We start from the raw sequence: 91,226 nt of genomic DNA, 5'->3' as shown, positions 1-91,226 counted from the left end.
CCTCGACGCCGTCCCAGGCGAACAGCTTGCCGCTGTCCGGCGCGCGCAGGCCGTCGATTACGTCGAGCAACTGCACCGCCGCGCGGTCCGGCTTGAACAGGTTGCCGGGCGTCACGTTGCCCTGGAACGGCTGCGACAAACCGGTGTCGACCGTTCCCGGATGCAGGCCGACGACGATCCCGCTCGTATTGCGCCGCTTGTCCTCGATCGAGATCGTCTTCACCAACTGGTTCAGCGCTGCCTTCGACGCACGATACCCATACCAGCCGCCGAGCTTGTTATCGCCGATGCTGCCAACACGCGCCGAGAGCACGGCGAACACGATCCGCCCCGCCTTCGGCATCGCCGGCAGGAAGTGCTTCGCCACCAGCGCGGGCCCGATCGCGTTGATCGCGAAGTTGCGCGCCATCCACACCGGGTCGAGCTCGCGCATCGCCTTCTCGGGACCCTTGTCGCCGTCGTGGAGCAAGCCCGTCGCGATGATCACCAGCGTCGGCGAGCCGACCCGCAAAGCCGCCGCCGCAATGCTCGCCTCGTCCTGAAGATCGAGATGCCGGTCGCCGCTTTCCGATCGCGCGAACCCGTAGACCTTGTCGAACGCACCCTCTTCGATCAGCGCCTCTTCCAGCGCCTTGCCGATCCCGCCCGACGCACCGATGACGACCGCGCTGCTCATTTCCGCACGAACCGGAACTGCGCATCGCTGCTGCCCGCCGCGTCATAGGCATAGCCGTCGCTGTCGAACCCCTTGATCCCCTCGATGTCGCCGACGCGGTGCTCGACCAGCCACCGCGCGACCATCCCGCGCGCCTTCTTCGCGTGGAAGCTGACGAACTTCTGCGCCTCGCCCTCGCGAAAATCGATCGCGACGACGCGTATGGAGGAGGGCAGCTTGCCGTCCGCCGCCGCCCAATATTCCTGGCTCGCGAGGTTCAGGATCGTCCCCGACCCCTCCGCCTCGACGTCGTCGGCGAGCACCTTGGCGATCCGATCGCCCCACCAGTCGGTCAGCTTCGTCTTCCGCGGCGCCCAGCGCGTGCCCATCTCCAACCGGTAGGGCCGCATCAGGTCGAGCGGCCGGAGCAGGCCGTACAGCCCCGACAGCATCCGCACATGATCCTGCGCATAGTCGACCGCCGCCTCGTCGAGCGTCTTCGCCTCCAGCCCGGTATAGACATCGCCCGCGAACGCGAACATCGCCGGCCGCTCGGGCAGCGTATCGAAATCGCGATACCGGTCGGCGTTCAGCTTCGCCAGCGCGGGCGAGATGTGCATCAGTTCCGACAGCTTCTTCTGCGTCAGATGCGCGGCGGCATGCGCGAGCGTTTTCGCCTCGTCGGCAAACCGCGGCGTGGTGGGCTCGAGCTTGGGCAGTGCGCTCTCGTAATCGAGCGTCTTGGCGGGCGATAGGACAGCGATCATGGTCGCGATCTAGCTATGGCGGGGGGCGCGTTCAATTGCCGTTCACGCGCAATCGCACATCTGCGGGATCCAAGCCGCTCGCTTGAACGTATGCATGGCGGACCATATAGCGACGTCGCGCGCCGCCAACCTGAGGGTGCCGACGCAAAGGGAGAGTTTCCGCATGAAGACCATTTCGAAGCTTGCACTGATTGCGGCGTTCGCCACCGGCACGAGCGGCCTCGCGCTGTCGGCGCCCGCGTTCGCCAAGGACAAGAAGGCCGATGCCGCGCCGGCGATGAAGCTGAGCCCGGAAGTGCAGAAGCCCGGCGTCGCCGCGCAGACCGCGCTCGCCGCCAAGGATTATGCCGGTGCGCAGACCGCGATCGACCAGATCGATGCCGCCGCCAAGACCGATTACGAGAAGTATATCGGCGCCGCGCTGCGCTATCAGCTCGAGAACGAGAAGCTGGTCGCGGCACAGACCGCCAACCCCAACGCACCGATCAACGAGACGACGCTCGCCGGGCCGCTCGATGCGCTGATCGCCAATGCCGCGACGCCGGCCGCTGATCGTGGCCGCTACGCGTATCGCCGTGGCGCGCTCGCCTTCAACGGCAAGCAGTATCCGATCGCGCTCCAGTATTTCGCGAAGGCCAAGGAGCTCGGCTACAACGATCCGAACCTGTCGCTGCAGATCATCAAGGCGAAGATGGACAGCGGCGACGTCGCCGGTGCGACCGCCGATCTCGACGCCAGCATCGCGCAGATGACTGCGGCGGGCCAGAAGGCTCCCGAGGAATATTACCGCTATGCGGTCGCCAAGTCGTACGCCGCGAAGCGCAACGCCGACACGATGGCGTGGCTGAAGAAGTGGATCACCGCCTATCCGACCGCGAAGAACTGGCGCGACGTGCTGATCCTGTCGGGTATCCAGCAGAACGCGCTGATCCCGCTCGACGAAGCGCAGAAGGTCGACATCTTCCGCCTGATGCGGGCGACCAACTCGCTCGCCGACCAGACCGACTATCTGCAATATGCCGATAGCGTGAACCGTCGCGGTCTGCCGAGCGAGGCGCAGGCGGTGCTCAAGGAAGGCATGGCGCAGGGCAAGATTCCCGCGTCGAACACGATGGCCAAGGGGCTGCTGGCCGACGCGACCAAGAACATCGCCGCCGACGGTCCGCTCGCCGGTCTCGAAAAGCGCGCGACGACGGCCGCCAACGGCAAGCTCGCCGCGGGTACGGCCGATGCGTATCTCGGCCAGAACAACTATGCCAAGGCGGTCGAACTGTACCGCGTGGCGCTGCAGAAGGGCGGCGTCGACGCCGACGACGTCAACCTGCACATGGGCATCGCGCTCGCCCGCTCTGGCGACAAGGCGGGTGCCGCAACCGCATTCGCCGCGGTCAAGGGTTCGCCCAAGGCCGACGTCGCCGGCCTGTGGAACACGTGGCTCGGCGCCCCGGCCGCGTAAGCGATCGGGTCTGTGTCGAGAAGAAACGGGGCGGCAGCGATGCCGCCCCGTTTTCGTTTGAGGTGTCGCTAGAGCGGCATGCTGTGTCGGCTCCCCTGTTCCGTAGTGGGGGTACGTCCAACCCCCCTCCCTGAAAGGGAGGGGCAGGGGGTGGGTAGGCCGGCTCATGTCCGTGAGGTCTGAACCCCGCGGAAACCGACCCACCCCCAACCCCTCCCTTCCAGGGAGGGGCGAAGGTATATAAGCCTAGTCCACCACCACCGGTATCCCCGACAGCGCCTTGGCCGTGCGGATCGTCAGCGACGTCTTCACGCTCGCCACGTTGGGTGCCGGCGTCAGGTGGGTCGTCAGAATTTCCTGGAAACTCTTCAGGTCCGCCGCGACGATCTTCAGGATGAAGTCGATCTCCCCGTTGAGCATGTGACATTCCCGGATTTCCGGAATATCCGCGATATGATGCTCGAACGCGGCGAGGTCGTGCTCGGCCTGGCTGCGCAGCGACACCATCGCGAACACCGTGATCGGGAAGCCGAGACGGCCCGCATCGAGATCGGCATGATAGCCGCGGATGGCCCCCGCCTCCTCGAGCGCGCGGACGCGGCGCAGGCAAGGCGGTGCGGTAAGGCCCACCTGGTCGGCCAGGTCGACATTGGTCATCCGACCGTCGGCCTGCAACAGCGACAGGATCTGCCGATCGATCCGGTCAAAACTCATTTCACGCAACTCCCGATAGGCATCGCAAACCAAGCGATTCATTCCTCATAGCGATAAGATTGTTGCGGCGAAACGCAATTGTCCCACTATGCGACGAACCTTCCGTCCTGCCGAAATGGCCTGTTCCGTCGCCAGGGGGGCGGCGTTAAGGAATCGGTACGGAGAGCGTGGTAGGCCCATGACAACCGGGGAGCGATGTGCGGTTCGACGATAGCCTGAAGACGATCCTCGCTGCCGACATGGCCACCGGTTTCGGCGCGCAATCCGCGTGGCGCCAACTGGTGGACCTGATGGGTCGCGGTCGGGCGGCGGTCGACGAACCGGCCATCGCGCGACTGCGCCTGTTGCGTCAGGCCGTGCCGGTCGAGGTTCGCGCCGCCAGCGCCCGCGCGCTTGCCTTCGCCCGGCCCGATGCGAACCTGGTCGGGTTCTTCGCTGAGGATGCGCTGGCGATCGCCGCACCGGTGCTGCGGACCGCGACGCTGGAGCCCGACGAGTGGCTGGCGATCCTGCCGCGCCTGACGCCCGCCAGCCGTTCGGTGTTGCGCCATCGCCGCGACCTGCCGGCGGAGGTCCAGCGTGGCTTGCAGAGCTTCGGTTCGACCGACTTCGTGCTGCCGCAACCCGATGCGCCGGTCGAGGCGGAGACGACCCTTGTGGAGCCGACGCTTGCGGAGCCGATCGCTGCCGCGCCGATCGCTGCCGCGCCGGTGCTGGCCGAAGAGCCGCCTGTCGTTGAAGAACCCGTTGCCGAGGTGTTCGTCCCACCCCCGATCGACACGCCGCCTGCAGCAGCGCCCGAACCGTCGCTCTACTCCGCGCCCCTCAGCGAAACCCCGTTCATGGCGCTGGGCGCGGTCGCCCGAGGGCTGCCGTTCGTCGCCGAGGCGTTTCGTCACGCCAAGCTCGCCGAGACCGAACCTCCCGTCGTCGAACCGACCGGACCTGCGTCGGCGGACCGGTTCGAGATCTCCGACCTGGTCGCGCGGATCGAGGCGTTCAACCGCGACCGTATCGTCGACGCCGCCACCCCGACACCGGCGGCGGCCGAAATCGAGAGCTTCCGCTTCGAAACCGACGGGCAAGGCATCATCCGCATGGTCGACGGGGTCGCGCGCTCGGCGCTGGTCGGCGTATCGCTGGCCTATGCCGCGCAGCAGGGCGAGGCGCATCTCGACGGTGTCGCGGCCGGGGCATTCCGGCGCCGCTCTCGGTTCAGCGACGCGCGGCTCGAAGTCGGCGGACTGTCCGACGCGTTCGGATCCTGGCGGCTGTCGGGCGTGCCCGCGTTCGAACATGCGTCGGGCCGCTTCATCGGTTTCCGCGGCACCGCTCGCCGCCCGCGTCGCGACGAGACCGCCCACGCGGGTCGCATGCCGGTGCGCCCATCGTCGCCGGTCGCGGATTCGCTCCGCCAGCTCGTCCACGAACTGCGCACGCCGACCAATGCGATCGCCGGGTTCGCCGAGCTGATCGAGACGCAGTTGCTCGGCCCCGTCTCGCCGACCTATCGCGACCGTGCGACGGCGATCCGCACGCAGGCGGGCGACCTGCTCGCCGCGATCGACGATCTCGATACCGCCGCACGGATCGAAGGCCATGCGCTCGACCTGAGGCCGACCACGGTGCCGGTCCGTGCGTTGCTCGACCGCGTCACGAAGGATCTGCAGCCGCTCGCGACGCTGCGCGGGGCGAGCCTGTCCGTGGCGATGCCGGCGGGCGACTGCGATATCCTCGGCGACGATCGCGCGGTCGAACGGCTGGTCGGTCGCCTGCTCGCCGCGCTGGTTTCGGCGGGGCGTCAGGGGGAACAGCTCGGGATCGTCGTGCGGCCGGTGGCCGACACGATCACGATCGAGTTCGACCGCCCCGCCGCACTCGCCGCGCATGCGACCGACGTGCTGCTCAGCATCGACGCCGAACAGGAGGGCGACGGCGCGCCGCTGCTCGGCACCGGCTTCGCGCTGCGCCTTGCGCAAAACCTCGCGGTCGAACTCGGCGGCGTCCTTACGATCGGCGCGGAACGCCTCACGCTGCAACTCCCGGCCGCCGATGTCGTGGAAGCGGAGCGTACCGCCGACGACCAGCGGTGACTTACCGCCCGCCGCGGCCGACCGACGCGCAGCGGGTGGTCTGGCCCGAGGATTTCGGCACCCGCTTCACCGTATTCGTGGATGTCGAGGAAGAGTTCGACTGGCGCGCTCCCCATGATTCCCGCAACCGCGCGACGACCGCGATGGCCGCATTCCCCGACGCGCACCGCCGGTTCGCCGAGCGTGGCGTCGCGCTCAACTGCATGATCGACCACCCGATCGCCACCGATCCGGCTTCGGTCGCGATCCTGTCGCGCGTCGTCGAGGATGGGCGGTCGGAGATCGGCACGCAGTTGCATGCTTGGGTCAATCCGCCGTTCGAGGGGGCGGCGACATCGGCGGCGAGCTATGCGGGCAACCTGCCGCGGGCGCTGGAAGCCGCCAAGCTCAAGACGCTCACGTCGGCGATCACTACCGCGTTCGGTGTGGCACCTCGTGCGTATCGTGCCGGTCGTTACGGCATCGGGCCGCATAGTTTCGACCTGCTGGCGACGCTCGGTTACCGGATCGATAGCTCGGTTCGTCCCGGCTACGATTACAGCGGCGATGGCGGCCCGGACTTCTCGATGGCGGAGGCGGGTGCGTATCGCGAGCGCGGCATGGTCGAACTGCCGCTGACCACCGTTTTCATCGGCCGCGCGCGACGGGGCGGCGGCAGGCTGTACACTGCGCTAGGCCGCGTACCGAAGGGCCGGGGGGTATTCGCGCGCGCGCGCCTGTTGTCGCGGATCGCGCTGACCCCCGAGGACATGCCGATTGCTGCCGCGCTCGAAGCGGTGGCGGTCGCGGCGGGCGAGGGGTTGCGGCTTTTCAATCTGTCATTCCACTCGCCGTCGCTCGCGCCCGGTCATACGCCGTATGTCCGCGATGCGGCGGACCTGAAGCGATTCTATGCCTGGTGGACGACGATGCTCGACGAGTTCGACCGTCGCGGCATCCGCAATGCCTCGCTTGACGAGATCATCGTGGCGTTGGGGTGAGGTCCAGCCGAAAGGGGGGACGGGCGCTGCTGGGGTATCTATAGGTTATTTCCCCGCGAAGGCGGAGACCCAGCATGGGCTCCCGCCTTCGCGGGAGAACAAGACGCAGGCGCGAGGCCGATCGCGTGAAGCGATGTCGGCCTGTCTAAACGATCGACGAGCTCGATCGCCGTAATGTCCGCATCGCACCGCCTCCACTCCGACGGTCTCCCCTCCCTGAAAGGGAGGGGCAGGGGGTGGGTCGGTTTCCGCATGCACATTCGACCGTTTGGACTCGAGCAGGCCTACCCACCCCCAACCCCTCCCTTTCAGGGAGGGGAGGTCGTTGCGCTTCGGGGCTGCTACCCGGACGGTATATTTCCTTCCGGATTACACCCAAAACCAGAAAAGGCGGCCCGTTGCCGGACCGCCCTTCTGATACGCAGGTACTGAAAGCGAGATTAGCGCTTCGAGAACTGGAAGCTGCGACGGGCCTTCGCCTTGCCGTACTTCTTGCGCTCGACGACGCGGCTGTCGCGGGTCAGGAAGCCTGCTGCCTTCACCGAGGCGCGCAGCACCGGCTCGAAGCGGGTCAGCGCCTGGCTGATGCCGTGCTTGACCGCGCCGGCCTGGCCCGAAAGACCACCACCCTTGACGGTGCAGACGACGTCGTACTGACCTTCGCGCTCGGTGATGCCGAACACCTGGTTGATGACGAGGCGCAGCGTCGGACGTGCGAAATACACTTCCTGGTCACGACCGTTGATCGTGATCTTGCCGGTGCCGGGCTTGACCCAGACGCGCGCGACGGCGTCCTTACGACGGCCGGTCGCATAGGCGCGGCCCTGCTTGTCGAGGATCTGCTCGCGCAGCGGCATCGGCTCGCGGACGGGCTCGTTCGAGACCGGCGCTGCGAGATCGCCTTCGCTAGTCGGCAGAGCCTGCTCGGCGGGGGCAGCCGGCGCGGGCTGGTTGGTCAGGCTCGCGAGATCGGCGAGCGACTGGCGGTTGTCGGACATTATGCGCCCACCTTGTTCTTGCGGTTCATGCTGCCGATGTCGAGGACGGCAGGGTTCTGTGCCTCGTGCGGATGCTCGGTGCCCTTGAAGATACGCAGGTTGCGCATCTGCTCACGACCCAGCGGGCCGCGCGGGATCATGCGCTCGACAGCCTTTTCGAGAACGCGCTCCGGGAAGCGGCCATCGAGGACCTTGGCGGCAGTGATGCCCTTGATGCCGCCGGCGTAACCGGTGTGCTTGTAATAGATCTTCTTCGCGGCCTTGTTGCCGGTGAAGCGGATCTTGTCTGCGTTGATCACGACGACGTTGTCACCGCAATCGACATGCGGGGTGAACGACACCTTATGCTTGCCGCGCAGGACGTTGGCGATGATCGATGCAGCACGACCGACGACGAGACCTTCCGCGTCGACGATATGCCACTGCTTCTCCACCTCAGCCGGCTTTGCCGACTTGGTGGTCTTCATGAGCGCCTTCATGGGCGTTAGACCTTCCAGATTGAATGCAAGCGCACCAAGGGGAGGCCCCGCAGCGCGAATGCCGGCCTAATGCTGAAAGGGGGGCTTCAAGTCAAGCTTTCCGCCGGTTTCCTGACGGGTATTATTATACCCGCTGCTTCAGGCCCCGTTGATTCAGGCGGGGTGCGGTGCCTACGGCATGGGCGGCGAACATCGCGGCGATCAGGAGCAGGGCGGAATTGCCCTGGTGGGCGACCGCGACGTCGATCTGCACGCCGGTCATCAGCGTTGCGATCCCAAGCATGATCTGGAGCGTGACGAGTCCGACCACGTAAAATCCCGCGCTGCTGCCGGTCTTGGTCGCCTTCACGGCCAGCCAGATCAGCCCCGCAGCGGCGGCGAAGGCGAACCAGCGGTGGATGAACTGCACCACGATCGGGTTGTCGACCGCGTTGCTCCAGGCGGGGTTCACCATCGGCACATCTGCGGGGAACAGCCCGTCGCCCATCAGCGGCCAACTCGCAAACGCATAGCCGGCGTCGAGCCCGGCGGTGAACGCGCCATAGACGAGTTGGACGAACAGCAGCGCGAGCGCGAGAATGGCGACGGGCGCGAGGCGGGCAGGGGCGGCGAGCGGATTGCGGTGCAGCGCCATCAGGTCGAGCGCGGTCCACACGATCCCCGCGAGGATCGTCAGCGCGGTGAGCAGATGCACGGCGAGCCGGATATGGCTGACGTCGGTCCGCACCGACAGGCCAGAGGCTACCATCCACCAGCCGATCGCGCCCTGGAACGCGCCGAGCGCCAGCAGCGCCGACAAGCGCCAGCCATAGCCGACCGGGATACGCTTGCGCACCGCGAACCAGATCAGCGGCACCGCGAAGGCAAGCCCGATCAGTCGGCCCCAGAGCCGGTGGAGATATTCCCAGAAGAAGATCGCCTTGAACCCGCCGACCGTCATGTCGGCGTTGAACGCGGCGTATTCGGGAATGCGCTTGTAGGCGTCGAACTCGGCCTGCCACTGCGCGTCGTTGAGCGGCGGGATGATCCCGCTGATCGGCTTCCACTGCGTGATCGACAGCCCCGACTCGGTCAGCCGCGTGATCCCGCCGATAACGACCATCGCGACGATCAGCGCCGCCACCGTATAGAGCCACAGGGCGACCGCACGAGGACGGGCTTTGGTGAGAAAGGCGGCGCTGGGTTGAAGCATGGCGGCGTATTACTCCCCTGAAGGGCGCGGCGCCATCGCTTCGTGATGCGCCATTGCTTCATGTTGTTGGCGGAGGTTCGGGCGCCGGGACCTGGGGCAGTCACGCTCTACCTCACTTGTTCTCCCGCGAAACTTGTTCTCCCGCGAAGGCGGGAGCCCAGCCTGGGCTCCCGCCTTCGCGGGAGAACAAGGAAGAGGGAACGCCCCTTCAAAACCCACCAACTCACCAAGAAAATCAAGGATGTAATGTTGTATCCTTTCGTTGAGCCGTCTATATCCAACAAACGATGACGCCCTCGGCCACGCATACCCACCGTTTCGCCGGTCTCGATCGCTATGCGATCGGGCTTTCGGGCCTGTGCATGGTGCATTGCTTGGCGACTTCTGTGCTGGTCGCGTTGATGTCGACCGCGAGCGGGTTCCTGCTCGATCCGATCATTCACGAGGTCGGCCTGACGATCGCGATCGCCCTCGGCGCGCTGGCGCTCGGCCGCGGCGTGCTCAATCACGGCTATATGATGCCCGCCGCAATGGGCGCGCTCGGGCTCGGCATCATGGCGGGCGCGATGACGCTGCCGCACGACAGCGGCGGCGGCGAGACGCTGTGGACGATCGTCGGCGTCGGTCTGCTCGCCTTCGGCCACGATCTCAACCGCCGCGCCGACAGCTGAGCGGGTTGCTGGAACCCCTCCGGCATCCTACTTCACCCAGCATGGCGCACGCTCACAACCACACCGAACCGCAGGGCGCCGATCTCACCATCGCAGCGCAGACGACGCTGGAAAAAGCCGGCGAGCAATGGACGTCGATGCGCGCGAGCGTGTTCGCCGCGCTCGCGAGTTTCGAGAAGCCCGCCTCCGCGTACGATATCGCCGAAGCCGTGTCGAAATCCGAAGGCCGGCGGGTTGCGGCGAACAGCGTGTACCGCATCCTCGACCTGTTCGTCGGCGCGAACCTCGCGCGGCGGGTCGAGAGCGCCAACGCCTATGTCGCCAACGCGCACCCCGATTGCCTGCACGACTGTATCTTCCTGGTCTGCGACTCGTGCGGCCAGACCACGCATCTCGACAACGACACGATCACCAAGGGCGTTCGTAACGCGGCGGAGGCAGCAGGCTTCTCGCCGGTGCGCCCGGTTATCGAGGTCCGTGGCCGTTGTGCGGAGTGCGAGGCGAAGTAGGGCTTACCCCGGTTTCAGTTCGTCCCTCCCTGAAAGGGAGGGGTAGGGGTGGGTCGGGCGGTTTTGGCCAGCGTCCCTGATACGGAAGCCGACCCACCCCCGGCCCCTCCCTTCCAGGGAGGGGGGCAGAAGGGAAGCCGTCAGGCCAAATCCTTCCCCATCCGTATCATCGGCACCGGGGCCTCCCCCGGCGTCTCGATTCGCTCGATCGGCAGATACCCGCAGGCCCGGTACAGCGGCTCCCCCGCCAGCGTCGCCATCATCTCCGCCCGCATAAACCCCGCCTCGCGCGCAGCCGCCTCGCAAACCGACAGCACCAGCCGTCCGACACCCCGCCGCACGAAATCCGGGTCCGTATACATCGCCCGGATCCGCGCCGCATCGCGCGCCGGGTCCAGCAGCGCCGAATCGCGTAACGCCGTGCTATGATCGCCACCGTACAAGGTCGCCCGCCGGCTCCACCCGCCACATCCGGCCAGCCGCCCATCCGACTCCACCAGCACATACGTCCCGTCCGCGATCAGCTGCGTATCCAGCCCCATCACCGCGCGGCTCGCCTCGACTTGCGCCGGCGTGAGGAAATCCTCCTGCAACGCGCCGATCGCCCGCGTCATCAGCGCGGCGATCGCCGGGATATCCGCCGCGACGGCAACACGGTGCTCAAAGTTCATAATTGTGCACTTCCCGAGCGATTTCAGCGCGAATGCTACGTCAAGACACGGTAACAATCGACACGATACCCGCGCTGCATTAAGCCTGCATGATGGCCGATCTTCCCTCGACACCGCTGCTCGATACCGTTTCGACGCCCGACGACCTCCGCAAGCTGAGGCCCGATCAGCTCCGACAACTCGCCGACGAGCTGCGTACCGAGACGATCTCCGCGGTCGGCACCACCGGCGGCCATCTCGGATCGGGTCTCGGCGTGGTCGAGCTGACCACCGCGATCCACTACGTCTTCGACACACCGCGCGACCGCCTCGTGTGGGACGTCGGCCACCAATGCTATCCGCACAAGATCCTCACCGGGCGCCGCGATCGCATCCGCACGCTCCGCCAGGGTGGCGGGCTCAGCGGTTTCACCAAGCGCAGTGAGAGCGAATACGACCCGTTCGGCGCGGCGCATTCGTCGACGTCGATCTCGGCGGCGCTGGGCTTCGCAATCGCCAACAAGATCGCGGGTACGCCGGGCAAGGGCATCGCCGTGATCGGCGACGGCGCGATGTCCGCGGGCATGGCGTACGAGGCGATGAACAACGCCGAGCAGGCCGGCAACCGTCTGGTCGTGATCCTCAACGACAACGACATGTCGATCGCGCCGCCCGTCGGTGGCCTCTCGGCGTATTTGTCGCGGATCGTATCGAGTCGCGAATTCCTCGGCATCCGCGAACTCGCGAAGAAGCTTGCGCGTCGCCTGCCGCGTCCGTTCCACAACGCCGCGCGGAAGACCGACGAGTTCGCCCGCGGCATGACGATGGGCGGCACGCTGTTCGAGGAACTCGGCTTCTATTATGTCGGCCCGATCGACGGTCATAATCTCGATCACCTGATCCCGGTGCTCGAGAATGTGCGCGATGCGGAGGAGGGCCCGATCCTCGTCCATGTCGTCACCAAGAAGGGCAAGGGCTACGCGCCCGCCGAGGCCGCCGCAGACAAATATCACGGCGTGCAGAAGTTCGATGTGATCTCGGGCGTGCAGACCAAGGCACCCCCGGGCCCGCCGCAATACCAGAACGTGTTCGGCGCGCAGCTCGTCGCCGAGGCCGCGAAGGACCCGCGTATCTGCGCGATCACCGCGGCGATGCCGTCGGGCACCGGGCTCGACGCGTTCGCCAAGGCGTATCCCGACCGGTTCTTCGACGTCGGTATCGCCGAACAGCACGGCGTCACCTTTGCCGCTGGCCTTGCGGCCCAGGGGATGCGCCCGTTCTGCGCGATCTACTCGACGTTCCTCCAGCGCGCCTATGATCAGGTCGTGCACGACGTCGCGATCCAGAACCTGCCGGTCCGCTTCGCGATCGACCGCGCCGGGCTGGTCGGTGCGGACGGCGCGACTCATGCCGGGTCGTTCGACGTCACCTACCTCGCGACGCTGCCGAACTTTGTCGTGATGGCGGCGGCGGACGAGGCCGAGCTGGTCCACATGACGCACACCGCGGCACAGTACGACACCGGCCCGATCGCGGTCCGCTATCCGCGCGGCAACGGCACCGGCGTCGCGCTGCCCGAGATCCCGCAACTGCTGGAGATCGGCAAGGGCCGCGTCGTGCGCGAGGGCAAGACCGTCGCGATCCTGTCGCTCGGCACACGTCTCGAGGAGGCGCTCAAGGCCGCTGAAACCCTCGAAGCCAAGGGGCTGTCGACCACGGTCGCCGATCTGCGCTTCGCCAAGCCGCTCGACGTCGACCTGATCCGCAAGCTGCTGACCACGCACGAGGTCGCGGTGACGATCGAGGAGAATTCGGTCGGCGGCTTCGGCGCGCACGTGCTGACGATGGCATCGGACGAGGGGCTGATCGACGGCGGACTCAAGCTGCGCACGCTGCGCCTGCCGGATGTGTACCAGGACCAGGACAAGCCTGAGATCCAGTATGCCGAAGCTGGCCTCGACGCCACTGCGCTGGTCGACACGGTGCTCAAGGCGCTTCGCCACAATTCGGGCGGGGTCGCCGAAGCGCGGGCATGACCGGGCCGACCAAGGCCATCGCGATCATCGCGCTCGCGGTGATCGTGATGGTGTCGCTGAATATCGCGATGTGGCGACGGATGCGGGGTGGCTTGGCGGCGGCGAAAGCAGAGCAAGCGGCTAATCCCGATCTGTTCGATAAGGACGGTTCTCGAATTCAGTGAATCGCTCCCCCGCACGCCACCCCGGCGGAGGCCGGGGCCCAGTTGGTGAGGTCGCAGTAACGAGGGACCGCGCTCCGTTACCAACGCTTCCCAACTGGGCCCCGGCCTTCGCCGGGGTGGTGGCTCATTAAGTAGGCGGCGTTACCCACCTAGATAATGCGCCTGCGCGGCATCCGTCGCACTCACCGCCAGGATCGAGCGCGCCGTGCTCGGCGGCAAAGCCTGTCCCCGGCCATCGCCACTCGCCGCGATCACCCGCTCCAGCAGGTACTGCCCCTCGCGCCACCAGCCGATCCCGCTCGCGGCGTTCAGATGCCCCTGCGGTCCGGCGTCGACGAAGTGGCTGCCCCAGTCCGCCGCCATGCTGTGCGCGCGTTCGGGCGTGACCCAGGGGTCGTCGCTGCTCGCCACCACGATCGACGGGAAGGGGAGCGGCTTCCGCGGCGTCGGCGAGAAACCTTTCAACTCCGCCTGCGCGCCGCCGCGATCGACATCCGCCGGCGCCACCAGAAGCGCGCCGGCGACCGGCCAGCCATAAGGTTGCGGGCTGAGTTCGGCCCACCATGCCACCGCAAGGCAGCCAAGGCTGTGCGCGGCGAGAATCACCGGTGCGTCCGCGCGACGGATCGCCTCGTCGAGCCGCGTCACCCAGGCGTTGCGGTGCGGCGTGTTCCACATGCCGAGTTCGACGCGGACCGTGTCGGGCCGTGCGTCTTCCCACAGGGTCTGCCAATGCGAGGGGCCGGAACCGCCGAGACCCGGCACGGTCAGGATGGTCGGCTGGACGGATTCATACGGTGCGAAACTACCCACAGCGCTTCTCCTTCTCCAAATTCCCGGTTTCCGGGCCCTCTGGATAGAGGGTGGAAAGCATGGGTGAACGGCGCTCTAGGGGACGCCGGTCACGCCACGCTCTCCGATATCAAAGCTAATCCTACTTAATTGATGGGCAATGAGATTGCGGCGAAAGGAAGGCAGCTTGCGGTAGCCGGACGGGGCGGCGATAGGCGGGCATGGCAAGGATGCGCGCATGGTAAAAATACGGGCGGACCAGATGCTGGTCGACAGGGGCCTCGTCGAGTCGCGGACGCGTGCGCAGGCGCTGATCATGGCGGGCCTGGTGTTCGCGGGCACGAAGAAAGTCGATAAGCCCGGCCAGACGCTCCCCGACGACGTCGTGCTCGACGTTCGGGGGCGCGATCACCCCTGGGTCTCGCGCGGCGGGATCAAGCTGGCGCATGGCCTGACGCATTTCGGCTGGGACGTGGTCGGCGCGATCGCGATCGACGTCGGCTCGTCGACCGGCGGCTTCACCGACGTGTTGCTGAAGAATGGCGCGACCAAGGTGTACGCAGTCGACAGCGGCACCAACCAGCTTGCATGGTCGCTTCGCCAGGACGAGCGCGTCATCGTTCACGAACAGACCAGCGCGCGCATCCTCACGCCCGCGCACATCCCCGAACCCGTCGACCTGATCGTGTGCGATGCGAGCTTCATCGGCTTGGCCAAGGTGCTCGAACGGCCGATGTCCTTCGCCAAGGCCGACGCGCGGTTGATGGCGCTGGTGAAGCCGCAGTTCGAGGCGGGCCGCGAGGAAGTGGGGAAGGGCGGCGTCGTCCGCGATCCCGCCATCCACCAGCGCGTCTGCGACGAGGTCGCGGCGTGGCTGACCGGGCAGGGCTGGCACGTCGAGGGCGTGGTCGAAAGCCCGATCACCGGCCCCGAGGGTAACGTTGAGTTCCTGATCGCTGCTAGGCTTGGGGATGAAAGGCCTGCATCGGAAGCGTCGAAGTGTCCTCAAGCCCTCCCGTCATCCTGACGAAAGTCAGGACCCAGAGTACAGAGCGCAGCCTTCTTGACCCTGGGTCCTGACTTTCGTCAGGATGACGGATGTGGGCGGTGGGTGTGCTTCAAAACCGCGGCCAGCGCCGCCACCGTGCCGGAATGAACCACTAGCGGAACGATTTCCCCGCACGCACGGTTTACGGATCGCCAAACGCGCGGCAGGACGTTCCCGCGTAGAGACGGAAGGACGTGTGTGGGCGGTATCGCTTCGAAGGGCCAGTTGAGGATGTCGTTCCTCCGCTGGGCGGTCGTGACCGTGCCCCTGATCCTGCTGCTCGGCTTCCTCTCCGGACGATCGGTCAGCGTCGGCAGCGAGAATGCGTGGTACATGGCGCTCGCTAAGCCCGCGCTGAACCCGCCGGGCTGGGTGTTCCCCGTCGTCTGGACGACTCTCTACATTCTGATCGGGCTCGCGCTGGCGATGATCCTCAACGCACGCGGCGCGCGGCTGCGCGGGCTCGCGGTCGCGCTGTTCGTCGGGCAGTTCGTGCTCAACCTCGCCTGGACGCCCGTCTTCTTCGGCGCGCATAGGATCGGTGCGTCGGTATTGGTGATCGTCGCGATGCTGGTGCTGTCGATCGCGGCGACCTTCGTATTCGCGCGGATCCGGCCCGCCGCGGCGTGGCTGATGGTGCCGTATATGGTGTGGATCAGCTTTGCCGGCGTGCTCGCCTTCAGCATCGGGCAGCTGAACCCGAATGCCGAAAGCCTTGCACCGACGGCCCATACGTCCCAAATGCTGTGACGCAGCAGTATATGCAACAGTCTCTGGGGTTTTGAAGCAATGCAGTCCGAAAACCGCGTGTTCGACGATATCGTCAAGGTCTTGAACGGTGCGGCCGGTACGCTTGCGGGCGTCGGTCGCGAAGCCGGTTCGGGCGCGCGGGAACGGGCGCGCGAATGGCTCGGCGGGCTCGATTTCGTCAGTCGCGAAGAGTTCGACGCGGTCAAGGCCATGGCCGCCGCCGCGCGCGACGAGAACGACGTGTTGAAAGCCCGTCTCGATGCGCTCGAGGCCAAGTTCGCGGCCCAGTCGACGGTAACTGCGCCACTCGGGGCGTCGGTCGACTGACTTTTCCACAGTTTTCCGCACAAACGGGTTCGATGGGGTTGCCGTGGCGTTTTTGCCTCGGCACCCTTTGTCGTGCGATAAGGACCGCCAGGACCTAATGATGCTCGACCAAGTAGACCGCGACCACGAAGACGCTGCTCCGATCGACATGCTCGAAAGCTATTACGCTGCGCATGGCTGGGAGCATGAGCGCCACGAGGACGAGATCGTCGCGACCGTGAAGGGCAGCTGGGCGACGTACGAACTGCGTGCGCTGTGGCGCGAAGACGATAGCGTGCTGCAATTCCTCGCTTTTCCCGACATCAAGGTGCCTGACGAGCGCCGCCAGGCGGTGTACGAGACGATCGGGCTGGTCAACGAACAGCTCTGGATCGGCCATTTCGAGCTCTGGTCGTCGAGCGGCATCTTGCTGTTCCGGCATGCCGCGATGGTCGACGGGGGCGACGACGGCACGATGTCGCTCGATGCGGCCGAATTGCTGGTCGAATCGGCGATCGAGGAATGCGAGCGCTTCTATCCCGTGTTCCAGTTCGTGCTGTGGGGCGGCAAGACCCCCAAGGACGCGCTCGCTGCGGCGTTGATCGAAACGCACGGCGAGGCTTGAGCATGGGGTTTCCGGTCAAGGGATTTCCGGCGGGCCCGCTATGGTTGATCGGCTGTGGCAACATGGGTGGCGCGATGCTGCGACGCTGGATCGCCGCCGGACTCGATCCGGCGAGCGTGACGGTGATCACGCGCAGCGGGAAGGGTGCCCCCGATGGTGTCCGCTCGCTGACCGCGCTGCCTGATGAAGACGCGCCTGCCACGCTGATGCTGGCGCTCAAGCCGCAACAGATCGACGCGGCGCAGGCGATGCTCGCGCCGATGAAGGGCGCTCCGAAGCTGTTGCTGTCGATCCTTGCGGGTGTCGATCACGCCGCGCTTGCCGGGCGGTTCGAGGCCGACGCGATCGTCCGGGCGATGCCTAACCTCCCGGTCGCGATCGGCAAGGGCGTGACGTCGCTCTACACGCCCGGCGCGTCGGCCGAGGCGACCACCGCGGCGGAAGCGTTCGCAGGCCCGCTCGGCCATTACGAGTGGATCGCCGACGAAGCGCATTTCGATGCGGTGACCGCGCTGGCGGGCTGCGGCCCCGGCTTCGTGTTCCGCTTCGCCGATGCGCTGGCCAAGGCTGGCGCGGCGCTAGGGCTTCCGGCGGACCAGGCCGCCCGCCTCGCGATCGCCACGCTGGAGGGCTCGGCGATCATGGCGGCCGATGCGGACGTCTCGCCCGCTATACTGGCCGACCGCGTCGCCAGCCCCGGCGGTTCGACCCGCGAAGGCATGAACGTCCTCGACCGCGACGACGCGCTGGTCGCCTTGCTCACCGAAACGCTGGCCGCATCCGAGCGCCGCAACGCCGAAATGGCCGCTGCGGCCCGCTAGATCGAATAAGGATTGGCTGGGGCGGCAGGGTTCGAACCTGCGCATGGCGGCATCAAAAGCCGCTGCCTTACCACTTGGCGACGCCCCAACAGAGGCGGCCTTATAGCGGGGCCGCGCCGCGTGAAAAGCCCTTCCGCGCCTCAATCGGCGAGATGGTGCAGCCAGTTGTTGGCGTCGGGGGCGGTGCCGCGCTGGATCGACACGAGCGCGTCGCGCATCCGCATCGTCAGCGCGCCTGGACCACCGCTACCGATCGTGAAGCGTCCCTCGGGGCTCGCCACCGTGCCGATAGGCGTCACCACCGCCGCGGTGCCGCATGCGAACGCCTCGACCAGTCGTCCGCTTGCCGCATCGGCGCGCCACTGGTCGATCGTATAGCCCTCTTCGCGCACCTCGATGCCCTGCGCGCGTGCGAGCGTCAGGATTGAGTCCCTCGTGATGCCGGGCAGGATCGTGCCGGTCAGCGCCGGCGTCGCCATGCTGCCGTCGTCGAACACGAAGAAGATGTTCATGCCGCCCAGTTCCTCGACCCAGCGGCGCTCGGCCGCGTCGAGGAAGACCACCTGGTCGCAGCCGTTGCGGATCGCCTCGGACTGCGCGAGCAGGCTGGCCGCATAGTTGCCGCCGCACTTGGCGGCGCCGGTGCCGCCCTGCGCGGCGCGGGTGTATTGCTGGCTGACCCAGATCGACACGGTCGGGGCGCCGCCCTTGAAATACGCGCCGACCGACGAGGCGAGCACCATGTAGAGATATTCCGACGACGGCTTCACGCCGAGAAACACTTCGGACGCGAACATGAACGGGCGCAGGTACAGCGCACCGCCGTCGCTGTCGGGGATCCAGTCGGCGTCGGTCTTCACCAGCCGCTCGACCGATTCGATGAACAGGTCCTCGGGGAGTTCGGGCATCGCCAGGCGCCGCGCCGAATCCTGGAAGCGGCGCGCGTTGGCCTCGGGACGGAACAGCGCGGTGCCGCCATCGGCGAGTCGATACGCCTTCATCCCCTCGAAGATCTCCTGCGCATAATGCAGGACGGACGACGCCGGATCGATCGTCAGCGGCGCGCGGGCGGTGATCCGCGCGTCGTGCCAGCCCTTGGCGTCGCTGTAGCGGATCATCGCCATGTGATCGGTGAAGACGCGCCCGAATCCGGGATCGATCAGTCGCTTTGCCCGCTCGTTCGCCTCGACCGGCGTCGCGTTCGGTTCGTGCCGAAAGGCGGAAGGCGAGGTAAAAGCTGGAGCGGACATCGAAAATCTCTCTCGTGGCGGGTTGCCGACGACTACGGGCGATGTCTAAACCGGTCAACATGCCTGCCACAGCGTCTTCTGCTTCACCCCTGTTCCTTCGGGAACCCGAACTCCGCCGCGGCATGGAGCTGCTGTACTTCGGCTATAGCCACCTGACCCGATCGATCGACCAGGGGCTTGCCGAGGAGGGGCTGGGGCGGGCGCACCACCGCGCGCTGTATTTCATCGCGCGAAAGCCCGACATGACGGTGAGCGAACTCCTGTCGCTGCTGGCGATCACCAAGCAGTCGCTCGGTCGTGTGTTGAACGAGCTGGCGGACCGCAAGCTGGTCGAAACCCGGCCGGGCGAGCGCGATCGTCGTCAGCGGCTGCTGCGGTTGACCGCGGAGGGTTCGAAGATGGAGCGCGAGCTGTTCGAGGCGGCACGGATCCAGATGGCCGCGGCGTATGCGAGCGCGGGGCAGAGCGCGGTATCGGGCTTCTGGGCTGTGCTGGAGGGACTGGTGCCCGAGAGCGAGCGGTCGCAGGTGATCGCGCTGCGCGGCTAGCTGGTCTGGCCGGTCAGCCGGTCTGGCCGGCGGGACGATTTTGCGTTGACGTCGCCGCAAGGACTGTGGCACTCGGCCGACCATCGAGGGCCGGTGCACGAACCGGACCGACCGGCGTCGAATCGCCGTTCGCGGGTGTAGCTCAATGGTAGAGCTTTTGCTTCCCAAGCAAGTGACGAGGGTTCGATTCCCTTCACCCGCTCCATTTCACGATCGCTGAAATTACGGCCGACTGAGCCGTTTACCGTGCTCGCTCGCCGAGCAGGTTCGCCAGCGTCGGCTCGATCGCCTCGGCCATCATCCGCTGGCCATGGGTGTCGGGATGCAGCGGCTTGCCGTGCTGCGGCAGGCGCGGATCGTAGAACAGCGTAACGTCGAGCGTGCCGTCCGGGCGGCGGAAGATCGCGCTGATATCGCGGTAGGCGACGCGGGGATCGGCCGCATAATGGTCGGCCAGATAGGCGTTCACCGCTGCATCCGTCGCCGATTTGGCGGCTGTGATCGCACTCGGTAGCAGCCCGAGCAGCAGGATCTTCGTGGTTGGCAGGCGGCGCTTGAGATCGTCCACGACCGCGTCGATACCCGCCTGGGTCTGCGTCACGGTTCGCCCGGCCCCTGCGGTGTCGTTGGTACCGATCAGCACGATCGCGACCTTCGGACGAAGCCCCTCGACCTCGCCGTGCTGGAGCCGCCAGAGGACGTTGGCAGTGGTATCGCCGCTGAACCCGAGGTTTAGCGCGCGGCGGGGCGCATAATATCTCGCCCATATCGGCGCGAAATTCTCGTCCGGCGTCGTCGCCTTGTCGTAGTTGTTGGTGATCGAATCACCGATCAGGACGACGGCGGGGTCGGGATGCTCAGCGATCGTGGCGAGGATCGCGCGGTGACGATCGGCCCACCATCGCTCGTTCAGGCGGTCCGTCGGCGGTGGCGCGAGAGCCGGCGTATCGTGCACCGGCCGGGCGAAAGCTGGCACGGACGCGGTGACCAGTAACGCGGGCAGCAGCCAGAGCGGGGATCGGCGCGGGATCACGCCAGATCCTCCCCCGTCGATGGTTGTGCCGCCCGCTTGCGCTTGCCGGGGGCGGCGACCGAGAGGCTGGGGTTGAGCGGCATCGCTTGCGGATCGGACCAGCCTAGTGCCTGCGAGATGGCGGTGGCGGTCCGTTTCAGTGCGATCAGCGCTTCGTCGGCGGAGATGTGCGGGGTCTCGTCGATCACCTCGAGGAACGGGATCGTCAGCGCGGCGACGACATGCCCGTCATAACCGAAGATCGGGCAGCTCATGTCGGAAACGCCCGCCATCCGGTTGCTCTTGCTCCATTCGTGGCCGCGGTCGCGGATCGCGGCGAGATGCGGGGCGAGGCTCGCTCGGGTCGCGGCGTCGGTCGTCTCGTCGAGGATCGCGGTTCGCACGTCCTCGCCCATGAACGCGAGCAGGACATGGCCCGAGCAGTTTGTCGCAAGCGCGATGCTGGTGCCCAGCCGGACGGCGAAACCGGTCGGGCCCGGGCTTTCCTGTCGCAGCACGATCAGGCCGCTCGCGCCGTTGCGCACGACGAGGTGGCAGGACTGCATCGCGGTCGCCGCCAAGGCGTGCATGAGCGGCGCTGCGACATGCGTCAGTTCCTGCGCCGGGGTCGCGCGGTGGGCGGTTTCGAGCAGCTTGTAGGTCACGCGGTAGCGGTCGCTCGCGGGATCCTTGTGCAGCCACCCGCGCCGATCGAGCACGACGATCACGCGGAACAGCTCGCTGATCGATCGCGACAGGCGGGTCGCGATGTCGCTGACCGTGAGCCCGCCCGGCTCGCGCGCGAGCAGCTCGATGATGTCGATCGCCTTTTCCAGCGCGGGCGCGGAATAGACGCGGGGGCCTGCGCTATCCGTGTCCGGGGCGGTATCCGGCTTGGGCGATGGCGGCGGTGGCGACTGCGGGGGAGGGGGCATGGCGGGGCGATCGTGGTTGCGGACGCGAACCTTATGCCGCAAGCGCGGCGGGTCGATACAGCAATCTTTCATATCTGAAAGTTGCTCGCCGTGGTGGTGGCTTGCTAGGGCACGCCCGTACGCCGCGGTTTCCGGATCGATGCGCATGAATGGGAGACGCCGCATGACGATCGCCTCGACGCTCGATTTCCGCGAGGCTGCGCGCAAACGCCTGCCGCGGTTCCTGTTCGACTATGCCGATGGCGGTTCCTATGCGGAGGCGACGCTGGCGCGCAACGTGAGCGACCTGTCGGGGATCGCGCTGCGCCAGCGGGTGTTGCGCGACGTGTCCGATCTCGATCTGTCGACGACGTTGTTCGGCCAGCATCAGGCGTTGCCGGTCGGGCTCGGGCCGGTCGGGATCGCGGGCATGTATCATCGTCGCGGCGAGACTCAGGCGGCGCGCGCCGCGCATGCCGCCGGCGTGCCGTTCTGTCTGTCGACCGTGTCGCTGTGCTCGCTCGGCGAGGTCGTGAAGGCGGCGCCGACCGGGCCGACCTGGTTCCAGCTCTATGTCATTCGCGACCGGGCGTTCATGCGCGACCTGCTGGCGACGGCCAAGGCGGAAGGCGCGAAGGCACTGGTGTTCACGGTCGACATGCCGGTGCCGGGCGCGCGCTACCGCGACCAGCACTCGGGGATGTCGGGGCCGCGCGCACCGCTGCGGCGGATGTTGCAGGCGATGGGGCGGCCCGGATGGTCGTGGGACGTTGGCTTGCACGGGCGGCCGCACCAGCTCGGCAATCTGGAGCCGGTACTCGGCAAGGCGAGCGGGCTGAACGACTATATGGGTTGGCTCGGCACCAACTTCGATCCATCGATCGCTTGGAAGGATCTGGAGTGGATCCGCGAAGGCTGGGACGGTCCGCTGATCATCAAGGGTATCCTCGATCCCGACGACGCGCGCGAGGCGGCGGCGATCGGTGCGGATGGGATCGTCGTGTCGAACCATGGCGGACGACAGCTCGACGGCGTGCTGTCGAGCGCGGCGGCGCTGCCGGCGATCGCGGACGCGGTGAAGGGGCAGCTTACGGTGCTGGCGGACTCGGGCGTGCGGTCGGGGTTGGACGTGGTGCGGATGCTGGCACTGGGGGCCGACGGCGTGCTGCTCGGCCGGGCGTGGCTGTACGCGCTGGCGGCGCGGGGCGAGGCGGGGGTGGCGCAGTTGCTGACGCTGATCGAGCGCGAGATGCGGGTGGCGATGGCGCTGACAGGGGTTAGGTCGATTGCGGAGATCGACCGGGGTATTCTGGTTTGAGGGTAGGCCTCCCAAAGCCCACTTTCTGCAAACGCACGCCGCCCAAGTTAACCACCCCGGCGGAGGCCGGGGCCCAGTTGGAAAGGTCGTCATAACGTAGGACGGTCCCTAGTTTACCTCCGTCCCCCAACTGGGCCCCGGCCTTCGCCGGGGTGGTGGTTAGTAGCGAGGTCCTGCGAACTGTCCTCGGCGTGTCGTGTTTGGTTTCTCAGTGGATCGTCGGCTGGATCGCCTGACCCGAAACCGTCCGCCCGGTCTTCACCGCGAACGCCAGCACCACCAGGAAACACACCGCCGGCACCAGCATCGCGGTGTCGATTCCGGCGAGGTCGGAGATATGCCCCATCAACCCGGTCAGCACAGCGCCGCCGATGATCGCCATGATGATCAGCGACGCCCCCGCGCGACGGAGCGGGCCCAGCCCGTCTATGCCGAGCGCGAAGATGGTCGGGAACTGGATCGACATGAACAGGCTCGCGAGCACCAGCGCGTACAGCCCGACCTGCCCGCCGACGAGGCCGGCGACGCCAGCCAGCACAGCACTCACCACCGCGAAGATCGCGAGCAGGCGAGGGGGGGCGATCCGGCCCATCAGCGCGGTGCCCACGAACCGGCCGATCCCGAACAGCACGAGGCTGGCGAACAGGTAATCCGCGGCATCGTGCTCGGCCATGCCGGGGACGTTCGCCTGCGCGTAACGGATCGTGTAGCTCCACATCCCGACCTGCGCGCCGACGTAGAAGAACTGCGTGATCGTCGCGAAGATCAGCCGCGGATGGCGAAACACGTCGACGAACCGCGACGGCGTGCCGACGGTTTCTTCCGCGCGGTGTTCGGGAAAGCGGATCACTGCGGCGGCGACCGCGAACAGCAGCACGACCAGCCCGATCACCAGATACGGCGTCTGCACCGCGACGACTTCGCTGCGATAGAACGCCTCGCGCGCTGCCGGGGGCATCGCCGCGACCGTGCTGTCGTCGTGGACGATCTCCGACAGGATGAAATACTTGCCGATCAGCACGCCGAAGACGGTGCCGACCGGGTTTGCCGCCTGCGCCCAGTTCAGCCGCTTGGCCGCAGTCTTGGGGTCGCCCAGCTCGGTCATCAGCGGGTTGGCCGACGTCTCGAGGAACGCCAGACCGCACGCGATCACGAACAGCGCCGCGAGGAAATACAGATATTCGCCGTAATGCGCGGCCGGATAGAAGAGCAGCGCACCCGCCGCATACAACACCAGCCCGGTGACGATCGCGGTCTTGTAGCCCTTCGCCCGCGTCACCAGCGCGGCCGGCACCGCGAGCAGGAAATAGCCCATGTAGAACGCCTGCTGCACGAAGCTGGTCTGGAAATCGGTGAGCGTGAACGCCTTCTTGAACTGCGCGATCAGGATGTCGTTGAGGTTGTTCGCCATCCCCCAGAGGAAGAACAGCGCGACCGTCAGCACGATCGCCGGCAAATATTTCCTGTCGGCGGTCGTTCCGCTCATGATCCACTCCTGATTATGTTTTTGTTCGTCAGTCTATCGCGCGGTCGAGATGGGTGTAGCCGCCATCGACGTAGAGCCATTGCCCGGTCGTGTGGCTCGCCCGGTCGGAGAGTAGGAAGACCACCGTGTCGGCGATCTCGCGCGCCTCGGTCATGCGGTGGCCGAGCGGAATGCGCGCGACGATGCCGTCGAGCTTTTCCGCCGGGTTGTCGAAGCTGTCGATCCAGCGCTGGTAGAGCGGCGTCATCACCTCGGCGGGGATCACCGCGTTGACGCGGATGCCGTCGCCACGCAGCGCCACCGCCCATTCGCGGGTCAGCGCGAGTTGCGCACCCTTGGCGGCGGCATAGGCGCTGGTATCGCCTTGCCCGGTCACCGCGGTCTTCGACGAGATGTTGACGATCGCGCCGCGGCTTTTGCGGAGATGCGGCACCGCGTGATGCGCCATCGCGAAATAATGGACGAGGTTCTGGTCGAGCGACGCCCGGAACTGCGCGGGCGTCTTGTCGAGGCCGATATTGTCGTTGGCGCCGGCATTGTTCACCAGCCCGTCGATCCGGCCATAGCGCGCGACCGCCGCCTCGACCGCCGCCGCGCACGCATCGTCGTCGGACAATTCGGTCGCGACGAACAGGTGCTCGGCCGTGAAATCCTCGGGCGCGCTCCGCGATACGATCACCGGGATCGCGCCTTCCTCGGCCAGCCCGCGGGCGATGGCGAGGCCGATACCGGCCCCGCCACCCGTGACGATCACGACCTTGCCGTCGAGCCCGAGCTTCATCCGGCGAACCGATAGTCGACCAGCGACTGCGGCTTCATCTCGATCGAATACCCCGGCAGCGTCGGCGGCATGTACGCAGCGTCGCGGATCACGCAGGGGTCGACGAAATGCTCGTGTAGATGGTCGACATACTCGATCACGCGTCCCTCCTTGGTCCCGGAGAAGCAGAGATAGTCGATCATCGACAGATGCTGGACATATTCGCACAGGCCCACGCCGCCCGCATGCGGACACACCGGCAGGTCGTACCTGGCCGCGAGCAGCAGCACCGCGAGCACCTCGTTGACGCCGCCGAGACGGCAGCTGTCGATCTGCACGACGTCGATCGCGCCCGCCGCCATGAACTGTTTGAACATGATCCGGTTCTGGCACATCTCGCCGGTCGCGACCTTCACCTCGCCGATCGCATCGCGGATCGCCTGGTGGCCGAGGATATCGTCGGGGCTGGTCGGCTCCTCGATGAACCACGGCTTTGCGAAGGCGAGCGCGTTGACCCACTCGATCGCCTGCGGAACGTCCCACACCTGGTTAGCGTCGATCATCAGTTTCCGGTCGGGACCGAGCACCTCGCGCGCGATCGTCAGGCGACGAATATCATCCTCCAGATCCCGACCGACCTTCAGCTTGATATAGTCGAACCCGGCATCGACCGCTTCCTGGGCCAGCCGCCGCAGCTTGTCGTCGGGATAGCCGAGCCACCCCGCCGACGTGGTGTAGCAGGGGAAGCCGGTCGCCTCGAGATCGGCGATCCGCTCGGCCTTGCCCGCAGCGCGGTTCGTCAGCAGCGTGAGAGCGTCTTCCGGCGTTATCGCGTCGGTCAGGTACCGGAAGTCGATCGTACGGACCAATTCCTCCGGGCTCATGTCCGCGACGAGACGCCAGACGGGCTTGCCGACCGCCTTCGCCCACAGGTCCCAGATCGCATTGACCACCGCGCCGGTCGCAAGGTGGATCGCGCCCTTGTCGGGGCCGATCCAGCGCAACTGGCTGTCGCCGGTCAGATGTCGCCACATCCGTCCCGGATTCTCGATGATCCAGTCGAGGTCGAGCCCGATAACGAGATGCCGCATCGCCTCGATCGCCGCGACGCAGATGTCGTTGCCGCGACCGATCGTGAAGGTCAGGCCGTGGCCTTCGAGCCCGTCCGTATCGGTGTCGAGCACGACATAGGCGGCCGAGTAATCCGGATCGGGGTTCATCGCATCGGAGCCGTCGAGCCCTGCGCTGGTCGGAAAGCGAAGGTCGACCGTCCTGAGGCCGGTGATTTGCGTCATGCGGCGGCGACCATCGTCTGGGCCTGCTCGCCGAGGCCCTCGATACCGAGCCGCACGGTCTGGCCTGCGCGCAGATACACCGGCGGCTTCTGGCCCAGGCCGACGCCCTTGGGCGTACCCGTCGAGATGATGTCGCCCGCCTCCAGCGTGCAGAAGTCGCTGAGGTACGAAACGATCGTCGCGACGTCGAAGATCATGTTGGCAGTCGTGCCGTCCTGATAGCGATGGCCGTCGACTTCGAGCCACAGGCCCAGCTTCTGGGGATCGCCGACCTCGTCCGCGGTGACGAGCCAGGGACCGATCGGCCCGAACGTGTCACAGCCCTTGCCCTTGTCCCACGTACCGCCACGTTCTAGCTGGAACGCTCGCTCGGATACGTCGTGGACGACGCAATAGCCGGCGACGTGCGACAGCGCGTCGGCCTTGGCGATGTTGCGGCCGGGCGTACCGATGACGACGCCGAGTTCGACCTCCCAGTCGGTCTTTTCCGAGCCGCGCGGGATCTCGACATCGTCGTTCGGGCCCTGGATCGCGCTGGTCCACTTACCGAACACGACCGGCTCGGCGGGGAGGGCCATGTTGCTCTCGGCGGCGTGGTCCGAATAGTTCAGGCCGATGCAGATGAACTTGCCGGTGCGCGTGACGCACGGCCCGATCCGCGGCGCACCGTCGACCTTGGGCAAGGTCGTCACGTCGAGCGCGGCGATTTTCGCAAGGCCTTCAGGAGACAGCAAGTCGCCGGCGATGTCGCCTAGGTCTGCGGGCAGCGCGCGGATCGCGCCGTCCTGATCGAGGATACCGGGCTTTTCCTGGCCGCGCGGGCCGTAACGCAATAATTTCATCGGATGATCCTTAGTTGACCCAACCGCCGTCGATCACGTGGACCGCGCCGGTGGTGAAGCTCGATTCGTCGCTGGCAAGGTACAGGAACAGCGCGGCGATCTCCTCGGCGCGGCCCAGCCGGCCCATCGGCTGGCGCGCGACGAACGCGGCGTCGGCCTCGCTCACCGAAATGCCTTGAGTCCCTGCCTGCGAGACGATGCGTTCGCGCAGGGACGGGGTCTCGATCGTGCCTGGGCACACGCAGTTGCAGCGAATCCCAAGGCCGACGAAATCGGCGGCGATCGCCTTGGTCAGCCCGACCACGGCCGCCTTCGATGCGCCGTACGCGTGGCGATTGGGGATGCCCTTCACGCTCGAGGCGATGCTGCTCATGTTGACGATCGCGCCGGCGCCCTTGTCGAGCATGCCGGGCAGGAACGCACGCGTCATGCGGTGCATCGCGTGGACGTTCAGGTTGAACGACAGGTCCCAGTCCGCATCGCTGCCTTGCAGGATGTCGCCCGCCGCGACGAAGCCGGCGATGTTGGCGAGGATATCGATCGGGCCGGTCGTCGCGGGCAGCGCGGCGATGGCGGCGGGATCGAGCAGGTCGACGACGATATGCTCGACGCCTTCGACCGCCTTCAGCGCGGCGCCGTCGCGATCGAGCGCGAACACCCGTGCGCCCTCGTCGCGAAAGCGTTCGGCGGTGGCGCGGCCGATGCCCTGCGCCGCAGCGGTCACCACCGCGGTCTTGCCCGACAGTCTCATTCCATCTCCTGCGCGTCGTTATGCGTTGGATCGGTTTTATTAGTCAAAGTAGCTTTTGTGAAGAGCCGCGATATGTTGAGGCGGTAGCCGGGTCCCGCGACGCGGCCAGATGAGGCTCCAGATGAGGCTGAGGATAAAGCGAACATGGCATATCGGATCGTAAGTGCGCTCGACCTCGTCGACGACGCGGCCCTGATCGCCGCCTATCGTGCGCGGCACGCGGTCGGCGCGGTCTGGCCCGAGATCGTTCGCGACATTCGCGATCGGGGGTATCGCGACATGGAGATCTGGCAGGTCGCCGACCGGCTCGTGATGATCGCGGAGGTCGAGGATGATTTTCCCCGCGAAGCGGATCCTGCGGTCCAGTCCAAGGTCGCCGAGTGGGAATTGGAGATGGACCGCTACCAGCGGCCCATCGATCCGGCCGGCCCGAAATGGGTGGCCATGGAGCGGATCTTCTCGCTCCGGGACCAGCCGAGCGACTAGGCTCGACCGGTCCTGTTCGGGTTGGATTGGTATTGTTTGGTCGGCGTCGTCGTTACGATCGCGTCACGCCTTGAACAAGGATGCCGCCTTCAGCACCGTCGTCCGGCCCGCCGCATCGGTCACGGCATAGGTAAAGCCGGGCAGCAGGCAGAACGCGCCGACATTGCCCTTGGGATCGAGCGCGAGGAAGCCGACCTGGACGCCGCGGATCGCGTCGCCGCGCAGCTTGGCGATATGGCGGACCACCTCTTCGCACGCCTGCTGCGCAGTGGCACCGCCGCGCATCGAGGCGACCACCCGCGCCGACCCCGCGACCCGGGTGACCTCTTCGCCGAGCCCGGTCGAGGTCGCGCCGCCGACGCCGGCCTCGACATACAGGCCCGAGCCGACCTGCGGTGAATCGCCGACCCGCCCGCGCATCTTGAACGCCATGCCCGACGTCGTGCAGGCTCCCGCCATCCGCCCGTCGGCCGTCCGTGCGAGCAGCCCGATCGTGTCGTGATCCAGCGCACCGCCCGGCGTTCGGGCCGGCGTCAGTCCGCGCACTTCGCTGTTCGCCTCGGGCTGATATTTGGCGGTTTTGAGCCATTCCCTCCATGCCTTTTCCGACTCCGGCGTCAGCAGCGACTGTTGCGGGAAGCCCTGATCGCGCGCGAACCGCGTCGCGCCTTCGCCGACCAGGAACGTGTGCGGCGTCCGCTCCATCACCCGCCGCGCGACCGAGATCGCGTGCATCGTGTCCTCCAGGGCCGCGACGGCGCCGACGCCACCCGCATCGTCCATGATGACGGCATCGAGCGTCACGTGCCCGTCGCGATCGGGATAGCCCGAATAGCCGACGCTGTGATTGGTCGGGTCCGCTTCCGGTACCATCGCGCCAGCCTCGACCGCATCGATCAGCGATCCACCCGCGGCGAGTCGTGCGAATGCCGCGGCATTGGCGGCGGCGCCGAAATCCCAGGTCGACAGGATGACCGCCCCGGATCGGCCACCGGTGGCCGCGGTGGCAGTCCTCGAAAAGGGCGCAGCCAGAGAAAAAGTCCCGATCGTTCCGAGGCTTGCGAGCAGTGAACGGCGTGAAGTCATTGGTATTGGCCCCCATTTCACGTGATATCCCGACGGTATCGCGATGTGGCGTGGTCCGCCAGAGGCGTCACGCATTTGCAACATCTCGTCGTAAATGTTCCATAAAGGTATGGTATAGGTATTGACGGCATAAATTATATGATCAAGCATTTAGCCCACACGCCGGGCAAGCGACGTCGCGCAATCCGGGACAAGGGGTAGGGTATGAACTTCAGTCATTCGGTATCGAAGATAGCGCTAACCGGTTCGCTGATGCTGTGGGCATTGCCCGGTGCGGCGCAGGAGATGACGCCCGATCCCGTCACGCCGGCCCAGGCTGCTGCGCCGACCCCCGCCGACGCCAAGGTCCAGGCCGATGCGACCACCGCCACGACCGCGGTCGGGCCGACGGACAGCGGGGCGAACGATTCGATCGTCGTCACCGGATCGCGCATCCAGCGGCCCAACACGACGTCGGCCGCGCCGATCACCTCTGTCACCGCGCAGGACATCCGCGCGCAGGCCGCGGTGAACGTCGAGGACGTGCTGAATCGCCTTCCGCAGGTCGCGCCTGACAGCCAGCAGACCTATAACGACTCCGACGGTCGTCAGCGTATCAAGCTGCGCAGCCTCGGGTTCGAGCGCACTTTGGTGCTGATCGATGGCAAGCGCCTCGGCACGCAGAACGGCCAGGACGTCGGCATCATCCCGCCGTCGCTGCTCGAGCGGGTCGACGTGCTGACCGGCGGCGCCTCGTCGGTCTATGGCTCGGACGCGGTCGCGGGCGTCGTCAACTTCGTCCTGAAGAAGGACTTCGAAGGCCTTCAGATCGACGGCAACTATAATTTCTACAACCACAACAACAAGGACACGGTCGCGTCGCCGCTGGCGCGCGCGGCCGGGTTCAGCAGCCCGCGGGGCCTGACCAACGACGGCGGCCGGGCGGACATCACGGTGACCGCCGGCAAGAAGCTGTTCGACGGCGCGCTGCGCATCAACGGCTTCGTCAACTACAAGCACACCGATCCGGTGTTGCTGTCTGAGCGCTCGAACTCGGGCTGCTATCTGACGCAGACGAGCCTGAACGCGCCGCTGTCGTGCGGCCTGACCCCGAGCAGCTCGACGAGCGGCCTGATCACGCCGCAGACCGGCGCGAACGCCAACGCGCAGTATGTCAACAACCCCAATGGCACGCGCGAATTCGTGCCGTTCGGTCCGGGTGCCGGCAACGCGTCGAACTATTTCAGCAACTATGCCTATCAGCGTCCGTCCGAGCGCGTGAACGCCGGCGGCTTCGTCAGCCTGGACATCGCGCCGGACGCCGAGCTGTATGCGTCGGGCATCTGGTTCCGCGACAAGTCGTACAACAACTATCCGGCGATCGCGGGCGGCACCGTGAACGTCAACTGCAACAACCCGTTCCTGTCGGGATCGCAGGCGACCGCCATCTGCGGCGCCGCTGCCGGTACCGCCGCCACCGCGCCGATCGACCTGCGCTATCGTCTCGGCGAAGGCAACGATCAACCCGACACGTACCTGAACACCGGCGTCCGCCTGACCGGCGGCGTCCGTGGCAAGGTCGGCGATGCGTGGACCTATGACCTCGGCGGCGTCTATGCACGCAACCATCAGGATTACACGCCGAGCTTCGTCAACGCGACCAACCTGCAGAACTCGATCACCGTCGGCGGCACGCGTACGTCGCCGACCTGCGCGACCACCACCGACGCCGCCTGCGTTCCGTTCGATGCGTTCAGCGCGGGCAACACCAACACCGCACTGATCGACTATCTGTACGACCAGGGCACCTCGACCACGACCGGCACGCTGTACGACGTGCAGGCGAACGTGACCGGCGATCTCGGCAAATACGGCGTCACGTCGCCATTCGCCGAACAGGGCGTCGCGATCGCGCTGGGCACGGAATATCGCAAGGATACGCTGAAATCGACCGCCGACAGCGTGTATCGCGCAGGGCTGGGCGGCACCGATACCTATCTGAAGCAGGACGTCTGGGAAGCCAATATCGAGGTGCAGGCGCCGCTCGTCGAGCATAAGCGCTTCGTCGACCTGTTGCAGGTGAACGGCGGCTACCGCGTGTCGAAGTACAGCAGCAACCCGAGCACCTTCAACACCTGGAAGATCGAGGGCATCTACGCGCCGGTCAGCGACCTGACGTTCCGCGCGTCGTTCAACAAGGCGCAGCGCGCACCGACCGTGGTCGAGATTCGCCAGGCGACCAACGTCGAATTCGCCCGCGGCGGTTCGGGCACGATCAACGATTTCTGCGCCCCGACCGTCACCACCAACGCGAACGGCGGCGTCAGCTATGGCGCACCGATCGCCTCGCGTGACGTCTGCCGTGCGACCGGCCTGTCCGACGCGCTGTACGGGAGCCCGACGCTGATCTGCCCGGGCGATGCTTCGACCGGAGCGACCGGGTGCACGGTGCGCTCGGGTGGCTTCACCGCCGATCCGGAAACCGCCTACACGCAGACCTATGGCCTGATCGTGAAGCCGCGGTTCGTGCGCGGGCTGGTCTTCTCGGTCGATCGCTACAAGATCAAGATCGACGACTCGCTCGGCTATAACGACTACAGCTATTACACCGATGGCTGTCAGCGTTCGAACGGCGACGCGTTCTTCTGCCAGGGCATCGTCCGCAATCCCGGTACCGGCACGCTGTATTCGCCGGCATCCAGCAACCCGACCACCGGGTTCATCCGCCAGGGCACGACCAACTTCTACAAGTCGATCGCGCGCGGCTATGATTTCCAGGCGCAGTACACGATGGATCTGGCCAGCATCGGGAAGGTCGACTGGAGCTTCAACGGGTCGCTGACGACGTTCGCGGGTGGTCAGGATTCGCCGGTTCAGCCGCAGCGCAACTGCGCGGGCTATTACGGCAATGGTTGCGGCCAGCTGATCCCGAAATGGTCGCATGGCCTGCGTGCGACCTATACGACGGTCGACAAGGGCTTCAGCGCGTCGTTCAACTGGCGCTATGTCGGTTCGCTGACCAACGCGGACAATTCGGGTGATCCGGCGATCGGCGGCACGCCCGAGCGCGAGCGGACGAGCTACTACCACGTCTCGCCGCAGAGCTATTTCGATCTCGCGCTCAACTTCGCGATCGCCAAGCAGTTCTCGCTGCGCCTGATCGCGAACAATCTGTTCGACAAGACCCCGCCGATCGTTCCGGACTCGTACAACGTCGCGCTCGCGCGGACCAACACGATCCCGCAGCGCTACGACTCGCTCGGCCGGAACCTCGCGATCGGCACGACGATCAGGTTCTAAGGGTTTCCCTTCTCTCCCCCCGACTGGGGCCCGCCAGCGATGGCGGGCCTTTTTTTGTCGAGCGAGCAGGGACGTCTACGGGTTGATCGTGACGAAGCTGTCCATCACGCGCTTGCGACCGGACGTCTCGAAGTCGATCTCCAGCTTGTTGCCTTCGATCTCGGCGATCGCGCCGTAGCCGAACTTCTGGTGGAACACGCGCATGCCGAGCGACAGGTCGTCGCGACCCTTGTTGCCGAGACTGATCGCGCTGGACCGGCTCTCGACGACGCGGGCGGGTTTGGCGTTGAAGGTGCTGCCGGTACCGGCGGCGCTTCCCGACGCGCGCTGCCAGCCAGGACCGCGGCCGGTGCCGCGCGCGACGTCGGCGAAGGGATCGGCGCTGTCGGACCAGTTGGCTTGCCAGAGGCTCGCGCCGCCCGACATCGTCGTTTCCGTGTCGATGTGCTCGGCGGGGAGCTCGGCGACGAAGCGCGACGGGATCGACGAATTCCACTGGCCGTAGATGCGGCGGTTGGCGGCGTGGATGATCACCGCCAAACGCCGCGCGCGCGTGATCGCGACATAAGCGAGGCGGCGTTCCTCCTCGAGGCTCTTAACCCCGCCTTCGTCGAGCGAGCGTTGCGAGGGGAACAGGCCTTCTTCCCAGCCGACCAGGAATACCGTGTCGTATTCGAGGCCCTTGGCCGCGTGGATCGTCATGATCGTGACCTGCGGATCCTGCGCGCCGCCCTCGTTGTCCATCACCAGCGACACGTGTTCGAGGAACGCGCCGAGCGAGTCGTATTCCTCCATCGCGCGGACGAGTTCGCTGAGGTTCTCCAGGCGGCCGGTCGCCTCGACCGACTTCTCGGCCTGGTACATCGCGGTGTAGCCACTCTCGTCGAGCAATTGCCGCGCGAGTTCGGCGTGCGGGAGGCTGGTCGCCATGTCGCGCCAGCGGGCGATGTCGCCGACCAAGCGTCCGAGCGACTTCTTCGCAGCACCCGTCAGTTCGTCGGTGTCGAGGATACGCGCGGCGGCGGTGGTCAGCGGGGTCCCGGTGGCGCGGGCGAGCTGATGGATGCGGGCGACTGCCTTGTCGCCGAGGCCGCGCTTGGGGACGTTGACGATGCGTTCGAAGGCGAGGTCGTCCGCCGGCTGGTTGACCACGCGCAGATACGCCAGCGCGTCGCGGATCTCGGCGCGTTCGTAGAAGCGGAAGCCGCCGACGATCTTGTACGGCATGCCGATCGCGATGAAGCGGTCCTCGAACTCGCGCGTCTGGTGCTGCGCGCGGACCAGGATCGCGACTTCGTCCAAGGATTTGCCCGTGCGGCGGACGATGTCGATCTCCTCGCCGACGCGGCGCGCTTCCTCGGGGCCATCCCAGACGCCGATGACCTTGACCTTCTCGCCAACGTCGCGCTCGGTCCACAGCTGTTTCCCCAGCCGTCCGCCGTTGTTGGCGATCACGCCCGACGCGGCGCCGAGGATATGCGGCGTACTCCGGTAATTCTGTTCGAGGCGGATGACCTTCGCGCCCGGAAAGTCGCGTTCGAACTTCAGGATGTTCTCGACCTGCGCGCCGCGCCACGAATAGATCGACTGGTCGTCGTCGCCGACGCAGGCGATGTTCTTGCGCTCCTGCGCGAGCAGTCGCAGCCAGAGATATTGCGACGAATTGGTGTCCTGATACTCGTCGACCATGATGTATTTGAAGCGCTGCTGATACTGCGCCAGCACGTCGCGGTGCGTCTTCAGGATGACGAGCATATGGAGTAGCAGGTCGCCGAAATCGCACGCGTTGAGCGCGATCAGGCGCGCCTGATATTGCTGGTACAGCTCACCGCCGCGGCCATTGGCGTAACGCTCGGACTCGCCGGCATCGATATCGGCGGGGACGAGGCCCTTGTTCTTCCACTGGTCGATCAGCCCTGCGAGGCTCCGCGTCGGGAAGCGCTTTTCGTCGATGTCTGCGGCGAGGATCAGCTGCTTCAACAACCGCAACTGGTCGTCGGTATCGAGGATCGTGAAATTGGATTGCAGCCCGACCAGCTCGGCATGACGCCGCAGCATCTTGGCGGCGATCGCGTGGAACGTACCGAGCCACGGCATCCCCTCGACCGCGTCGCCGACCAGCCGACCCACCCGCTCGCGCATCTCGCGTGCGGCCTTGTTGGTGAACGTGACGCTCAGGATCTCCGAAGGCCACGCCTTCCTGGTGAAGATCAGGTGCGCGAGGCGGGCGGTCAGCGCCGCGGTCTTGCCGGTGCCGGCGCCGGCGATGATCAGGACCGGGCCGTCGGTGGTCAGCACGGCCTCGCGCTGCGGCGGGTTGAGACCGCGGAGATAGGGAGGCTCGGCTTGCGGCGCGGACGTTTGGGCGATCTGGTTCACCGGTGAACAGGTAGGGAACGGCGGCCGATCGGGCAAGCACTTGGTCTTGTCGGCGCGAGGGCATGCGGTAGGGTGGCGGCGCGTGCCAGGGAGTTGCCGGATGGATCGACGTGACGTGATTCGGATGCTGGCGGTGGCCGGCGGGAGCATTGCGATCGACACGCTTGGCGTGGCGCGCGCGATCGCGGCCGAGCCCGGGCGCGTGCTGGTCAGCAAAATCGAACTTGTCGGCAGCCGCGTCGTGATGGCGGTGATGATCGGCGATGCGGGACCGTATCTGTTCGCCATCGACACAGGTGGCTTTCTCAGCCTGATCGACAACGAGCTGGCAAAATCCCTCAAGCTGACCCCGACGGGCATGACCCGAGCTTCGGGCGTGGGCGGACGGACGACCGTGCCCGTCTACCTAGCTCGTGACATCGTGTTCGGCGGGGGCGTTCGGCAGAACGCGGTCGCTTTCGCCGGCGTGGACGGTTTCGGTTTCGGCAGCGACGTGAAAGGAATGCTCGCCGCCGGGATATTGACCACGATGGACAGCGACCTCGACATCGAGGCCGGCGAGTGGCGAACCTATCCCGACGGGCACCCGCCGCGCACCGGCTATTACCGGATCGAATCCGCGATCAGCGACGTCGCGTCGGGTAGCGGACCGGGTGCCGGATCGCGGCATCTGTACGGGAGCGCTACGGTCGGGGGCAGGGGGCTGCGGTTCCTGCTCGATACGGGGGCGCCGGGCGGATTGTCGCTGGACCAGCCGACCGCGCGCGCGCTCGGGTTGTGGAACGACACGCAGCCTTACGCGCCGGTGCGGCCGCGCGGGATCGGCGGGCAGGCCGGGATAGCCAGGATCGTGCGTGCCGCGGGCTTCACGTTCGGCGGGGCGCAGTTCGATCGCCCGTTGGTGATGCTCCGTGGCGATGGAGACATGCGGCCACGGATCAACGGCATTATCGGGCTGCAGATATTGCGTCAGTTCAACCTGTCGACGGACGTGCGGGCGCGGGCGCTGTGGGTCAAACGGCACACCACCGCCGACGCTTCGGAAGAGCGCTATGGGATGTCGGGGCTGTGGATCGACCGGAAAGGCGAAAGCATGACCGTTGCCGCGGTCGGCACGGGCAGCCCGGCTGCTGCTGCCGGCGTCAAGATCGGCGACCGGATCGTCGGCGAACCGTTCCCCGCGGTGATCCGCAAGATCAGCGGCGCGCCGGGTACGCCAGTGACGCTGTCGGTCGAACGGGGTGGCATCGCGTCGGACCGGACGTTCGTCCTTAAGCCGTTTCTGTAAGATGAGGGTTGCCGTCGGCAGGGCCGTGCCGAGCAGACAAGGACTAGGGGACTGGCCATGACGACGAAAATGACGGGTCGGTGCCATTGCGGCGCGATCCACTACGAAACTCAGGGCGAGCCCGAGCATCATGCGCTGTGTCATTGCGGCGATTGTCGTCGGAGTTCGGGGGCGCCGATGGTCGGCTGGATCGCGTTCAAGACGGAGCAGGTGACGATCTCGGGCGATCCGGTGACGTACGAATCGTCCGCATCTGGCCGGCGGCAGTTCTGCGGGCGATGCGGGACGGGGCTGTTTTATGCCAATGCCGAATTTTTGCCGGGGATCATCGATGTGCAGTCGTGCACGCTCGACGATCCCGAAGCGGTGACGCCGGGTGCGCATATCCAGGTGGCCGATCGCCTGTCGTGGATGGCGGACGTGGCCGCATTGCCTGCGTTCGAGCGATATCCGGGAATGTGACATCGGGCCGTTCGCGCGGCGCTTGCGACTATGTGCGGCGAATGGTGGTGGCAGCACCAAACCGTCGCGAAAGCGTCGCGCGGGCGTCATGAAGCGCGTCTAGGGAGTGCGCAGCGACGAGGTTCGTCGTCGGAGATGCCGCATCCAGAAAGGCGTCCCGACGCACTGGCGCCGTCGCCCGCAGGCCGAGGCCCGCGGACCGCAGGACCAATCGAGGAACATCATCATGAAGCTTTTCATCAGCGTCGCTTCGGCGGCGATCATCGGCGCGTGCCTGTTCTCGGCGGGCGCATCGGCCAGTCCCGCGCGTGAGCCGGTGTCGGTGCGCGTGTCGCGCGCCGGGCTCGACCTGACCAGCGACGCGGGGCGGACCGCGTTCCAGCGCCGGTTGCGCTCGGCGATCGCCAGCGCCTGCCAGCCGCGTACCGGTGGCCTCGACGCGCTCGCCGATTCGCGGCAGTGCCGTCAGGAGATGACCGCGGATGCGAGCGTGAAGCTGGCCGCGTTGCTCGGGCGGAGCGGGACGCAACTCGCCAGTATCGGTGCGGCTCGCTGAACTAGCGCGCTGATCGGGGAACAACGTCGGTTATCATTGGTCCTCCCCCGCCAGGGGGAGGTGGCTGGCGCATGCCAGACGGAGGGGGAGGTAAGTGACACGTCCCTTGCGTGTCCTCCCCCTCCGTCACCTTCGATGCCAACTCCCCCTGGCGGGGAGGATCGGTAAGGCGCCTTCCAAGTCAGGCCGAGCCATCGCCTGATCTGCGTCTGTCATAAGATTGTCATCGTAAGGGCCGACTGCACATTCCCATGGCAACCTCCACATTTGCACCCGACGCGCTAACGGCTGATTCGAGCGCTGCGGCGTCGGTGCCGCACACTGGTCCCAAGCTCGATCATTCGCTGCATCCCGCGGGGCGCTGGCTGTTCCTCGCCGTGTTGATCGGTGGGCTCGCCTATGCCGGGTTCAGCATCGCCTTCGACACCGCGCAGGTCGGCGAAAGCCTGGCGGGCGGGGCATTCGCGTTCCTCGCGCTCGCGCTGCTGATCGCACTCGGGTTCGAGTTCGTGAACGGCTTCCACGATACCGCCAACGCGGTCGCCACCGTCATCTACACGCATTCGATGCCCGCGCCGCTCGCGGTCGTGTGGTCGGGGTTCTTCAACTTCCTCGGCGTGATGCTGTCGTCGGGCGCGGTGGCGTATTCAATCGTCACATTGCTGCCGGTCGACCTGATCCTCAACGTCGGCAGCGTCGGCGGGTTCGCGATGATCTTCGCACTGCTGCTGGCGGCGATCGTGTGGAATCTCGCGACCTGGGCGGTCGGGCTCCCCAATTCGTCGAGCCACGCGCTGATCGGCTCGATCCTGGGCGTCGGCCTCGCCAACCAACTCATCAGCGGCGGTGGGGCGGACGGCACGTCGGGCGTCGACATGGCGCAGGTCTGGAAAGTCCTCTCCGCGCTCGCGTTCAGCCCGGTCGTCGGCTTCGTCGGCGCACTGCTGCTGCTGCTCGTGATGAAGCGGTTCCTCCGCGACAAGAAACTGTACGAGGCACCCGAGGGCCAGACTCCGCCGCCGCGCGGCATTCGCGCGCTGCTGATCGGCACCTGCACCGCGGTCAGCTTCGCGCATGGCAGCAACGACGGGCAGAAAGGGATGGGTCTGATCATGCTCATCCTGATCGGCTGCGCGCCGACCGCCTATGCGCTCAACCGGACGATGCCCGAGAGCGCGACGCCCGCCTTCGTCCAGGCGGCGCAGGCGGCGTCGGCGGCCTATGTCGCGCATGCCAACGGCGCCCCCGCCACGGTCGGCGCGGCGCGCACGACGGTGACGCAGGCGCTGAAATCGAAGCGTGTCGCGGACCCGGTCGTGTACGGCGCGCTGGCGACGCTGTCGGACGACGTGTCGAGCCGGATCGCGGGCTATGGCTCGCTCGGCAAGGTGCCGGCGGCGGCGACGCCGAACCTGCGCAACGACATGTATCTCGTGCTCGATACGACCAAGTTGATCGCCGCCGACAAGGCCGCGCAGGGCCGCTTCACCGCGCAGGAGATCACCACGCTGAAGGACTATGGCGGCAAGCTGGAGCAGGGCACGCGCTATATCCCGACCTGGGTGAAGATCACCGTCGCGCTCGCGCTGGGCCTCGGGACGATGGTTGGGTGGAAGCGGATCGTCGTCACCGTGGGCGAGCGGATCGGCAAGACGCACCTGACCTACGGCATGGGCGCGTCGGCCGAACTGGTTGCGGCGGCGACGATCCTGCTGGCGGTGAATTTCGGCATGCCGGTGTCGACCACGCATATCCTGTCGTCGGGCGTTGCGGGTGCGAGCGTCGCCAATGGCGCCGGGCTGCAGCGGCGCACGGTCATGAACATGGCGCTGGCCTGGGTGATGACGCTGCCGGTGGCGATGCTGTTGTCGGGCGGGCTGTACTGGCTGCTGCTGACACTCGCGCATTCGCTGGGGTATTGAAACTACTCCCGTCATCCTGACGAAAGTCAGGACCCAGAGCCGTGCAGGACGGCGCTCGTTACTCTGGGTCCTGACTTTCGTCAGGATGACGGCGGTAAGTCGGAAAAGGCCAAGTGCCGGAGAGCGGCATGGGAACCACGCGCGCACGCCGCGGGTTGCCGGACCCATGCGATTGCGATGCTCGATCTGCGGAAACTGGGACTGGCTCGCGCGCGACGACTGGTCCGAGTGTAGCCATTGCCGGCTGCTCGTGCGCGACTTGAACGAGCTTGGCGCAGTGTCACGCGACATCGTCGCACGGCTCGAAAGCGGCATCGTCGATCTGAAGCTCGACCCGGCCGAGCGGTGGACGCTCGACCCGGCGGGTTTGCGCAACGCGGCATGGCGCTTCGGGTTCGAGGTCGCGCCCATCGCACATGTCGAAGGCGATGCACGGTTCCCGCCGGATTATAGTCCCGCCCGAGCCCATTCTACCCGGGCGAAAACCGAGCCCCACAAGATAGGGCTCGGCATCATGGCGCGCGCAGCCGACGCGGCCGATATCGTAGAGATCGCGAACGCCTATCGCCACGCATTTGCCCGGATCGTCGTGCTTCTCGACGGCACGGCGGACGAAGCAGGCGGGCTTGCCGCGCAGATCCCGTGGATCGAGGTTGCCCACCACCCGCTGGCAGGCGATTTTGCCGCGCAACGCAACCGCCTCCAGGACATGATGCGGACCCGCTGGATATTACAGATCGACACCGACGAGCGTCCCGATGCTGCCTTGCTCGACGCGCTGGGCTGGCTGGTCGCGGCGGCGGACCGCGACGGGTTGCGCTCGCTTGGCCTTACGCGCCGAAACCTCGTCGACGGCGTGCAGTCTGCGTCCTACCCGGACATCCAGTACCGCCTTAATCGCAGCGACATGCGCTTTGCCGGCCGAGTCCATGAGCGCCCGGTCGTACCGTTCGTCGAGAGTTCGCTGGCGCTGGTCGGCACGCTCGACCACCGGCTCGATGGCGAGCGGGTGCGCGAGCGGACGCGGATCTACGAGGCCATGTCGACCGGTGCCGGAAGGCCCGAGGACGAGGCGTTGCTGCTCGCCCCCTTCGACCCCGTGGCGGTGCGGTAGACCGCGGCCGTCTGCTCAGCGAGCGTGTCGCGCGTGAACATTCCGGCAGCCCGGCGGCTTGCGGCTGCGTAATGCGCGCGCAATGCCGGATCCTCGATCAGCCGCTGGATCTGCGTCGCCAGATCGTCGCCGGTGCAGGTCTTCGCCAGCAATCCGGCACCGCTCTCCCCAATGAACAGCCGGGCGCTGGGGTCTTCCGCGCAGGCGACGACGGGGCGGCCGAACATCATCGCCTCCTGATACACCAGCCCGAAACTCTCGTACCGCGACGGCGCGACGATCACGTGCGCAGTCTCCATCAGGTCATGCAGCGCCGCTTCGTCGACGCGGTGGTGGCAGGTCAGCCGCGCGCGCGCCGACGCCGGGATCGCGCCGACCTCTTCCGCACGTACGCCGACGATCGTCAGCCGGAAGTCGCGCATCCCGGCATCCGCGCGGCGCGACAGAATGCGCAGCGCCATGATCAACGCGTCGAAGCCCTTGCGATGCTCGTCGCGGCCGACGAACAGCAGGTCTATCGGTTCGCCAAGCGGGTAGGTCGCCGCAGAGCCGCGTGCGACGATCTCGGGCGGCAGGCTCAGGCCAATCACCGCGTGCCGCGGGCCTTCGCTAGGCGCCGCGACGCCGTACAAATCCGCGATCTTGTCGCCGTGAAGCTGCGTGTTCGAGATCAGCGCCTTGCTAAAGCGCGCGGCGATGCGTTCCGCCAGCATGGCGGCGCGGCGATCGAACCGGTCGCGCAGGCTCGTCACGGTCTCGGCCGAGGTAGCCGCCGGGGTCGAGTTGCGCGTCACCAGCGGCGCTGGGCCGGTCAGCGCGATCGCCAGACCGGGTGCGTACCAGTTGGTCGCCTCGACAATATCGAACGGTGCGCGGCGATGCTCGCGCGCCACCGCTTGACGGAACGCGAACGGTGCAACGAGATGTCCGATCCCCGCCACCTTCCGCAGCCCGGCGGCGAAGGACTCCTCAGGCAGGCCGCAGCCGATCACCGAAACCCGGCCGTCGCGGCTGTCTTCGCGTCGATCCATCGTGAATACGCATACGTCGTTGCCAGCATCCGCCAGCGATTGCGCAATCTCCCGAGCTGCGCGCGTAAGTCCGCTTTTTTCAGGGGGATAGGCCCAGGTGAGTAAAGCGATCCTCACGATGCACTGTCGCAAAACGAACGGTGCGCCGAATAGAACGTACTAATCTGCGTCAATACAAGGGTTTCGAGGGTCATCTGCCCGGAACTCGGCAACCCCGCGGGGGGTTCCTTGGGTGAATCGCAGATGAACGGGGGAAGGGTGTTCGTACTTCATATCGCGTTGCAGGGATGTTTACGCGCAACCGACGTTGAATACGGAATCACCGCCGATACCGGTGGCCATATCCGCTATCTGCTCGATCTGGTCGCCGCCAGCGGTCGCAATCCGGCGATCGACCGGATGGAAATCGTCACCCGCGCCTTCCGCCACGCCGTCTATGCCGAATGCTATGCCGAGCCCGTCGAGACGATCGACGGCACCACGCGAATTGTCCGCCTGCCCACCGCGTCCGATGCGTATCTGGTCAAGGAAGACCTGTGGACCGAGCATGACAGCCTGGTCGAGGCGTTGGTCGCGCACATCGGCACGCTCGACCAGGCGCCCGATGTCATGCACGCACATTATGCCGATGCCGGGCTGATCGCGGCGCGTGTCTCGGCACGTACCGGCATACCGTATGTCTTCACCGCGCACTCGTTGGGCCGCGTAAAGCTGGCCGCGTTCGACCGCGACTGTGCGGAGACCGCCGGGCTCGATCGCCGCATCGCGATCGAGGAAGAGGCGATCGCCGGCGCTGCCGCGATCATCGCGTCTTCGCGTGACGAGGCCGAGGTCCAGTACGCCGATTATGCGAACTACGATCCCGGCAGGATCCGCGTGTTTTCCCCCGGCAGCGACCTAAAGCAGTTCGCGAACTGCCACACGGACACGCGCGTCGATGCGTTGATCGACCGGTTCCTCGATGATACTTCCAAGCCGGTGATCCTCGCCATCGCGCGGCCTGTGACCAAGAAGAACCTCGCCGCGCTCGTCCACGCCTATGGCAGCTCGCCCGCGTTACAGGCCGCGGCGAATCTTGTGATCCTGGCGGGTACGCGCGACGATAGTGCGACGCTGGAGCCGGAGATTCGCGACAACATCGCCGAACTGCTGCAATTGATCGACCGCTACGACCTGTACGGCAAGGTCGCCTATCCCAAGCAGCATCGCCCCGACGATATCGCCGCTGTTTATGCCTACGCTCGCACTCGACGTGGTATCTTCGTCAACCCGGCGCTCAACGAACCGTTCGGGCTCACCCTACTCGAAGCCGCGGCGAGCGGCCTGCCGGTGGTCGCGACCGACAGCGGCGGTCCGAACGACATCGTCGAGACATGCGGCAACGGCATCCTCGTCGACCCGCGCTCGTCGACCGCGATCACCGATGCGATCCTGAAGATCCTTGACGATCCCGCGCTTTGGTCGCGCTATTCGGCGGCGGGGTCGGTCGCGATCCGGGCGTACGACTGGGACCGTCACGTGCAGCTTTATGTCGGGCTGCTCGAAGAGGTCATCGGTGCCTCCGCACCACCGGTCGCCGAGCGTGACACGGCGTTGCTGTTGGTGTCCGACATCGACGGTACGCTGATCGGCTGCGCGCAGGGTGTCGGCGACTTCGCGGCCTGGCACGAGGCGCAGACCGACGTCGCCTTCGCGATTGCCACCGGGCGCAGCTTCCACAGTGCGATGGCGGTGCTCGGCCAGCACGACGCGCCACGCCCCGAGATCCTGATCACGTCGGTCGGCTCGGAGATCTATTACCGGACGGTGCGCGGCGCGGTGTACGATCGCGACACCGAATGGGATGGGATCATCGCCGCGGGCTGGGACCGCGAGGCAGTCGCCGCGTTGATCGGGCAATATGCGGGGCTGACCCCGCAAAGCCCGCTCGAGCAGCGTCGGTTCAAGCTCAGCTATTTCGCGGACGGCGACATGGCGGCGGCCGAGCGCGTCCGCGCGCTGCTGGCGGAGCATGGCCATAGCTGCTCGATCATCCAGAGTCATGGCCGCTATCTCGACGTCCTGCCGCACGCCGCGTCGAAGGGCACTGCGGTCGAGCATGTCCGCCGCCGCCTCGGTCTCGAACCGCGCCAGGTGATCGTGGCGGGCGATAGCGGCAACGATATCGAGATGCTGCGTTCGTCCAGTCACGCGATCATCGTCGCGAATTATTCCGACGGCCTCGGCACGCGCGCGGACCTTGCGCACGGCTATGTCGCGGTCGGCCACCATGCCCGTGGCGTGATCGAAGGCGTGGCGTATTTCCGCGCCGCGGCCGCACACGGCGAACGGATCAAGCAGGCGTCGTGAGCGTCAGCGTCCTGACGCTGGTCCGCGGCCGCCGCGCGCATATCGTCAACCTGATCGCCGGGCTTAACGCATCGACGCGCAAGCCCGACGAACTGGTGATCGCGTATATGCAGGACACGCCGCACGCCGATCTGCCGGCGACCGATTTTCCCGTGCGTACGGTGTTCGTCGAGGGCGACGAGATGCCATTGGCCGCTGCCCGCAACCGTGCCGCGGCGACGGCGATCGGCGAGCAGTTGATCTTCCTCGACGTCGATTGCGTGCCGTCGCCGACCTTGGTCGCGCGCTACGCCGAGACGGCAGGCTGGCCGGGCGGCATTCGGCTCGGCGAGGTGCTGTACCTCCCGGCGGGGGCGATCGATGGCGCAATCGACATCGATGCACTCGACCGGATCGGCGTGCGCCACCCCGCCAAGCCGCCGATTGCGATCGACGAAGTCCGGCCGACGCCAAGCCACGGCGAACTCTGGGGCCTGTCGTTCGCGCTCTCCGCTGCGGACTGGGCGCGGGCAGGGGGCATGGACGAGCGTTATGTCGGCTATGGCGGCGAGGAAACCGACTTCGCCGCGCGGCTGGAGCGTGCCGGCATACAGATGTGGTGGATCGGTGGCGCCCGCGCCTATCACCAGCATCACGTCGTCCACACCCCCGCATACCAGCATTTCGACGCGATCGTCCGCAACGCCCGGCTGTTTCGTGCGACCTGGGGGCGGTGGTGCATGGACTATTGGCTGGGGCAGTTTGCCGAGCGTGGGCTGATCGCCTGGGATGCGGATACGATTACCGTGTTGCGAGGGCCTACCGCGGGGGAGGTCGCTGCTTCGAGGATGCCGCCGGAGACGCTGTTCAGCTGAGGCGAGGTGTGCGTTGCTTCGCTGCTTGCCAGACGAAGGGGGCGGTTAGCGACAAACTCTGCTCCGTGTCCTCCCCTTCCGTCACCTTCGGCGGCACCTCACCTGCCGGTGGAGGATCGTCTACCCGGAGCGCGCTTATCCCGCCGCCCAGAGAGAAACCGCCAGCTCTTCCAGATACGCCGCCGCGACCTTCGCCGCGTCGTCGTCATACAACCCGGCCAGCGCCTCGGGATCGAGCGCCTTCGCCGCGTCCAAAATCCCCCGCCACGGCGCCAGCGCCCCGGGCCACGCCGGCAGCGCAACCGCCGCCCCAAGCTCGGCCAGCCGTTCCGCTTTGCGCGTCTGCTCGCCGAAATACCGCCACTCGGGCGCGCAGACATACGGCCGCCCGACCCGCGCGATCTCATGCACCGTGTTATCGCCGGCCGAGGCGATCACCACGTCCGCCGCGGCGATGTGGTCGGTCACCCCCGGTACCCAGCCCAGCTCGACCAGATTGCCGAAATCGGTCTCGTGTCCCTCGCGGTGGACCGGCCCCAGCACCAGCCATAGCGCGTCCGGCACTGCCCGCGCGGCCATCGTCAGCGGCGCATACGGGGTGCCCGCCCCGCCGCCACCCGTCAGTACGACGACGATCTCCTGGTCCGGATGAAGGCCGAGTTTGGCGCGCGCTTCGGCCTTGGTCGGGACGGGGTCGACGGTTGTGCAGAGGCCCCCCGCGTAACACGTCTTCGCGCGGACCCAGTCCGGCGTGTCGCCCTGCTCGAGCGCTTCGCCGAAGGGCGCGAGCAGGCCGACGCTCGCCTGATACGCGCCAAGATGCCCCGGATCGAGCCGGTCGCCGTGCATCCGGATGCTGATCGCGGGGACGCTGGCGATCCGCGCGAGCAAGGCGATCTCCGCGGACACGTCGACCACGAACAGCGCCGGATCGACGTCGTCGAGATGGTCAATGATCGTCCGCATCGTCGCCCGCGTCTTCGACACCCCGAGCGGAACGCAATGCATCACCTCGGGGGTCGCCTGTGCGAACAGCCCCGGGGTCGGCACCGGCGCGCCGATCATGTCGGGCAGCGCGGCGATCGTGATCGGCCGCTCGAAGCCGTCGAACAGCGACGGCTTGGCGGTCAGGATCGTCACCGCGCGCTCGGGCGGAAGTTCGCGGATGATCGCCATCGCGCGGTTGGCATGCCCGCGACCCTGGTGATGGATGAAGAACGTGATCGGTTGGCTCATGCCGATTGCTGTACCGGAGCCGCGCGCGAAGGCGATTGATGTCGATCAGCATAGTCGGCGCTCAACCCGAATGCCGCCTCGACCTCGGGATCGAGCCAAGCGGCGATATGCGCCGCATCCTCCGCCGCCAGATCGGGATACGCGGTCGGCACGTAGGGCGCATGGCCTTGCCCCTTGTAGCTGGTGATCGGCACGAACGGCTCGCGCCGCTCGATTTCCGCCACCGCCGCCAGCGCCGTCACGAACGCGGCCGGATCGCGCGCGAACGCGTCATAGCCCAGCAATGCGACGTTGTGCGTACGGTTCGTCAGCGACGACCAGTGGCGCAGCTTGGCGGTCCGCTTGGCGATGCAATTGGCGAAACGTTCGCCGGTCTCTGGATTGCGCTCGTGCAGCATCTCGTCGCCGTGCATCGGGTGGCCGGGCTCGATATGCCCGAAATGATCGTCCCAATAGCTGTGCCAGTCGCTGCGGATGAACGCGTCGAACGGCTTGGCCTTCAGTTCCGGATGCGCGTGCCACGGCTGGCGGTGCAGGCTGCGCGCCCAGTCATATGCATCGCGCGCCACCACCAGCACCAGCGTATCCTTCACGAACAGCGTCTGCGGCGGTACGAACCAATGCTTGAACCCGAACGCCTCGGTGATCGCGACGCCGGGCATGTTCGCCTCGATCGCGCGCGTCACGAGGTTGGTCCCGCTGCACCGCTGACCATAGATTTGGACGCGCGTGATCGGCACGTCGCCACGTTTGACGACCCGCAGCCCGGGCAAAGGCTGTTGCCAGTTCAAGGACTTGGGGGCGTTGGTGGCGATCGACATGATGCCGTGCCGCTAGCCCCGACGCGCGGTTCGTTCAATACCGCCGATCGCGATAGCCGACAGCCGACGTGCACCCCCGGTATATGTTTCGTGCGTGTTCGCAATGTGAATCCCATGACATGAACCAGTCACCAAATGTATAGATTGGCAACGGGCGGTCACAAACCGTGCCGACCGTACAACACATCACGACGATGACGGTTCGGAGACACTTTAGCGATTGTCGAACATTCAGACGCGCTTCAGATGTCGGCAACGGAACCAATCCGTAATCGCACAAAAATGCCGCAATACATGGGATTGCGGTTCAGGGAGTATCGACATGCGTCTGGATTTTCGCAAGCGCCTTCTGGCGTCTACGCTACTGCTTGGGATCGCTACCCCGGTCTGGGCGCAGGCCACGGAGCAGACATCGCCGGCCGCATCGCTTGATGCGGCAACCGATCAGGCGACGCCCGAGGATGGCGACACGATCGTCGTGACCGGCTCGCGCCTTGGCGGTGAAAGCCTGCGTCAGGCGTCGCCGATCTCGGTAGTCAGCGCCAAGGAAATCGCGCTGTCGGGTCAGATCAACGTCGAGAGCGTCCTGAAGGACCTTCCGCAGTTGATCCCCAGCACGACCGGCGCCTCGAACAACCCGGGCGGCGGCGTCGCGACGGCGGACCTTCGCGGTCTCGGCTCGACGCGCACGCTCGTCCTCGTCAACAACCGTCGCTACGTCGCCTATGACTCGAACCAGGTCGTCGATCTCAATACCATACCCTCGGCGCTGATCGAGCGCGTCGACATCGTCACCGGCGGCCGTTCGGCGGTGTATGGCTCGGATGCGATCGCGGGCGTCGTCAACTTCGTGATGAAGAAGGACTTCAGCGGCGTTCAGGCGAACGCGAACTACCGCATCAACGAGGCTGGCGACGGCGGCAACTTCAACGGCAACCTGTTGCTCGGTGGCAATTTCGAAGACGGCCGCGGCAACGCGACGATCTATTTCGATTACACCAAGCGCAACGGCATCCTCCAGTCGGCGCGCGATTATTCGCGCCAGGCTCTGGTCGACGACGGCGCGGGCGGCCTGATCTCAGGCGGCTCGGGCTCGATCGAGGGCACCCGTTTCGCGCTCGGAGGCGTCAATCGCAAGTTCGAGACCGACGGCAGCTACTCGGCGTACAACTCGGCAACCGACGCGTATAATTATGCGCCCTCGAACTATCTGCAGGTCCCGCAGGAGCGGTTCCTGATGAGCGCGCAGACGCATTACGAGGTCAGCAAGGCGTTCAACGTCTACGCCGAAGGTCAGCTGATCAACAACCGCGTCAAGAACCAGCTCGCGCCGACGCCGTTCACCGGCTCGGTCGAACTCGACGTCAATTCGTCGTTCCTGTCGCCCAGTTCGCAGGCGTTGCTGCGCGGTCGTGACACCGATGGCGACGGCTATGTCACCTCGACGATCTATCGCCGCCTGACCGAGGTCGGTGCGCGTGTTTCGAACAACGACAACACGGCATACCGCGCGGTGCTCGGTGCCAATGGCGATATCGGCGGCGGCTGGAACTACGACGCGTATTACAGCTATTCGCGCACCCGCTCGACCGAGACGCAGAACGGCAACGTGTCGCGTAGCCGCGTGTTGCAGGCGCTTCGCACCACCACCGATGCCAGCGGTAACCTGGTGTGTTCGGATACCAGCAACGGCTGCGTTCCGCTGAACATCTTCGGTGCGGGCAACATCAGCTCGGCTGCAGCGGACTTCATCACGATCCCGACGCAGAATTCCAGCACGATCAGCGAGCAGGTCGCCAGTGCGTCGATCTCGAACCGCAACCTGTTCGATCTGGGCGCGGGGCCGGTCGGCATCGTCTTCGGTACCGAGTATCGCCGCGAACATGGCGCCTATAGCCCCGATTTCGCGCTGTCGTCGGGCGACGTGGTCGGCTTCAACGCGGGCGAAGGGCTCAGCGGCGGTTACGACGTGAAGGAAGCCTATACCGAAGTCGCCGTCCCGTTGCTCGCCGATATCCCGCTGATAAAGAAGCTCGAAGTGAATGGCGCGTATCGCTATTCCTATTATTCGACCGCGGCGAAATCGGTGAACACCTATTCGGGTGGCGTCGTCTGGTCGCTGATCGACGACATCTCGCTGCGTGGCCAATATTCGCGGGCCGTCCGCGCACCGACCGTGAACGATCTTTACAGCGGTTCGTCGCAGGATTTCCCGGCGGCGACGGATCCCTGCACCACCGCGGTTGCCGTGACCAACACCAACCTCAACGCAAGCTGCCTTTCGACGGGCGTTCCCGCCTCGCTGATCGGCACCGCCTATGACGGCGGCAGCACGCAGATCCAGACGATCAACGGCGGCAACCCGGCGCTGCGCGAGGAAACGTCGGATACGTACACCGCCGGCATCGTCCTCCAGCCCCGCTTTCTGCCCGGCTTCTCGTTCACGGCCGACTATTACAAGATCAAGATCGCGAACTACATCTCGACGGTCGGCACCACCAACCTGATCCGCGCCTGCTATGGCGACGCGGACAACAACTACACGCCGTACAATGCCAGCTATTGCTCGTCGCTGCCGCGCGACGGCAACAGCTATGCGATCACCGATGCCGTCAACACGCTGGCGAACACCGGGGGTGTGACCACACGTGGCGTCGATTTCGAGGCGCGGTACGGCCTGCCGCTGAACTTCGGTGCATTCGGCAGCGAAACCAGCAAGCTCGACTTCCGGGTCAGCGGGACGCGGCTGATCGCGTTCAACTACAACCCGCTCGCATCGATCCCCGACCTGACGATCAACTGTGCGGGCAAGTTCGGCACGACGTGCGGCAATCCGTACGCCAAGTGGCGCCTGTCGGCCCGCACGACCTATTCGACCGGTCCGGTGACGGTTTCGCTGCTCTATCGCTACCTGTCGCCGGTGAAGGACGATGACAATGGTACGGTATATGCCGTCGAGAAGATTAAGGCGTACAACTATTTCGACCTGACCACGGCGTTCGAGGTGAAGCCGGGCTTCACCTGGTCGGTCGGCGTGAACAACCTGTTCAACAAGAAGCCCCCGATCATGGGCGACAACCAGGAACAGGCGAACACCTATCCTTCGACCTACGACCCGTACGGCCGTGCATTCTTCGTCAGCACGAACGTCAAGTTCTAGGATCGAACAGCCTGCAATCCTCTCCGCCAGACAGGGGATTGCAGGCACCGCCCAACGGGACGTGGGCTTCCTTACCCTGCGCTGCCTCCGCCTTCACGTCACCGTGACGGCAGGGGCAGGGCAGGGTTTTTGCGACTTCGCAATATTGCGTGCGGGCCTCGTTGATGCGCGCTGTGAAACAAACGGACATATCGCGGACAAACGCGCGATCCATGACCGCGTACATGATCGCAAACCATTACGGGCTCCCCGTTTCCGTCTCGCCAGCTTCACAACTCGACGACCACGCAGCCGTCGACGGCACCGATGCCGGCAGCGCGCGGATCGTCATCGTCGACGACGATCCCGGCCTGCGCGAGTTGCTGACCGAATTCCTCGTCGATCACGGCCTGCGCGCCGAAGCAGTCGATAGCGGTGCGGCATTGCGCACCCGGCTCGGCCGATCGCCCTGCGACCTGATCGTGCTCGACATGATGATGCCTGGCGAGGATGGCCTGTCGGTGCTGCGGACGCTGACCCGTAACGGTCAGGCACCGGCGGTCATCATGTTCTCGGCACTGGTGAGCGAAGTCGACCGGGTCGTCGCGCTCGAACTGGGCGCGGACGATTATGTCACCAAGCCCGCCAGCCCACGCGAGATCCTCGCTCGAATCCGCTCGGTCCTGCGGCGACGCGGTGCCGGGCTCGCGCACAGGGATGGCGCATCGAATGCGGAGCAACAGGGCGACGGCGCGGTGTCGCCGGCGCGCGCGATGACCTTCGCGTTCGCCGGCTGGACGCTCGATTGCCGGATGCGCACGCTCTACGCGCCCGACGGCACGATGGTCCGCCTGACCGATGGCGAGTTCCAGTTGCTCAACGTGTTCGTGTCGCAGCCGCAGACCGTGCATTCGCGCGACGACATGATCGCGCAGTCGGGCCGTACCGACAGCATGGCGCGCGGGCGGACGATCGACGTCAACATCAGCCGCCTGCGTCGCAAGCTGCATGCCTATGACACCGTCGAGATCATCCGGACGGTGCGCGGCAACGGTTATATCTTCATGCCGGCGGTGACCGCGGCCTGAGACGTCGCGCGATTGCGACCCCCGATTGCGGCGGGCGCACGGTCGCAATACACGACGCGGGTATGACGCAATCTTTCCTCCCGATCGGCCGCCGGTGATGCGGATCGACGCGCACCAGCATTTCTGGCGCTATTCGCCGGCAGCGCATCCGTGGATCGAGCCCGGCAGCGTGCTGGCGCGCGATCATGCGCCGGCCGATCTGATGCCGTTGCTCGATAGGACTGGCTTCGACGGCTGCATCGCGGTGCAGGCCGAGCAGACCGAGGCGGAGACCGACGCGTTGCTCCAGCTCGCCGCGGATACGCCGCGTATCCTGGGCGTGGTCGGCTGGACCGATCTCTCCGCGGACGATGTCGCGGACCGGCTCGATGCAGTGCGGCTGCGTCCTGCGCTGGTCGGGTTCCGGCACATGGTGCAGGACGAACCGGCGGACGATTTCCTGCTGACGCCGGCATTCGTGCGCGGCGTCCGCGCGGCGCTGGCGCGCGGGTTCAGCTACGACATCCTCGTCAAGCCGCGGGAGGCCGGACTTGTCCGCCGGTTCGTCGATCTGGTCGGCGTCGACCAGATCCGCGACGGGCAGCTGATCCTCGATCACGGCGCCAAGCCCGCTATCGCGACCGGCGACTGGCAACCCTGGGCCGATGCGATCGCCGACATGGCCCGTGCGCCGGCGCTGCTGTGTAAGCTGTCGGGGCTGGTGACCGAGGCTGACCACGCGACCTGGACCGCGGATCGGATTGCGCCCTATCTGGATCATCTGCTCGCCTGTTTCGGACCCGATCGGCTGATCTTCGGCTCCGACTGGCCGGTCTGTCGCCTTGCGGCCGAGTATCAGGCGGTCCACGACCTGATCGACGACTTCGTCACGCGCGCCTGTCCCGAAGCGCGCGACCGCATCTTCGGCGGCACCGCGGCGATCGCCTACGGTCTGTAGCGGGCGCGGCGCTCGGTCGGAGCGTCGCGCCCCGCGCTACTCACCCCGCACCCTGCACCCCACACCATTTCCCTGACGGGGGATCGCGGTTATGGATGCGGCGATGCCCCAGCGACGCGCTCGATCTCCTGCCGTGCGCTCTCGCTCCCACGGCGCTCGCTCCCAGGGCTCTCGCTCGCGGTCATCACCGCGCCGGCCGTCCTCCGAACACTGGCTGCTGCTGCTCGGCGCCGCGGTCGTGTTCGCGGTGATCTGCGGTTCGCTCACCGACCTGCCCTGGCCGACCGCAAGCACCGATTTGCGGCGTCCGCGCCGGCTCACCATGGCGCAGGCTCGCGCCTCCAATGCGCTGGTCCCGATCGTGGTGAAAGAGCGCTCGCCCGCCAAGCGCTTCCGCTTCCGCGGCGGCCCGGCGGCGCGCGAACAGGCGACCGAATGCCTCGCGACGGTCGCGCTGTACGAGGCCGGCAGCGACCGCGACGGACAGCGCGCCGTGATCCAGGTCGTGCTCAACCGGGTCCGCGCGCCGGGGTTTCCCAAGACGGTCTGCGGGGTGGTCTATCAGGGATCGAACCGGACCACCGGGTGCCAATTCTCGTTCACCTGCGACGGATCGCAGACGCGCCGGCCTGAACGCAATGGGTGGGAGCAGGCTCGCCGTGCCGCACGCCGCGCGCTCGGCGGTTATGTCTATGCGCCGGTCGGCCGGGCGACGCACTATCACACCGACTGGCTGGTCCCCTATTGGCGGTCGTCGCTGGTCAAGGTGGCGACCGTGCGTTCGCACATCTTCTATCAGCGGCGATGACGCTTTTGCCGGAGCCCATTCCTGCATCGGCCCGACGGACAAGGATATCCATGTCGAACCTTCTACGAACCGCGACCGGCACCGCGTGCCTCGGCCTGCTCGCTTTGACCGGTTGTGCAGGCGGATCCTATCGCCCGGTCAGCGATGCCCCGGTCAAGCTCGGCGGTCCCTACCGGGTCAGGGGCGCCACCTATGTGCCCGCCGTCGATCCCACCTACGACGTGCTCGGATATGCCAGCTGGTACGGATCGGAATCGGGTAACCGTACCGCGAGCGGCGAGCGGTTCCGCCCCGACTGGACGACCGCGGCGCATACCACGCTGCCGCTGCCGACCTATGTCGAGGTCACCGCGCTCGATACCGGCCGGCGGATCATCGTGCGGATCAACGATCGGGGCCCGTTCGCCGGCGGCGCGCGGATCATCGACCTGTCGCGCGGCGCGGCCGAGCAACTGGGGGTTCGCGCAGGGGGTCAGGCCGCAGTCAGGGTTCGCCGCGTCGAGCCGACCGCCGACGACCGTGCCCGACTCCGCAAGGGCAAGCGCGCGCGAGAGCTGCCGCCGATCTCCGAGCATGATCGGCTGAGCCTCAGATCACAGCTGGCTGCCGCCGGATTCTGATCGCCGAACTATCGGTCAGGATCTACGGGGCAGGATCTACGGGCCAGGACTACGGGTCAGTCTGCGCGATCGCCCCAATGCCCGCGATGCGCAGCCTCGAACGCGGCGAGATCGTCCGCGTCGTCCATCATGCGACGCGCGCGCTCCAGGCAGTGATCGGCCAGCGCGCGGATGTCGCGCCGGGCCGCGGGCAGCGCCGCGTGAAGCGCTGCGAGCGTGATGGTCAGCCGGATCGTGACTTCGGCCTCCTGACTCCCCTCGCGCAGGATCGGGCGGAAGGCATCGGTCAGCATCTCCTCGACGGTCGGGCGCGTCAGATAGACCGGCGGCAGGTCGTCGATCTGCACCGCGTCGGGCTGGTCGACCGGCAGGTTGAGCAACACCCGCAGCAACGCGTTGAGTACCTCGATCGCGGTACCGGGATCGTTGGTCGCGGGCGACAAGGCCCGGCTCGCAATCTCCGACAGCGCGATCAACCCGAGCCGCGGGTCCTGGTCGAACGAGCGATGCCGTTCGATCGTGAAGGCGCGCAGCATGAGCGTCCGCAGCGCGTCGTCCACCGTGCCTTCGATCCGCATCAGGTCGCGGTGCGGGTGGACCATTGCGCCCGGCAGTACGACGACGTGGATGACGATCCCCCGCTGCGTCGCGATCGCCCCCAGCGCGGCGACGTCGACATGCGTGACATAGCCGGTCGTCTCGCCGCGGATCGACTGTGCCCCGGCCGGCACCGCGATCGCGGGACGTCCGCCGAGATACGGGGTCGCGGCAAAGTCCGTCATCGCGTCGGCGGCGGCATTCTCGACCCGGTCGATGACGTCGGACATCCGGCCGAACGCGGTAATGTGCGCGATCCAGCGCAACAGCGTGACGACCACCCAGACGACGATCAGGACGGTCGCGCCGAACAGGATGATCCGGCCTTCGCTGCCATAGGCGTGAGTCTGGAGGCCGATGATCCCGACGATCGAGAATACGAACGCGCCGAGGAAGGTCGACAACGCGCTCTGCGAGGTCGGGTCGTTGATCAGCAACTGCGTCGCGCGCGGCGTCGCCAACTGCGTCGCCGACGAATAGGCGCTGACCATCGCCGTCAGTGAAAAGGTCGTCACCGCCAGCATGCTCGACGCCATGATCTGCAGGATCGTGCCGACCGCGTCCTGGCCTAGATCGGCGCCGAACGAATAAGGGAGATAGGGCACGATCGCGCCCGACAGGATCGCCAGCACGACGCTCAACAGGCTGATGACCGCGGCACGAAACCAGATCTTCCGGACGATCCGGCGCAGGATCCACGACCATTTCTTCATGCCTTTTCCCCGGTCGAAGCCTGTGCGCCGCAAACGGAACGGTCGCGCGCATGAAACGCTCCAGGATACGTTGCGGCTCGCCATGCCGGGGTGACGGACGAGGGCGCATAATCTAGGTCAACGTCGCATGTCTGGGCTTTTCGATCGATTGATGCCGGCGCGACGCTGGACCCCGTCGCGGTATCGCGCGCTGCTGCGGGCGCGTGGCCCTCGCTCGGTCCAGTTCAGGACGCGCGCGGCGATCCTGGTAGGGGCGATCCTCATCGGCGTGGTCGCGACCGTCTTTGCCGAGGCGGCGGATTGGGCGGCGTCGGTTTTCGCCGGCTATGCGACGCGCTGGCACTGGTTGCCGCTGTTGACGACGCCGCTGACCTTCATGGGACTGGTCTGGCTGACCCGCCGCTATGCGCCGTTCTCGCGCGGGTCGGGCATCCCCCAGGTGATCGCCGCGCAGGCCGACCCCAACGAGGCGACCCGCACGCTGATCTCGCCGCGGACCGTCGTCGCAAAGGCGGTGCTCACGATCGGCGCGGTGCTGGGCGGCGCATCCGTCGGCCGCGAAGGGCCGACCGTCCAGCTCGCTGCGGCGGTGATGGGCGCCACGCACCGCCTCGTCCGCGTGCCGTTGCGGGGCGGCGTACTGATCGCAGGTGGCGCGGCGGGCGTTGCCGCCGCGTTCAACACGCCGCTCGCCGGCTTGCTGTTCGCGATCGAGGAACTGGCGTCGGCCTATGAACAGCGCGTGACGTTGCTGGTGCTCGCGGCGATCGTCATTGCCGGGATGGTCGCACAGTCGGTGCAGGGCGATTACATCTATTTCGGCGCGATCGGCGCGCACATGCCGCTGCTGTCCGCCTTATTGGTCGCGCCGGTCGCCGGGATCGTCGGGGGCATGGCGGGCGGCCTGTTCTCGCGTACGCTGCTGGCGATGGCGCTCGGACGCAACCGCGTGACGGGCTGGACGCGTGCGAACCCGGTGAAGTTCGCCGGGGCATGCGGCGCTGTCGTCGCGCTGCTCGGCGTGTTCACCGGGCTCACCTGGGGCACCGGCTATTCCGCCGCGCGCGCGATGATCGTCGGGGTGGATGCACCGCTCTGGTTCGGGCCCGCCAAGTTCGTCGCGACCGCGGCGACGGCGATCGCGGGGCTGCCCGGCGGCATCTTCGCGCCCTCGCTCGCGGTCGGCGCCGGCGTCGGCAACCTGCTGCGCGAGGTCTTCCCCGGCGAACCCGCAAGCGCGATCGTCATTCTCGGCATGGTCGCCTATTTCGCCGGCGTCGTCCGCGCGCCGTTGACCGCGGTGATCATCCTGTCCGAAACCACCGCCAGTCGCGGCCTCATGCTGCCGATGTTCGCAACCGCCTTCATCGCCGACGCCGCCAGCCAATGGGTCTGCCGCGAAAAGCTCTATCACGGACTCTCCAAGACCTTCGCCATGCCCGCCCCGTCCTCGCCCGCCGCGAGGAAGTGACGGGCTGAGCAGCGGACACCCGAGAAGCTTAGCAGCCGTTTCTCGCTATACCCTTCGCCGAGAAACGTCCGTTTCAGGGCCCGATATCGATCGCCTGCGCCTCGGCCCGCTTCGCCGCCGCCTTGGCGAACCCGAGCTGTTCCGCGATCGGGTCGTTCCAGCCATACGGATCGGTGCGGAACGCGACCCGCCCGCCATCGTCGACATAGACGTTGTGATACAGCAACCGGACCGGGATACGGCGCGGCAACGGCACGAAGGTCATCTCGCCCGAGGCCTGCGCGGTCTGCCACGCCTCGGTGACGCCCTCGTCCTCGGCGAGCATCTGCGCGAACCCCAGCGCATCCTCGACGCGCACGCAGCCATGGCTCAGATGACGCTGGCTGCGATCGAACAGCCCCGGCGCGGAGGTGTCGTGGAGATAGATCGCCTGGTCGTTCGCCATGTCGAACTTGACCAGCCCCAGCGCGTTGCTCGGCCCCGGCTGCTGGACGATCCAGCCATCGCGCATCACCATGTTGTGCTCGGCGAGATAGTCTTCGCCGACATTGGCCATCTCGCCGTTCTGAATCGACTTCGGCACCGTCCATGTGGGGTTGGCGACGAGGCGATAGATCGGCGACGACAGCGCCGGCGTCTCGCGGCCGGGCTCGCCGACGATCACCTTGCGCTGGTCGACCACCGCGCCGTCGCGGTAATAGCGCAGTTGCGCGGCGGCGGTGTTGACGTCGATCCGCGTCGCCGGTGGCGTCCGCGTCAGCCAGCGCCGCCGCTCGAGTCCTACTGCCAGCGCGCGTGCCCGGTCGCCGGCGCCGAGGTTGAGCACCTTCAACGTCTCGGGTCCGACCACCCCGTCCGCGGCGATGCCGTAATCGGTCTGGAGCCCTTTCAACGCGTCGGCCATCGCCTGCGTGTAGAGCATCGGCGGCTGCGTCGCGGCGAGCGGCACTAGAGCGGGCGGGGCAGGGGCCAGCGGATCGGCGGCCAGCGGATCTGCGGCGACCGCTAATGGGTCCGTTACGGCGGGCAGATACCCGCTCTCCATCAGTTGCTCGACGATCGTCGGCACACGCGCATCGCGATTGCCGACGCGGATCACACCTGACGGGATTGCCTGCACCGGCGCTGCGACGGTCGCCTTGGCGCTGAACGCGAGATACGCGTCGGACAGCGCCTTATACTCGGCGTCCTGCGGGGCCAGTCCGTCGAACCACGCGACGAGATCGCCCTTGGCCAGCGCACGCGCCAGACCCGCGGCGAGGTCCACCTTGGGCCGGGGCAGCGTGTAGACCTCATGCAGCGATGCCGGATCCACCCGACCCTGCGCGAGCGCTCCAGCATAATCGAGCGCGGCTTTCGTGCGAGTGACGTCGTCGCTTTCCGCTGGATCGGCGAGGAACGCGATCCGGTCCAGGCCGTGGCGCGCGCGATCGGCGAGCACGCGGTCGAATGCTTCGATATTGCCCGCCGACCAGACCGCGCGCCATCCGGCCTTCGCATAGAGGGCACGACTGGCAGGATCGGTAACCGCCTGCTTGGTAATGGCGGTCGATCGTTCCGCAGGGGTATCCGCGGGTCGGCTGACAGCGTCCTGAGCGAAGGCGAACCCTGCAGGGGCCAGGGTAACGAACGGCATCGCGGCCAGAATGAGCCGCGCGCGCAATATCTTGACTATCATGGCTACCCAACGCCCGACCGGGGCGATCGCCTCACCAAGGCGCCAGAATTCGCGCCCGCGATCGGCGGTTGTCTTGCTCGGGAGGATTGTATTTCCGAAGGGGCGGCGGTGAAATTCACGCCGATCGATCGCGACATGCGCGGATCAAAAATGGCTCCCTGAGTAGGATTCGAACCTACGGCCACTCGATTAACAGTCGAGAGCTCTACCGCTGAGCTATCAGGGAACGTTGCCGGAGGCGGCTCTATAAACGGCCAGTCGGACGATGCAAGCAGGTTTCGCCGCAAAAATGCAAAGTCCGCGATAAACCGGGGTCAGGAGACGAACTGCTCCATGGTGATGCGGTCGTCCAGCGCGTGCTCGGGATCGAACAGCAGCGTCAGTTCGCGTGCGCGGTCCATGCAGATGTCGACCTGGGCCACATCGCGGATCTCGCGCTGGTCTGCGACGGCGGAGACGGGTCGCTTGCCGGGATCGAGCACGCGTATACCGATGCGCGCCTTGTCCGGCAGGATCGCGCCGCGCCAGCGCCGCGGGCGGAACGGGCTGATCGGGGTCAGCGCGATCATGCCGGAGCCGAGCGGGAGGATCGGGCCCTGTGCCGACAAATTGTAAGCGGTCGAGCCGGCCGGCGTCGCCACGAGGATACCGTCGCAGGCGAGCTCGGGCAGGACGATGCGGTCGTTCACCGTTACTTCGAGGTTGGCGGTCTGGCGGGTCTCGCGCAGGAACGACACCTCGTTGATCGCGGGCAGCGTGTGGGTGCGCCCATCGACGCCGAGCGCGGTCATGCTGAGCGGGACGACCTTGAACGGTTTCGCGCGCTCCAGGCGGTCGCCCAGGCCGTGATGGCGCCATTCGTTCATCAGGAAGCCAACCGTGCCGAGGTTCATCCCGAACACCGGAACGGGCGGCTTGCGGCGTTCCAGCATGGCGTGGAGCGTCTGGAGCATGAACCCGTCGCCCCCGAGCGCGATGATGACGTCGGCCTCCTCGACCGACACCCACTCGCCCATGTCGGCGAGCTGGGCCTCTGCCGCACGAGCGGGCGGGGTGTTGGACGCAACCAGCGCCCGCCGCTCGTACCGGCTCATCCGCCCGTGACGCTCATGTGGCGCGCGACCGCAGGACCTTCGCCCTGGCCGATGCGGAAGTCGTGCGCCTTCGGCTTGGCGAACAGGCCGGCGTCGATCGCTGCGTCGAGCCCGGCGGTACCGCCTTCGCGCAATGCCGCCTTCAGATCAACCTGATCGTCATGGCCGAGGCACATGTAGAGCTTGCCTTCGGTGGTCAGGCGGACGCGGTTGCAGCCGTCGCAGAAGTTCGCGGTCAGCGGCGAGATCAGCCCGAGCCGGGTGCGCGTGCCGTCGACGTTCCAGTAGCGCGCCGGGCCGCCGGTCTTGTGCGCATCACGTGCGAGCGTGAACTGCCGGCCGAGTTCGTCGAACACCTTGGTCAGCGGCAGGAAGCGATCGGTACGATCCTCGTCGATCGCGCCGAGCGGCATCGTCTCGATCAGCGACAGGTCGAAGCCTTCGTCGCGACACCAGGCGAGCATCGGCGCGATCTCGTCCTCGTTGAAGCCCTTCAGCGCGACCATGTTGATCTTGATCGCGAGACCGGCATCGCGTGCGGCGTAGATGCCGCCGATGACCTGCGCGACATCGCCGTGGCGGGTGATGTAGCGGAAGCGCTCCGGGTCGCGGCTGTCCATGCTGACGTTGACGCGACGGATGCCCGCATCGACCATCGCTTCGGCATGCTGCGCGAGGCGCGTGCCGTTGGTGGTCATCGTCAGCTCTTCGAGCCCCGATCCGATGTTGTGACCGAGGCGCTGGACGAGTTCCGCAACGTCGCGACGCACGAGAGGTTCGCCACCCGACAAACGGATCTTGGTGACGCCGCGCGCGATGAAGCGCTCGGCGATGATCGCGATCTCTTCGAGGCTCAACAGCTTGGCGCGCGGCAGGAACGTCATCTGCTCGGCCATGCAATAGCGGCAGCGCAGGTCGCAGCGATCCGTCACCGAAATCCGCAGATACTTGATCGTGCGGCCGTGCGTGTCCTGCAATGGCTTCTGCATTAGGGCTGGCGCTGACGTCATCGCATCAGAGCTAAGACGTGGCAGTCCCGATAACAATGCCGGATCGGCCGGTAACGGACGGGCAAATGGATTGGCGGGGGGCGATGCGCCAGCTAAGCTCGCACCGATGGGAGTGGGTGCGACGGATATGGAAGACATGCAGACAGCAACGACACTGTTTGCGGTATCGTTCCGTCAACGCGGTGAAATCGCGGAGATTTTGGCCGGGGCGGGCGCTGGTGCGGACTGGCATGCGGCGGTGTCGAGCGATGCCGTTGCGATCGAAAGTCGCTTCCTCGCCAGCGGGGCGGCGGTGGCGCTGATCGACGCGCGTGGTGCGCTCGACGAAGGGCTCGCGGCGACGCTGGCGCTGGGTGGACTGTGCGCGACCAACGGCGCTGCGCTGCTCGTGCTGGTGTCGCGCAGCGACGTCGAGGCGATCGGCGAGTTCTTCGATGCGGGCGCGACGCAGTTCCTCGTCAGCCCGGCAAGCGGCGGCGAACTGGTCCAGGCACTGCGCTTCGCCGGGCGTCATGCGGTCCGCACCGCTGGCAACGCGATCGACCGGCGCCGGATACCCGGTGCGTCGCTTTACGACCGGGAAACAGGTGACGTCCGCCGCTGGATCATCGGGCGGATCGCCGGCGATTGCCCGGTCGCGGTGGTGCTCGTATCGTTGTCGCGGCTCGACATCGTCAACGCGGCGCACGGACGGCCCGCGGTCGACGCGCTGATCGAGACGGCGGTGCGGCGGACCGAGACGATCGCGCACGCGGCGATCGGCGTCGATTCGATGGTGGCCCGGCTCGGCGGTTCGGAATTCGCGCTCGTATTGGAGGCCTCCGGCGCGGCCGTGACGGCGGCGATCACAGCGCTGGATGCCGCCTTGGCGCGACCGTTCCGCGTGGCCGATACGCGCGCGGTGCTCGGCTGCCGGTTCGGAGTGGCGCAGCGCCAGCCGGGCGACGATGCGGCCGCCTTGCTGCGCAGGGCGAGCGAGGCGCTGGCGGAGGCGAAAGCGAGCGACGGTTCGGTCCTGCACGTCGCTTTGCCCGACGGAGTTGCGCCGATCGATGCGCTGGCGATCGACCTGCATCACGCGATCGAGCGCGACGAGATCGACCTTCGCTGGCAGCCCCAGGTCGAGATTGCGGGCGGCCGGATCGCGGGGGTCGAGGCGCTGGCACGCTGGAACCACCGGACGTTGGGGCCGCTGGGGGCCGATACGTTGTTCGACGCTGCCGACCGCGCGGATTTGGGCATCGCACTGTCGGACCATATCCAGCGGCTCGTCCTGGCGCGCGCAGTGGCATGGCCGGAGGCGCTGGGGGCGCTGCGCGTGTCGCTCAACCTGACCGCGGCGGATATCACCCGGCCCGGGTTCGCGGCACTGTTCCTGGCGCGGGTCGACGAGAGCGGGTTTCCGCGCGGGCGCCTGACCGTCGAGATCACGGAAACCGGCCTGATCGAGGATCTGGCGGCGGCGTCGGCCTTGCTGGCAGAGTTGCGTGGGGCAGGGTGCCGGGTAGCGATCGACGATTTCGGGACGGGCTATTCGAGCCTCGCCTATCTCAAGTCGCTGCCGCTCGATTACGTCAAGATCGACAAGTCGCTGGTGCGCGACATCGACGGGTCGGCGCGCGACCGGGTGGTCGTGGCCGGTGCGATCACGATGGCGCGATCGCTAGGCCTCGCGGTCATCGCCGAGGGCGTGGAAACGCCGTCGCAGTTGGAACTGCTCGCGGCGGGCGGCTGTGGCCTGTACCAGGGCTTCCTGTTTTCGGAGCCGGTCAATGAGACGGCGCTGCTCGATCTGGTGGGGAAAGAATGATGCGGGCTCTGTTGGTGCCGATCGCGATGATGGCGGTCGCTGTTCCTGCCGCCGCTTCAGCCGCCCCCGCACCCGCGCAGGTTCCGGCCGAAACCGCGATCCGTCAGGCGATGGAGGCGAGCGCGACCGCCTGGAATGCGGGCGATCTCGCACGGTTCATGGCGGTCTATGCCGACGATGCGGTGTTCGTGACGCCGAAGGGGCTGTTGCGCGGCAAGGAGGCGATCGCCGCCAAATACCGGCCGAGCTTTCGCGGTGTCGGCAATGCCCGTGGCGCGCTGACGTTCGCATTCCTCGAGATGCGCGGGATCGATCCGCGTCACGCGATGCTGTTCGCACGCTGGACGCTGACCGGGCCGTCGACCGTGGAAAGCGGGATGACGACGCTGGTCTTCGAACGGCGCGGGGCGGCATGGCAGATCATCGCCGATCACAGCAGCTGAACGCCGATTGCAAAGCTACAGGATGACGGAATGATCAATACGCTCGACCGCACAACCGCGGCCCGCTTCGCCGCGCTGACGCTGGGGCATCTGACCCGCGAATGGCCGTACAAGCTCGATCAGGTGCTCGACGGGCCCGGCGACCTGGCGCTGCCAAAGACGCTGCATCCGGTGTTCCACGGCAGCTTCGACTGGCACAGTTGCGTGCATGGCTGGTGGCAGGTCATGCGGCTCGCGCGACTGTTCCCCGATATGGCTGAAGCCGCCGCGGTCGAGGCATTGGCGGACCGGATGCTCGTACCCGGGCTCATCGCAGGTGAGGTGGCCTATCTCGATCGACCGGGCACAGGCGGATTCGAGCGGCCTTATGGCTGGGGCTGGCTGCTCGCGCTGCATGACGAACTGGCATTGCGGCCCGATCGACCCTGGACGGCGGCGGTCGAGCCGTTGGCGCGCGCGTTCGCAGCCCGGTTCGCGGCGTATCTGCCGAAGCTCATCTACCCGGTGCGTAGCGGCAAGCATGACTGCACCGCGTTTGCGCTGGTCCACGCGCTGCGGTGGGCGAGGGCGCATGACGCGTCGCTGGCCACGCTGATCGAGGCACGGGCGCGGGTCTGGTATGGCGACGATCGCGACTGCCGTCCGTTCGAGCCGAGTGGCGAGGATTTCCTGTCGGCGACGTTGTGCGAGGCGGCGTTGATGAAGGACGTTCTCGGCACCGGCTTCCCTGCCTGGCTGGCGGCGTTCCTGCCCGATCCGTTCGGTGCGGCGACGGCGTGGCTGCGCGCGCCTGCGGTGGTGAGCGATCGTTCCGACGGGCGGCTCGCGCATCTCGACGGGCTGAACCTGTCGCGGGCGTGGTGCTGGCGGACGATCGCGGAGGCCTTGCCGGTGCCGGCGGCGGCACATGCGATTGCCGACGCGCACCTTGCCGAAGCGCTGCCGCACCTCGCGGACGATTACATGGGCGAGCATTGGCTGGCGACGTTCGCGCTGCTGGCGCTGGAAGCCGCCTGATCGCCGATTGGCTCGAGAGAAGGGGTTAGCAGAGCGGACCGCGCTGCCTAAGGTCGCATCATCGAACGAAGAAAGAGTGATGATGCACCAACGCCTGCCGTTCTTGGCCCTGCTGGCCCTTTCCACGACCGCGCTCGCGCAGACGCCCGCTCCGATCCCAGCGCAAACACCGACGCAGGCTCCTTCCACTGACCCCAACGCGTATCTGGAAGACATTCACGGCGCGCGTGCGCTCGATACGGTGAAGCGGTGGAATACGCGCTCGCTCGCCGCGCTTGAAGCGAAGCCTGGTTACGCGGGGTATCGCCAGCGCGCGCTGGACCTGTTGCAGGCCGACCGCCAGATCGCCAACCCCGACCAGGTCATCGGCGCTCAGGTGCTGAACCTGTGGCAGGACAAGACGAACGTGCGGGGCCTGTGGCGGGTCGCGTCGCTGGCATCGTTCAGCAGCGGCAAGCCGGTGTGGCGGACGTTGATCGACGTCGATGCGCTCGGCAAGGCGGAGGGCAAGAGCTGGGTGTGGAAGGGCGCGACCTGTCGCTCGCCGTCCTATGATCGTTGCATGGTGGCGCTGTCGAACGGCGGCGGCGACGCGGTCGAGGAGCGGGAGTTCGATATTCCGTCGGGCAAGTTCGTCGCGGATGGCTTCGTCGTGCCGATCTTCAAGACGCGGTTGAACTGGGCTGGGCCGGACGCACTGTACGTCGCGACCGATTTCGGCCGCGACAGCCTGACCAAGTCGGGCTATCCGCGCGTCGCCAAACTGTGGCGCCGCGGTACGCCACTGACCGCCGCGACCGAGATCGCCAGCGCGACGCAGGATGACGTCGGGATCAACGTCAGCGTATTTCCGGATGGCGAGCAGCGCTATCCGCTGGTCGTCCGCGACACCGATTTCTTCCATTCGAAGCGGAGCCATGTCGCGCAGGATGGTCGGCTCGTGCCATCGCCGCTGCCCGACGACGCGGTGATCAACACCGTGCTCGACGGCCGGCTGATTGCGACGCTAGCGTCGGATTGGCGCGGCGTGCCGGCGGGGGCGGTGGTCGCCTACAGCATCGCCGACGTCTTGGCTGGCCGCGCGCCGACGATCGAGCGGGTGCTGGTGCCGACCGCGACGCAGGCGGTGGAACAGGTCGATTCGAGCAAGTTGGTGCTGTGGGTGAAGATGCTCGACGACGTGTCGGGGCGGCTCGTGTCGCTGAAGCGCGGCGCGGACGGGAACTGGACTCATACGGTTGCGGCTTTGCCGACCGCTTCGACGATCCACCTCGATGCGACCGCGGGGAAGGAGGATCTCGCCTTCGCGACGGTCGAGAGCTTCCTGAGCCCGCCCGCGCTCTACGCGATCCGCCCGGCCACGAAGCCGGTCGCGGTCGATACGCTGCCGGCGCGGTTCGATGCTTCCAAAATGCAGGTCGAACAGCGGTTCGCGACGTCGAAGGACGGGACCAAGATCCCGTATTTCCTCGTGCGCAAGAAGGGCACGACGGGGCCGGTGCCCGCGCTGGTCCACGCGTACGGCGGGTTCCGCAACGCGCAGACGCCGACCTATCTCGTCGACCAGCCCTATCGATCCGGCCCGGCCGGGCTGTTCTGGGTCGAGGAGGGCAATGCGTTCGTGCTCGCCAACATTCGTGGCGGCGGTGAATACGGGCCGCGCTGGCACCAGATGCCGCTGCGCGAGAACCGGCAAAAGGCGTATGACGATCTGCACGCCGTCGGCGACGATCTGGTCCGTACCGGTGTCAGTGCGAAACGGAAGATCGCGGTGTCGGGGCGGTCGAACGGCGGCCTGCTGGTCGGCGTCGCGATGGAGCAGCGGCCGGACCTGTACGGCGCGATCGTGATGGGATCTCCGCTGCTCGACATGCAGCGCTATTCGCATCTGTCGGCAGGCGCGTCCTGGATCGGCGAATATGGCGATCCCGACAAGCCGGCGGACTGGGCGTTCATCTCGCAATATTCGCCCTATCAGAACCTGAAGCGCGGCGTGAAATACCCGGTGCCGTTCATCTACACCTCCACCGAGGACGACCGCGTCCACCCCGGCCACGCGCGGAAATTCGCCGCGCGGCTCGAGGAATATGGCGACCCGTTCTTCTACTATGAGAACCCCGAAGGCGGTCACGCGGCCGGCGCCGACAAGATCGAGGACGCCAAGCGGGCGGCGCTCGTCACCGTCTATCTCAACACTCAACTCAGCACCGCTCCACAGCGCTGACCGTCAGGAACTAGACCATGCGTAACTTCCGTCTGCTGCTCGGCGCCGCGATCCTGGCGCTGCCCGTTTCCTTGATCCCGACCGCAGCCGTGCACGCTGCGGAGAACGCCACGTTCGCATCGCTGTCGAAGCGCTATGTCGATGGCCTCGCGCGGCTGAACCCGTCGTCGGCGACCGGCCTTGGCGATCACCGGTTCGACACGCAGCTCACCGATATGTCGGCCGCGGGACGTGCCAAGCGCGAGGCGTTCTCGAAGGCGATGCTCGCCGATCTCCAGCGGATCGATCGGAAAGCCCTGTCGCGTGAGGAGCAGGTCGACGCGGCGTTGCTCGACAATGCGCTGCGTTACGACATCTGGGATACCGAGACGCTCGGCGGCTGGGCGTGGGATCCGCAGATCTATAACGACATCGCCGGCAGCTCGCTCTATTCGCTCGCCGCGCGCGATTTCGCGCCGTGGCCACAGCGGCTGAACGCGGCGACCGCACGGATGGAGGCTCTCCCTGCGTTGCTGGCGCAGACACGCCAGAACATCGTGGTCGCGCGCGTGCCGTCGATCTACGCGACAACGGTAGCGAAGCAGAACAGCGGCATCGTCGACATCGCCGAAAGCATGCTCGCCCCGCACAAGAGCGAATTGTCCGCAGCGGACGCCAAGCGGTTCGACGCCGCGCTCGTCAAACTGAAGGCGGCGGTCGCCGAGCACCAGGTCTGGCTCGACAAGACGCTCGTTCCCGGCGCGAAGGGCGACTTCCGCCTCGGCGCGGCGCTCTACGACAAGAAGCTCGGCTTCGCGCTGCAATCCGACCTTACCCGGACCGAGATCAAGCGCCGCGCGCAGACCGCGATCGTCGACACGCGCGCGCAGATGTACGCGATCGCCCGCCAGATATTCGGCGCCAAGCCGGGCGCGCTGCTGCTCCCCGACAAGCCCTCCGACGCGCAGCAACAGGCGGCGATCCAGGCCGCGCTCGAACTGACCTATGCAAAGCGGCCCACGCGCGACGGCATGATCGACGCCTCGACCAAGGCGCTGGCGCAGGCGACCGCGTTCGTCCGCGACAAGGGGCTGGTCGGGATGCCCGATGGCCCGGTGAAGATCATCACGATGCCCAAATTCCAGCAGGGTGTCGCTGTCGCCTATTGTGACTCACCGGGGCCGCTGGAGAAGAACCTCGGCACGTTCTTCGCCGTGTCGCCGGTCCCGGACGACTGGACCGAGAGGCAGGCGACGTCGTTCCTCAGTGAATATAACGACTATATGATCCACGATCTGGCGGTGCACGAGGCGATGCCGGGGCATTTCCTTCAGCTCGCGCACGCCAACGCCACGCAGTCGACGCTGCGCGCGGTGCTCGGCTCGGGGCCGTTCGTCGAGGGCTGGGCGGTGTATGCCGAGGGGATGATGGCGGACGAGGGCTATCTGAACGGCGATCCGCTGTTCAAGCTGACCGTGCTAAAAATGCGGTTGCGGTCGATCTCGAACTCGCTGCTCGATATCGGCATCCATACCGAGGGCATGACGCGCGAGCAGGCGATGCAGCTGATGACTCATACCGCGTTCCAGCAGGAGCGCGAGGCGGCCGGCAAATGGGTCCGCGCGTCGCTCGGCTCGACGCAGCTGCTGAGCTATTTCACCGGTTATTCGGAGCACATGGCGCTGCGGGACGAGGCGAAGAAGCGGCAGGGCGCGGCGTTCGATCTCAAGCGCTATAACGACACGCTGCTCGCGCATGGTTCGCCCCCGGTCCGCTACGTTCGCGAACTGCTGTTCGACCTGCCGATCGGGTGAGGGCCGGTCGCTTGACCGGGTCTGCGAATGCTGTGACGCTGCACCGATAAGAAGCCATCGGAGGGGTGTCATGGCCGCAGGATTTCGTCGGCGCGGTACAGGGTCGCGGCGTTGACCGGGCCGCTCGCCGGCATCCGGATCATCGAGCTTGCCGGGATTGGCCCCGCGCCGTTCGCGTGCATGATGCTCGCCGATCACGGGGCCGAGGTCATCCGGATCGAACGCCCGGGCGCGAAAAAGGGCGGGCCGGGCGGCGATCCCGCCAAGGACATCCTGCTCCGATCCCGCAAGACGATCGCGATCGATCTCAAGTCCGCCGAGGGAATCGGTGTCGTCCGCGATCTGGTCGCGTCGGCGGATGGCTTCGTCGAGGGGTTCAGGCCGGGCGTGACCGAACGACTGGGGCTCGGGCCGGAAGTGCTGATCGAGACGACCCCGCGCCTCGTTTATGGCCGGATGACCGGTTGGGGGCAGGACGGGCCGTACGCGCAGGCCGCGGGCCACGACATCAATTATATCGCGCTGGCCGGCGCGCTGCACGCGTTCGGGCGCGCAGGCGAGAAGCCGACGCCGCCGATCAACATGGTCGGCGATTTCGGCGGCGGCGCGATGATGCTCGCATTCGGGATGGTCAGCGCGCTGCTCCACGCGCGGACGACCGGGCAGGGGCAAGTGATAGACTGCGCGATGACCGATGGCGCCGCGCTGTTGATGAGCATGATCTGGAGCTTTCACGGGCAGGGCTTGTGGCGCGACGAGCGCGGCGTGAACCTGCTCGATAGCGGCGCGCATTTCTACGACACCTATGCCTGTGCCGATGGGAAATACGTGTCGATCGGCGCGATCGAGCCGCAATTCTACGCTGTGTTGCGCGAGAAGGCGGGGCTGGCGGCGGATGCGGAGTTCGACCGGCAGATGGATCCGCGATGCTGGCCAGCGCTGAAAGACAGGCTGACGGCGGTATTCGCCAGCCGGACTCGCGACGAATGGTGCGCGATTATCGAGCATACCGACGCGTGTTTCGCACCGGTGCTATCGCTGGCCGAGGCGCCCGCGCATCCGTACAATGTCGCCCGCGGCACGTTCACGGAGGTGGGGGGCGTCGTCCAGCCGATGCCCGCACCGCGCTATTCCGCCACGCCGACCGCCGCGCCACACATGGCCGGCGGGCGTACCGATACCGATGCGCTGCTCGACGGGCTTGGCTACGCCGCGGACACGATCACCGCGCTCAAGGCTGGCGGGATCGTCGCATGATAAGGTGGGTGGTTGGTGGGCCCGGCAGGAATCGAACCCGCAACCTAGCCGTTATGAGCGGCCAGCTCTAACCGTTGAGCTACAGGCCCCACCGGCGCCTGCGTTAGCGCAAGCGATCATCCGGCAAAAGGGCGCAAAGCAAAAGGGCAAAGAAAAAGGGCGCTCCCGAAGGAACGCCCTTTCCGACACTAAATCCTATCGAGCGTAGAAACGCCCGACAGATTTTAGTTCATGTTGTCGGTCTTCTCGTCGGCAGCGTCACGGACGTTGTCGGCAGCTGCGTTCATGTTGTCGGCAGCGTTCTCGAGCACGTCGGTAGCGACTGCGTTCGAGGTGTTGTCCGCCATGGCGTCCATGTTGTCAGCCTGCATTTCCATGTTGTCAGCCAGCATGTCCGCGTTGTTCTCAACTGCGGCGGCTTCTGGCGACTTGCTGCAGGCTGCGACGGACATCAGGCCGGCGGCAGCAGCGATCAGAACGATCTTCTTCATTCGAATGCTCCCAAGCATAGTTTCACTCGCGGCCGACCCGATTGCCGTCGCGAAGTCACGTCAAATAGCGGACCCCGGCGGGCGGTCAATCCGCTAAATTCATCTGTCCGCAAGGTTTGCGGCAGAACGATGACGTTTTGGTTGCTGCAACTCGTCACTTATGGGGCACGATCGGGCCGATTTCCTCCGGCGCATTGGCGACCGTCGCGATCATCGCGGTCCACGCCGCGACGTTCTGGCGAAGCTGTTCGGGGTCGATTAGATCCAGCGTGTCCTCGGGCGTGTGGTGGTAGTCGAAGTAGCGCAGACCCGACTGGTTGAGGTCGATTCCAGCGACGCCCGTCGCAATAACCGGGCCGACGTCGGTGCCGCCGTGTGGCGTATCGGCACCGCGGATGATCCCGAGCGGGGCGAGCGCGACCGCCAGGCGGTCCTCGATAGGCTTGGCAGCGGCGGGCAGGCTGCTTTCGAACCGCCAGACGCGATCGGCACCGAAATCCGATTCGGCGGCGGTCGCGTGGCGCTCGCCGGCATGCGCCTTGGCGTAGGCGGTTCCGCCGAATCCGCCGCTCTCCTCGTCACCGAACCAGACGACGCGGATCGTCCGGCGTGGGCGCTGGCCGCTGTCCATGACGAGCTTGGCGGCAGCCGCGGTGATCGCGATGCCCGCGCCGTCGTCGATCGCGCCGGTGCCGAGATCCCAGCTGTCGAGATGGCCACCGACCAGCACGATGCCCGCCTTGGGGTCGGTGCCGGGAACCTCGGCGACGACGTTACCCGATTCCTGCATCCCGGCCTGCTTGTCTTCTAGCACCAGCCTCAGCGTCACTGGCTTGCCGAGCTTCACCAGCCGCTCGACATGTTCGGCGTCCGCGACCGACAGCGCCGCCGCGGGGATCGGCGTCACACCCGCCTCGAAATTGGTGTTGCCCGCGTGCGGCCCGCGACCGTGATCGGTGCCGATCGACCGGATCACGATCGCCGCCGCGCCCTTCTTGGCGGCAACGTTCGGTCCGACGAAGCGCGCGGTACCCTGCGATCCATAGCTCGACCCGTCCTGGGTCGGCTGCATCGCGTTCGACACGAAGGCGATTTTGCCCTTCAGGCTGCCGTCGGCGGCGAGCGCCAGGTCGTTGTATGTCGCGAAATACACGATCGGCAGGGTCAGCCCGCCCGGCGGGGTCGCGCCCGAATTGCCGAGGCCGACCAGATGCAGCTTCTGCGCATAGGGTGCGACCAGTTCCCCGCTCTCCGTACCGCGCGACCAGACGGGCAGCTGGTATGGCTCGATCCTGACGTTCTTGAACCCGAGCGCCTTCAGCTTGGCGATCGACCAGGCGCGCGCTCGCGGTGCCGCCTCGGTGCCGGTCATCCGTGGGCCGACCTCGGTCGTGATCCCCTCGACGATCTTGTAGGCGATGTCGTCGGTCAGCGCCTTGTCGCGCAGCGCCGCGATCTTCGCATCGACCGCGGTCGCCGGGGCGGCGGTACGCTGCGCCAACAGAGGAGAGGTGAGGGCGGAAGCGGCCAGCGCCGCGAGCAGGGTGCGTTTCATCATGGGGGCAGCGTATGTCGGCGCTCCCCGTTTGCCAACGGCCCGCCGCATCGCTATCTGCGCACGTCAAATCCCGCCTTTATTCAGAACGGAGCTCGGCACCCACATGGCCGTCCAGTATACCTACGTCATGAAGGGTCTGTCGAAGACCTTCCCCGGTGCCAACAAGCCCGTTCTCAACAACATACACCTGCAGTTCATCCCGTCGGCGAAGATCGCGATCATCGGCCCGAACGGCTCGGGCAAGTCGACGCTGATGAAGATCATGGCCGGCATGGATCCCGATTTCACCGGCGAAGCCTGGGCCGCAGAAGGCGTCAACGTCGGCTATCTCGCGCAGGAGCCTCAGCTCGACCCGACCAAGGACGTCATGGGCAACGTCAAGGACGGCGTCCGTCCGGTCGCGGACCTCGTCGACCGGTTCAACGCGATCTCGGCCGAGATGGGCGATCCGCAGGACGACACCGACTTCGACGCGCTGATGGAGGAGATGGGCGAGCTCCAGGCCAAGATCGACGCGGTCGACGGCTGGGCGCTTGACAGCCAGCTAGAGCAGGCGATGGAAGCGCTGCGCTGCCCGCCGGGCGATGCCGACGTCACCAACCTGTCGGGCGGCGAGAAGCGCCGCGTCGCGCTGTGCAAGCTGCTGCTGGAGAAGCCGCAGATCCTGCTGCTCGATGAGCCTACCAACCATCTCGACGCCGAAAGCGTGTCGTGGCTGGAGAACTACCTCAAGGAATATACCGGCAACGTCATCCTCGTGACGCATGACCGCTACTTCCTCGACAATGTCGTCAACTGGGTGCTCGAGCTCGATCGCGGCCGCTATTACACCTACGAGAGCAACTATTCGGGCTATTTGGAGAAGAAGGCTCAGCGCCTCAGCCAGGAAGAGCGCGAAGAGGCCGGCAAGCAGAAGGCCATTGCGGACGAGCTGGCGTGGATGCGCCAGACGCCCAAGGCGCGCCAGACCAAGTCGAAGGCACGTATCCGCGCGTTCGACGAGCTGATGGAGAAGCAGGAGAACCGCGTCGCCGGCAAGGCCGCGATCCTGATCCAGCTGCCCGCGCGTCTCGGCGGCAAGGTGATCGAGGCGAAGGGCCTGACCAAGTCGTATGGCGACAAGCTGTTGTTCGATGGTCTCGACTTCACGCTGCCCCCGGGCGGCATCGTCGGCGTGATCGGCCCGAACGGCGCGGGCAAGTCGACCTTGTTCAAGCTCATCACCGGCCAGGAAACGCCGGACGAGGGCACGATCGAAGTCGGCTCGACCGTCAAGCTGGGTTACGTCGACCAGAGCCGCGACGATCTCGATCCGAACAAGAACGTCTGGCAGGAAATCTCCGACGAGCTCGAGATCTTCCGCTTCGGCAAGCAGGAGATGGGGACGCGCGCCTATGTCGGCGCGTTCAACTTCCGCGGACCGGACCAGCAGAAGAAGGTCGGCCAGTTGTCGGGCGGCGAGCGCAACCGCGTGCACATGGCCAAGATGCTCAAGGAGGGTGGCAACGTCCTCCTGCTCGACGAGCCGACCAACGATCTCGACGTCGAGACTCTCCGCGCACTCGAGGAGGCGCTCGAAACCTTCGCCGGCTGCGCCGTCGTCATCAGCCATGACCGCTTCTTCCTCGATCGCCTCGCGACGCACATTCTCGCGTTCGAGGGCGACAGCCACGTCGAGTGGTTCGAGGGCAACTACGCGTCGTACGAGGAGGACAAGCGCCGCCGCATGGGCGACGCCGCCGATCGGCCCACGCGTCTGGCGTACAAGAAGCTGACCCGCTGAGGACGATGCCGGTCGTCGAACACCCCCCGGGCGGTACCAACGCTCCCGCTGCTGGCGAACTCGAATATCGTCTTCGCCAGCAGTCTATCCTGGCCGATTTCGGGATCGAGGCACTGCGCGCGCGGGACCTGGATCCCATGCTGCAGCGCGCGACCGAGCTGTGCGGCGAGGGCATGCGCTCGAAATACTGCAAGTTCCTTGAATATCGCCCCGAGCAGGACAGCCTGCTGGTGCGCGCTGGGATCGGCTGGGAGCCGGGGGTGGTCGGGTCGACGGAGATGCGGACCGATCTCGGTTCGCCCGCCGGGTTCGCACTGGAGACCGGCGAGCCGGTGATCTCGAACCATCTCGGCAACGAGCAGCGGTTTCGCACGCCGGAGTTCATGGCGCGCCACAAGATCCGGCGCGCGATCAACGTATTGGTCGAGACGTCGGGCAAACGCTTTGGCGTGCTCGAGGTCGACAGCCCCGACGAAGGCCAGTTTGAACCCGCCGACTTCGCGTTCATGCAGGGGTTTGCGAATCTCATCGGCGTGGCGATCGAACGGCAGCAGGCAGAGCAGCGGCTGAGCGAGGCGATGGAGCACCAGGAGCTTCTCACACGTGAGGCCAGCCACCGCGTGAAGAACAGTCTGGCGCTCGTGTCGGCGATGCTCAACCTGCAGATGCAGGAAGACGACGATCCGCGGATTCGGCGGCTTTTGGGCGATGCGCAGGCGCGGATCACGGCGATCGCACAGACCCACGACCAGCTGTGGCGCGGCGATCAGGTCGGCATCGTCGCGCTTAACGATCTGGTCTGCGGGATCGCGACGGGGCTGGGCGAGCAGTCGCTCAACCACCGGATCGACTGCGATATCGAGCCGATCATGATCAGCGCGGACGTCGCCATCCCGGTCGGGTTGCTGGTCACTGAGCTCGTCACCAACGCGATCAAATATGCCTATGGCGAGGATGGCGGCGTGATCTTGGTCTCGGTACGCAGCGCGGACGGGCGGATCGTGTTGACCGTGTCCGATGAAGGCGGCGGATTGCCGGCGGACTTCGACCTCAAGGCAGCGTCGCGCAAGAGCCTCGGGATGCGGATGATCGGCAGCCTCGCGCGCCAGCTCCGCGGGACCGTGACGATCGAGAACGCCGCGGTCGGAACATGCGCGACGCTCGAAGTGCCCGATCCACGGGTCGAGGCAGCAGGCTAGCTTCAGTTCTCCTGCGAACGCAGGAGTCCAGGGTCAGGAGCGTTTCGGTTGGTATCCTAGGCTCCTGCGTTCGCAGGAGAACAATGGCTTACGCCGCTACCGCGTCGGCTTTGGTCGCCATCCAAGCCTCCGCCTTCGCCAGCGCGGGGGCGTCGTCGACGTCGATCCAGTCGATGTCGCTGCAATCCACGACCCGTGCGAGACCTTCCGCGGCCAGCAGGCGGACGCCTTCGGTGAGGGAGGGGCTCGCCAGCGAGGCTAATGCGTCCGACAGCGCAGGTCCGATCGCGAAAACGCCGGTGTCGTAGCAGTCGTGCGGTTCGAGGCCCTTGCCGATCGCGACGATCCGGTCGCCTTCGGTCGCGACGCAGGTCACGTCCTCCGGGTCGACCCAGTCATGGCCGAGGCGTCGGTCGATACCGAGGCGCAAGCCGCCGCCGGCCCCGGCTTTCGCCATGCGGGCGTAGAGTTCGGGGCTGACGAGGTGGTCGCACATCGCCAGCACCGCTTCGTCACCGGCCAGCGCATCGCGCGCCGCGAGGACCGAGACGCCGTTGGGCTCGCGGTGATCGGCGAGCACGGTCTCGACCTTAAGGGGCCAGCGCCGGCTCGCTAAATACGCTTCGATCGCCTCGCGCCCATAGCTGACCGTCACGATCGCGCGCTTGAAGCCGGCTTCAGCCAGCCCTTCGAGCGCGTGAGCGATCAACGGCCGCCCCGCCACCGCACAGAGCGGCTTGTACGGGGCGGAGGTGCGAAGGCGGCTGCCTTCCCCGGCGGCGAGGATGATCGCCGTTTGGATCCGGGGCGTCTCGATCATGTCAGGCAGCCTTGATGAACCGCTCGACTTCGATCTGCGCGAGATCGTCGGTCATCTGCGTGCGCGGGTGCTTGCAGAAATAGGCCGACGCAGGGTCGATCACGCCGGCGATGCCGCGATCCTTGGCGATCTTGGCGCAGCGGATCATGTCGATCGCGACACCCGCCGAGTTGGGGCTGTCCTCGACCGAGAGGCGCAGCTCGATGTTCATCGGCACACCACCGAACAGCTGGCCTTCCATGCGCAGGAAGCAGACCTTGTTGTCGTTCTGCCAGGGCACATAGTCCGACGGACCGATGTGGACGTTGTCGTCGTCCATGCGCTCGGCCGCGACCGACTGCACGGCTTCGGTCTTCGAGATCTTCTTCGACTCGAGACGGCGATGGTTCGACATGTTGAGGAAGTCGGTGTTGCCGCCGGTGTTGAGCTGGTAGGTGCGATCCAGCTTCACGCCGCGCTTGGCGAACAGGTCGGTCAGCACGCGGTGGACGATCGTCGCGCCGAGCTGCGCCTTGATGTCGTCACCGATGATCGCGACGCCCGCGTCTTCGAACTTCTTCGCCCAGACCGGGTTGGAAGCGATGAAGACGGGGATGTTGTTGACGAACGCCACGCCTGCTTCGATCGCGCATTCGGCGTAGAATTCGGTCGCTTCCTGCGATCCGACCGGCAGGTAGTTCATCAGCACGTCGGCGCCCGACGCCTTCAGCTCGGCGATGACCTCTTCACGGGTCGGCTCGGCGGCGTCCGAAACGAGGAACGTGCGGTCGTCCTTGAAGTCGGCCATGTGGTCGGCGACGCCGTCCAGCTTCTTGCCCATCTTTACGATCGTGCCGGTGTTGCCGACATTGGGTGCGAACACCGCGGTGCAGTTGGGCTTGGCGAAGATCGCCTCGGCGACGTCCTTGCCGACCTTGCGACGATCGACGTCCCAAGCCGCGACGACCTTGATGTCGCTCGGCTTGTAGCCACCCATGTCGAAATGCATCAGGCCGACCTGGTCGTTTGCCCCCTCGCGGTAGTGCTCGAGGCCTTGCACGAGCGAGCTCGCACAGTTGCCGATGCCGACCACGGCGATCCGAATGCTATTCATTACTGACCCTGTTCCTTACGAAAGATGCATGCGCGACGCGGTCTTTGGTCGCGGCGGCGTTGTACTACGAACGAAGGCGCGTTCGACACGACGGTGCCAGACGAGCCCGACGATGGCCACGAGCGTCAAAGGGACGATCTCGAACCACCAGAAGATGCGTGGGTTGCCCGCGAAGCAGGCGACGAAGATCGCCCATACTCTGACATTCGCGGTAAGCAAGGCCATCAAGCGCAATGGCGCGACGGCGCGGGTGCCGTAACTGGCGCCGAAGGCCACCGGATCGCTCGCTTGGCCGAGCGTCCGTTCGAACGGCATGGCAATCCGATCGATGCTGCTGGCGACACCGTCGTAGAACCGGACGAGCGCGTTCCCAGTAGGCACAGGCGGCGCTTCGAGCGCAACGCCCTTGATCCGGCGATGGAAGCGCGCGCGCTCGCCTTCGTACATGTTCGACTGCACCGCATGCGCGCCACCGGCGGCGAAGGCGAGGATCCAGCCCTCGGGCGTGTCGATCGTGATCGCCAGCGACGTGTAGATCAGCGCGAAGACGCCGTGATCGCAGAGCCCGTCGAGCATCCGCCCGAGCGGGCTCGCGGTCTTGGTCGCGCGCGCGACCATGCCGTCGAGTCCGTCGGCGATCAGCCACCCCATCGACAGCACCAGACCGACCAGCGCCAGCGCCCAATTGCCCCATTGCGTATAGGCGAGCGCGGCAGCTCCGCCGAGACAAAGCCCGGCCACCGACACCGCATTGGCCGAAATTCCACGCGCCAGCGCCAACGGCAAAAGCGCACGGCCCGCCGGGTGAATCAGCCAAAGATTAGATGGGATCTCGATCCGGCGATCGCGCGATCCATCCGGTGGAGCCACTGTCATAGGATTTTCACAATGCGCCCGGCTGCCGATTTATGCAAGGCAGCGCAACTAACCCAACGGAACGCTTGACCGCAATTCTTCGATCCAGACCGTCGCGATCCCGTCCGATGGCGCACGCCAATCGCCGCGCGGCGACAGTGCACCGCCCGCCGAGACCTTCGGCCCGTTCGGCATCGCCGACCGCTTGAACTGGCTGGTCGTGAAGAATCGGAACAGGAATTTTTCCAACCAATGCCGGATCGTCGGCAGATCATAGGCGACGCGCGCATCGGCGGGCAGGTCCTCCGGCCACGCGCCGACGCTCGCATCGCACCATGCGTGCCAGGCGAGAAACGCGATCTTCGACGGCGCGAGGCCATGGCGGATCACGTAATGCGCGAAGAAATCGTTGAGCGCATACGGCCCGATCATCGACTCGGTGCTCTGCAACGCGCCGTCCGCGCCGGCCGGCACGAGCTCGGGCGAAATTTCCTGCGCGAGGATCGTCGACAGAATGTCGTCGGTCGCGGCGTCATACTGGTCCGTGCGGATACACCAGCGGATCAGGAACTGGATCAGCGTCTTGGGTACGCCACTGTTGACCGCATAATGGCTCATCTGGTCGCCGACGCCGTAGGTGCACCAGCCGAGCGCCATCTCGCTGAGGTCCCCCGTGCCGAGCACGATCCCGCGGCGCTGGTTGGCGAGGCGGAAGAGGTAATCGGTGCGTAGCCCAGCCTGCACGTTCTCGAAGGTGATGTCGTAGACGGGTTCGCCATCGCTGAAGGGGTGGCCGATATCCTCCAGCATACGGCGCGCGGCCGGCCTGATGTCGATCTCCTCGGCGGTGATGCCGAGCGCACGCATCAGCGCCCACGCGTTCGCCTTGGTGCCTTCTCCGGTCGCGAAACCGGGCATCGTGAAGCCGAGGATCGCGCTGCGGGGACGCCCGAGCCGGTCCATCGCCTTCGCCGCGACGATCAGCGCGTGGGTCGAGTCGAGGCCGCCCGATACGCCGATCACGATCGTCTCGGCGTTTGCGGACACGAGCCGCTTCGACAGCGCCTCCACCTGGATGTTGAACGCCTCGTAGCAATCGTCGTCGCGCCGCGCCGGATCGTTCGGCACGAAGGGGAAGCGGCGGATACTGCGTTCGAGACGAACCGATCCTCCCCCGCCAGGGGGAGGTGGCGCCGTAGGCGACGGAGGGGGAGGGCATGGAACAGAGGTTGCCCTTTCCTCCCCCTCCGTCAGGCTGCGCCTGCCACCTCCCCCTGGCGGGGGAGGATCGTTGGCTTGGATGCCGTTCTCATCTTCAAACACTGCCGCATGATCGAACGCGATCCGCCGGAAGCGCGTTTCGGGATTGCCAGCGAACACCACCGCATCGTTGAACGTGCCGTTGCGCAGGCGGTCCTGCGTGATGCGCTCGCAGTCGACGTCGGCGATCACCAGTTCCGGCTCGGTCGAGAACCGCGCCGACTCCGCGATCTGCTCGCCGAGTTCGTGGATCAGCCCTTGACCGTCCCATGCGACTTCGGTCGTGCTCTCGCCGGGGCCTGCGGCGGAATAGACATAGGCGCACATCGCCCGCGCGGACTGCGAGGCCGCCAGCATCGCCCGCTCGCGCGCCTTGCCGATGACGATGTTCGACGCCGACAGGTTGCAGCAGATCAGCGCGCCCGCGAGCGCTCCCGCGGTCGAGGGCGGGGTAGGGGCCCAGTAATCCTCACAGATCTCGGCATGGAAGACGAAGCCGGGCAGGTCGCGCGCCGCGAAGATCAAGTCGGTCCCGAACGGTACCTCCTCACCGTCGAGGTCGATCGTCGAACCGGTCAGTCCCGCGCCGCTCGCGAACCAGCGCTTTTCGTAGAATTCGCGGTAATTGGGCAGGAACGTCTTCGGCACTACGCCGAGCACTTCGCCCCGAGCGATCGCCAGCGCACAATTATACAGCCGCCCGTTCCGCACCAGCGCCGCCCCCACCAGCAGCACGGGCCGCAAGGTCGCGCTCGCCTCGACCACCGTCGCGATCGCCGCCAGCGTCGCGTGCTGCTGCGCGGTCTGGAGGTGCAGATCGTCGATCGCATAGGAGGTGATGTTCAGTTCCGGGAACACGACGAGGTCGACGCCCCGCGCATCCGCCTCCCGCGCGAGGGCGATCGTCGCTTCGGCGTTTGCGCCGGTATCTCCTACCGAAGCGCGCGGCGTAGCGGCGGCAACCCGGATCAGCCCGTGCGTGTGGATCGCGTAGAATGGATGCGTCATGACGCACCGATAAACGGCCTCGCGGCCTCACGCCACCGGCTTGATCCAGGCGAGCATTGGCACCGTGCGCTGTCCTGTGAGAGGATAGGCGCATGACCACCCGATGGATCCAGCCCCTCACGCTCCTGCTCGTCGGCCTGCTGTATTGGCAGTTGGTCAGCCGATTTTCAGGCGCGAAGGAACCCTGGGACGCAAATGGCTATTGGCGGATCTGGTATCCCGGTTCGCTAGTGTTATCGGCGCTGGCAGGTTTTGTGCTGCAGCGGCGGAGCTGGCTGGCCGGCGTTATCGTCACGTTTGCGCAGTTGCCGGTGATGTGGGTCAATACCGGCTTCGGCGGGCTATTGATGGTCGGCGCGACGATCCTGTGCATCCTGACCGTGCCCGCCGTCGCCGTATCCATGATCGGCGGCCGGTTTGCACGGTCTCGCGCTGGTGGTGGGAAGGCGGACGGCGCGGTATGACGCCGGTCGGTTCGAACCGGTGGCGAGCTTTGCACCACGCGGCGACAGGGAGGCGATTTTGACGATCACGATGTTCGGCATCAAGAATTGCGACACGATGAAGAAGGCGCGCGCGTGGCTGGACGAACACGCCGTTGCGTATGCGTTCCACGACTACAAGACCGCCGGGATCGATACGGCACACCTGACCGATTGGATCGGGCGGGTCGGTTGGGAGGTGCTCCTCAACCGCGCCGGCACCACGTTCCGGAAACTGCCTGAGGCGGATCGGACGGATCTCGATGCGGAGAAGGCCACCGCGCTGATGCTGGCGCAGCCTTCGATGATCAAGCGTCCGGTCCTCGATACCGGTGAGACGCTGCTGGTCGGGTTCAAGCCCGAGCGGTATGAAGCGGCAGGGTTAGGGCGCGCTTGAAGGAGACTGACATGCCTGTCGCTACATGGAATGGCCGCGAGATCGCACGATCGGACGATACCGTCGTCGTCGAGGGCAATCACTATTTCCCCGCGGACAGCATCGACCCGACGTTGCTGGAGGAGAGCGCTACGCACTCGAACTGCCCGTGGAAGGGCGTGGCTAGCTACAAGACGCTCGTCGTCGACGGGAAGCGCAACGTCGATGCGGTCTGGTATTATCCGGACCCGAAGTCGGCGGCGGCCGAAATCAAGGACCGGTATGCGTTCTGGAAGGGCGTGACGGTCGGGTAAGGACTGTTCAATCCTCCCCCGCCAGGGGGAGGTGGCTGGCACTTGCCAGACGGAGGGGGAGGCAAGAACAACGGCTGTCCCGTGTCCCCCCCTCCGTCACCTTCGGTGACACCTCCCCCTGGCGGGGGAGGATCAGGCTCTCAGCTCAGATCGCGCCCGAGAACGTGTCGCACTGGGCGGGATCGCCACTGTCCAGCCCGCGCTTCAACCAAGCCTGGCGCTGCGCCGACGTCCCATGCGTGAAGCTGTCGGGCACCACGCGCCCCTGCGATTCCTTCTGCAACGTGTCGTCGCCGATCGCCTGCGCCGCCGTCATGCCCTCCTGGATATCACCAGCCTCGAGCCGCGACCGGTTCGCTGCCGCCCACACGCCCGCATAGCAATCCGCCTGCAATTCCAGCCGTACCGACAGCGCATTGCCCTCGGTCTCGCTCGCCTGGCGCTGCGCCTGCTGAACCTGCGCGTTGGTGCCGAGCAGCTTCTGGATGTGATGACCGAACTCATGCGCGATCACGTAATCCTGCGCGAAGTCGCCCTCAGCCTTGAACCGGGTCGACAGCTCGTTGAAGAAACTCGTGTCGAGATAGATGCCCTGATCGGTCGGGCAATAGAACGGCCCCATCGCCGACTGCGCGGCACCGCAGCCCGAACGGCCATTGCCGTCGAAGAACACCAGTTTGGGCGCCTCGAAGCGCTGGCCATTTTTCGCGAAGATCGCTTCCCAAGTATTGTCGGCCGAGCTGAACGCGTTGCACGCAGCCTTGCTCTCGGGCGTCAAATTGCAGCTCGACGTCGTGTCGGTGCCGGCACGCGGCGATCCGGTCTGCGCGGTCGGCGCGGACGATTGCCCCCCACCGAGCAGCCCGCCAAGGCCACCCATGCCGCCGAACACCGCCATCAGGATCAGCACCACGACAATCCCGCCGCACCCAAAGCGGCTGCCGATCATCGGCAGCAGCCCCATCAGCAGGCCGCCACCACCCCCGCCGAAACCGCCGCCGCCGCCCGACCCGCGCTGGTCCTCGACGTTGATGTTCGGATCGTAATCGTCGAGCCGCATGAATATGCCCCTTTTCGTTTCTTCTCGGGAACGAAATGCGCAAGGTGGCGCTAGAGTTGCACGGCGGTCGAATCCGCTGCGTAAAGCGATAGGGGGAGTGCGTATGTTCCTGAAGGGCAAGACCGCGGTCATCACCGGATCCACCTCGGGGATCGGCTTGGCCTACGCCAAGGCGTTCGCGGCGGAGGGCGCCGCGGTGGTGCTCAATGGCTTCGGCGACGCGGACGCGATCGAGCGGGAACGCGCCGCCCTCGCGCAGGCCAGCGGAGCCGCCGCGCTCTACGATCCCGCCGACATGACGAAGCCCGACGAGATTGCCGCGATGGTCGCACGGGCCGCCGCCGAGACCGGCAGCGTCGACATCGTCGTCAACAACGCGGGCATCCAGCACGTCGCGGGGATCGCCGACTTTCCGATCGACAAGTTCGACGCGATCATCGCGATCAACCTGTCCTCGGCGTGGCACATGATGCGCGCCGCGGTGCCGCACATGCGCGCGAAGGGCTGGGGCCGGATCATCTCGACTGCGTCGGCGCACTCGCTCGTCGCGAGTCCCAACAAGTCCGCCTATGTCATGGCCAAGCATGCGATCGCCGGGCTCACCAAGACCATTGCGCTGGAGACCGCGACCGATGGCATCACCGTCAACTGCATCTCGCCCGGCTATGTCTGGACCCCGCTGGTCGAGAACCAGATCCCCGACACGATGGCGGCGCGGGGGATGACACGCGATCAGGTGATGAACGACGTGCTGCTCGCCGCGCAACCGACCAAGGAATTCGTGACGCCGGAGCAGGTTGCGGCGTTCGCGCTGTTCCTGTGTCGCGACGAGGCCAAGGCGATTACCGGCGCGAACCTGTCGATGGATGGCGGCTGGACGGCGGCGTGACCGATCGGCGCGCCGCCGCCCGGAAAACCATTGCTGTTCAAGGCGATACGCGCTTACCTTGGCGCAGGCCAACGGGACACGAGACGATGCGAACCTGGTTCGGAACTGCCGCGTGCATGATGGTCGTGGCCTGTGGATCGACCGTGGTCGGTGTCGGGAGCGCCGGCGCCGCGCGGTCCAACCTGGATTGGCGGCGGGTAGCCACCCCAGCGGATCGCGCGCGACTGCGCGGCTGGCGTGGCGCTTGGGTCGCCGCGCTCGCGCAGGTCGATCCGAAGGAGGTCGCGCGCGATCCGGTGCTGTTCGACCCCGACCGTTCGCTGGTCGACCCGTTGCCACCCGCGGCCCCGTATCGGTGTCGCACGTACAAGCTCGGCGCCCGCGCGGGCATCGGCCCGACGTTCACGGCCTCGGGCTGGTTCGCCTGCCGGATCGGCACGAGCGAGGACGATGGCGAGCGCGTGGTCAGCCTCGTCAAGCTCGACGGATCGCAGCGCCCGGTCGGCTCGGTCTTCGCCGACACCAATGCGCGGGCGATCTTCCTGGGCACGATGGAGCTCGGCGACGAGACGCGGCCGATGCGCTATGGTCGCGACGCCAACCGCGACATGGCCGGGCTGATCGAGCGGATCGCCCCGCAGCGCTGGCGCGTGGTGCTGCCCTATCCGCGGTTCGAATCGCTCCTCGACGTGGTCGAGCTGGTCCCCGCGGCCTAGCGGGCGGCGGGCAGGGGTCCCGGAACGGTCGTCGTCACCATGCCGGATGCGGCCGCTTCCGTCGCGAGGGCTACGCCGGGCGACTCGATCGGGTCGAGGCTCGCGAGATACTGCCTGCCGTGCATCTCGATCGGCGTGACGCGACCGGCGTTACCGGCCAGCACCGCCTTCAGATACGAGCGCGGTTTCTTCATCAACCCGGGCTGATCGAGCGCGGACAGCCCCACCAGGCGCGCGGCTTCCTTGACGAAGTGAACGCAATTATGGTCGCCCAGGCGGTACACGCTGTCGGGCTTTCCCTCGCTCCATGCGTCGACCAGCCGCAACACGGCGACATATTGCGCGTCGGTCATCACCACCGAGAATTGCGCGTCGCTGCTTGCGACATAGCTCGGCCTGGCGATGTCGAGCTTGCCCGCGACCGGTCCCATCAACAGCGCGGGCGATACCGATTTCGCCGTGAAGCCTGCATTCGTGTCGACCGGCGCGCCGCCTGCATCGGGCACCCCGCGCAAGGTGAAGAACGCGTGCGGGAAACTGTTGCCGAGTTCATGGCTCCAGAACGTGATCGTGACCGCAGCCTGCGCCGGCAGCGCGTATCCGACGCAAAGGCAGAACAGGGCGATCAGGCGTAGCAGCGGCTTCATCGGCCGAGGCTATCGCCGAATCTCCAGCCTTACCAGAGGCATGCGTCCGATTTAGATCAGCGCTGCGTGGTAGTTTCGCCGCCGCCGGAGGCTGGCGCCGGGGCAAGCGTCGCGTTCTCGCGCTTCTCGGGCCGGATATAGATCGACGACAGCGTCGGTACGGCGGCGCGCAGTTCGGTCTCCATCGCCTCGATCATCGTCTCGCCGTCGCCCATCGTCACCGCATCGTCGAAGTCCGCGCTGATCGCGGCGAAGATGCTGTCGGGCGCGGCATGGACCGTGCGGACATGGTTGACCGAGACGATCGCAGGATGCGCCGCAACGATCTTGTGGATCGTGGCGATCACCGCCGGGTCGGCGCGCTCGCCGATCAGCAGGCCCTTCGACTCGCGCGCGAGCAGCACCGCGACCAGCGCCAGGATCAGCCCGATCGCGATCGACGCGGCCCCGTCGATGCGCGGATCGTCGAACGCGTGACTTGCCCAGATGCCGACCCCGGCGATCACCAGACCCGCCAGCGCCGCGGAATCCTCAAACAGGACGATGAAGCCGGCGGGGTCCTTCGACCGGTGGATCGCCGACCACCAGCCCATGTCGCCCTTGGTCTTCGAGAATTCCCGCACCGCGATCGTCCAGCTGCTGCCCTCCAGCGCGAACGAGATCGCCAGCACGACATAGTTGATCGTCGGGCTCGTCAGCGGCTCGGGGTCCTGGATGTGCCGCCAGCCCTCGAAGATCGACACGCCCGCGCCGATCGCGAAGATCAGGATCGCGACCACGAACGCCCAGAAATACAGTTCGCGACCGTAACCGAACGGGTGCGCCTCGTCGGCGGGGCGCTTGGCCTTGCGCTGGCCGTAGAGCAGGAGCACCTGGTTGCCGCTGTCGACCACCGAGTGGAAGCCCTCGGTCAGCATCGACGACGACCCGGTCATCCCGGCCGCGACGAATTTCGCAACGCCGATCCCGAGATTGGCGGCGAGGGCGCCATACAGGACGATGTCGTCCTTGATGCGAGCGGTCAGTGTCTTGGCCATCCCGCCGTCCTACACGAGGGGATGCAGTTGGAAAGGGGCGGAATTCCGACGCAAGTCTCCCTTCCCCCCTCTCTGGAAGGGAGGGGCCGGGGGTGGGTCGGTTTCCGCATTAATCGAACCGGCACGACACAAACGGGCCAACCCACCCCCAACCCCTCCCTGCCAGGAAGGGGGGCAAAGTCCGGATCCTGTTCCTCCCAAAAACAGGAATACCCGCCGGTGGACGAACCACCGGCGAGATCCTTTCCTCCCCAGGAAACTGCGAAAATCGTGTCAGCCGAGCCGGCCGAGGCGGTGGTACAGCGCACTCATCCGCATCAGCCGCGCGTCGTCGATCGAGGTCTTGCTGATCATCTCGCCGAGCACTTCCTTCATCAGCGCGAAATCGTTGGTCGAGAAGACGGCGCGGGCGCGGGGTTGTTCGGTGGTGGTCTGCATGGCTTGCCTCCTTCGATGGCTAGTCTTGTCTCTCTCTTTACATCGGCTGGGTGTCGAGAGAGGCGATGCACATTCAATAGCGAACAAGACCGTCGTGTTGGAAGGCACGACCGCGTTACGCCAGCGTCGCGGTGTCCGCCGTCCTTGTATCTCGGCTGTCGCTCTGTAAAGATCGTGACAGGAGGATTTGCGATGGCGGAACGGAAATTGCTGGCAGGGCATGCGATCCGTCGTCTGCGGCGTGGCGCTGGGCTGACGCAGGCGGCGATGGCCGACATGCTGGCGATCAGCCCGAGCTATCTGAATCTCGTCGAGCGCAACCAGCGCCCGGTGTCGGCGACGCTGTTGATCAAGCTGGCGGAGAGCTTCGACTTCGATCCGCGCTCGCTCACCGCGGCCGAGCCCGGCGGCGGCGCGGAGGCGATCCGGCGGCGGCTGGCGGACCCGATGTTCGCCGACCTTGAGATCGACCGCAACGAGGTCGAGGAATGGCTCGCCAGCGCGCCCGGTGGTGCAGCGGCGTTTGCGCGCGTGTTCGACCGGATCGGTGGGGGAGAGGTGGTCGAGGCGGGCGACGATCCGGTGACGCTCGTGCGCCGCGAGATCGAGCGATGGCGCAATCACTTCGCCGATCTCGACGCGGCAGCCGAGGCACTGGCGGACGAGTTGCGGCTCGGTGCGGGCGACTTGTACGGCGCGATCGCCGAGCGGCTGCGCGCGAAACACGGCCTGACGATCCGCGTGCTGCCGGCCGACGTGCTGCCGGACATGCTGCGCCGGCTCGACCTCCACGCGCGCCAGTTGCAGCTGAGCGAGATGCTCGACCCCGCGTCACGGACGTTCGCGGTCGCCTTTCAACTCGGCCAGATCGAGGCGAAGGCGGAGATCGATGCGCTGGCGAAGGGCGCAGGCTTTACCGATCGCGCGGCGGAACGGCTCTATCGCCGCCACCTGCTCGGCTATTTCGCCGCCGCGCTGATGATGCCGTACGCCCGGTTCCTGCGGGGGTGCGAGACGACCGGGTACGACATCGAGTTGCTGCAACGCCGGTTCGGCGCAGGCTTCGAACAGGTCGCGCACCGCTTGACGACGTTGCAGCGGGTTGGCGCGCGCGGGCTCCCGTTCTTCATGATTCGGATCGATCGCGCGGGGCAGGCGTCGAAGCGCTATCCCGGCGCAAGCGGCGCGGCGCTGGTCGAGGCTGACGGGCGCTGTCCGCTATGGCGGCTGCATCACGCATTCGACCGGCCTGGCAGCCTGATGGTCCAACTCGTGGAACTGGAGGACGGCGCGCGCTGGCTGACGATGGCGCGGACGGTGACGCCGCAGGGCAGTCGCTTCGGCGCAGTCCATGCCGAGTTCGCGATCGGCCTGGGCGTGGCGGCGTCGCAGGCCGGCGTGCTGGCGGCAGCGAGCGGTTTCGATCTGGCGGGAAGGGCCATGCCGATCGGCCTGGGTTGCCGCGCCTGCTTCCGCAACGACTGCCCACAACGCTCGATCGCACCGGCGGGCCGCGCACTGCTGATTAACGAGCGGGAGCGCCGAACCTCGGCGCTAACGTTCGCGGGTGATTAGAGACAGGTCGACCCCAAAAACCGATCCTCCCCCGTAAGGGGGAGGTGGCACCGAAGGTGACGGAGGGGGAGGATACGGAACAGGGGTTACCTTTTCCTCCCCCTCCGTCTGGCAAGTGCCAGACACCTCCCCCTGGCGGGGGAGGATTAAGGCTTAGGCGCCTGCGTCCGTCAACGCGTCGAGCTGATCCTTCGACAATTCCAGCGTCATCGCCGGCAGCAAATCCTCGATCTGCTTCACGCTGGTGGCGCTGGCGATCGGCGCGGTCACGCCCGGCTGCGCGATCAACCAAGCGAGCGCCACCTGCGCATGCGTCGCGCCGGTAGCCTCGACCACCGAGTCCATCGCGTCGAGAACGGCCTTGCCCTTGCCTTCGAGCAGTTCGCCCATCCGACCCCCGCGGACGCTCTGCCCGAGATCGTCCTTGGTGCGGTACTTGCCGGTCAGGAACCCTGAGGCGAGGCCATAATAGGGCAACACGCCGATGTTCTCGGTGACGCAGTAATCCTGCAATTCGCCCTCGAACTTGGTGCGGCTGACGAGGTTATATTCGGGCTGGAGGACATGGTAGCGCGGCAGGTCGTCGGCCTTGGCAGCATCGACGGCGGATTTCAGGCGTGCGGCATGGAAGTTGGACGCGCCGATGACGCGGACTTTACCCGCATCGACGAGCTTGCCGAACCCTTCGAGAACGGCGTCCTGCGGTACGTCCTCGTCATCCTGATGCGCGTAATAGAGGTCGATGCGATCGGTGCCGAGACGCTTGAGCGAGGCTTCGGCGGCAGCCGCGATGCGTGCGGGGGCGAGCTTCTCGCCGCCCTCGCCGGGGAGCATGCCGACCTTGGTCGCGATCAGCACTTCGTCGCGCTTGCCGCTGGCCTTCAGCCAGTCGCCGATCATCGCCTCGGACTCGCCGCCCTTGTGGCCATCGACCCACGCCGAATAGACGTCGGCGGTGTCGATCATCGTACCGCCACCCGCGACGAACGCGTCGAGTACGGCGAAGCTGGCGGCGCGGTCGGCGGTCCAGCCGAACACGTTGCCGCCGAGGACCAGGGGGGCGATCTTCAAATCGGTCGAGCCGAGGCGGCGAAGGGTCATCGAGTCTGATCGCTTTGATTCGAGGGTAGTTCGGGATTCGAGGGTAGTTCTGTATCGCCAGGAGCGGCAGCGACCGCGTTCAGGTCGACGCTGTTCGCATCGAGCATCGCGGCGGCTTCGTTCAACTGGTGCGCTTCGTCGGCGGTAACGGCGCCGGGTTCGCTGGCCGGCGAGCAGGCCGCGAGCGTGGAAACAGCAAACAGGGCCCCCACCATCACACCGGCATGCCAGCGAAAGCTGGTATCTTTCCGTGTAGGTCGTCGTGACCCGAACCGGGAGATCCCAGCGTCCGCTGGGATGACGGGGAGGTGGGGGCGCCTTGGCACGGCTTAGTCCTTGATCGCGTTGCCGGCGCGGGTCAGCGCGTTGCCGGTGGCGTCGGCGGCGCGGTCGGCACCGTTGGCGATCGAGGCGCCTGCGCGGTCTGCGCCGGCTTCGATCCGGTCACCGGCGCGGTCGGCGTTGACGTCGAGATTGTCGGTGGCGTTGTCGAGCTTCGCACCGGCGTTATCGAGCGAGCGCTCGGCCGAACCCAATGCACGATCGCTGGCGGCGCTGACGTCGTCGACGGCGTTCTCGGTGGTCGCGCTCGCGTCTGCGGCGATCGCGTTGGCGGCCTGGGCCGTCTGGTCCTGCGCATTGTTGCTGCAGGCTGCGAGACCGGCGGTGAGCGCCAGGGCGGGGATCAGTAACTTCTTCATGCGTATGCACTCCCGTGGATATCGTCTTGTGGACCAGCGAATGCCAGGCCCATAGCGCAATCGAACGCGGATAAAGCGTTTCCGATCCGTCACGATCGTGCGCGATGCGATAAGTCGCAGAGACTTATGGCGGAAGTCGAAGACGCTCACACCTGCGTTGACCTCATATAAAGAAATCTTTATATGAACTGTCATGACGATGGCGCTCGAAATCTTCCGTGCTTTGGCGGACGCGACGCGGTTGCGGATCCTTGCGCTGTTGCGGCGGATGGAGCTGTCGGTCGGCGAACTCGCGCAGGTGCTTGGTCAGAGCCAGCCGCGGGTGTCGCGGCACGTAAAAATCTTGTGCGACGCCGGGCTGGCCGAACGTCGCAAGGAGGGAAGCTGGGTGTTCGTCGCGCTGGGCGCGCCCGACGTAGTCGAGCCGGTCGCCGGGGCGCTCGATGCGTGGGCGAAGACCGAGCCGGATCACTGGGCGGTCGCGGATGCGGCGCGGCTCGCGGCGGTGCGCGCGGACCGGGCGGCCTCGGCGGCGGCGTGGTTCGAGGGGCATGCCGACGAATGGGACGCGATCCGGTCGCTGCATGTCGCCGATAGTGAGGTCGAGACGGCGATGGCCGCGGTACTGGGCGACGCGCCGATCGGGACGCTGATCGACATCGGTACCGGCACCGGGCGGATGCTCGAACTGTTCGGCGGGCGGGCCTCGGTCGCGCTCGGGATCGATCGCAGTTCGGAGATGCTGCGGCTCGCACGCGCCAAGCTGCACGACATGACGCACGCGGAGTTGCGTCAGGCAGACCTGTACGCGCTGCCGATGGCGGATGCGGCGGCGGACGTCGCGATCCTGCATCATGTGCTCCATTTCGCGCAGCAGCCCGGCGCTGCGGTGAGCGAGGCGGCACGCGTGCTCGCACCGCGTGGGCGGTTGCTGATCGCAGACTTTGCCAGCCACGACCGTGAGGAATTGCGGGTGCGCGATGCGCATACGCGGCTCGGGTTCGCGGACGAGCAGATGGCGGCGTGGTTCGAGGCGGCGGGCTTGCAGACCGCGCGCGTGGAAACGCTTGAGGGCGGCGAGTTGACGGTGAAATTATGGCTCGGCCGAAAGATCGGCGCGAGCTTGCGTGAGGTGAAGGCGGCATGACGAATTCTTCGATTTCCCAATTGGCCCCCAACCCGACCGAAGCGCGCCGCGCGCTCGAAGAACCGCTCTTCGCGGATCTTGCGGGTGATGTGGGCATCAGCTTCGAATTCTTCCCCCCCAAAAGCGAGAAGATGGAGACGCAGCTCTGGGAGGCGATCCGCACGCTGGAGCCGCTCGGCCCGGACTTCGTGTCGGTGACGTACGGCGCTGGCGGGTCCACGCGCGAGCGCACGCACGCGACAGTGGCGCGGATCCAGCGCGAGACGTCGATGAACGCCGCCGCGCATCTGACTTGCGTCGAGGCGACCAAGGCCGAGATCGACCAGGTCGCGGAAGAATATTGGGCTGCGGGTGTACGCCATATCGTCGCGTTGCGCGGCGACATGCCAACCTTGGGTCAGCCCTATCAGGCGCATCCGGGCGGGTATGAGAACGCGGCGGCCCTAGTCGCTGGCTTGCGGAAACTGCACCCGTTCGAGATCTCGGTCGCGGCGTATCCCGAGTGCCATCCGGAATCGGGCGGTCACGACGCTGACATCGACAACCTCAAGCGCAAGATCGATGCCGGTGCGAGCCGCGCGATCACGCAGTTCTTCTTCTCGCCCGAAGCGTATTTCCGGTTTCGCGACCGGGTCGCGGCGGCAGGGATTACCGCGCAGATCCTGCCGGGTATCCTGCCGGTGTCGAACGTCGCGCAGACGCGGAAGTTCGCGGGACTGTGCGGGGCCGAGATCCCGGCGTGGATGGACCGGTTGTTCGAGGGGCTCGACGATCATCCCTCGGCGCGGCAGCTCGTTGCGGCGACGATCGCGGCCGAGATGTGCCGGCGGTTGTATGCTGGTGGCGTGAAGGATTTCCACTTCTACACGCTCAACCGCGCGGAGCTGGCGTACGCGATCTGCCACATGCTCGGTGTGCGCGCGAAACCTGCGACAAAGGTCGCCGCGGCCTGATTTCTGCTCCCCTCCCGCATGCGGGAGGGGCTGGGGGTGGGCTCGCGCTCACCTCCGACGATACCGCCCGAGGATATCGGGCGCCCACCCCCGACCCCTCCCGCTTGCGGGAGGGGGGAGTGAATACGATGACACCACGTGAACGATTCAACGCGGAAGCCGCCAAGCGCATCCTGATCACCGACGGCGCGTTCGGGACCGAGATCCAGAACTGGAAGCTCGACGAGGCGGCCTATGCGGGCACTCTTGGCCTGAGCCACGACCAGAAGGGCAACAACGACATCCTGGCTATCACCAAGCCGGAAGTCCCCGAGACGATTACGCGCGAATATCTGGAGGCCGGGTCGGACATCGTCTCGACCAACACGTTCAGCGCAAACGTGATCAGCCAAGCAGACTACGGCGCAGAGCATCTGGTCCGCGAGATCAACGTTGAATCCGCGCGGATCGCACGTGCACTCGCGACCGAATACGAAGCGAAGGACGGCCGTCCGCGGTTCGTCGCCGGCGCGATCGGGCCGACCAACAAGACGCTGTCGCTGTCTCCCGACGTCAACGATCCCGGCTATCGCGAGATCGACTTCGATTACCTCAAGGGCGTGTACCGCGAGCAGATCGATGCGCTGCTCGAAGGCGGCGAGGGGGTCGGCGTCGACTTCATCCTGATCGAGACGGTGTTCGATACGCTCAACGCCAAGGCAGGCATCATGGCGGCGATCGAGGCGGGCGAGGATCTCGGGCGCGACGTGCCGATCATGATGTCGATGACGCTGACCGATCTCAGCGGGCGTAACCTCTCGGGGCACACGGTCGAGGCGTTCTGGCACGCGGTGCGGCATGCCAAGCCGATCACAATCGGGCTGAACTGCTCGTTTGGTGCGGAGCAGCTGAGGCCGCATGTGAAGACGCTATCGGCGATCGCGGATACGCTGATCATGATCTATCCGAACGCGGGGCTTCCCAACGAACTCGGCGAGTATGACGAGCAGCCGGAGACGACGGCGGGGCTGGTCGGCGAGTGGGCGGTGGCCAAGCAGGTCAACGTGCTCGGCGGCTGCTGCGGGTCGACGCCGGCGCACATCAAGGCGATGGCCGATGGGGTGCGCGGGCTCGAGCCGCGCGCGGTGGCGCGGCCTGAAGTGCGCACCAAGCTCGCCGGCCTCGAACCGTTCACGATGGCGGCTTAGGCCACCGCTCCCTCTCCCCGTCGGGGAGAGGGCCGGGGTGAGGGGCGCCACGAGCGCTACCGCCCGGAACTACCCCTCACCCCAACCCTCTC

Annotated in this window: 84 protein-coding genes and 4 tRNA genes; 47 read left to right on the top strand and 41 right to left on the bottom strand. The window is 66.5% G+C overall.

Translation table 11 applies throughout. The annotated features are described in order from the left end of the window. Together H8S47_RS08810 and yaaA are read right to left on the bottom strand one after the other, a co-directional pair. On the bottom strand, positions 1–676 hold a 676-nt coding region (locus H8S47_RS08810; protein ID WP_187503504.1), incomplete at its 3' end, for an SDR family NAD(P)-dependent oxidoreductase. Then, entirely contained in the window at positions 673–1,422 is a 750-nt protein-coding gene (yaaA, locus tag H8S47_RS08805) for a peroxide stress protein YaaA (protein WP_187503503.1), read from the bottom strand. The genes yaaA and H8S47_RS08810, both read right to left, overlap by 4 nt. A gap of 163 nt (positions 1,423–1,585) precedes the next feature. Here yaaA and H8S47_RS08800 point away from each other — a divergent pair, with 163 nt between their 5' ends. Next, positions 1,586–2,878 (top strand): hypothetical protein, encoded by a 1,293-nt coding sequence (locus tag H8S47_RS08800; RefSeq protein ID WP_187503502.1) that lies wholly within the window; start codon positions 1,586–1,588, stop codon positions 2,876–2,878. Positions 2,879–3,124: 246 nt separating this feature from the next. Here H8S47_RS08800 and H8S47_RS08795 read toward each other — a convergent pair whose 3' ends face one another. Further along, positions 3,125–3,592 (bottom strand): Lrp/AsnC family transcriptional regulator, encoded by a 468-nt coding sequence (locus H8S47_RS08795; protein ID WP_128453226.1) that lies wholly within the window; start codon positions 3,590–3,592, stop codon positions 3,125–3,127. Between the two features lie 197 nt (positions 3,593–3,789). On the opposite strand from H8S47_RS08795, the gene H8S47_RS08790 reads away from it, so the two are divergent. Together H8S47_RS08790 and H8S47_RS08785 are read left to right on the top strand one after the other, a co-directional pair. Further along, complete coding sequence (locus H8S47_RS08790) at positions 3,790–5,685, top strand: sensor histidine kinase (protein WP_328805473.1); 1,896 nt, start codon at positions 3,790–3,792, stop codon at positions 5,683–5,685. Further along, a complete protein-coding gene (locus H8S47_RS08785) occupies positions 5,682–6,665 on the top strand; it encodes a polysaccharide deacetylase family protein (RefSeq protein ID WP_328805472.1) in 984 nt (327 codons plus the stop codon). Before H8S47_RS08790 ends, H8S47_RS08785 begins: the two co-directional genes overlap by 4 nt. Before the next feature lie 440 nt (positions 6,666–7,105). On the opposite strand, the gene rpsI is transcribed toward H8S47_RS08785, so the two are convergent. From rpsI to H8S47_RS08770, 3 genes are all read right to left on the bottom strand, one after another. Further along, on the bottom strand, positions 7,106–7,663 hold the full coding sequence (rpsI, locus tag H8S47_RS08780; RefSeq protein WP_082443995.1) for a 30S ribosomal protein S9: 558 nt from the start codon (positions 7,661–7,663) through the stop codon (positions 7,106–7,108). Next, positions 7,663–8,142 (bottom strand): 50S ribosomal protein L13, encoded by a 480-nt coding sequence (gene rplM / locus H8S47_RS08775; protein WP_060524218.1) that lies wholly within the window; start codon positions 8,140–8,142, stop codon positions 7,663–7,665. The genes rpsI and rplM overlap by 1 nt, the downstream gene beginning before the upstream one ends. Before the next feature lie 124 nt (positions 8,143–8,266). After that, complete coding sequence (locus H8S47_RS08770) at positions 8,267–9,334, bottom strand: COX15/CtaA family protein (protein ID WP_187503501.1); 1,068 nt, start codon at positions 9,332–9,334, stop codon at positions 8,267–8,269. A 287-nt stretch (positions 9,335–9,621) separates the two neighbouring features. Between H8S47_RS08770 and H8S47_RS08765 the strand changes: the two genes are divergently transcribed. After that, a complete protein-coding gene (locus H8S47_RS08765; RefSeq protein WP_187503500.1) occupies positions 9,622–10,005 on the top strand; it encodes a MerC domain-containing protein in 384 nt (127 codons plus the stop codon). 41 nt (positions 10,006–10,046) lie between these two features. Further along, a complete protein-coding gene (locus H8S47_RS08760; protein ID WP_187503499.1) occupies positions 10,047–10,514 on the top strand; it encodes a Fur family transcriptional regulator in 468 nt (155 codons plus the stop codon). Positions 10,515–10,654: 140 nt separating this feature from the next. On the opposite strand, the gene H8S47_RS08755 is transcribed toward H8S47_RS08760, so the two are convergent. Continuing rightward, positions 10,655–11,185 (bottom strand): GNAT family N-acetyltransferase, encoded by a 531-nt coding sequence (locus H8S47_RS08755; protein WP_187503498.1) that lies wholly within the window; start codon positions 11,183–11,185, stop codon positions 10,655–10,657. 92 nt (positions 11,186–11,277) lie between these two features. On the opposite strand from H8S47_RS08755, the gene dxs reads away from it, so the two are divergent. Together dxs and H8S47_RS08745 are read left to right on the top strand one after the other, a co-directional pair. Next, complete coding sequence (gene dxs / locus H8S47_RS08750; RefSeq protein ID WP_187503497.1) at positions 11,278–13,200, top strand: 1-deoxy-D-xylulose-5-phosphate synthase; 1,923 nt, start codon at positions 11,278–11,280, stop codon at positions 13,198–13,200. Then, positions 13,197–13,364, top strand: coding sequence for a hypothetical protein (locus H8S47_RS08745; RefSeq protein WP_187503496.1), 168 nt, complete (start codon positions 13,197–13,199; stop codon positions 13,362–13,364). The genes dxs and H8S47_RS08745 overlap by 4 nt, the downstream gene beginning before the upstream one ends. 141 nt (positions 13,365–13,505) lie before the next feature. On the opposite strand, the gene H8S47_RS08740 is transcribed toward H8S47_RS08745, so the two are convergent. Continuing rightward, entirely contained in the window at positions 13,506–14,177 is a 672-nt protein-coding gene (locus tag H8S47_RS08740; protein ID WP_187503495.1) for an RBBP9/YdeN family alpha/beta hydrolase, read from the bottom strand. A 217-nt stretch (positions 14,178–14,394) separates the two neighbouring features. Here H8S47_RS08740 and H8S47_RS08735 point away from each other — a divergent pair, with 217 nt between their 5' ends. From H8S47_RS08735 to H8S47_RS08715, 5 genes are all read left to right on the top strand, one after another. Next, positions 14,395–15,183, top strand: coding sequence for a TlyA family RNA methyltransferase (locus tag H8S47_RS08735; protein WP_187503494.1), 789 nt, complete (start codon positions 14,395–14,397; stop codon positions 15,181–15,183). A gap of 252 nt (positions 15,184–15,435) precedes the next feature. Beyond that, positions 15,436–15,954, top strand: a complete 519-nt coding sequence (locus H8S47_RS08730; protein WP_187503515.1) for a TspO/MBR family protein — start codon at positions 15,436–15,438, stop codon at positions 15,952–15,954. A gap of 39 nt (positions 15,955–15,993) precedes the next feature. Beyond that, positions 15,994–16,281, top strand: a complete 288-nt coding sequence (locus H8S47_RS08725) for an accessory factor UbiK family protein (RefSeq protein WP_187503493.1) — start codon at positions 15,994–15,996, stop codon at positions 16,279–16,281. 97 nt (positions 16,282–16,378) lie between these two features. Further along, the gene (locus H8S47_RS08720; protein WP_398456640.1) at positions 16,379–16,885 is read left to right on the top strand and encodes a type III secretion system chaperone family protein; all 507 of its coding nucleotides are present in this window, start codon (positions 16,379–16,381) and stop codon (positions 16,883–16,885) included. A 2-nt stretch (positions 16,886–16,887) separates the two neighbouring features. Further along, positions 16,888–17,706: a pyrroline-5-carboxylate reductase family protein gene (locus tag H8S47_RS08715; protein WP_187503514.1), complete on the top strand. Its 819-nt coding sequence runs from the start codon at positions 16,888–16,890 to the stop codon at positions 17,704–17,706. A 13-nt stretch (positions 17,707–17,719) separates the two neighbouring features. Here the strand turns inward: H8S47_RS08715 and H8S47_RS08710 are convergent. After that, positions 17,720–17,794, bottom strand: a tRNA-Gln gene (locus H8S47_RS08710). Between the two features lie 52 nt (positions 17,795–17,846). Continuing rightward, the gene (locus H8S47_RS08705; RefSeq protein ID WP_187503491.1) at positions 17,847–18,956 is read right to left on the bottom strand and encodes a branched-chain amino acid aminotransferase; all 1,110 of its coding nucleotides are present in this window, start codon (positions 18,954–18,956) and stop codon (positions 17,847–17,849) included. Positions 18,957–18,997: 41 nt separating this feature from the next. On the opposite strand from H8S47_RS08705, the gene H8S47_RS08700 reads away from it, so the two are divergent. Then, positions 18,998–19,504: a MarR family transcriptional regulator gene (locus H8S47_RS08700; protein ID WP_187503490.1), complete on the top strand. Its 507-nt coding sequence runs from the start codon at positions 18,998–19,000 to the stop codon at positions 19,502–19,504. Positions 19,505–19,635: 131 nt separating this feature from the next. Beyond that, a tRNA-Gly gene (locus tag H8S47_RS08695) sits at positions 19,636–19,709 on the top strand. 36 nt (positions 19,710–19,745) lie between these two features. Here H8S47_RS08695 and H8S47_RS08690 read toward each other — a convergent pair. Further along, complete coding sequence (locus tag H8S47_RS08690) at positions 19,746–20,537, bottom strand: GDSL-type esterase/lipase family protein (protein WP_214655011.1); 792 nt, start codon at positions 20,535–20,537, stop codon at positions 19,746–19,748. After that, positions 20,534–21,493: an IclR family transcriptional regulator gene (locus H8S47_RS08685; protein WP_235982707.1), complete on the bottom strand. Its 960-nt coding sequence runs from the start codon at positions 21,491–21,493 to the stop codon at positions 20,534–20,536. The genes H8S47_RS08690 and H8S47_RS08685 overlap by 4 nt, the downstream gene beginning before the upstream one ends. A 121-nt stretch (positions 21,494–21,614) precedes the next feature. Here H8S47_RS08685 and lldD point away from each other — a divergent pair, with 121 nt between their 5' ends. Then, positions 21,615–22,748 carry an FMN-dependent L-lactate dehydrogenase LldD gene (gene lldD / locus H8S47_RS08680; protein WP_187503489.1) on the top strand — a complete coding sequence of 378 codons (1,134 nt, stop codon included), beginning with the start codon at positions 21,615–21,617 and terminating at the stop codon, positions 22,746–22,748. A gap of 208 nt (positions 22,749–22,956) precedes the next feature. Here the strand turns inward: lldD and fucP are convergent, their stop codons facing one another. Genes fucP through H8S47_RS08655 form a run of 5 tightly spaced genes read right to left on the bottom strand, consistent with a single transcriptional unit; the run spans position 22,957 to position 27,882 of the window. Further along, positions 22,957–24,234, bottom strand: a complete 1,278-nt coding sequence (gene fucP / locus H8S47_RS08675) for an L-fucose:H+ symporter permease (RefSeq protein ID WP_187503488.1) — start codon at positions 24,232–24,234, stop codon at positions 22,957–22,959. 28 nt (positions 24,235–24,262) lie between these two features. Beyond that, on the bottom strand, positions 24,263–25,015 hold the full coding sequence (locus H8S47_RS08670) for an L-fucose dehydrogenase (RefSeq protein WP_187503487.1): 753 nt from the start codon (positions 25,013–25,015) through the stop codon (positions 24,263–24,265). Then, positions 25,012–26,289 (bottom strand): L-fuconate dehydratase, encoded by a 1,278-nt coding sequence (locus tag H8S47_RS08665; protein WP_187503486.1) that lies wholly within the window; start codon positions 26,287–26,289, stop codon positions 25,012–25,014. Before H8S47_RS08665 ends, H8S47_RS08670 begins: the two co-directional genes overlap by 4 nt. Further along, on the bottom strand, positions 26,286–27,131 hold the full coding sequence (locus H8S47_RS08660) for a fumarylacetoacetate hydrolase family protein (RefSeq protein ID WP_187503485.1): 846 nt from the start codon (positions 27,129–27,131) through the stop codon (positions 26,286–26,288). The genes H8S47_RS08665 and H8S47_RS08660 overlap by 4 nt, the downstream gene beginning before the upstream one ends. A gap of 10 nt (positions 27,132–27,141) precedes the next feature. Further along, positions 27,142–27,882 (bottom strand): SDR family oxidoreductase, encoded by a 741-nt coding sequence (locus tag H8S47_RS08655; protein ID WP_187503484.1) that lies wholly within the window; start codon positions 27,880–27,882, stop codon positions 27,142–27,144. Between the two features lie 144 nt (positions 27,883–28,026). Here H8S47_RS08655 and H8S47_RS08650 point away from each other — a divergent pair, with 144 nt between their 5' ends. Further along, positions 28,027–28,368 (top strand): L-rhamnose mutarotase, encoded by a 342-nt coding sequence (locus H8S47_RS08650; protein ID WP_187503483.1) that lies wholly within the window; start codon positions 28,027–28,029, stop codon positions 28,366–28,368. Between the two features lie 63 nt (positions 28,369–28,431). Here H8S47_RS08650 and H8S47_RS08645 read toward each other — a convergent pair whose 3' ends face one another. After that, positions 28,432–29,454, bottom strand: a complete 1,023-nt coding sequence (locus H8S47_RS08645) for a N(4)-(beta-N-acetylglucosaminyl)-L-asparaginase (protein ID WP_187503482.1) — start codon at positions 29,452–29,454, stop codon at positions 28,432–28,434. A gap of 204 nt (positions 29,455–29,658) precedes the next feature. On the opposite strand from H8S47_RS08645, the gene H8S47_RS08640 reads away from it, so the two are divergent. Beyond that, positions 29,659–32,733, top strand: coding sequence for a TonB-dependent receptor domain-containing protein (locus tag H8S47_RS08640; RefSeq protein WP_187503481.1), 3,075 nt, complete (start codon positions 29,659–29,661; stop codon positions 32,731–32,733). A gap of 75 nt (positions 32,734–32,808) precedes the next feature. Here the strand turns inward: H8S47_RS08640 and H8S47_RS08635 are convergent, their stop codons facing one another. Beyond that, positions 32,809–35,103, bottom strand: a complete 2,295-nt coding sequence (locus H8S47_RS08635) for an ATP-dependent helicase (RefSeq protein ID WP_187503511.1) — start codon at positions 35,101–35,103, stop codon at positions 32,809–32,811. Between the two features lie 109 nt (positions 35,104–35,212). Here H8S47_RS08635 and H8S47_RS08630 point away from each other — a divergent pair, with 109 nt between their 5' ends. The 5 genes from H8S47_RS08630 to H8S47_RS08610 all read left to right on the top strand — a co-directional run bounded on the left by H8S47_RS08630 (position 35,213) and on the right by H8S47_RS08610 (position 40,454). Continuing rightward, positions 35,213–36,400 (top strand): aspartyl protease family protein, encoded by a 1,188-nt coding sequence (locus tag H8S47_RS08630; RefSeq protein WP_187503480.1) that lies wholly within the window; start codon positions 35,213–35,215, stop codon positions 36,398–36,400. A gap of 57 nt (positions 36,401–36,457) precedes the next feature. Then, positions 36,458–36,862 (top strand): GFA family protein, encoded by a 405-nt coding sequence (locus H8S47_RS08625; RefSeq protein WP_187503479.1) that lies wholly within the window; start codon positions 36,458–36,460, stop codon positions 36,860–36,862. 226 nt (positions 36,863–37,088) lie between these two features. After that, entirely contained in the window at positions 37,089–37,418 is a 330-nt protein-coding gene (locus H8S47_RS08620; RefSeq protein WP_187503478.1) for a UrcA family protein, read from the top strand. Between the two features lie 251 nt (positions 37,419–37,669). After that, entirely contained in the window at positions 37,670–39,340 is a 1,671-nt protein-coding gene (locus H8S47_RS08615; RefSeq protein WP_187503477.1) for an inorganic phosphate transporter, read from the top strand. A gap of 166 nt (positions 39,341–39,506) precedes the next feature. Continuing rightward, positions 39,507–40,454 (top strand): glycosyltransferase family protein, encoded by a 948-nt coding sequence (locus H8S47_RS08610; protein ID WP_187503476.1) that lies wholly within the window; start codon positions 39,507–39,509, stop codon positions 40,452–40,454. On the opposite strand, the gene H8S47_RS08605 is transcribed toward H8S47_RS08610, so the two are convergent. Then, a complete protein-coding gene (locus H8S47_RS08605; protein WP_187503475.1) occupies positions 40,370–41,602 on the bottom strand; it encodes a glycosyltransferase family 4 protein in 1,233 nt (410 codons plus the stop codon). The genes H8S47_RS08610 and H8S47_RS08605 overlap by 85 nt on opposite strands. Before the next feature lie 141 nt (positions 41,603–41,743). On the opposite strand from H8S47_RS08605, the gene H8S47_RS08600 reads away from it, so the two are divergent. Beyond that, positions 41,744–43,834 (top strand): HAD-IIB family hydrolase, encoded by a 2,091-nt coding sequence (locus tag H8S47_RS08600; protein WP_187503474.1) that lies wholly within the window; start codon positions 41,744–41,746, stop codon positions 43,832–43,834. Beyond that, complete coding sequence (locus tag H8S47_RS08595; protein ID WP_187503473.1) at positions 43,831–44,688, top strand: glycosyltransferase family 2 protein; 858 nt, start codon at positions 43,831–43,833, stop codon at positions 44,686–44,688. The genes H8S47_RS08600 and H8S47_RS08595 overlap by 4 nt, the downstream gene beginning before the upstream one ends. A gap of 135 nt (positions 44,689–44,823) precedes the next feature. Here the strand turns inward: H8S47_RS08595 and H8S47_RS08590 are convergent, their stop codons facing one another. Together H8S47_RS08590 and H8S47_RS08585 are read right to left on the bottom strand one after the other, a co-directional pair. Next, a complete protein-coding gene (locus H8S47_RS08590) occupies positions 44,824–45,924 on the bottom strand; it encodes a glycosyltransferase (RefSeq protein ID WP_187503472.1) in 1,101 nt (366 codons plus the stop codon). Next, complete coding sequence (locus tag H8S47_RS08585; protein WP_187503471.1) at positions 45,921–46,745, bottom strand: hypothetical protein; 825 nt, start codon at positions 46,743–46,745, stop codon at positions 45,921–45,923. The genes H8S47_RS08590 and H8S47_RS08585 overlap by 4 nt, the downstream gene beginning before the upstream one ends. A 322-nt stretch (positions 46,746–47,067) precedes the next feature. Between H8S47_RS08585 and H8S47_RS08580 the strand changes: the two genes are divergently transcribed. The 5 genes from H8S47_RS08580 (at position 47,068) to H8S47_RS08560 (ending at position 53,337) form a co-directional block, all read left to right on the top strand. Then, the gene (locus H8S47_RS08580) at positions 47,068–49,905 is read left to right on the top strand and encodes a TonB-dependent receptor (protein WP_187503470.1); all 2,838 of its coding nucleotides are present in this window, start codon (positions 47,068–47,070) and stop codon (positions 49,903–49,905) included. A gap of 212 nt (positions 49,906–50,117) precedes the next feature. Beyond that, complete coding sequence (locus H8S47_RS08575; protein WP_235982706.1) at positions 50,118–50,972, top strand: response regulator; 855 nt, start codon at positions 50,118–50,120, stop codon at positions 50,970–50,972. Between the two features lie 97 nt (positions 50,973–51,069). Next, on the top strand, positions 51,070–51,909 hold the full coding sequence (locus H8S47_RS08570) for an amidohydrolase family protein (protein ID WP_187503469.1): 840 nt from the start codon (positions 51,070–51,072) through the stop codon (positions 51,907–51,909). A 238-nt stretch (positions 51,910–52,147) separates the two neighbouring features. Further along, on the top strand, positions 52,148–52,717 hold the full coding sequence (locus H8S47_RS08565) for a cell wall hydrolase (RefSeq protein ID WP_328805469.1): 570 nt from the start codon (positions 52,148–52,150) through the stop codon (positions 52,715–52,717). Positions 52,718–52,767: 50 nt separating this feature from the next. Further along, complete coding sequence (locus H8S47_RS08560) at positions 52,768–53,337, top strand: septal ring lytic transglycosylase RlpA family protein (RefSeq protein ID WP_187503468.1); 570 nt, start codon at positions 52,768–52,770, stop codon at positions 53,335–53,337. A gap of 56 nt (positions 53,338–53,393) precedes the next feature. Here the strand turns inward: H8S47_RS08560 and H8S47_RS08555 are convergent, their stop codons facing one another. After that, on the bottom strand, positions 53,394–54,647 hold the full coding sequence (locus tag H8S47_RS08555) for a DUF2254 domain-containing protein (protein ID WP_187503467.1): 1,254 nt from the start codon (positions 54,645–54,647) through the stop codon (positions 53,394–53,396). Between the two features lie 127 nt (positions 54,648–54,774). On the opposite strand from H8S47_RS08555, the gene H8S47_RS08550 reads away from it, so the two are divergent. Further along, the gene (locus H8S47_RS08550; protein ID WP_187503466.1) at positions 54,775–56,118 is read left to right on the top strand and encodes a chloride channel protein; all 1,344 of its coding nucleotides are present in this window, start codon (positions 54,775–54,777) and stop codon (positions 56,116–56,118) included. 73 nt (positions 56,119–56,191) lie between these two features. Here the strand turns inward: H8S47_RS08550 and H8S47_RS08545 are convergent, their stop codons facing one another. The 4 genes from H8S47_RS08545 to moaA all read right to left on the bottom strand — a co-directional run bounded on the left by H8S47_RS08545 (position 56,192) and on the right by moaA (position 59,900). Then, positions 56,192–57,796 carry a L,D-transpeptidase family protein gene (locus H8S47_RS08545; protein WP_235982705.1) on the bottom strand — a complete coding sequence of 535 codons (1,605 nt, stop codon included), beginning with the start codon at positions 57,794–57,796 and terminating at the stop codon, positions 56,192–56,194. Positions 57,797–57,947: 151 nt separating this feature from the next. Next, positions 57,948–58,022, bottom strand: a tRNA-Asn gene (locus H8S47_RS08540). Positions 58,023–58,110: 88 nt separating this feature from the next. Continuing rightward, positions 58,111–58,890, bottom strand: a complete 780-nt coding sequence (locus H8S47_RS08535; protein WP_187503465.1) for an NAD kinase — start codon at positions 58,888–58,890, stop codon at positions 58,111–58,113. After that, positions 58,887–59,900 (bottom strand): GTP 3',8-cyclase MoaA, encoded by a 1,014-nt coding sequence (moaA, locus tag H8S47_RS08530; RefSeq protein ID WP_187503464.1) that lies wholly within the window; start codon positions 59,898–59,900, stop codon positions 58,887–58,889. The genes H8S47_RS08535 and moaA overlap by 4 nt, the downstream gene beginning before the upstream one ends. A gap of 136 nt (positions 59,901–60,036) precedes the next feature. Between moaA and H8S47_RS08525 the strand changes: the two genes are divergently transcribed. The 6 genes from H8S47_RS08525 to H8S47_RS08500 all read left to right on the top strand — a co-directional run bounded on the left by H8S47_RS08525 (position 60,037) and on the right by H8S47_RS08500 (position 68,444). Continuing rightward, the gene (locus tag H8S47_RS08525; protein ID WP_328805468.1) at positions 60,037–61,710 is read left to right on the top strand and encodes a putative bifunctional diguanylate cyclase/phosphodiesterase; all 1,674 of its coding nucleotides are present in this window, start codon (positions 60,037–60,039) and stop codon (positions 61,708–61,710) included. Then, positions 61,710–62,153, top strand: coding sequence for a YybH family protein (locus H8S47_RS08520; protein WP_235982704.1), 444 nt, complete (start codon positions 61,710–61,712; stop codon positions 62,151–62,153). Before H8S47_RS08525 ends, H8S47_RS08520 begins: the two co-directional genes overlap by 1 nt. Before the next feature lie 33 nt (positions 62,154–62,186). Further along, entirely contained in the window at positions 62,187–63,170 is a 984-nt protein-coding gene (locus H8S47_RS08515; RefSeq protein WP_398457808.1) for a DUF2891 domain-containing protein, read from the top strand. Between the two features lie 79 nt (positions 63,171–63,249). Further along, positions 63,250–65,394: a prolyl oligopeptidase family serine peptidase gene (locus H8S47_RS08510; protein ID WP_235982703.1), complete on the top strand. Its 2,145-nt coding sequence runs from the start codon at positions 63,250–63,252 to the stop codon at positions 65,392–65,394. A 17-nt stretch (positions 65,395–65,411) separates the two neighbouring features. Further along, the gene (locus tag H8S47_RS08505; protein ID WP_187503461.1) at positions 65,412–67,187 is read left to right on the top strand and encodes a DUF885 domain-containing protein; all 1,776 of its coding nucleotides are present in this window, start codon (positions 65,412–65,414) and stop codon (positions 67,185–67,187) included. A gap of 111 nt (positions 67,188–67,298) precedes the next feature. Continuing rightward, complete coding sequence (locus H8S47_RS08500; RefSeq protein WP_187503460.1) at positions 67,299–68,444, top strand: CaiB/BaiF CoA transferase family protein; 1,146 nt, start codon at positions 67,299–67,301, stop codon at positions 68,442–68,444. Positions 68,445–68,457: 13 nt separating this feature from the next. Here the strand turns inward: H8S47_RS08500 and H8S47_RS08495 are convergent. From H8S47_RS08495 to H8S47_RS08485, 3 genes are all read right to left on the bottom strand, one after another. After that, a tRNA-Ile gene (locus H8S47_RS08495) sits at positions 68,458–68,533 on the bottom strand. Between the two features lie 135 nt (positions 68,534–68,668). Continuing rightward, a complete protein-coding gene (locus tag H8S47_RS08490; protein ID WP_031393308.1) occupies positions 68,669–68,935 on the bottom strand; it encodes a hypothetical protein in 267 nt (88 codons plus the stop codon). 154 nt (positions 68,936–69,089) lie between these two features. Next, positions 69,090–70,493: a M20/M25/M40 family metallo-hydrolase gene (locus tag H8S47_RS08485; protein WP_187503459.1), complete on the bottom strand. Its 1,404-nt coding sequence runs from the start codon at positions 70,491–70,493 to the stop codon at positions 69,090–69,092. Between the two features lie 103 nt (positions 70,494–70,596). Between H8S47_RS08485 and ettA the strand changes: the two genes are divergently transcribed. Then, positions 70,597–72,276: an energy-dependent translational throttle protein EttA gene (gene ettA / locus H8S47_RS08480; RefSeq protein WP_093399227.1), complete on the top strand. Its 1,680-nt coding sequence runs from the start codon at positions 70,597–70,599 to the stop codon at positions 72,274–72,276. A gap of 5 nt (positions 72,277–72,281) precedes the next feature. Then, positions 72,282–73,475: a sensor histidine kinase gene (locus H8S47_RS08475; RefSeq protein WP_187503458.1), complete on the top strand. Its 1,194-nt coding sequence runs from the start codon at positions 72,282–72,284 to the stop codon at positions 73,473–73,475. A gap of 88 nt (positions 73,476–73,563) precedes the next feature. On the opposite strand, the gene H8S47_RS08470 is transcribed toward H8S47_RS08475, so the two are convergent. From H8S47_RS08470 to H8S47_RS08455, 4 genes are read right to left on the bottom strand one after another with little or no spacing between them, the layout of a single operon-like run. Next, positions 73,564–74,295: a phosphocholine cytidylyltransferase family protein gene (locus H8S47_RS08470; RefSeq protein WP_187503457.1), complete on the bottom strand. Its 732-nt coding sequence runs from the start codon at positions 74,293–74,295 to the stop codon at positions 73,564–73,566. Between the two features lies 1 nt (position 74,296). Continuing rightward, a complete protein-coding gene (locus H8S47_RS08465; RefSeq protein WP_056050788.1) occupies positions 74,297–75,388 on the bottom strand; it encodes an inositol-3-phosphate synthase in 1,092 nt (363 codons plus the stop codon). Positions 75,389–75,403: 15 nt separating this feature from the next. Then, positions 75,404–76,264, bottom strand: coding sequence for a CDP-alcohol phosphatidyltransferase family protein (locus H8S47_RS08460; protein ID WP_187503456.1), 861 nt, complete (start codon positions 76,262–76,264; stop codon positions 75,404–75,406). A gap of 48 nt (positions 76,265–76,312) precedes the next feature. Further along, entirely contained in the window at positions 76,313–78,511 is a 2,199-nt protein-coding gene (locus H8S47_RS08455) for an NAD(+) synthase (RefSeq protein WP_187503455.1), read from the bottom strand. Positions 78,512–78,603: 92 nt separating this feature from the next. On the opposite strand from H8S47_RS08455, the gene H8S47_RS08450 reads away from it, so the two are divergent. From H8S47_RS08450 to H8S47_RS08440, 3 genes are read left to right on the top strand one after another with little or no spacing between them, the layout of a single operon-like run. After that, on the top strand, positions 78,604–78,975 hold the full coding sequence (locus H8S47_RS08450) for a hypothetical protein (protein ID WP_187503454.1): 372 nt from the start codon (positions 78,604–78,606) through the stop codon (positions 78,973–78,975). A 58-nt stretch (positions 78,976–79,033) separates the two neighbouring features. Further along, entirely contained in the window at positions 79,034–79,390 is a 357-nt protein-coding gene (locus H8S47_RS08445; RefSeq protein WP_187503453.1) for an ArsC family reductase, read from the top strand. 11 nt (positions 79,391–79,401) lie between these two features. Continuing rightward, entirely contained in the window at positions 79,402–79,683 is a 282-nt protein-coding gene (locus H8S47_RS08440; RefSeq protein ID WP_187503452.1) for a DUF427 domain-containing protein, read from the top strand. Between the two features lie 145 nt (positions 79,684–79,828). On the opposite strand, the gene ypfJ is transcribed toward H8S47_RS08440, so the two are convergent. Then, positions 79,829–80,743: a KPN_02809 family neutral zinc metallopeptidase gene (gene ypfJ / locus H8S47_RS08435; protein WP_187503451.1), complete on the bottom strand. Its 915-nt coding sequence runs from the start codon at positions 80,741–80,743 to the stop codon at positions 79,829–79,831. Positions 80,744–80,846: 103 nt separating this feature from the next. Here ypfJ and H8S47_RS08430 point away from each other — a divergent pair, with 103 nt between their 5' ends. Both H8S47_RS08430 and H8S47_RS08425 read left to right on the top strand, forming a co-directional pair. Beyond that, on the top strand, positions 80,847–81,632 hold the full coding sequence (locus H8S47_RS08430; RefSeq protein ID WP_187503505.1) for a 3-hydroxybutyrate dehydrogenase: 786 nt from the start codon (positions 80,847–80,849) through the stop codon (positions 81,630–81,632). A gap of 86 nt (positions 81,633–81,718) precedes the next feature. Continuing rightward, on the top strand, positions 81,719–82,348 hold the full coding sequence (locus H8S47_RS08425; protein WP_187503450.1) for a DUF4893 domain-containing protein: 630 nt from the start codon (positions 81,719–81,721) through the stop codon (positions 82,346–82,348). Here the strand turns inward: H8S47_RS08425 and H8S47_RS08420 are convergent. The 3 genes from H8S47_RS08420 to H8S47_RS08410 all read right to left on the bottom strand — a co-directional run bounded on the left by H8S47_RS08420 (position 82,345) and on the right by H8S47_RS08410 (position 84,470). Continuing rightward, positions 82,345–82,995: a nuclear transport factor 2 family protein gene (locus tag H8S47_RS08420; protein ID WP_187503449.1), complete on the bottom strand. Its 651-nt coding sequence runs from the start codon at positions 82,993–82,995 to the stop codon at positions 82,345–82,347. The genes H8S47_RS08425 and H8S47_RS08420 overlap by 4 nt on opposite strands. 56 nt (positions 82,996–83,051) lie before the next feature. Continuing rightward, positions 83,052–84,032, bottom strand: a complete 981-nt coding sequence (locus tag H8S47_RS08415) for a cation diffusion facilitator family transporter (protein WP_187503448.1) — start codon at positions 84,030–84,032, stop codon at positions 83,052–83,054. Positions 84,033–84,305: 273 nt separating this feature from the next. Further along, the gene (locus tag H8S47_RS08410) at positions 84,306–84,470 is read right to left on the bottom strand and encodes a hypothetical protein (protein WP_167398800.1); all 165 of its coding nucleotides are present in this window, start codon (positions 84,468–84,470) and stop codon (positions 84,306–84,308) included. Between the two features lie 192 nt (positions 84,471–84,662). Between H8S47_RS08410 and H8S47_RS08405 the strand changes: the two genes are divergently transcribed. After that, positions 84,663–86,045: a helix-turn-helix domain-containing protein gene (locus H8S47_RS08405; RefSeq protein WP_187503447.1), complete on the top strand. Its 1,383-nt coding sequence runs from the start codon at positions 84,663–84,665 to the stop codon at positions 86,043–86,045. A 153-nt stretch (positions 86,046–86,198) separates the two neighbouring features. Here the strand turns inward: H8S47_RS08405 and H8S47_RS08400 are convergent, their stop codons facing one another. The 3 genes from H8S47_RS08400 to H8S47_RS08390 all read right to left on the bottom strand — a co-directional run bounded on the left by H8S47_RS08400 (position 86,199) and on the right by H8S47_RS08390 (position 87,847). Further along, complete coding sequence (locus H8S47_RS08400; protein WP_187503446.1) at positions 86,199–87,146, bottom strand: aldo/keto reductase; 948 nt, start codon at positions 87,144–87,146, stop codon at positions 86,199–86,201. Then, positions 87,143–87,361 (bottom strand): hypothetical protein, encoded by a 219-nt coding sequence (locus H8S47_RS08395; RefSeq protein WP_187503445.1) that lies wholly within the window; start codon positions 87,359–87,361, stop codon positions 87,143–87,145. Before H8S47_RS08395 ends, H8S47_RS08400 begins: the two co-directional genes overlap by 4 nt. A 114-nt stretch (positions 87,362–87,475) precedes the next feature. Beyond that, complete coding sequence (locus H8S47_RS08390) at positions 87,476–87,847, bottom strand: hypothetical protein (protein WP_187503444.1); 372 nt, start codon at positions 87,845–87,847, stop codon at positions 87,476–87,478. A 193-nt stretch (positions 87,848–88,040) separates the two neighbouring features. Between H8S47_RS08390 and H8S47_RS08385 the strand changes: the two genes are divergently transcribed. The 3 genes from H8S47_RS08385 (at position 88,041) to H8S47_RS08375 (ending at position 91,134) form a co-directional block, all read left to right on the top strand. After that, a complete protein-coding gene (locus H8S47_RS08385; protein WP_187503443.1) occupies positions 88,041–88,994 on the top strand; it encodes an ArsR/SmtB family transcription factor in 954 nt (317 codons plus the stop codon). Further along, positions 88,991–89,947, top strand: a complete 957-nt coding sequence (gene metF, locus H8S47_RS08380; RefSeq protein ID WP_187503442.1) for a methylenetetrahydrofolate reductase — start codon at positions 88,991–88,993, stop codon at positions 89,945–89,947. The genes H8S47_RS08385 and metF overlap by 4 nt, the downstream gene beginning before the upstream one ends. A gap of 128 nt (positions 89,948–90,075) precedes the next feature. Then, entirely contained in the window at positions 90,076–91,134 is a 1,059-nt protein-coding gene (locus tag H8S47_RS08375; RefSeq protein ID WP_187503441.1) for a homocysteine S-methyltransferase family protein, read from the top strand. Positions 91,135–91,226 lie beyond the last annotated feature (92 nt).

Source organism: Sphingomonas albertensis (assembly GCF_014358075.1).
GTDB lineage: Bacteria > Pseudomonadota > Alphaproteobacteria > Sphingomonadales > Sphingomonadaceae > Sphingomonas > Sphingomonas albertensis.
Note: the sequence above shows the minus strand (reverse complement) of the source record. Positions and strands in the feature narration are given on the sequence as shown.

Coding starts and splice junctions, on each gene's coding strand:
- H8S47_RS08405 (WP_187503447.1), top strand. CDS start 84,663: ATGGCGGAACGGAAATTGCTGGCAGGGCATGCGATCCGTCGTCTGCGG.
- H8S47_RS08700 (WP_187503490.1), top strand. CDS start 18,998: ATGTCTAAACCGGTCAACATGCCTGCCACAGCGTCTTCTGCTTCACCC.
- moaA (WP_187503464.1), bottom strand. CDS start 59,900: ATGACGTCAGCGCCAGCCCTAATGCAGAAGCCATTGCAGGACACGCAC.
- H8S47_RS08485 (WP_187503459.1), bottom strand. CDS start 70,493: ATGATGAAACGCACCCTGCTCGCGGCGCTGGCCGCTTCCGCCCTCACC.
- H8S47_RS08550 (WP_187503466.1), top strand. CDS start 54,775: ATGTCTGGGCTTTTCGATCGATTGATGCCGGCGCGACGCTGGACCCCG.
- H8S47_RS08660 (WP_187503485.1), bottom strand. CDS start 27,131: ATGAAATTATTGCGTTACGGCCCGCGCGGCCAGGAAAAGCCCGGTATC.
- yaaA (WP_187503503.1), bottom strand. CDS start 1,422: ATGATCGCTGTCCTATCGCCCGCCAAGACGCTCGATTACGAGAGCGCA.
- H8S47_RS08555 (WP_187503467.1), bottom strand. CDS start 54,647: ATGAAGAAATGGTCGTGGATCCTGCGCCGGATCGTCCGGAAGATCTGG.
- H8S47_RS08510 (WP_235982703.1), top strand. CDS start 63,250: ATGATGCACCAACGCCTGCCGTTCTTGGCCCTGCTGGCCCTTTCCACG.
- H8S47_RS08525 (WP_328805468.1), top strand. CDS start 60,037: ATGCAGACAGCAACGACACTGTTTGCGGTATCGTTCCGTCAACGCGGT.
- H8S47_RS08670 (WP_187503487.1), bottom strand. CDS start 25,015: ATGAAGCTCGGGCTCGACGGCAAGGTCGTGATCGTCACGGGTGGCGGG.
- H8S47_RS08650 (WP_187503483.1), top strand. CDS start 28,027: ATGGCATATCGGATCGTAAGTGCGCTCGACCTCGTCGACGACGCGGCC.
- lldD (WP_187503489.1), top strand. CDS start 21,615: ATGACGATCGCCTCGACGCTCGATTTCCGCGAGGCTGCGCGCAAACGC.
- H8S47_RS08460 (WP_187503456.1), bottom strand. CDS start 76,264: ATGACAGTGGCTCCACCGGATGGATCGCGCGATCGCCGGATCGAGATC.
- H8S47_RS08640 (WP_187503481.1), top strand. CDS start 29,659: ATGAACTTCAGTCATTCGGTATCGAAGATAGCGCTAACCGGTTCGCTG.
- dxs (WP_187503497.1), top strand. CDS start 11,278: ATGGCCGATCTTCCCTCGACACCGCTGCTCGATACCGTTTCGACGCCC.
- H8S47_RS08575 (WP_235982706.1), top strand. CDS start 50,118: ATGACCGCGTACATGATCGCAAACCATTACGGGCTCCCCGTTTCCGTC.
- H8S47_RS08390 (WP_187503444.1), bottom strand. CDS start 87,847: ATGAAGAAGTTACTGATCCCCGCCCTGGCGCTCACCGCCGGTCTCGCA.
- H8S47_RS08375 (WP_187503441.1), top strand. CDS start 90,076: ATGACACCACGTGAACGATTCAACGCGGAAGCCGCCAAGCGCATCCTG.
- H8S47_RS08715 (WP_187503514.1), top strand. CDS start 16,888: ATGGGGTTTCCGGTCAAGGGATTTCCGGCGGGCCCGCTATGGTTGATC.
- H8S47_RS08720 (WP_398456640.1), top strand. CDS start 16,379: ATGATGCTCGACCAAGTAGACCGCGACCACGAAGACGCTGCTCCGATC.
- H8S47_RS08745 (WP_187503496.1), top strand. CDS start 13,197: ATGACCGGGCCGACCAAGGCCATCGCGATCATCGCGCTCGCGGTGATC.
- H8S47_RS08755 (WP_187503498.1), bottom strand. CDS start 11,185: ATGAACTTTGAGCACCGTGTTGCCGTCGCGGCGGATATCCCGGCGATC.
- H8S47_RS08645 (WP_187503482.1), bottom strand. CDS start 29,454: ATGACTTCACGCCGTTCACTGCTCGCAAGCCTCGGAACGATCGGGACT.
- H8S47_RS08795 (WP_128453226.1), bottom strand. CDS start 3,592: ATGAGTTTTGACCGGATCGATCGGCAGATCCTGTCGCTGTTGCAGGCC.
- H8S47_RS08415 (WP_187503448.1), bottom strand. CDS start 84,032: ATGGCCAAGACACTGACCGCTCGCATCAAGGACGACATCGTCCTGTAT.
- H8S47_RS08465 (WP_056050788.1), bottom strand. CDS start 75,388: ATGAATAGCATTCGGATCGCCGTGGTCGGCATCGGCAACTGTGCGAGC.
- H8S47_RS08580 (WP_187503470.1), top strand. CDS start 47,068: ATGCGTCTGGATTTTCGCAAGCGCCTTCTGGCGTCTACGCTACTGCTT.
- H8S47_RS08490 (WP_031393308.1), bottom strand. CDS start 68,935: ATGAAGAAGATCGTTCTGATCGCTGCTGCCGCCGGCCTGATGTCCGTC.
- H8S47_RS08625 (WP_187503479.1), top strand. CDS start 36,458: ATGACGACGAAAATGACGGGTCGGTGCCATTGCGGCGCGATCCACTAC.
- metF (WP_187503442.1), top strand. CDS start 88,991: ATGACGAATTCTTCGATTTCCCAATTGGCCCCCAACCCGACCGAAGCG.
- rpsI (WP_082443995.1), bottom strand. CDS start 7,663: ATGTCCGACAACCGCCAGTCGCTCGCCGATCTCGCGAGCCTGACCAAC.
- H8S47_RS08570 (WP_187503469.1), top strand. CDS start 51,070: ATGCGGATCGACGCGCACCAGCATTTCTGGCGCTATTCGCCGGCAGCG.
- H8S47_RS08425 (WP_187503450.1), top strand. CDS start 81,719: ATGCGAACCTGGTTCGGAACTGCCGCGTGCATGATGGTCGTGGCCTGT.
- H8S47_RS08665 (WP_187503486.1), bottom strand. CDS start 26,289: ATGACGCAAATCACCGGCCTCAGGACGGTCGACCTTCGCTTTCCGACC.
- rplM (WP_060524218.1), bottom strand. CDS start 8,142: ATGAAGGCGCTCATGAAGACCACCAAGTCGGCAAAGCCGGCTGAGGTG.
- H8S47_RS08705 (WP_187503491.1), bottom strand. CDS start 18,956: ATGTCCGCTCCAGCTTTTACCTCGCCTTCCGCCTTTCGGCACGAACCG.
- H8S47_RS08455 (WP_187503455.1), bottom strand. CDS start 78,511: ATGACGCATCCATTCTACGCGATCCACACGCACGGGCTGATCCGGGTT.
- H8S47_RS08585 (WP_187503471.1), bottom strand. CDS start 46,745: ATGTCGATCGCCACCAACGCCCCCAAGTCCTTGAACTGGCAACAGCCT.
- H8S47_RS08440 (WP_187503452.1), top strand. CDS start 79,402: ATGCCTGTCGCTACATGGAATGGCCGCGAGATCGCACGATCGGACGAT.
- H8S47_RS08385 (WP_187503443.1), top strand. CDS start 88,041: ATGACGATGGCGCTCGAAATCTTCCGTGCTTTGGCGGACGCGACGCGG.
- H8S47_RS08655 (WP_187503484.1), bottom strand. CDS start 27,882: ATGAGACTGTCGGGCAAGACCGCGGTGGTGACCGCTGCGGCGCAGGGC.
- H8S47_RS08735 (WP_187503494.1), top strand. CDS start 14,395: ATGGTAAAAATACGGGCGGACCAGATGCTGGTCGACAGGGGCCTCGTC.
- H8S47_RS08590 (WP_187503472.1), bottom strand. CDS start 45,924: ATGAGCCAACCGATCACGTTCTTCATCCATCACCAGGGTCGCGGGCAT.
- H8S47_RS08545 (WP_235982705.1), bottom strand. CDS start 57,796: ATGATAGTCAAGATATTGCGCGCGCGGCTCATTCTGGCCGCGATGCCG.
- ettA (WP_093399227.1), top strand. CDS start 70,597: ATGGCCGTCCAGTATACCTACGTCATGAAGGGTCTGTCGAAGACCTTC.
- H8S47_RS08395 (WP_187503445.1), bottom strand. CDS start 87,361: ATGGTGGGGGCCCTGTTTGCTGTTTCCACGCTCGCGGCCTGCTCGCCG.
- H8S47_RS08770 (WP_187503501.1), bottom strand. CDS start 9,334: ATGCTTCAACCCAGCGCCGCCTTTCTCACCAAAGCCCGTCCTCGTGCG.
- H8S47_RS08630 (WP_187503480.1), top strand. CDS start 35,213: ATGGATCGACGTGACGTGATTCGGATGCTGGCGGTGGCCGGCGGGAGC.
- H8S47_RS08420 (WP_187503449.1), bottom strand. CDS start 82,995: ATGAAGCCGCTGCTACGCCTGATCGCCCTGTTCTGCCTTTGCGTCGGA.
- H8S47_RS08410 (WP_167398800.1), bottom strand. CDS start 84,470: ATGCAGACCACCACCGAACAACCCCGCGCCCGCGCCGTCTTCTCGACC.
- H8S47_RS08520 (WP_235982704.1), top strand. CDS start 61,710: ATGCGGGCTCTGTTGGTGCCGATCGCGATGATGGCGGTCGCTGTTCCT.
- fucP (WP_187503488.1), bottom strand. CDS start 24,234: ATGAGCGGAACGACCGCCGACAGGAAATATTTGCCGGCGATCGTGCTG.
- H8S47_RS08430 (WP_187503505.1), top strand. CDS start 80,847: ATGTTCCTGAAGGGCAAGACCGCGGTCATCACCGGATCCACCTCGGGG.
- ypfJ (WP_187503451.1), bottom strand. CDS start 80,743: ATGCGGCTCGACGATTACGATCCGAACATCAACGTCGAGGACCAGCGC.
- H8S47_RS08560 (WP_187503468.1), top strand. CDS start 52,768: ATGTCGAACCTTCTACGAACCGCGACCGGCACCGCGTGCCTCGGCCTG.
- H8S47_RS08615 (WP_187503477.1), top strand. CDS start 37,670: ATGGCAACCTCCACATTTGCACCCGACGCGCTAACGGCTGATTCGAGC.
- H8S47_RS08760 (WP_187503499.1), top strand. CDS start 10,047: ATGGCGCACGCTCACAACCACACCGAACCGCAGGGCGCCGATCTCACC.
- H8S47_RS08620 (WP_187503478.1), top strand. CDS start 37,089: ATGAAGCTTTTCATCAGCGTCGCTTCGGCGGCGATCATCGGCGCGTGC.
- H8S47_RS08800 (WP_187503502.1), top strand. CDS start 1,586: ATGAAGACCATTTCGAAGCTTGCACTGATTGCGGCGTTCGCCACCGGC.
- H8S47_RS08505 (WP_187503461.1), top strand. CDS start 65,412: ATGCGTAACTTCCGTCTGCTGCTCGGCGCCGCGATCCTGGCGCTGCCC.
- H8S47_RS08450 (WP_187503454.1), top strand. CDS start 78,604: ATGACCACCCGATGGATCCAGCCCCTCACGCTCCTGCTCGTCGGCCTG.
- H8S47_RS08470 (WP_187503457.1), bottom strand. CDS start 74,295: ATGATCGAGACGCCCCGGATCCAAACGGCGATCATCCTCGCCGCCGGG.
- H8S47_RS08400 (WP_187503446.1), bottom strand. CDS start 87,146: ATGACCCTTCGCCGCCTCGGCTCGACCGATTTGAAGATCGCCCCCCTG.
- H8S47_RS08610 (WP_187503476.1), top strand. CDS start 39,507: ATGCGATTGCGATGCTCGATCTGCGGAAACTGGGACTGGCTCGCGCGC.
- H8S47_RS08475 (WP_187503458.1), top strand. CDS start 72,282: ATGCCGGTCGTCGAACACCCCCCGGGCGGTACCAACGCTCCCGCTGCT.
- H8S47_RS08535 (WP_187503465.1), bottom strand. CDS start 58,890: ATGAGCCGGTACGAGCGGCGGGCGCTGGTTGCGTCCAACACCCCGCCC.
- H8S47_RS08730 (WP_187503515.1), top strand. CDS start 15,436: ATGTCGTTCCTCCGCTGGGCGGTCGTGACCGTGCCCCTGATCCTGCTG.
- H8S47_RS08725 (WP_187503493.1), top strand. CDS start 15,994: ATGCAGTCCGAAAACCGCGTGTTCGACGATATCGTCAAGGTCTTGAAC.
- H8S47_RS08765 (WP_187503500.1), top strand. CDS start 9,622: ATGACGCCCTCGGCCACGCATACCCACCGTTTCGCCGGTCTCGATCGC.